Genomic DNA, 115,343 nt, shown 5'->3' with positions numbered 1-115,343 from the left:
GACCGGTGAGGCCAGCCACGACATCGTGGTGAAGGCCCTGACGGCCCTCCGCAACCTCGATCACCGCGGTGCCGCGGGTGCCGAGGCCAACTCCGGCGACGGCGCCGGGATCCTGATGCAGCTCCCGGACGCGTTCCTGCGCGACGCGGCCGCCGAGGCGGGGTTCACCCTGCCCGACGACTACGCCGTCGGCACCGCGTTCATCCCCGGGGACGAGGAGCAGGTCGCCAAGACCCGCGGCCGGATCGAGGAGATCGCCGCCGAGGAGGGCCTGACGGTCCTCGGCTGGCGCGAGGTGCCGGTCAACCCGTCGATCCTCGGCACCATGGCGCTCAGCGTCATGCCGGCGTTCGTGCAGCTGTTCGTGCAGGCGGCGGGCGGTCCGCACCCTGCTGGTCGTGTGGGAGGCATGGACCTGGAGCGCCTGGCCTTCTGCCTGCGCAAGCGCGCCGAGCGGGAGACCGACGTCTACTTCCCGTCGCTGTCGTCGCGCACCCTGGCCTACAAGGGCATGCTGACGACCGACCAGCTCGACAACTTCTTCCCCGACCTGGTCGACGAGCGGATGGCCTCGGCCCTCGCCGTCGTCCACTCACGGTTCTCGACCAACACCTTCCCGAGCTGGCCGCTGTCGCACCCGTTCCGGTTCATCGCCCACAACGGCGAGATCAACACCGTGATGGGCAACCGCAACTGGATGCGGGCCCGCGAGGCGCTGCTGTCCTCGGGCGACATCCCGGGCGACCTCGAGCGGCTGTTCCCCATCTGCACGCCGGGGGCGTCCGACTCGGCGTCCTTCGACGAGGTGCTCGAGCTCCTCCACATGGGCGGTCGCAGCCTGCCGCACGCGGTGCTGATGATGATCCCGGAGGCGTGGGAGAACCACACCGAGATGTCCGGGCTGCGCCGGGACTTCTACCGCTTCCACTCCGCGCTGATGGAGCCCTGGGACGGCCCGGCGTGCGTCGTGTTCACCGACGGCACCCAGATCGGCGCGGTGCTCGACCGCAACGGCCTGCGGCCCTCCCGCTTCTGGGTCACCGACGACGGCCTCGTCGTCCTCGCCTCCGAGGTCGGCGTGCTCGACCTCGACCCGGCCACCGTGGTCCGCAAGGGCCGCCTCCAGCCGGGCCGGATGTTCCTCGTCGACACCGCGGAGCACCGGATCATCGAGGACGAGGAGATCAAGGACCAGCTCGCCTCGGAGAAGCCGTACGGCGAGTGGCTGCACGGCGGCATCATCCACCTCGACGACATCCCCGAGCGCGAGCACATCGTGCACACCCACGCCTCGGTCACCCGGCGCCAGCAGATCTTCGGCTACACCGAGGAGGAGCTGCGGATCCTCCTCACGCCGATGGCCAACACGGCCGGCGAGCCGCTGGGGTCGATGGGCACCGACACGCCCATCGCCGCGCTGAGCGAGAAGCCGCGGCTGCTCTTCGACTACTTCAGCCAGCTGTTCGCGCAGGTCACGAACCCGCCGCTGGACGCCATCCGCGAGGAGCTCGTCACCTCGCTCAACGGCACGATCGGCCCCGAGGCCAACCTGCTCCAGCCCGGACCGGCGTCGTGCCGGCAGATCGTCGTACCGTTCCCGGTCATCTCCAACGACGACCTGGTCAAGATCCGCCACATCAACCGCGACGGCGACCACCCCGGGTTCCAGACCCACGTCGCCCGCGGCCTGTACGACGTCAACGGCGGCGGCGCCGCGATGGCGGCCAAGATCGACGAGATCTGCCAGGAGGTGTCCGCGGCGATCGCCGCGGGCGCCCGGATCATCGTGCTCTCGGACCGGCACTCGACGGCCGACCTCGCCCCGATCCCGTCGCTGCTGCTCACCGGTGCGGTCCACCACCACCTGGTCCGGGAGAAGACCCGGACCCAGGTCGGCCTCCTCGTCGAGGCCGGCGACGTCCGCGAGGTGCACCACGTGGCGCTCCTCGTCGGCTACGGCGCGGCGGCGGTCAACCCCTACCTCGCGATGGAGAGCGTCGAGGACCTCGCCCGCGAGGGCTACTACGTCAAGGCCGACCCCGAGCAGGCGGTCAGGAACCTGGTCAAGGCGCTCGGCAAGGGCGTCGTGAAGGTGATGTCCAAGATCGGCGTGAGCACCGTGGCGTCGTACACCGGTGCGCAGATCTTCGAGTGCGTCGGCCTCTCGCAGTCGGTCGTCGACAAGTACTTCACCGGCACCACCTCCAAGCTGGGCGGGATCGAGCTCGACGTCATCGCCCAGGAGGTCGCCGCCCGGCACGCCAAGGCGTACCCGCCGGCCGGCATCGCGCCCGCGCACCGCGAGCTCGAGATCGGCGGCGAGTACCAGTGGCGCCGCGAGGGCGAGCCGCACCTGTTCAACCCCGAGACGGTGTTCCGCCTGCAGCACTCCACGCGGACCGGTCGCTACGACATCTTCAAGCAGTACACGCAGGCCGTCGACGACCAGTCCGAGCGGCTGATGACGCTGCGCGGGCTGTTCCGGTTCAAGGACGCCGGCGCGTTCGGCCGCACCCCGATCCCCATCGACGAGGTGGAGCCGGTGGCGGAGATCGTCAAGCGGTTCTCGACCGGCGCCATGTCGTACGGCTCGATCTCGCGCGAGGCGCACGAGACCCTGGCCATCGCCATGAACCGGCTGGGCGCGAAGTCCAACACCGGCGAGGGCGGCGAGGACCCGGACCGGCTCTACGACCCGAGCGCCGCAGCTCGATCAAGCAGGTCGCGTCGGGCCGCTTCGGCGTCACGTCGGAGTACCTCACCAACGCCGACGACATCCAGATCAAGATGGCGCAGGGCGCGAAGCCCGGCGAGGGCGGCCAGCTGCCCGGCAACAAGGTCTACCCGTGGGTGGCCAAGACCCGGCACTCCACCCCGGGCGTCGGCCTGATCAGCCCGCCGCCGCACCACGACATCTACTCGATCGAGGACCTGGCGCAGCTGATCCACGACCTGAAGAACGCCAACCCGTCGGCCCGCGTCCACGTGAAGCTGGTCTCCGAGGTGGGCGTCGGCACGGTCGCCGCCGGTGTGTCGAAGGCCCACGCGGACGTCGTCCTCGTCTCCGGGCACGACGGCGGCACGGGCGCGTCCCCGCTGACCTCGCTCAAGCACGCCGGCGGTCCCTGGGAGCTCGGCCTCGCCGAGACCCAGCAGACCCTGCTGCTCAACGGCCTGCGCGACCGGATCGTCGTCCAGACCGACGGCCAGCTCAAGACCGGCCGCGACGTGGTCGTCGCCGCGCTGCTCGGCGCCGAGGAGTTCGGCTTCGCGACCGCCCCGCTGGTGGTCTCCGGCTGCATCCTGATGCGGGTCTGCCACCTCGACACCTGCCCGGTGGGCGTGGCGACGCAGAACCCGACGCTGCGCTCGCGGTTCAGCGGCAAGGCCGAGTACGTCGTCAACTTCTTCGAGTTCATCGCCGAGGAGGTCCGCGAGCTGCTCGCGCAGCTCGGGTTCCGCTCGATCGAGGAGGCCGTGGGCCAGGTCGAGGCGCTCGACACCGTCGACGCCGAGCGCTACTGGAAGGCGCAGGGCCTCGACCTCGCGCCGATCCTGCACAAGGTGGAGGTCGCCGACACGCACTTCCCCGACCAGGACGTGCGCAACACCGGCGGCCAGGAGCACGGTCTCGAGAGGTCCCTCGACGTCACCGAGATCGTGCCCCTCGCGGCCCCGGCCCTCGAGTCCGGCGAGCCGGTGCGGGCGCAGCTGGCCATCCGCAACGTCAACCGCACCGTCGGCACGATCCTGGGCCACGAGGTCACCAAGAGGTACGGCGGCGCGGGCCTGCCCGAGGGGACGATCGACCTGACCTTCCTCGGCTCGGCCGGGCAGTCCTTCGGCGCCTTCGTGCCGCGGGGCATCACGCTCCGGCTCGAGGGCGACGCCAACGACTACGTCGGCAAGGGCCTCTCGGGGGGCCGGATCGCGATCCGGCCCGACCGGAGCGCGTCGTTCCGCGCCGAGGAGCACATCATCGCCGGCAACACCATCGCCTACGGCGCGACCTCGGGTGAGATCTACATCCGCGGCGGCGTCGGCGAGCGGTGCTGCGTCCGCAACTCCGGCGCGACCGTCGTCACCGAGGGTGTCGGCGACCACGGCTGCGAGTACATGACCGGCGGCCGGGTGGCCGTGCTCGGCAAGACCGGCCGCAACTTCGCCGCCGGCATGTCGGGCGGCATCGCCTGGGTCCTGGACCTCAAGGAGTTCCGGGTCAACGCCGAGCTGGTGGACCTGCGCCCGGTGAGCGAGGAGTACGCCGCCGAGCTGGAGCAGATGGTGCGCGCGCACCTCGAGGAGACCGGCTCCGAGGTCGCCGAGGCGCTGCTGGCCGACTGGGAGGCCGCACTGCCGCGGTTCACCGAGGTCATGCCGCGCGACTATGCGAAGGTCCTGGCGGTCCAGGCCGAGGCGGAGGCCGAGGGCCTCGACGCCGACGCCGCCGCCAACAAGGTGATGGAGGTGCTCTATGGCTGACCCGAGGGGCTTTCTGAAGGCGACCCGGGAGGTCGCGGAGCGCCGCCCGGTCGAGGAGCGCGTCCACGACTGGAACGAGGTCTACCCGGGCGGGGCCGGCCGTGCGCTGCTGCCGATCATCAACACCCAGGCCAGCCGCTGCATGGACTGCGGCATCCCGTTCTGCCACCAGGGCTGCCCGCTGGGCAACATCATCCCGGAGTGGAACGACCTGGTCTGGCGCGACGACTGGGACGGCGCGATCGAGCGCCTGCACGCGACCAACAACTTCCCGGAGTTCACCGGTCGCCTCTGCCCGGCCCCGTGCGAGACGGCGTGCGTGCTCGGCATCAACCAGCCGGCGGTGACGATCAAGAACATCGAGGTCTCGATCATCGACCGGGCCTACGACTCGGGCTTCGTCCGGCCGCAGCCGCCCGAGTGGCTGACCGGCAAGACCGTCGCCGTCATCGGCTCCGGTCCCGCGGGTCTCGCCGCCGCCCAGCAGCTCACCCGGGCCGGCCACACCGTGGCGGTCTACGAGCGGGCCGACCAACCCGGCGGCCTGCTGCGCTACGGCATCCCCGAGTTCAAGATGGAGAAGAAGCACCTCGAGCGTCGGCTCGACCAGATGCGGCGCGAGGGCACGGTCTTCCGCTCCGGCGTCGAGGTCGGCGCGGGCAAGCTCACCGGCGAGGCGCTCACCGACCGGTTCGACGCCGTCGTGCTGGCCATCGGCTCCACCGTCCCGCGCGACCTGCCGGTCCCGGGCCGTGAGCTCAACGGCATCCACCAGGCGATGGAGTTCCTGCCGCAGGCCAACCGGGTCGCGCTGGGGGAGAGCGTCGAGGACCAGATCCGCGCCGACGGCAAGCACGTCGTCATCATCGGCGGCGGCGACACCGGGGCCGACTGCCTCGGCACCTCCATCCGCCAGGGTGCGGCCTCGATCACGCAGCTCGAGATCATGCCCCAGCCGACGGAGGACCGTCCGAGCGGGCAGCCGTGGCCGACGTACCCGATGATCTATCGGGTCTCCTCCGCGCACGAGGAGGGCGGCGAGCGGGTGTACGCCGTGTCCACGAAGGAGTTCGTCGGCGACGAGGACGGCAACGTCCGGGCGCTGCGCCTGGTCGAGGTGTCCTTCGAGGGCGGCAAGCTGGTCGAGCACGAGGGCACCGAGCGGGAGATCCCGGCCGACCTGGTGCTGTTCGCGATGGGCTTCCTCGGCCCCGAGCAGCCCGGCCTGGTCGAGCAGCTCGGCCTGGAGCTCGACGAGCGCGGCAACATCCGGCGCGACGACGACTACGCGACCAACGTCGAGGGCGTCTTCGTCGCGGGCGACGCCGGGCGGGGACAGTCGCTCATCGTGTGGGCGATCGCCGAGGGCCGGGCCGCGGCCGCCGGGGTGGACACCTATCTCACCGGCAGCACCCAGCTGCCGGCGCCGATTCCGCCGAGCGCTCGCCCCGTGGTGGTTTGATCGTTCCAAATAACCGATAGGGTGGGCCCGTGCGAAGAGCCAAGATCGTGTGCACCCTGGGTCCGGCCACCAGCTCCGAGCGGAGGATCCGCGAGCTGGTCTACGCCGGGATGGACGTCGCCCGGCTCAACATGAGCCACGGCAGCCACGAGCAGCACGCCGAGGCCTACCGCCTCGTGCGTGAGGCCTCGGACGCCTCCGGGCACGGCGTGGGCATCCTCGCCGACCTGCAGGGCCCCAAGATCCGGCTGGAGACCTTCCCCGACGGACCCGTCGGGCTCTCGCGCGGCCAGCGGTGGACGATCACCACGCGCGACGTCCCCGGCGATCACGAGATCTGCGGGACGACGTACAAGGGCCTGCCGGGGGACGTCGCCCCCGGCGACCCGATCCTCATCGACGACGGCAAGATCCGGCTGCGCGTCGTCGAGGTGACCGACACCGATGTCGTCACCGAGGTGCTCGTCGGCGGCAAGGTCAGCAACCACAAGGGCATCAACCTGCCCGGCGTGGCCGTGTCGGTTCCCGCACTGTCGGACAAGGACACCGAGGACCTGCGGTTCGCGCTGCGGCTCGGCGTCGACTTCATCGCGCTCAGCTTCGTGCGCAACGCCGCCGACGCCGAGGACGTGCGGGTGATCATGCGCGAGGAGGGGGTCATGGTCCCCGTCATCGCCAAGATCGAGAAGCCCCAGGCCATCGAGAACCTCGACGAGGTCATCGACGCCTTCGACGCCTTCATGGTCGCCCGCGGCGACCTCGGCGTGGAGTGCCCGCTGGAGGAGGTGCCCTTCCTGCAGAAGAAGGTCATCGTCTCCGCCCGCCGCAACGCCAAGCCGGTGATCGTCGCCACCCAGATGCTGGAGTCGATGGTCACCAACCCCGCGCCGACCCGGGCCGAGGCGAGCGACGTCGCCAACGCCGTCCTCGACGGGGCGGACGCGGTCATGCTCTCCGGCGAGACCAGCGTGGGGGAGCACCCCGTCCACACCGTCGAGACCATGGCGCGGATCATCGCCGCCACCGAGGAGCACGCCCTCGTCGACGAGAGCTTCAGCCGCTTCGGCCGCATCGAGTGGGACCCCCACACCACCTCCGGCGTCATCACCAAGGCCGCGGAGGAGGTCGCCCAGCGGGTCGGCGCGAAGTACGTCGTGGCCTTCACCCAGTCCGGCGACTCCGCCCGCCGACTGTCCCGCCTGCGCAGCCCGATCGCCGTCCTCGCCTTCACCCCCGAGGCCCGCTGCCGCTCCCAGCTCGCCGTGAGCTGGGGCGTCGAGGCCTTCAAGACCCTTCCCGTCGAGCACACCGACGAGATGGTCCGCCAGGTCGACGAGGAGCTGCTCCGCATCGGCCGGGTCAAGGAGGGCGACCGGGTCGTCATCGTCGCCGGCAGCCCTCCCGGCATCCCCGGCTCCACCAACGCGCTGCGGGTGCACCGGATGGGGGACGCGATCAACGAGGTGGCGCCGGCGTACCGGCGGCGCTGAGCGGCTGGTGTCCCTCCGGGCGGCCGTGGGGCGGGCTCGGGCGTGGTCGGTCGGTCGCTGTAACACGTGGTTCGCTTCCCTACCCGCCTCATGACTTCGCGCCAAGGCCCCTGTGCGCGGCTGCTACCACAGGCACGGGGCTGCCAGAGGGGCGAACAACGTGTTACAGCACGGGCGCCGACCGGCGCCCGACCGGCGCCCGAGCGGGCGTGCGCCGGCATGCCCCGGGTGCCGGGTGTGGGATTCGAACCCACACGCCCTTTCGGACAATGGTGTTTGAGACCATCGCGTCTGCCGTTCCGCCAACCCGGCCGGGTCGGCAGAAACGGTAGCCGAGACGCGCCCGACGTCCCACACCGCCCGGCCCGATAGCCTTGCCCGGTGACCGAGACCGACGCCGCCGAGCAGCCCGCCGCCCAGCAGCCCCGCACCGTGGTCATCGCGGAGGACGAGACCCTGATCCGGATGGACCTCGCCGAGATGCTCGCCGAGGAGGGGTACGACGTCGTCGGGCAGGCCGGCGACGGGCAGAAGGCGATCGAGCTCGCCGAGGAGCTGCGGCCGGACCTGGTGATCCTCGACGTCAAGATGCCGGTGCTCGACGGGATCGCGGCCGCGGAGGCGATCGCGGGGCAGCGGATCGCGCCGGTGGTGATGCTGACGGCGTTCTCGCAGCGCGAGCTGGTGGAGCGGGCGCGGGAGGCGGGGGCGATGTCGTACCTCGTCAAGCCGTTCTCGCAGTCGGACCTGGTGCCGGCGATCGAGATGGCGGTGAGCCGGTTCGCGGAGATCCGGCAGCTCGAGAGCGAGGTCTCCGACCTCACCGAGCGGCTCGAGACCCGCAAGGCGGTCGACCGGGCGAAGGGGATCCTCCAGGAGCAGCTGTCGCTGTCGGAGTCCGAGGCGTTCCGGTGGATCCAGAAGACGGCCATGGACCTGCGCATGTCGATGCGCGAGGTGGCCGACGGGGTGGTCGCGCACGGCGTCCCGGGCAGCCCTTCGGCGTAAATCGTCCGACGTCGGGGTCGTTCAGGTAACAGATTCGTCAGGATTTGTGATCCAGACCACCGAGTTGCTTCCGCGGACCCCGGTGCCGGTGTAGGTTCCCGCGGCAGGACAACTCGGTGGGGCGGCGACCGCTGCCTGCCGGAACGACAGAGGAAGCGGGAATTGTCTTGAGGCGTAACAAGGTATTCGCGGCCGGCGCTGCGGCGCTGGCGCTCGGTCTGAGCCTGACGGCATGCGGCACCACGGAGGACAAGAAGGGCAGTGGTGGCAGCGGCGGCGACGCGGCCTGCGACCTGAAGCTCGCGTTCTTCGGCCCCGAGACCGGTGACGCGGCGGGCCTCGGCAAGCCGATCATCCAGGGTGCCCAGCTGGCCATCGACCAGTACAACGAGGAGCACTCCGACTGCGAGGTCGAGTTCGTCAAGCGCGACTCGCAGGGCAGCCCGGACGCCGCTCCGGCGCTGGCGACCGATGTCGCCGGCGACGACTCCATCATCGGCGTCGTCGGCCCGGCGTTCTCCGGCGAGTCGGCCGCCGCCGGCCCGATCTTCGCCGAGGTCGGCGTGCCGACCGTCAGCCCGTCGGCGACCAACCCGGCGCTGTCCGAGAACGGGTGGGACACCTTCCACCGCGCGCTCGGCAACGACGCCACCCAGGGTCCCGCCGCCGCGCGCTACATCAAGGACACCCTGAAGGCGTCCACGGTGTACGTCATCGACGACGCGTCCGAGTACGGCGCCGGCCTGGCCGGCATCGTCGAGGAGGACCTCGGCGACGCGGTCGTCGGCACCGACACCATCCAGCAGAAGCAGACCGACTTCTCGGCCACCGTCACCAAGGTGACCGACGCCAAGCCGGACGCCGTCTTCTTCGGTGGCTACTACGCCGAGGCGACCATCCTCATCGGCCAGCTCCGCAACGGCGGCTGGGACGGCACCTTCGTCGTGGCCGACGGTGTGAAGGACCCGGCGTTCCTCGACGCCGGCAAGGCCGCCGAGGGCACGATCATCACCTGCCCGTGCATCCCGGACACCGACCCGGCGGTGGCTGAGTTCGCCAAGTCCTACGAGGCCGCCTTCGGTGAGGCCCCCGGCACCTACGCCGCCGAGGCGTACGACGCCGCGAGCATCTTCCTCGACGGCATCGGCGACGGCATCGACAACCGCGAGGACATGCTGAAGTTCGTCAACGACTACGACGAGAAGGGCATCACCAAGCAGCTCAAGTTCGACGACAAGGGCGAGCCGGCCGACGTCCACGTCTACGCCTACACCGTGAAGGACGGGGCGATCGTCCCCGAGGGCGAGATCAAGTGAGTCGTCGGTAGCTGACCAGATGACCATGGCGCGGCCGGGGACCACATCTCCCCGGCCGCGTCAGTGTCCGGACCTTGGGGCCAGGAGGCCTGGGTGAACCTGAACTTCGAATTCTTCTTCAACAACCTGCCCGAGCTCACCATCACCGGGCTCGCGTTCGGAGCCATCTACGCGCTGATCGCGCTCGGCTACACGATGGTCTACGGCGTTCTGCAGCTCATCAACTTCGCGCACTCCGAGGTGTTCATGTACGGCACCTTCGCCATGCTGTGGACGGTGATGGCGCTGGGCGGCCGCGATGCCGGCGGGATCCAGCTGATCGCGATCCTGATCGCGGCGCTGTTCGCGGCGATGGCGATGTCGGCGCTGATCGCGCTCGCCCTGGAGCGGATCGCGTACCGACCGCTCATCAAGCGGGACGCGCCGCGCCTGATCGCGCTGATCTCGGCGATCGGCTGCTCGTTCTTCCTCGCCGAGCTGATGGGCCTGCGCAACAAGATCGCCGGCTGGTTCGGCCTCGACGACAACCTGCGGGAGTACGTCGGCAAGGCCAAGATCAACAACTCGATGGCGGGCGTCGTGGAGGCACCGCGCTGGCATGTCGCCGGCGTCAACATCTCCTCCATCGACGTCATCGTGGTGGTCGCGGCCCTGGCGATGATGATCCTGCTCGACCAGTTCGTCCGCCGCTCGCGGCTCGGCAAGGGCATCCGGGCCACCGCCCAGGACTCCGAGACCGCCGCGCTGATGGGCGTGAACCCGACCCGCACCATCCAGATCACCTTCCTCATCGGCGGTCTGATGGCCGGCATCGCGGCCTTCCTCTACATGCTGAAGATCGAGACGACCAAGTTCGACGTCGGCTTCCTGCTCGGCGTCAAGGCGTTCACCGCCGCCGTCCTCGGCGGCATCGGCAACCTGCGCGGCGCCCTGCTCGGCGGCCTCGTGCTGGGCGTCGCGGAGAACTGGGGACAGGCGATCATCGGCAGCGAGTGGCGCGACGTCATCGCGTTCGTGCTGCTGGTCCTGATCCTGCTCTTCCGGCCGACCGGCCTGCTGGGTGAGTCTCTCGGAAAGGCACGGGCATGAAGAACAAGCTGAACGCCCTCCCCAAGCCGGTCAAGATCCTGCTCTGGGTCCTGGTCGCGCTCTTCGCCTACGCGCTGCCGCTCCTCGAGCTGCCGCTGCTCTCGACGCCCGACTCGGACTTCGCGAGCGTCCTGTTCACGGTCAGCATCTACTGCCTGGTGGCCCTCGGCCTCAATATCGTCGTCGGGTACGCCGGCCTGCTGGACCTCGGCTACGTCGGCTTCTACGCCGTCGGCGCCTACACGGTCGCGATCCTGACCTCGTTCCACGCCAGCTGGCCGCTGCTGCTGGCCATCCCGGTCGCGGTGGCCGCCTCGTTGGTCTCGGGCATCCTCCTGGGCACGCCGACCCTGCGCGTGCGCGGCGACTACCTCGCCATCGTCACGCTCGGCTTCGGCGAGATCATCCGGCTGGTCGCGCTCAACACCGACTGGCTGGGCGCCTCGAAGGGCATCAACAACATCGGCCGGCCGCCGAACATCGGCGACCCGAGCACCGGCCTGTTCGGCGTACCCCACCTGTTCTGGGGCGACGGCACGGTCCTGCTCGACACCTCGCGCCCGACGAAGTTCCTGATCTTCAGCTACGCCGACGCGGTGCCCTTCTACTGGGTGGGCCTGACGGCGGTGATCGTCGTGCTGTGCGCGGACGTGCTGATCAAGAGCAGCCGGGTCGGCCGCGCCTGGGAGGCCACCCGCGAGGACGAGGACGCCGCCGAGCTGATGGGCGTGCCGACGTTCCGGTTCAAGCTGCTCGCCTTCGCGACCGGCGCGTTCGTCGGCGGTCTCGCCGGCGCGCTGTTCGCCAGCAGGCAGAGCTTCATCAACCCGCAGTCGTTCCTGCTCCTCTACTCGATCCTCTTCCTCGCGGCGGTCGTCGTGGGCGGTCAGGGCAACCGCTGGGGCGTCCTGCTGGGCGCCTTCCTGGTGGCCTACCTGCCCGAGCGCTTCCGCCCCGTGGAGGACTTCCGGGTGCTGGTCTTCGGTCTCGCGCTCGTGCTGCTCGCGACCCTGCGCCCGCAGGGCCTGCTGCCACCGCGGCGTACGGTCCGGGCCAGAAAGCTGGAGCACGATCTCGAGGAGCTCGAGGAAGGTACCGGGGAAGAGGAGGAGACCGCCCATGCCTGAGGCGATTCTCGAGGTCCAGAACCTCACCTTGAGGTTCGGCGGACTCACCGCGCTGGACGACGTGTCGTTCCACATCGAGGAGGGCGAGATCCTCGGCCTGATCGGGCCCAACGGCGCCGGCAAGACGACCTGCTTCAACGCGGTCACCGGCGTCTACCGGCCCACCAGCGGAGGCATCGTCTTCCAGGGCCGCTCGATCGTCGGGCTGAAGAAGCACAAGATCACCCAGCAGGGGATCGCGCGCACCTTCCAGAACATCCGGCTGTTCCCGACCATGACGGCCCTGGAGAACGTGCTCGTCGGCACCGACGCCCAGCACAGCACCGGCATCCTCTCGGCCCTGTTCCGGCTGCCGAAGCACCGGCGCGAGGAGCACGAGGGCCACGACCGGGCGATGGACCTGCTCCGGTTCATGGGCATCCACCGCAAGGCCGACGAGCTGGCCGCCAATCTGTCGTACGGCGACCAGCGGCGCCTGGAGATCGCGCGGGCGATGGCCACCGGGCCGAAGCTCATCTGCCTCGACGAGCCCGCGGCCGGCTTCAACCCGGCCGAGAAGATCGAGCTGATGAACCTCATCCGCCGGGTCCGCGACCAGGGCTACACGGTGCTGCTCATCGAGCACGACATGAAGCTCGTCATGGGCGTGACCGACCGGATCGTCGTCCTGGAGTTCGGGCGCAAGATCGCCGAGGGCACCCCGGCCGACATCCGTGACAACCCGGCGGTGATCGCCGCCTACCTGGGAGTGGACGAAGAAGATGCTTCTTGAGGTCGAGGGCCTCTGTGTCAACTACGGGCACATCGAGGCGATCCGTGACATCAGCTTCAGCGTCCCCGAGGGGACCGTCACGACCCTGATCGGCGCCAACGGCGCCGGGAAGACGACGACGCTGAAGACCATCTCGGGGCTGCGGAAGGTGCGGGCCGGGACGGTCCGGTTCGACGGCAGGGACATCACGTCCGTGGAGCCGTACGACCGGGTCAAGCTGGGCATCGGGCAGTCCCCGGAGGGACGGCGCTGCTTCGTCGGCATGACCGTCCGGGAGAACCTGGAGATGGGCGCGTTCACCCGCAACGACCGCAAGTCCGCGGCGTACCGGGAGGACATGGAGCGGGTGCTCACGCTCTTCCCACGGCTGCAGGAGCGCATCGACCAGGTCGCGGGCACCATGTCCGGCGGCGAGCAGCAGATGCTGGCGATCGGCCGGGCGCTCATGTCCCGGCCGCGGCTGCTGCTGCTCGACGAGCCGTCGATGGGCCTGGCGCCGAAGCTGATCCAGCAGATCTTCTCGATCGTCACGGAGATCAACCAGCAGGGCACGACCGTCCTGCTGGTGGAGCAGAACGCCGCTCAGGCCCTCAAGAGGTCGCACGACGCCCACATCCTCGAGACCGGCGAGATCGTCCGGTCCGGCAAGGGTGCGGACCTCGCGGTCGACCCGGCGGTCAAGGCCGCCTATCTCGGCGGCGACGTCTGATCTGCGAGCGCAGGAATCACCGCTGAGGCGGTGATTCCTGGCTCTTCGCAGATGAGGGTGTAGGTCGGGTCGGCGCGTCGGTCCTGGGATAGGTGTCGAGGTCTCCCGAGGATGGAGGTTCCTACGCCGCCCATCCAGAAGACCTCGACATGCCTGACGCTACCCCGCCGGCCGGGTTCGGCCACCCCGATCTGACTACCTTCGCCCGGCTCGACGGCCTCGGCCTGGCTGTGATCGGGCAGCGGCTCGAACCTGATCGTGCTGTCCTCGCCTGCCGGGTCGTCGATGACGACCGGTGGTGCCGCGGTTGCGGTGGGGAGGGACTGGCACGCGACACCGTGGTCCGTCGACTCGCGCACGAGCCGCTCGGTTGGCGCCCGACCACCCTCGAAGTCGCGGTCCGTCGCTACCGGTGCCGCGAGTGCGGCCAGGTGTGGCGCCAGGACACCAGCTTGGCGGCCGAGCCGCGGGCGAAGCTGTCGCGTCGGGGGCTGCGGTGGGCGCTGGAAGGGATCGTGGTGCAGCACCTGACCGTCGCACGTGTCGCCGAGGGTCTCGGGGTCGCGTGGAACACCGCGAACGATGCGGTCCTGGCCGAAGGCAGACGGGTGCTGATCAACGACGAGCACCGCCTCGACGGCGTCCGTGTGCTCGGCATCGACGAGCACGTGTGGAGACACACCCGGCCAGGTGATCGCGGCGACAAGTACGTGACCGTGATCATCGATCTCACCCCGGTGCGCGACGGCACCGGCCCGGCACGGCTGTTGGACATGGTCGAGGGCCGCTCGAAGTCGGTGTTCAAGACCTGGCTCGCTGAGCAGACCGAGGCGTTCCGTGCCGGTGTCGAGGTGGTCGCGATGGACGGGTTCACCGGCTTCAAGACCGCCGCCGCGGAGGAGGTCCCTGCCGCGGTCGCGGTGATGGACCCGTTCCACGTGGTCCGTCTGGCCGGTGATGCTCTCGATGAGTGCCGGCGCCGGATCCAGCAAGCGATCCACGGTCACCGCGGTAGGAAGGGCGACCCGCTGTACGCTGCGCGACGGACCCTGTCCACCGGTGCCGACCTGCTCACCGACAAGCAGATCGCCAGGCTCAACGCGCTGTTCGCCGAGGATGCCCATGTCGAGGTCGAGGCGACGTGGGGGATCTACCAGCGGATGATCGCGGCCTACCGGCACGAGGACCCCCGCCGTGGCCGGGACCTGATGGTGAAGCTGATCGAGTCGGTCAGCACCGGTGTGCCGAAGACGCTGGTCGAGGTCACCAGGCTGGGGCGGACGTTGAAGAAGCGCGCCGCTGACGTGCTGGCCTACTTCGACCGGCCCGGCACGTCCAACGGGCCGACCGAGGCACTCAACGGCCGCCTCGAACACCTCCGCGGCTCAGCGCTCGGGTTCCGCAACCTGACCAACTACATCGCCCGATCCCTGCTAGAGACCGGCGGCTTCAGACCCCAACTACACCCTCGATTGCGATGAGCCTGATTCCTGCGCTTGTTGACCGTTGCAACGGTCAACAAGCGCAGGAGAAGGTCAACAACTCCGGCTCAGAGCACCTTCGAGAGGAACGACCGGGTCCGCTCGTGTCGAGGGTTCGAGAGGACCTCGACCGGTCGGCCCTCCTCGACGACGACGCCACCGTCCATGAAGACCAGCTTGTCGCCGACCTCGCGGGCGAAGCCCATCTCGTGGGTGACGACCATCATCGTCATGCCGTCGCCCGCGAGGTCCTTCATCACGGAGAGCACGTCACCCACCAACTCGGGGTCCAGGGCGCTGGTGGGCTCGTCGAACAGCATCATGTCGGGGTTCATCGAGAGCGCGCGGGCGATGGCCACGCGCTGCTGCTGGCCGCCGGAGAGGTGCGCGGGATAGGCCGACTCCTTCTCGGAGAGACCGACCTTCGCGAGGTTCTGGCGGGCGACCTCGACGGCCTCGTCCCTGCTCCGGCGCCGGACGTTGCGCTGGGCGAGGGTGAGGTTCTTCAGCACCGACAGGTGCGGGAACAGGTTGAACTGCTGGAAGACCATGCCGATCCGCGAGCGCACCTCGTCGAGGTCGACCCGGCGGTCGCAGATGTCGACGCCCTCGATCAGGATCTCGCCGGCGGAGGGCTCCTCGAGCCGGTTGACGCAGCGCAGCAGGGTCGACTTGCCGGACCCGGAGGGGCCGATCACGCAGACGACCTGGCCGGGGTCGACGTGGAAGTCGATGCCCTTGAGCACCTCGTGGCGGCCGTAGGTCTTGTGCAGGTCGCGCACCTCGATGGCGGGTACGCCGGGCCGCGGCTCGGTGGTCGGCTCGGCGGTGGGCTCGGCGGTCATCGGACCGACCTCCTCTGGCGACGCTCCAGCCACGAGACGAGCTGGGTCAGGGGCAGCGTGATGACGAGGTAGAGCAGGGCCGCCTGGATCAGGCTGGTCGCGGTGCCGGCCGACGGGCCGCTGGTGAGGAAGTCCCGGGCGACCGAGGTCAGCTCCCGCTCGCTCGCGGCGGCGCCGAGCAGGAACAGCAGCGCCGTGTCCTTGATCAGCAGCACGAACTCGTTGGTCAGCGGCGGGATCACGATCCGGAACGCCTGGGGGAGCACGACCTTCACCGTCGTGGCCCCCGGCCGCATCCCCAGCGACCGGGCGGCCTCGGTCTGCCCCTTCGGGACGGCCTGGATGCCCGCGCGCAGGGTCTCCGCCATGTACGCGCCGGCCACCATGATCAGGCCGATCAGGCCCGCGCCGACGGTGCCGCCCGGCGGCGTCCAGCCGAAGGCGATCGGCAGGCCGGTCGCCATGAAGATCATCACGACCAGCGCCGGGAGCCCGCGGAAGAACTCGATGTACGCCGTCGCCAGCCAGCGGTACGGCGCCACGGGCGACAGCCGCATCAGCGCGAGCACCAGGCCCAGCGCCAAGCCGCCCACGAACGCGATCGCGGTGTACTTGACCGTGTTGACGAGGCCGGTGGCGATCAGGTCGCCCCAGTTGCCGTCGGCCCAGCCGACGCCGTCGGGATTCCAGAAGTTCTCCCTGATCGTCGGCCAGTCCGCCACCAGCGCCAGCGCGACCACCGCCGCCACCAGGACGACGTACAGCACGACCTGGACCAGGAGCGCGCGCTCCCTCCGCGTCACCGGTCGGGGCCTCTCAGCCCTCGGTCGAGAAGTACTTGTTGTAGATCTCGTCGTACGTGCCGTCGCTGTGCATGTCCGCGAGTGCGCCGTTCACGTCCTCCACGAGCTGGCTGTTGCCCTTCTTGATGGCGAAGCCGTACTGCTCCTCGGTGTCGTAGGTCTCGACGACCTTGAACGCCCCGTCGGTGGTGTGGTCGAGGTTGACCGGCAGGTCCTGCAGCAGCGCCTTGACCTGGCCGGCCTTGATCGCCTGGAACATCTCGGCGTCGCTGGGGAAGGTCACGACCTCGGCGCCGGTGGCGTTCTCCTCGGTGTAGCTCTTGCCGGTGGTGCCCTGCTGGACGCCGACCTTCACGCCCTTGAGGTCCGCGATCGAGGCGATGTCGCTGTCCGCGGGGACCAGCAGGGACTGCTTGGAGTCGTAGTAGCCGTCGGTGAAGTCGAGGTTCTTCTTGCGGTCCTCGGTGATCGTCATCGCCGAGGCGGCCAGGTCGCACTGCTTGGCGTTGAGGGCCTGTCCGCTCTGCAGCGCGTCGAAGGAGGAGTCCTTGATCGCCAGGTCGAGGTCGAGCCGCTCGGCGACCTCGGAGACGATGTCGACGTCGAAGCCCTTGTAGCCGCTGTCGCTGGACTTGTCGAAGTCCTCGAACGGCGGGTACGGCACGTCGGAGCACACCGTGAGCGTGTCCGCCTTGACCAGGTCGGCGCCGGTCGCGGACGTCGCGCTGTCGTCGGAGCCGCACGCGCTGAGTGCGAACACGGCGATGCTGGTCAGGGCGAGGGCGGAGATACGCGACTTCTGCATGGCGGCACTGTAGGCCTGTTCGGGAGCCTTGACGAGGATCCCGCGAGGAGGGCGGCGGGTTGTTCCAGGATCGTGACCTCGGCGTCACAGCGCCGCGACCGCGGCGGTCAGCAGCGGTGCGACGGCGAGGGCGGGCAGCAGGTCCGCGACGGCGACCGGCTTGATGTCGAGCAGCCGGAGGGCCACGCCGACGAGCAGCAGCCCGCCGGTGGCGGTGAGGGCGGCCAGCTCTGCGGCCGGCAGCACGTCGCCGAGGGCGAGGCCGACGACGGTCAGGCCGCCCTGGATCACGACCAGGGTGAGCACGCTCGCGGCGACGCCCCAGCCGAACGCCGCGGCGAAGGCGATCGCGGCGAAGCCGTCGAGCGCGGACTTGAGGTAGAGCTCGTCGGCGCCCTTGCCGAGGCCGTCGTTGAGCGAGCCGAGGATGGTCAGCGGCCCGGTGCAGAAGATGAGCGAGGCGATGACGAAGCCCTCGACGAACCTGCGGCGCTCCTCGCTGCCGGTCTCGCCGGCCAGCCGGCGCTGGAGCCAGGCGCCGAGCGCCTCCACGCGCTGCTCGAGGCGCAGCAGGGACCCGGCGATGCCGCCGAGGAGGACCGCGCCGAGGACGATCAGCATCGGGGCGCTGTCGCCGACCGCGTCGGACAGCTCCGGGTCGAGGACCGCCATCGCCGACGTACCGGCGATGAGCAGGGTGACCAGGCCGAGGCCGTCGGTGACGAGCGCGCGGGTGCGCTCCGGCAGGCGGTCGCCGGCGAGGCGGCCGAGGGTGGCGCCGACGAGGACGGCGGCGGCGTTGACCGCGGTGCCGGTTCCGGGGATCACGGGGGACTCCTGGGCGGAGATCGGGGGAGGGCGGGGGTGAACTGCAGGATCCCCCTGTCGGGGGAGTGCGGGTGAGCGTAGTCTGTCCAACCGGACCGCCCGATGCCGTGCGGTCCCCGTCTTGGAACGAGGAAGGCAGGGACCGGATGAGTCGCTACTCGCTGACGACGCGGATCGCCACACGCGATGACGCGACCGCTCTCGCCGACCTGTGGAGCGACGCGGTGCGCCGCGCCGATCCGGCCGAGCAGGTCGCCGACATCGAGCTGATCGTCAAGGGCGCGGAGGCGTCGCCGGAGCAGCGGGTCGTCGTCGTCGAGTACGACGGCCAGGTGGCCGGCGCGGTCTACCTCCGGATCACCACGCTGTCCCCGCTCAACCTCGAGCCCTGCGTCCAGTCGATCCACCCGCGCGTCTTCGACCACTGCCGCCGCCACGGCGTCGGCCACGCGCTGATGGAGGCCGCGACGGCCTTCGCCGAGGAGAACGGCATCCTGCACGTCGTCACCGCGGTCCCGCACTCCTCGCGCGAGTCCAACCGGTTCATGGCCCGGCTCGGTCTGGCGCCGGTGGTGATGTACCGGGTCGCCCCGACCGCCCTGCTCCGCAGCCGGGTCTCGCCGCAGCGCCCGCAGCTGGGCGTCGACGGCAGCCGCAGCCGGGTGCTCGCGGCGCGGCGCTCGCTGCGGCGGGCGCGGGCCGAGCGGCTGTCGCTGCCCGAGCCCGAGCAGGCCTGACCGGCGCCTCCTGCCGGCCGCCTGCTTCCGGCCGCCTACTTCCGGCCCGGGTCGCGCTCCAGGATCGCGCAGGTGATCCGCGAGGTGCACACCCGGCGTCCCGCCTCGTCGCTGACGACGATCTCGAAGCTCGCCATGGTCCGGCCGCGGTGCAGGGGCGTGGCGACACCGGTGACGACGCCCGAGGTCGCGGAGCGGTGGTGGGTCGCGTTGATGTCGGTGCCGACGGCGAACCGGTCCGGGCCGGCGTGGATCGCGGCGGCGACCGAGCCGAGCGTCTCGGCGAGCACGACCGACGCTCCGCCGTGGAGCAGGCCGTAGGGCTGGGTGTTGCCCTCGACCGGCATGGTCGCGACGACCCGGTCGGCGGTGACCTCGACGAGCTCGATGCCCATCCGCTCGTTGAGCGCGCCCATGTGCGCGCGCATGATCTCGGCGATCTCGTCAGTGGTGGTCATGGGGCCCGACGATAGTCGGAGGGCATCGGTAGAGTCGCCGGGTGCCCGAGTCCTCACGTCCGCGTCTGCTGCTCCTCGACGGCCACTCGCTGGCCTACCGCGCCTTCTTCGCCCTCCCGGTCGAGAACTTCTCGACCGCGACCGGCCAGAACACCAATGCGGTCTACGGGTTCACCTCGATGCTGGTCAACGTGCTGCGCGACGAGCAGCCGACCCACGTCGCCGTCGCGTTCGACGTCTCGCGGCAGACGTTCCGCACCGAGGAGTACTCCGAGTACAAGGCCAAGCGCAACAAGACCCCGGGCGAGTTCAGCAGCCAGCTCCCGCTGATCGAGCGGATGCTCGACAGCTTCTCGATCAGGTACATCAAGCACGCCGGCTACGAGGCCGACGACATCATCGCCACTCTGGTCACCCAGGCGCTCGCCGACGAGACCAGCGGTCTGGAGGTGCTCATCCTCACCGGCGACCGCGACTCCATCCAGCTGGTCACCGACCGTTCGACGGTGCTCTACCCGATGCGCGGGGTCTCCGACCTGGCCCGGATGACCCCCGCCTACGTCGAGGACAAGTACGGCGTCCCGCCGCACCGCTACCCCGAGCTCGCCGCGATCGTCGGGGAGACCTCCGACAACCTGCCGGGCGTGCCCGGCGTCGGCGCGGGCTTCGCCGCGAAGTGGATCAACACCTACGACGGCCTCGACAACGTGATCGCCCAGGCCGACAAGATCACCGGCAAGAAGGGCGAGGCGCTCCGCGAGCACCTCGGCGACGTCATCCGCAACCGCCGGCTCAACGCGCTGGTCCGCGACCTCGACCTCGGCGTGGCGGTCGACGACCTGGTCCTGGGGGAGTGGGACCGTGCGTCGGCCCTCGAGCTCCTCGACGAGCTGGAGTTCCGCGGCGAGCTGCGCACCCGGATCCTCGACGTCGTCGCCCCGGGCGAGGACGTCCCGGTCGAGACCGGCGTCGAGCTCGACGGCACGACCCTCGCCCCCGACGCCGTCGGCGCCTGGCTCGACGAGATCGGCGACGCGACCGTCGGCCTGTCCGTCCGCGGCGCCTGGGGCAGCGGCACCGGCCGGGTGACCGGGCTCGCCTTCGCCCTCGCCGATGGCCGGGCGGCGTACGTCGACGTCGAGGCGATGAGCCCCGCCGACGACGCCGCGGTCGCCGCGTGGCTCGCCGACACCGCCCGCCCGAAGGTGCTCCACGACGCCAAGGGCCCGCTGCTGGCGCTCGCCGCGCAGGGCTGGACCCTCGCCGGCGTGGTCGAGGACACCGCCCTCGCGGCGTACCTCGTCGCCCCCGACCAGCGCTCCTACGACCTCGCCGACCTCACCCTGCGCTACCTCCACCGCGAGCTGGCCCCGGCCGGCGACGACGACCAGGGGATGCTCTTCGACGAGGGCGCCAACACCGCCAACAGCGCGATGGTCCAGGCCCGCGCCGCCCTCGACCTGTCCGCCGAGCTCGCCGACGAGGTGGAGAGGGCCGGCGGTCGCTCGCTGCTGACCGAGGTCGAGATGCCGCTCGTCGGCGTCCTCGCCGCGATGGAGCAGACCGGCATCGCCATCGACACCGACCATCTCGAGGGCCTGGAGGCGCACTTCGGCGAGGAGGTGCGCAAGGAGGCCGAGGAGGCGTACGCCGTCATCGGCAAGGAGATCAACCTCGGCTCGCCCAAGCAGCTGCAGGTCGTGCTCTTCGACGAGCTCGACATGCCGAAGACCAAGCGCACCAAGACCGGCTACACCACCGACGCCGACGCGCTGCAGGCGCTCTACGTCAAGACCGAGCACCCGTTCCTGCTCCACCTGCTGCGCCACCGCGAGGTGATCCGGCTGCGGCAGACCATCGAGGGCCTGCTCAAGACGGTCCAGCCCGACGGCCGGATCCACACCACCTTCCACCAGACCATCGCCGCCACCGGCCGGCTCTCCAGCACCGAGCCCAACCTGCAGAACATCCCGGTCCGCACCGAGGAGGGCCGCCGGATCCGGGAGAGCTTCGTCGTCGGCAGCGGGTACGCCGAGCTGATGACGGCCGACTACAGCCAGATCGAGATGCGGATCATGGCCCACCTCTCGGAGGACGCGCTGCTCATCGACGCGTTCCGCACCGGCCGCGACTTCCACGCCGAGACCGCCTCCCGGGTCTTCGACGTCGCGCCCGGCGAGGTCACCCCGGAGATGCGGGCCAAGATCAAGGCGATGAACTACGGCCTCGCCTACGGCCTGTCCGCCTTCGGCCTCTCCCAGCAGCTCGGCATCGAGCCGAAGGAGGCCAGCGGGCTGATGGAGGAGTACTTCGAGACCTTCGGCGGCATCCGCGACTACCTCACCGGCGTCGTCGACGAGGCCCGCCGCACCGGCTTCACCGAGACCATCATGGGCCGGCGCCGCTACCTGCCCGACCTCACCAGCGACAACCGGATGCGTCGCGAGGCCGCCGAGCGGATGGCGCTCAACGCCCCCATCCAGGGCTCGGCCGCCGACCTGATCAAGGTCGCCATGCTCCGCACCGACGCCGCCCTGCGCGACGCCGGGCTGCGCTCGCGGATGCTGCTGCAGGTCCACGACGAGCTCGTGTTCGAGGTCGCCGAGGGCGAGCGGGAGGCGCTCGAGACCCTGGTCCGTGAGCAGATGGCCGGCGCCGCCGACCTCACCGTCCCGCTCGACGTCTCCGTCGGCACCGGCCGGTCCTGGCATCAAGCGGCGCACTAGTGGTCAGCCTGACGTCAGGCGGCGGAGGCGTCCTCGTCGTCGCGGCGGTGCCGGGCGACCTGCAGCACGACCAGCACGACCAGCACCACCAGGTCGATGCAGGCGACCCGGGTGGCGAGCCCGGCGACCGAGGTGGCGGTGGAGCCGACGCCGACGAGGGTGAGCACGCCGATGCCGACGAGGTACTTCGTGGAGGCCCCGCGGCGAGCCAGGCCGGCGTACACGAGCAGCTGGAGCAGGGCGAGGAGCGCGCCGAGCACGGCGAACATCCACAGGCGGTCCTGCACGCCGGCGTAGTCCCTGCCGCCGATGAAGACGAGGGCGAGATCGGAGAGGAGGTAGGTCGCGCCGACGCAGACCGCGCCCAGGCTGCTCAGGAACGCCAGGCCCTTCGCGAGCGCGGCCCGGCTCCCGGTGCCCTCCGACATGGACGGGAACAGCACCACCACGGCGAACTGCGGCAGGAACAGGACGGCCTTGGTGACGATCAGACCGCCGGCGTACAGGCCGGCGTCGTGCTCGTCGAGGGTGACCCGGGCGACGACGACGTCGAGGTTCGCGATCGCGAAGAAGGCCAGCAGCGCGATCGAGCTGCCCAGGGTCTCGCGCAGCACGTCGTGACGGATCTCGGACTCCGTCACGCTCGTCGTACGGCGCGGGTGCCGGCCCAGCGCCCAGGAGCCCACGAAGACCGGCACCCACGACGCCACCAGCATGGCGAGCATCGCGCTCGTCTCCGAGCGCCAGGCGAGCAGGAAGGCGATCCCGAGCACCACCCGGGGGATGCCGACGGCGAGGTAGACCAGGCTGAGCGGGAGCCAGCGGCGCTCGCCCTGGAGGACGCCGGCCTGGGCGCCCATCACCGTCACCGGCACCACGCTCAGGCCCAGGAGCAGTGCGGGCAGCAGGCCGTCGAGGCGCAGCAGGCTGGTCACGAGCGGCGCCGCCAGGACCATGACCGCGCCGAGCACGAGGGCGGCGCGCCAGCCCGTGCGCAGGGCCGCGGCCTCGACGGCGGCGACGTGCTCCGGGTCGGCGGCGATCCGGCGGGCGGAGGTCGCCTGCAGGCCCAGCTGGAGGACGGAGAGGACCAGCAGCAGCGCCAGGACGCCGGCCAGCGCGCCGTACTGACCGGGGCCGAGCAGCCGGGCCGAGACGATCTGGAAGCCGTAGGTGCCGACGTTCATCACCCCCATCGCGATCGCGATGCCGGCGCTGCTGCGCAGCAGCCGGGCCAGGCGCGAGCCCGCGGAGTGGGTGGTCGTCGTCACCAGAGCAGGTTAGGGGGACGACCGGCCCGAACCGAAGCCGACCCGGTCGCGGCGCCCGCGCGTCTCCTACAGTGACGCCGGGCACTCGGTCGGGAGGGAGGTGCGATGAGGGAGACGTCCGCACCGCGGGGCACGGGCGTGGCGGTGACGCTGTACGCCGTCGTCGCGGTCCTCATGCTGCTGCAGCAGCCCGGCACGACGACGTACGACACCCGCGCCGAGCTGACCGAGCGTCCCGGGAGCTTCCTGGCGGGCGCGTTCTCGCTGTGGCACCCGGAGTCGAACTTCGGCGAGTTCCAGAACCAGGCCTACGGCTACCTCTTCCCGCAGGGCACCTGGTTCTGGCTCGCCGACCTGCTCGGCGTGCCGGACTGGGTCGGCCAGCGGCTCTGGTCCGCGCTCATCCTGATCGTGGCCTGCGAGGGCGCGCGCCGGGTGGCCCGCGCGGTCGGGCTCGCCGACCTGCCGGCGCTCCTCGCCGGGGCCTTCTTCGCCCTCTCGCCCCGGCTGCTCGGCACGGTGACCGTGCAGACCGCCGAGTCGCTGCCGGGTGCGGTGATGCCCTGGCTGGTGCTGCCGGTCGTGCTGCACCTGCGCGGCCGCCTGCCGGGACGGTCGGCGGCACTGCTCAGCGGCGCGGCGGTCGTGTGCATGGGTGGCGTCAACGCGGTCGAGACGGCCGCCTGCCTCCCGCTCGCCGCCCTGCTCGTGCTCTGGGGAGCCCGTGCCCGGCTGGCGTCGTGGCGCTGGGCGGCGGGCTGGGCGGCCGCGGTCGGCGCGGCCTGCCTGTGGTGGGCGCTGCCGCTGGCGGTGCTCGCGCGCTACGCCCCGCCGTTCTTCGAGTACGTCGAGAGCGCGCGCGACACCACCTCGCTCATCGGCTGGTCCGAGGCGGCGCGCGGCGACTCCTCCTGGCTCGGCTACCTGCTCTCCGGCGACCGTCCCTGGTGGCCGGCCGCCTTCGACCTGGCCACCGACCCGGTGCTGATCGTGGTCGCGGCCGTCCTCGCCGGCGTCGGGCTGGCCGGGCTGGTGCTCATGGACAGCCCGGTCCGCCGCCCGCTGCTGCTCGCCGCGCTGCTCGGCCTCGGCTGCCTGACCGTCGCCCACGGCGGCGTTGCGGGCGCCCCGGTCGCGGACGCCGTCCGCGGCCTGCTGGACGGGCCGCTGCAGATCTTCCGCAACGTCCACAAGATCGACCCGGTGGTGCGGCTCCCCCTCGCCCTCGGCTTCGGTACGGCGGTCGCCGCCGGCGTCGCGCGCCTGGTCGCCCTGCGGCCCCGGCTCGAGCCCGCCCGGGGCGCGCTGCTCCTGGTGCCGCTGCTGCTGGTCGCCCTGCTCGGGCAGCCGTTCCTGGGCGGCCAGACCCGGACGCCGGGGTGGACGGAGATCTCCGATCCCTGGCAGCAGGCCCGCGACTACCTGGCCGCCGAGCGGCGCGGCGAGGCGCCGCGGCAGGGCGACCGCACCCTCGTCGTACCCGGCTCGAGCTTCGCCCAGCAGGACTGGGGCTGGACCCTCGACGAGCCGCTCGCGATCCTCGGCGGCGTCGACCTGGTCAGCCGGACCCAGGTCCCGCTGGTGCCGGGGGAGTCGATCCGCTACCTCTCCGCGCTCGACCAGGCCATCGTCACCGGTCGGGTCACCCCGGCGCTCACGGACCAGCTGGCCCGCGCCGGGATCGGTCATGTGGTGCTGCGCCGCGACCTGCTCCGCGGGCTCACCCGCTCGCCGCATCCGGGCGGCGCGGCGGTCGCGCTCGCGAAGGCGGGCCTGCAGCGGGTGGCCGGCTTCGGGACCGGCGCCGACGGCGAGGCCGCGGTGGAGGTCTTCCGGGTCCCGCGCCGGCTGCCGCTGGTCCGGGCGAGCGCGGTCGACGACGTCGTGACCGTGCGCGGCGCGGCGGAGAGCGTCCTGCTGGCCCAGGCGTCCGGCCAGGTCCGGCCCGACCAGCCGACCGTCCTGGAGGGCGAGCCCGGCTGGGAGCGCCCCGCCGACCTGGTCACGGACGCCGACCAGCGCCGGGAGCGGGCATTCGGCAACAACGACGAGGGCGTCTCCGCCCTGATGACGGCCGACGAGCCGTGGCGGGTCGAGCGGGCCGCCCACGACTTCCCGGGCGGTCCCGGCGGCGACCAGGTGGTCGCCCGCTACGTGGGCCTGACGGGCCTCGCGGCCTCCTCGGCCCAGGGGTACGCCGACAACTTCGGCCCGGTCGTGACCGCCTCCGGCCCCTACGCCGCCGTCGACGGCGACCTCGACACCCGCTGGATCAGCTCCGCCGCCGGCGACCCCGAGCGGCAGTGGCTCCGGCTCGACCTCGACGGGCCGCGCGCGGTCCGGGAGGTCACGGTGACGCCGGTCGCCGACGACGCGCAGGTCGTCCCCGTCCGCACCATCGAGGTCGTCGCGGGGGAGCAGCGGGTCCGCGCCCGCGTCGGCGCCTCCGGGGCACCGGTGCGGGTGGCCCTCGACGGCAGCGAGGTCGAGCGGATCGAGGTCCGCGTGGTCGAGGCCGCCACGGCGTCCCGCTCCGCGCGGGTCGGGCTGCGGGAGGTGGCCGTCGACGGGCTCCGGCCCCGCCGTACCTTCGCGGTCCCCGGCGCCACCGGGCCGGACGGCGCCCTGGTGTTCGGCACGGTCCCGGGCCGCCGGGCCTGCCTGATCACGCTGACCGTGCCGGACTGCGACGTCACCCGGATCCGGCAACCGGAGGAGGGCGGCGGGCTCGACCGCTCCTTCGGGCTCTCGGCGGCCGGCTCCTACCGCGTCTCCGGGCACGTCGTCGTGCGCAACACCCCGGAGGCGGCGCGGCTGCTCGACCAGGTCGAGCGACGGCCCCCGGTCGAGGTGACCTCGTCCTACGGCGGCGACCCCAAGGTCGCCGGCCGGTTCGCGTACGACGGCCAGCCGACCACCGCATGGGTCTCCGACGACAGCGACCTGTACCCCACGCTGACCTTCGAGTGGCGCCGGACCCGCACGATCACCGCGCTCGCGGTCCGCTCCGGCGGTGTCGCGGGCGCGCCGGTCGCCGCCGTCGTCACCTCCGGCGACGACACGCAGCGGGTGGTGCTCGACACCGACGACCCGGTCGAGATCGAGCCGGTCCGGACCAACCGGCTCCAGGTGCGGTTCGAGAAGGCGCCGGACTCCCGTCACGTCGTGGTGCCCGAGATCGCCCTGTCCGGCGTCAACCTCACCCGCCCGCTCGTGGCCGGCGCCCCGACCGGTGCGGTGTGCGGCTTCGGCCCGGTGGTGGAGGTCGCCGGCCGCCGGGTCCCGACCCGGGTGACGGGCACCATGGCCGACCTGGTCAACGGGACGCCGCTGGCCTTCGAGGGCTGCGACCCCGAGGAGGACGACGCGGCCGGGACGGTCCGGCTGCCGGCGGGCGAGCACGACCTCGGCGTCCGGCCGACGCCCGAGTTCGACGTCGCGGATGTCGCGCTGGTGCCCGCCACGGACGCCGCCACGGACGCCGCCACGGCGCAGGTCCGCGATCGCGACGTCGCCGTCGAGCACTGGGACAGCGGCCGCCGGACCGTCCGGGTCGGCGGCGGCCCGGACGCCGTGCTCTGGCTCCCCGAGAACGCCAACGCCGGCTGGATCGCCGAGCTCGACGGGCGGCGGCTCGAGCCGATCCGGGTCGACGGCTGGCAGCAGGGCTGGCTGCTGCCCGCGGGCGACGCCGGGACGGTCCGTCTCCGCTACGCCCCCGAGCGGACGTACGGCGTCGTGCTGCCCCTCGGCCTCGCGGTGAGCGGCGGCGTCCTCCTGGCCGGCGCGGCCTGCCTGGTCCTGCTCCTCGTCCGGCGGCGCTCGCGCACGCCGTGGCGACCGTGGCCGGAGCCGCCGGGCGCCGGGCCGGCGCCCGGCTGGTGGGCGGCCGCCCTGGGGGTCGCCCTGGTCCTGCTCGGCCCGGTCGCCGCGGCCGGGCTGCTCGTCGGTGCGCTCCTGCCCCGCACGGACCGGCACCGGTGGTGGTCGGCGGGGCCGTGCTGGCGCTGGCGGCCGCCTCGGGTCTGCTCGACGCGCTCGGCGGGTCCCGGTTCGTCACCGGCAGCGCCGACGTCGCCGCCGCGCTCGCGGTGGGCCTGGTCGCCGGCCTCGTCCTCGGCCGGCCCCGACCCCGGCGCCGGGCGGAGGTGGCGCCATGAGCGCGTGGCGCGGACGCCAGGGAGCCGCGGCGATCGCCGTCCTGCTGACGATGGTGGTCGGCAGGGCCGTGCTGCTGGCGGGCTCCTGGTTCAACCAGGACGACTTCTACCTCTCGGGCCGGGCCGCGGCAGCCGACCTGACCCCGGAGTTCCTGGTCCGTGACACCGCGGGCCACGTGAACCCGCTGCAGCAGCTGGCGTACTGGCTGCTGGCCCACCTGGCGCCGTACAGCTGGGGCACGGTGGCGACCTTCGTCCTGCTCCTGCAGACCGCGGCGACCGTGGTGATGTGGCTGCTGCTGACCCGGCTGCTGGGGGAGCGGTGGAGCCGGGTGGTCCTCCTCGCGGTCTTCGCGTGGGCGCCGCTGACCCTCGCCACGACGCTGTGGTGGAGCGCGGCGATGGGCCTGTGGCCGCACGTGCTCTGCTCGCTGCTCGCGGTCTGGCTGCTGGTCCGCTGGCGGCAGGGCGATGCGCGCCCGCTCCTGGCGGTGCTCGCGATCGTCGCCACGACCGTGGTCGGCCTGCTCTGGCACGAGCGCGCGGTGCTCATCCCCCGGTCCTGTACGGCGTCGCGGTGGCCCTCGCCGACGAGGCGACCGGCTGGCGGCGGCTGTGGGCGGCGCTGACGCGGTTCCGCTGGCTGTGGGCCGCGCAGGTGCTGCTCCTGGCCGGGTTCCTCGGGGCGCACGGCCTGCTCACCGACGTCGAGGGCGGCGACAGCACCTGGCGGCAGCGGCTCGAGGTGAGCTGGTCGTTCCTCGGCCGCAATGTCGTGCCGGGGCTGCTCGGCGGGCCGTGGACGGGTGAGCTCGACGGCGGCGCGGTCCGGCCGGCGGTGTGGGTGGTCGTGCTGTCCCTGCTGCTGGCCCTCGCGGGCGCGGTGCTGCTCCTCCTGCGCGGCGGGCCGGCCCGCCGCTGGGGCCTGGCGCTCCTGGCCGGCTATGTCGCCGCCGACCTCGCGCTGCTGCTGTCCGGGCGCGCCGGCTTCGGCTCCATCATCGGCCTCGACCCGCGCTACTCCTCCGACACCGTGCACGCCGCCGTGCTGTGCGTCGCCCTCTGCCTGCGCGGCTCCGCGCCCTGGCTCGGCCTGCTGGCGTCGGCGTCCGCGCGCCTGCGCGGGACGGTCGTCGCCGGCGTCGTCGTCCTGTACGGCGCCGCGTCGGCCGCCGGCACCGCGCTGCTCGTGCCGCACTTCCAGAACACCGAGGACAGGGCGTTCGTGACCACGCTGCGGGCCGACTTCGCCGCGAACCCGACCGTCGTCCTCTTCGACCGGCTCGCGCCCAGCGACGTCGTGCTGCCGCTGGTCGGCGCCGACTCCCAGCTGTCGCGGATCCTCGCCCCCTTGCCCGAGCACCTGCGCTTCGACGAGCCGTCCGCCCGGCTGCGGCAGGTCGCGGACGACGGCAGCCTGCACCCGGTCGAGCTCGCGGGCGCCGTCCCCGCGGAGGAGGGGCCGGACGGGGAGTGCGGCTACGAGGTCGACAGCGCGTCGCAGACCGTGCCGTTCGTCGTACCCCTCGACGGGCGGTTGCTGGTCCGCGTCTCCTACTTCACGTCGCGGGAGTCCACCGTCACCGTCACGGCCGGCGGCTGGGACGCCGAGTTCCTCGCCACCCGCGGGCCGAACGAGATGTGGCTCGTGCTGCCCGATCTGCCGGGCCGGGTCGACGCGCTCGCCCTCCGGGGCGACGGCCGGGCGACGGTCTGCGTCACCGGCGTCGAGGCCGGTCTGCCGGAGCAGCCGTGATCCTGCGACGGACGGCCGGGCCGGACCTCGCCGTGACCGCGGCGGTCACGGTCGTGGTGCTGGGGCCGCTGCTGGCCGGCGGTGGGTACTGGCTGTTCGGCGACATGGTCTTCGTCCCGCGCCAGCCCTGGAAGAGCGCCTGGCTCGGGCTGGACGGCTCGCTGCCGCGCGCGGTCCCCATGGACGCGCTGGTCTCCCTGGCCACCCACGTGGTGCCCGGCGGCGTCGTGCAGCGGCTCCTGCTGGCGGGCGGCCTGCTCGCCGGCGGTCTCGGCGTGGCCCGGCTCGTGGCCGACCAGCGGTGGTACGCCCGCGCCGCCGCGATCACGCTCTTCTGCTGGAACCCCTGGGTCCACGAGCGGCTCCTGATCGGCCAGTGGGCGATCCTGCTCGGCTACCTGCTGCTGCCGTGGGTGGCCCGCGCCGCGCTCCGGCTGCGCGCCGACCCTCGCGACTGGGGACCGGCGGCGGTCGTGCTCGTGCTGTCGGCGGTGTGCAGCCCGTCGAGCGGCGTGATGGCGATCGGCGTGCTCGGCGTCCTCGCACTGGGCCGGAACCCCCGTACCTGGGCGCGATGCGCCGTCCTGGCCGTCGGCGCCAACCTCACCTGGGCGGCACCCGCCCTGACCGCGACCACCACGCGGGTGACGACCGACGGGGTCTTCGAGGGTTTCGCGGCCCGCGCCGAGTCCGCAGCCGGTACGGCGGCCAGCGTCCTCTCACTCGGCGGCATCTGGAAGACCTCGATCCTGCCCGAGGAGCGCACCAGCGCGGTGCTGGTCCTGCTCTCCTGCCTGCTGACCCTCGTGGCCCTCGCCGGGCTGGCCCGGAGCGGGCCGGACCGCCGCCGCTGGGCGGTCCTCGGTGCCGCCGCCCTCGTCCTGGCGCTCGCCCCGGCCGTGCCCGGCGGCAGCGACCTGCTGGAGCGCCTGGCCGACCCGGTCCCCGGGCTGGCCCTGCTCCGCGACTCCCACCGGTTCCTCGCCCCGTTCGGCCTCGTCCTGGCCGTCGGCGCCGCGCACGCCGTGACTGCCCTGCGCTCCCGGATCCGCCCCGGGACGCAGGCGCTGTGGAGCGCGATCGTGCTCGTCGTGGTGGCGCCGGTGCTGCTGCTGCCGAGCCTGGCCTGGGGCGCCCTGGGCGAGCTGCAGCGCTCGTCGTACCCGCAGGCGTGGGAGGACGTCGCCGACCTCGTCGGGTCCGGCGACACCACGGTCGTGCTGCCGTGGGAGGGCTCCTACCGCGGCTACCCGTGGAACCACCGCCGTGCCGTGCTCGACCCCGCGCCCCGGCTGCTGCCCGGCGAGGTGCTGGTGGACGACCGGGTGCTGCTGGGCGACCGCGTCGTGCCGCCCGAGGACCCGCGGGTGGTGGCGGCGACCCTCGCCCTGGCCGACCCGGATCCCGCCGGGGCGCTGCGCGCGAACGGCGTGCGCTGGGTGCTCGTCGAGCGCGGGATGGGGGAGCCCGACGTCCCCGTCGGCGCGGTCGTGTACGACGCCGGGGGCTGCTGCTCGTCGACCTCGCCGCCGGTGGCCCGGTCGCGTCCCGTGGGGCGTCGGCCGGCCTGGACCGGCAGATTCTCGTAACGATCGGGCATTCTTGCGCGATTCTCTTGCTCTTGCTGGGGGTTGCATGGATACTCGCCAGTAGGGAGTAACGGGCGTCACATTCATGAGGGTCATGGGGGAGTGCCGCCCGGGTGCCGGTCTTTGGGAGGGGACCGTCGCATGAACACGATCATCGCCACTGTCGTCGGGGCGCTCGCCTCGACCGTCGTCCTCGTCGCCGGCGTCAACGCCGCGCAGGGTGAGCACAAGCCCGTCAGCAACGAGAAGCTCTACAGCTACGCCGACCAGTAGGTCCCTCGCCGCAACCCCGCGCCCTCGCGGCCGGGAGCGCGGTTCGTCGTACGTCCCCTCGAGGGACGGGTTGAGCAGACGGCTTGGGAGGGTCCGATGCTGCAGATCGTCATACCGGCGTACAACGAGGAGCGCCGGCTGCCGCGCACGTTGCGCGAGCTGCGCCGCCACGTGACGGAGCACCGCGGGGTGCTCGGCCGGGTGGAGGTGCTCGTCGTCGACAACGCGAGCACCGACCGCACCGCCGAGGTCGCGCGGGCCGCCGACACGGCGGCACTGCCGGTGCGGGTCCTGCGCTGCGCACGCCGGGGCAAGGGCGCCGCCGTGCGTGCGGGGCTGCTGGCCACCGACGCCGACCTGGTGTGCTTCATGGACGCCGACGGCGCGACCGGCCTCGACGCGATCGAGGCGGCCTGGCGGCAGATGCTGCTCGGCGCCGACGTCGTGATCGGGTCCCGCGCGCTCGCTGCGAGCGAGACCGAGGCGCGGCACTGCCGCACCCGCTCGGTCGGCGCGGCGGCGTACCGGCGCCTCGCCGGGCGGCTGGTGCCCGGCATCGCCGACACCCAGTGCGGCTTCAAGGTCTTCCGGGGCAGCGTGGCCCGCCAGGTCGCGCGCCGCCTGCAGACGCCGGGGTTCTCCTTCGACGTCGAGCTGCTGGTCCGGCTGCGCGCCGCCGGCGCCCACGTCCAGGAGATCCCGGTGACCTGGACCGACGTGCCCGGATCGACCTTCGTGCCGTCCCGGCACGGCGCCGGGGCGTTCGCCGAGCTGGCCCGGATCGCCTGGCGCTGCCGTGCCCTGGACCGTCCGGCACCGGTCGCCGTCCCGGCCGCCGCGGCGATCGCGGGGGGCCACTGATGGCCCGGGTCGTCGTCGTCAACTGGCGTGACCTGGACCACTCGCTGGCCGGCGGCGCGGAGATCTACGCCTGGCAGTTCGCCCGTGCCCTGCACGAGGGCGGCATGCAGGTGACCTTCGTGACCGCCCGCGACGAGGGCCAGGCCGCGCGCGAGGTCCGCGACGGGATCGCCGTACGGCGGGGCGGGGGCGCGCTGACCTTCTACCTCTTCGCGCTGGCCTGGCTGCTGAGGCACCGCCGCCGGATCGACGCCGTGATCGACCCGGCCTGTGGGCTGCCGTCCTTCTCGCCGCTGGTGCTGCGCCGCGGGACGCCGGCCCTGCTGATCGTCCACCACGTCCACCAGGCCCAGTTCGCGGTGCACTTCCCGGCTCCGGTGGCCGCCTTCGGCCGCTGGATGGAGCGGGTCGCGATGCGCCGGGTCTACCGGCACCACGTCACCGCGGCGGTGTCCGCGTCGACGGTGGCCGAGATGCGCGACCAGCTCGGCTGGACCGGCGACATCCGGATCCTCGAGAACGGCGCCGACCTGCCACCGGCCGGCCTGCTCGACGCCGCCGCGAAGGACCCCGACCGGATCGTCGTCCTCGGCCGCCTGGTCACCCACAAGCGGGTCGACCTCGTCCTGGAGACGGTACGCCGCGTCCAGGCGCGCCCCGAGCTCGCCGGCCGCCGGCTGCGGGTCGACGTGATCGGACGCGGACCCGAGCACGACCGGCTGGTCGCGCTCGCCACCGAGCTCGGCCTCGCGGACCGGGTCGCCTTCCACGGCTTCCTGCCGGCGGCGCAGAAGGACGCCCTGCTCGCGCGGGCGGCGGTGCACGCGTGCGCCTCCGACGCCGAGGGCTGGGGCCAGGCCGTGATCGACGCGGCCGCCCACGGCGTCCCGACCGTGGCGCGCGACGTCCCGGGCCTGCGGGACTCCATCCGGCCCGGCGAGAGCGGCTGGCTGGTCCCCGACAGCGACGACCCCGCCGCCGTCGTCGACCGGCTCGCCGACGCGCTGACCGGTGCGCTGGCCGACGCCGCCGACCCCGGCGGCCGGGTGCTGCGCGCCGAGGCGTGCCTGGCCTGGTCCCACCGGTTCGACTGGTCACAGATGCGCGCCCAGGCGCGCGAGCTGACCGCCCAGCTCCTCGGGCACGTGTCCACGCTGCCCGACCGTCACCATCCACGCGACGCCCGCGTGGCCGTCTGAGAGGTCAAACGCCCATGCGCAGCAAGCTCGCCGCCGTAGCCGTCGGACTCGGCGTCTTCCTGATCGTCGCGGCCGCCCTGGTCCGCTTCTACGCCTACCCGGTGCTGGCCACCGTCCCACCCGACTACGAGGGCGTCACCAAGCTCTCGGCGGAGGACGCCGAGATCTTCAACTCCGACCCCGAGGTGCTGGCGCCGGAGACCACCGATCTCGACATCAGCTCCCGCACCATCGCCGACAGCGGCGCCAAGACGCCCGACGGCGTCGTGGTGTGGGTCAACTCGACCACGGTGAAGCGGGCCGACGGCACCGTCTTCCAGCAGTCCCGCGAGCGGGCGCCCTTCGACGGCACCAGCGGCGCGGCGGTCGACTGCGACGAGTGCGACTCCTGGACCGAGGTCGCCGCCGGCGAGCGCGAGCCGGCCGTCCGCAAGGGCCAGATCTACAAGTTCCCCTTCGACACGCAGAAGAAGGACTACCCGGTCTGGGACGACAACGTGGGCGAGGCGGTCGACGCCGAGTTCGAGGGCGAGGAGACCATCCAGGGCCTGACGGTCTACAAGTTCGTCCAGCACGTCGAGCCCAGCGTCATCGAGACCCGCGAGGTGCCCGGCTCGGTCTTCGGGGTCGACGAGCCGTCGGTCGACGCCGAGATGTGGTACGAGATGACCCGCACGTTCTACGTCGAGCCGAAGACCGGCTCGCCCGTCAACCGGGTCGAGGACCGCGTCCAGGAGCTGCGGTACGACGGCGTCACGGTCCCCGCGTTCGTGGGCACCGTCCACTACACCCAGGCGCAGGTCGACGACCTGGTCGGCGACGCCAAGAGCAACGCCACGCTGCTGGGCGGCATGAAGCTGCTCTTCCCGCTGGTCCTCGTCCTGCTCGGCGCCGCGCTGCTCGCGGCCGGGCTGCTCCTGGGCCGCAGCGCCCGGCACGATCGCGCCGCGCACCGGGACGAGAAGGCGCTCGTGGACGCCTGACCCTAGGACTCCTCTCTGAGGAGGGAGACGACGGCCTCGAGCAGCTGCTCGAGGCCGTTGTCGTTCCATTCCGCGGCGCGGGCCCGCAGCGTCAGCACCGTGCGGCCGCGGTGGCCGACGGCACCGAGCGAGATCCCGGTGCCGCCCGCGGTGACCGGGTGGAAGGCGAGCCGCTCCACCGCCGGCGCGTCGACCTCGCCGAGATGGGACACCAGCAGGGTGGAGCCGAGTCGCGGCGCCAGCACGCGCAGGCCGGTGGCGGTGGCCCGGCCGAGCAGCGGCGTCCAGGGCCGGTCGGCGCCGGGCGCCGGCGGTGTGACGACCGGGGCGCTGCCGAGCGCCTCGGCGACCCCGGCCAGGTCCAGCCGCTCGACGTCGCGCAGCCGCAGCAGCACGCTGTGGTCGCCGAGCCCGCGCGCGGCGCCCTGCGTGCGGACCGCGCCGACGGCGACCGCCACGTGCCGGGCCCGCCGTCCGCGCGTCGCCTGGTGGCGCCCCACGGCCTGCGCGGCCGCGTGGACCAGGGGAGCGACCCGGACGCTGCCCGCGAGCTCGGCGTCCACGAGCACGTCGCCGGGCTCCGGCACCGGCGCCGCGGGAGGAGTCACCCGGGCGGGTGGGCGGAGCGCCACCTCGCCCAGGCGGTGGGCCACGGTCGTGACGAGGCCGCCGGTCGTCGTACGGTCGCCGACGCCGCGGGCCGACGACGTCGCCGGGCCGAGGCCGAGGCGGTCGAGGACGGCGAGCAGGCTCAGCCCGTCGAGTGCGCCGTGGTGGGCCGACACGACGAGCTCGTGGTCGTGGACGCCGACGAGCAGCGGCTCGGGCGCCGCGGCGACGAGCCGGGCACGCAGGTGGGCGAGGCTCGGCGCGGCGAGCGGCGACCGGGAGGGCCAGCCCTGGTCGCGGGCGAGCGCGGCGAGCCGGTCGGCGAGCTCCGCCGGCGGCGGCTGGGGGAGGGTGGCGGTGAGCAGGATCCGCCAGCCGATCCGGGGATCGGCGACCCAGGGCCGCTGGCCGCTCACGGCCGGTGGGCCAGGACCACCAGGCTGACGCCCGGCAGCCGCCTGACCGGCAGCGCCCGCTCCACCGCGAGGGTCGCGCGCAGGCCGGCGTTGAGGACGGGGTGGACCTCCTCCATCTCGCTCTCGGCGGCGTGCTTGTTGCGGCGGCGCGCTCGCACCACCGGCCGGAGCAGGACGTTCCACGACCAGAGGTCGTCGATGACCAGGCCGGCGCCGGTGACGAGGTCGGCCAGCTGCTGCCGCTCGTAGCGGCGCACGTGCCCGAGCGCGACGTCGTGGCCGCTCCACAGGGCCATGCCGGCGGGCACGGCCACCAGGACGCGGCCCCCGGGGCGCAGCACCCGCGCCGTCTCTCGGGCCACCGCCGCGTCGTCGTCGATGTGCTCCCAGGCGTCGGTCGACATCACCAGGTCGACCGACCCGTCGGCGATCGGGAGGTGGCGGCCGTCGCCCCGGACCACCGGGATGCCGCGGCCGGCGGCGATGCCGGCGCCGGTGTCGGTGTACTCGACGCCCACGGCCTGCCAGCCGAGCGCGCGGAGCACCGCGGTGTTGCCGCCCATCCCGCAGCCCACGTCGATCGCGCGGCCGGCCGGCCAGTCGCGGACGGTGCGACAGACCAGCGCCCGGCGGGCGGCGTACCACCAGTGCCGGTGCTCGAGCGCGGCCGACTTGGCGATCTCCTCCGCATCCACGGGCCCACCCTAGTGACAGCGGTCCCGCGGGCAGGCGCCCACGGGACCGCTGTCGTCACGCCCGCCGATCAGCCGTGGCGGCTCGGGTCGTGCTTCTGCTTGATCTCCTTGCCGTCGCGGCCACCGCCCCAGTCGGTGTCGGCCTGCGTCGGGTCGGTCTTCCGGCTCTTGAACCGCTTGTTCTTCTTGCCGGTGACCTCCTGGTAGTCGGTCAGGCCGTCACCGTCGGTGTCCTTGCGGGTCGGGTCGGTCATCCGGACCTTGATCTTGTACTTCCCGCCGTTGGCCTTGGACCGGACGATCTTCTGGCCGATCTTGATGCCCGTGACCTCCTGGAAGTCCGTCAGCTTGTCGCCGTCGGTGTCCTTGTTGCACGGGTTGGTCCGCACCAGGCCGATCGTCTTCGCCTTCCGCGGCTTGCCGCGGTTGGTGTAGTAGACCTGCTGGACGTCGACGCCGTTGACCTCCTGGCCGTCGGTGAGCCCGTCGCCGTCGGTGTCGGGCTTCAGCGGGTCGGTGCTGCCGGCCACGCCGGCCGGGGTGATGCACGCGGTCGGCCCGAAGACCTCCTGGCCGTCCTTGAGCCCGTCGCCGTCGGTGTCCGGGTTCGTCGGGTCAGTCCCCGCCGACGTCTCGGCGCCGTCGTTCAGCCCGTCCCCGTCGGTGTCGGGGTTGTTCGGGTCGGTGCCGTTCTGCTGCTCCTCGTCGTCCGGCACCCCGTCGCCGTCGGTGTCCGTCGGCGCCGTCGGCACCTGGACGGTGAAGGTGACGGTGTCGTCCTCGCCGGTGCCGTTGGCGTCGCCGTCGACGGTGATCGTGTGCTCACCGTCGGTGAGGTCGGTGGTGGGGGTGTGGGTCCAGTTGCCGTCCTGGTCGACCTCGACCTCGACGGGCTCCTGGTCGTCGACGGTGAGGGTGACGGTGGAGCCGGGCTCGCCGGTGCCGGTGATGGTCGGGGTGGGATCGGTGACGGTGGCACCGTCGGTGGGTGCGGTGATCACCGTGTCGGCCGGGGTGACGACCGGCTGGTCGTCGGCCGGGTCGAGCGGGTCGGTGCCGTTCGCGACCTCGTCGCCGTCGTTGACGCCGCCGCCGTCGGTGTCGGCGTTGTTGGGGTCGGTCCCGTGGGTGTTCTCCTCGCCGTCCTCGAGGCCGTCGCCGTCGGTGTCGGCCTCGAGCGGGTCGGTCGGCCTGCCGTCGTACTCGTTGCCGGCGCCGGTCACCTCGTCACCGTCGTCTATCCCGTCGCCGTCGGTGTCGGGGTTGGTGGGGTCGGTGCCGTAGATGGCCTCCTCGTCGTCGGTGAGGCCGTCGCCGTCGGTGTCGACCGGCGGCGTCGTCGAGTCGATCGTGAAGGTGACGGTGTCGTCCACGCCGGCGCCGTCGGCGTCGCCGTCGGCGGTGACGGTGTGCTCGCCGTCGGCCAGCGCGGTCGCCGGGGTGTGGCGCCAGTTGCCGTCCTCGTCCACGACGACCTGGACCGGGTCCTGGTCGTCGATGGTGAGGGTGACGGTGGAGCCGGGCTCGCCGGTGCCGGTGATGGTCGGCGTGGCGTCACCGGTGGTCGAGCCGTCCGCGGGCGCGGTGATCACCGTGTCGGCCGGGGCGACGACGTCGCACTCGATGCCACCCTCCGGTGCGGTGGCCTCCACGTGGGCCGGGCCGACGGCCAGGTCCAGGTTCGCCAGCGTGTTCCCGAGCAGGGTGGCGTTGAGGTGGATCCGGAGCACGGCGTCGAGCGAGCCCTCGCCGGTGGCGCCGTCGGAGGCGTCGGCGAAGTTCGCGAGCCCGATCCGCAGGGTCACCGAGGCGACCCCGAGGTTGATCGGCACGTTCACCATGCCGGTGCCCGCGGGGACGGTCGCGATCGGCACGCCGGCGACCAGCACCTGCGCGGTGAGGTTGCTGTTGACCAGGCCGGCGGTGCCGGTGCTGCCGTCGGACGTCGCGCGGGTGACCACGGCGTCCGAGACACGGACGGTGATGCCGCCGGCGACATTGGCGAGGAGCCTGATGTCCCCGACCGTCGTGCTCGTCTCCGAGACGACGTCGGAGGCGCCGTCCCCGTCCGCGTCGACCAGCTTGGTCGTCGTGGTCGCCTGGACGGCACCGATGTTGGCGACGCCGTCGAGCAGGCCCAGCCCGGCCACCGAGGTGGTCGAGCGGCCCAGCAGCCGCTCGCCGCCGATCGCGGTCGGGCACTCGGTGGCGCTGACGTAGTCGGCCTCCACCTCACCGCTGATGACGCCCAGGCTCGCCAGGACCGGCAGGTCGAGCGGCAGCAGCGTGCCCGCGTCGGAGGCCGACGGCGGTGCGGTGACGCTGATGTCGTCGAGCGTGACCGGGATGCCGATCAGGTCGGCGTCGACGTTCGCGGCGGCGGCGGTGACATTGCCGGACGCCGCGGCGCTGTCGACGGCCGTGGCGGAGTGCCCGACGGGCACCCGTGCGGCCGCGGCGTCGAGCAGGTCGGCCGGCAGGTCGATCAGGTCGGCGTGCGCCGAGCCCGAGAACTCGGCGGGAAGCGGTGCTGCGTTCACGGAGGGCGACGGGAGGGCCACGGCGAAGGCCGCCGCGGTCGTCGCCGCTGTTCCGAGAAGGGCAGCCCGCACGAGGCGTCCACGACGGACGGTGGTGTGAGGCATGAGGTGCTCCTGTGGTCGGTGACATGCCGAAGGCAGCACCTGCCAAGCGCCCCGAGGCCCTCACCCGTGGCTGCTCCCTCCGTGCCGGGATCAACGACGGTTCGCCGATTTCGTCCCGTATCGGATCCGGGAACACCGACCTCTCACCCGGGATCTACCCCGACAGGTCCATCCCGAAGACCGCCGTGCCGGGGGTGAGCCGGCCGCGGGTGCCGGACCAGCCGCCCCACAGCCGCTCGTGGCCCTCCGGCCACTCCGGCTCCAGCAGCGTCGTCAGCCGGAAGCCCGCGTCCGCGAGGAGCGCGACCCAGTCGCCGAGGGTGCGGTGGTGCTCGACGTACGACGTCGCGCCGGTCTCGTCGTCGACCTCGACGTAGGGCGTGCGGTCCCAGTACGACTGGGTCGCGGTGAGCCCCTCCTCGCCGGGGTCGTCGGGGAACATCCACCGGGTCGGGTGCGTGATCGAGAACGCGAACCGCCCGCCCGGGCGCAGCACCCGCGCCGTCTCGGCGACCGCGACGTCGATGTCGGCCACGAACTGCAGCGCCCCGAAGGAGGAGAACACGACGTCGAAGCTGGCGTCGGCGAAGGGGAGCGCGGTGGCGGTGCCCAGGACGCTCGGCACGACGACGCCCGTGGCCTCGTCGATCCGCCGCGAGTGCTGCAGCTGGCGGTGGGACAGGTCCAGGCCGACCGCGCGGCCACCCCGGCTGCGCACCCAGCGCGAGCACTGGCCGGCGCCCGAGCCGACCTCGAGGACGTCGCGGTCCCGGACCTCGCCGAGGATCCCGGCCGCCGCCTCGGTGAGCCCCTCGGGACCCCACACGAAGCCGACGTCGCCGAGGAAGCCGCCGTGCGTGGCCTGGTACTCGTCGGCGTACCGGTCCCAGTCGGCGCCGTTCGCCCGGCGCGACTCGCGCTCGTCGGCCGGACGGCGGTGGGCGGTCACGGGGGGATGCGGCCATTCCTGCACGCTTGCCGAGGATAGTGGTCGCCGGTTGGACTCACGCGTGCGGCGGCGCGTACTCTAGAACGTCTGCGTTCACGCCTGCCCGTGTGCCGGCGCGGGCGCACACGTTCCATCCCGACGACATCTGCCCACCCCAAGGACTGACCGACTTCATGACGAGCACCCTCTCGACCCCGCTCCCGAGCAGCTACGACGACAACGCGCCCCAGGTCGCGGTCAACGACATCGGCTCGGAGGCGGACTTCCTGGCCGCCATCGACCAGACCATCAAGTACTTCAACGACGGCGACATCGTCGACGGCACCATCGTGAAGGTCGACCGGGACGAGGTCCTGCTCGACATCGGCTACAAGACCGAGGGCGTCATCCCCTCGCGCGAGCTGTCCATCAAGCACGACGTCGACCCGTCCGAGGTCGTCGAGGTCGGCGACAAGGTCGAGGCCCTGGTCCTCCAGAAGGAGGACAAGGAGGGTCGCCTGATCCTGTCCAAGAAGCGCGCCCAGTACGAGCGCGCCTGGGGCACGATCGAGGAGATCAAGGAGGCCGACGGCGTCGTCGAGGGCACCGTCATCGAGGTCGTCAAGGGCGGCCTGATCATCGACATCGGCCTCCGGGGCTTCCTCCCGGCGTCGCTGGTGGAGATGCGTCGCGTCCGCGACCTGCAGCCGTACGTCGGCCAGACCCTCGAGGCCAAGATCATCGAGCTCGACAAGAACCGCAACAACGTGGTCCTGTCGCGCCGCGCCTGGCTCGAGCAGACCCAGTCCGAGGTCCGCCACGGCTTCCTCACCCAGCTCCAGAAGGGCCAGATCCGCAAGGGCGTCGTGTCCTCGATCGTCAACTTCGGCGCGTTCGTGGACCTCGGCGGCGTCGACGGTCTCGTCCACGTCTCGGAGCTGTCCTGGAAGCACATCGACCACCCGTCCGAGGTCGTCACCGTGGGCGACGAGGTCACCGTCGAGGTCCTCGATGTCGACATGGACCGCGAGCGCGTCTCCCTGTCGCTGAAGGCGACCCAGGAGGACCCGTGGCAGCACTTCGCCCGGACCCACCAGATCGGCCAGATCGTGCCGGGCAAGGTCACCAAGCTGGTGCCCTTCGGCTCGTTCGTCCGGGTCGAGGAGGGCATCGAGGGCCTGGTCCACATCTCCGAGCTGGCCGAGCGCCACGTCGAGATCCCCGAGCAGGTCGTCCAGGTCAACGACGACGTCATGGTCAAGATCATCGACATCGACCTCGAGCGTCGCCGGATCTCGCTGTCGCTGAAGCAGGCCAACGAGACCGCCGCCGCCGCGGACGTCGAGGAGTTCGACCCGACGCTGTACGGCATGGAGGCCACGTACGACGACCAGGGCAACTACATCTACCCCGAGGGCTTCGACCCGGAGACGGGCGAGTGGCTCGAGGGCTTCGACGAGCAGCGCGCGAAGTGGGAGGAGCAGTACGCCAAGGCGCACGCTCGCTGGGAGGCCCACGTCAAGCAGCAGGCCGACGCCAAGCAGGCCGAGATCGAGGCCGGCGACGCCAGCTCCTACTCCTCGGCCCCGGCCGAGGACACCAGCGGCGGCTCGCTCGCCTCGGACGAGGCGCTGCAGGCGCTCCGCGAGAAGCTGACCGGCGGCAACTGAGTCACCGGCTCCGCAGCACGCACGAAGGCCCCGACCTGACGGTCGGGGCCTTCGGGCTTTTCGAAGGGGGATCGGGTCCGCGGAACGTGCGCCGATTGGGCAGAGACTGCATGTCCTGGGCCCGAATTGTTGCGGTTTGGGACCAAACCGCAACCTTTTTCGGACCGCTGGACGGACGCTTTGCCGGCGCGCTCAGTCGAACCAGGCCGGCTGCCGAGGCGTGGCCAGCCGGTCGTGGCGGGCCCAGGTGATCAGGGCGGAGAGGCCCGCGAGGAGCATGAGTGCCAGGAGGAGAAGGATCAGTGCGGTAGCCATGGCAGAAATCATGCTCTCAGCCATTTCCTGCCACCAGTGGCAGAAAAGCCGGTTTGCGTTGATTTCCTGCCAGCGGGCTGCGAGGGTGGTGCCGTGCTGACCAATGTGGCCGTGCTGACCTTCGACGGCGTCGCCCCCTTCGAGCTGGGGATCCTCTGCGAGGCCTTCGGGATCGACCGCACCGCCGACGGCGTGCCCGCGATCGACTTCGCCGTCTGCGCCGAGGACGACCGCCCGATGCGGACCTCGATGGGCTTCACCCTGCAGGCGGCCCACGGCCTCGACCGCGTCGCGCAGGCCGACCTGGTCGGCATCCCCGCCATCCCGCGCGGCGGCCTGCCCTCGGAGGAGGTGCTGCAGGCCATCCGCGACGCCTACGACCGCGGCGCCCGCCTGCTGTCGGTCTGCAGCGGCGCCTTCGCGCTGGGGGCGGCCGGGCTGCTCGACGGCCGCGAGTGCACGACGCACTGGATGTACACCGAGCAGCTGCAGCGTCAGTTCCCCGAGGCCGAGGTGATCCCCGAGGTGCTCTACGTCGACAGCGGCCAGGTCGTCACCGGCGCGGGCAGCGCGGCCGGCCTCGACGCAGCGCTGCACATCTGGCGCCAGGAGTACGGCGCCGCCGTGGCCAACGTGATCGCGCGCCGGGCGGTCGTGCCGCCGTACCGCGACGGCGGACAGGCGCAGTACATCGCCCGCGCCGTCCCCGACTGCGACGCCGACACGCTGCGCCCGCTGCTCACCTGGATCCTGGAGAACCTCGGCGAGGACCACTCCGTCGAGGCGCTCGCCAAGCGCGCGCTGATGTCACCGCGCACCTTCGCCCGCCGGTTCCGCGAGGAGACCGGTACGACGCCGCACCACTGGGTCACCCGCCAGCGGGTCGCCGCGGCGGAGGAGCTGCTGGAGCGCACCGAGCAGCCGGTGGAGTGGATCGCGGGCGAGGTCGGCTTCGGCAACGCCGCGACGCTGCGCCACCACTTCGTGCGGGTGCGCGGGGTGAGCCCGCAGAGCTACCGCCGCCAGTTCGCCTGCTGAGCTGGGGGAGACGTGCTGCTCCGCGAGCTGCTCGACGACGCCGCGCTGGCACTCGAGGTGCTGGCCCGCGGCGACCTCGACCGCGAGGTCCGCTGGGTGCACAGCATCGAGGTCGCCGACCCGGGGGAGTTCCTCCGCGGCGGCGAGGTGGTGCTGACGACCGGCGCCTGGCAGCAGCTGGGCCAGGCGCCCGCGGCCTGGGTCGCGGAGGTCGCCGCGGCCGGTGCGATCGCGATCGGCTTCGGTCGGCTGACCCCGGCCGACGAGCCGCCGGCCGACCTCGTCGAGGCCGCCGCGGCGCGGGGCCTCACCTGCTTCGTCGTCCCCGTCGCGGTGCCCTTCGTCCAGCTCGCCGAGGCGTTCGTCGCCGCCCGGCGGATCGAGTGGGAGGCCCCGCTGCGACGCCAGCTCGAGCACCACGGCGCCATGGTCGCCGCGCTGCGCGCCGAGCGCGGCGTCGACTCGGTGCTGCGCGTGCTGCGCCGCCGCCTCGGCATCGAGGTCGCCGTCGTCGCCGGTACGACGACCCACGGCCCGGTCCCCGACGGCGGCTGTCCCGTCACGCTGATCGGCGAGGGCCTCGCCGACGCCTCGCTGGTCCTGCCGCGCCCCCTCGCCGACCTCGACGTCGACGTGCAGGCCGCGGTCTCCAGCGCGATGCCCTTCCTCGCCCTCGAGCTCGAGCGGGAGCGCGCCGTGCGCGCCACCGAGCAGCGCTACGCCTGGGAGGTCGTCGAGTGGATCGCCACCGGCGTGTCCACGGCGGCCGTGACCGCGCGGCTGGAGCTGCTCGGCGTCCCGCTCGACCGCACGCTGCGCTGCCTGGTCGCCCGCGGGACGACCCCGGACGCGGCGGCCGCCCTGGCGCCGTACCTGCTGGTGGAGCGGTCCGACGACATCGTCTGCCTCGTCGACGCGGACGTGTCCCGCGCCGACCTCGGCGGGTACGTCGGCGTCGGGCAGGCCGCGACCGCGAGCGAGCTGCGGGTCAGCCTGCTCCAGGCGCGGCACGCCGCGGACGCGCTGGTGGCCCGCGGCGTCGAGGGCTGGCTGACCCACGAGGAGCTCGCCAGTCCGGCGGTGCTGCTCGCCGCCCAGGACCCGGCGGTGCTGCAGGCGCTGGCCCGGACCGTGCTCGGCGGCGTCCTCGACAGCGACCGCGACCGCGGCACCGAGCTCGTGGCCAGCCTGCGCGCGTTCCTGGACGGCGGCGGGCGGTGGCAGGAGACCGCCGACGCGCTGCACGTCCACATCAACACGCTGCGCCACCGGATGAAGCGGGTCGAGGAGCTCACCGGCCGCTCGCTCGCCTCGACCGCCGACCGGGTCGACCTCTTCCTCGCCCTGCGCGCGCTGCCCTGACCGGCCGAAGGGCGTTGGAGGATCGTCCAACGCCCTTCGGCGAGATTGGAGGATCACCCTCTGCCGCCCGGGCGGTGACCTGGCTCACCCTGAACGGGTACGCAGTCCTTCCACCGCGCGGAGTCGAGGAGCAGCCATGGGTGAGCCCACCAGCACCGGCATCGAGGTGCACGGCGTCGACACCATCCCGGAGTCCGAGCGCACCGCCGGCCCGCGGGACGTGGTCTCGATCCTCGTCGGCACCAACCTGTGCCTGGGCCTGGTCATCTTCGGCTGGCTGCCCGCCACCTTCGGCCTCTCCTTCTGGGCCTGCCTGACCGCGCAGGTCGCCGGCACCTTCCTGGCGATCGCGCTGGTCGCGCCGATGGCGCTGATCTCGATGCGCACCGGCACCAACCTCTCCACCAGCAGCGGCGCCAGCTTCGGCGTCCGCGGCCGCCTCGTCGGCTCGGTGATCGGGCTGCTGCTCTCGCTCGGGTACGCCTCGCTGACCATCTGGACCGGCGGCGCCGCCGTCGTCGAGCCGCTGGCCGAGCTGTTCGGGCTGCCGAACAGCAGCGTGTCGTACGTCCTGGTCTACGCGCTGCTGGCCGCGGGCGCCGTGTTCGTCGCCGTCTTCGGGTACCGCGTGCTGACCCGGCTCGGGAGCTGGCTCGCGGTCGCGATGTCGGTGCTCATGGTCGCCGGGATGCTCGCCCTGGCCGGGCGGTTCGACCCGACGCCGGTCGTCGACGGCGGCTACCTGCTCGGCGACTTCTGGACCACCTGGTTCCTCGCCTTCGTCGCCACCGGCATCTCCGGCCCGATCGCGTTCATCACCCTGCTCGGCGACTACACCCGCTACATCTCGCCGCTGCGGCACTCCTCGCGGGCGGTCCTCGCCGCCACCGCGGCCGGTCTCGCCCTCGGCCTGCTGCTGCCGCAGCTGTTCGGCATGTTCACCACCTTCGCGGCGCGTGCCGGCGACGACTACGTCGGCGCGCTCGTGGCCGCGACCCCGCTGTGGTTCCTGCCCCTGCTGCTGCTCAACGGCGTCTTCGGCACCGTCGGCAACGCCGGCGTGCTGCTCTACTCGATGGGCCTGGACCTCGACGCGATCGTGCCGCGGCTGAGCCGGGTCCGGGCGACCGTGCTGGTCTCGGTGCTGTCGATGGCGCTCGTCGTCACCGGCTACTTCGTGTGGGACGCCGCCGACGCCGTCACCGCCTTCCTGCTGCTGATGACCGCCGCCGGCACGCCGTGGGCCGTCATCACCGTGATCGGGTTCCTGCGCTGCCGCGGCCGGTACGACCCCGACGCGCTCCAGGTCTACAACCGCCGCTCGCGCGGCGGGATCTACTGGTACACCGGCGGCTGGTCGGTCACCGCGACCGTCGCCTGGGCGGTCGGCACCACGCTCGGCCTGCTCTCCGTCGACACGACCATCTGGCACGGGCCGATCCTGGAGCTGACCGGCGGGGTCGACGTGAGCCCGCTGCTCGCCGGCGCCGCGGCCGCCGTCACCTACCTGCTGCTGTCCCGGCTCTCCGAGCAGCCGATGCCCGAGACCTCCCCGTCACCGTCCCTCGTGAGGAGCACCTGATGAACCGACCGCACTACGACGTCATCGTGATCGGCGCCGGCTTCGCCGGCCTGACCGCGGCCCGTGAGCTGGGGGAGGCCGGCCGGAGCGTGCTCGTCCTCGAGGCGCGCGACCGCATCGGCGGCTCCACCTGGTACCGCACCGACCTGCTCGGCGGCGTCGGCCTGGAGATGGGCGGCACCTGGATCGTCCCGCAGCAGACCCACGTCTGGGGCGAGGTCGAGCGCTATGGCGTGCCCATCCAGGACTCGGTGCTCCCGGACCGGATGACCTGGTCCGCGGGCGGCAAGGTCCTCGACACGCTGCTGCCCTGCACCCCGGCGGAGTACGGCGACCTCGAGCACGCCGTGCGTCAGCTGCTCGCCGCCGGCGACCGCCTCGACCCCACGCGCCGGCTGTCCGAGCAGGAGCTCGCCGACCTCGACGTGCCGATCGAGGAGTGGGCCGACAGCGCCGGTCTGAAGGGCAACGCCCGCGAGCTGCTGATCTCGTGGTTCTGCGGCTGCGCCAACGCGCACGAGTCGGTCGGCTCGGCGCTCGACATCATCCGGTGGTGCGCCTCGATGGACAACTCGCTGTGGGGGATGGTCCAGGCGTCGGTCCTCGGCTACACCTTCACCGACGGCACGAAGTCGCTCGCCGACGCGATCCGCGCGGACCTGGCCGGGGAGCTCCGGCTGTCCTCGCCGGTCCGCTCCGTCGTGCAGGACGACGCCGGGGTGACGGTGACCTACGACGGCGGCGTCGCGGCCGCCGGGCGGGCACTGGTGACCGTGCCGATCGGCGTACTCAAGGACATCGCGTGGGAGCCGGCGCTGCCGGCCGACAAGCTCGCCGCCTCGCAGGAGAACCACGCCGGGCAGGGGCAGAAGGTCTGGGCGCTGGCGAGGAATGTGCCGGACGACATCAGCGGCTACGGCTGGGGCACGTCCTTCGACTACGTCGGCGCGATGCACGAGTCGCCCGAGGGCACCGTGTTGGTCTGCTTCGCCCCCGAGCACGACCGGGTGGACGCGAGCGACCTGTCCGACGTGCAGCGGGCGGTGCGGGAGTACTGCCCGGACGCCGTCGTCGTCGACGCGGCGTCGCACGACTGGGTGCACGACGAGTTCTCGTACGGCACCTGGGCCACCTTCCGGGCCGGGCAGTTCGCGAAGTACGAGCAGGCGCTGGCGCGTCCCGAGGGCCGGGTCCACTTCACCGGCTCGCACACCGCCACCCGCTGGCGGGCCTTCATCGACGGCGCGATCGAGTCCGGCAAGCGGGGCGCCGCCGAGATCCTCGAGGGAGGTGCGGCATGACCATCGGACCCGTCGACGCGACCCAGGTCCCGCGCTACGCCGGCGACACGACCTTCGCCCGGCTGCCGCGGCTGGCCGACGTCGCCGATGCCGACACCGTCGTGTGGGGCGTGCCCTTCGACGGCGGCGTCTCCTATCGGCCCGGCGCCCGGTTCGGCCCCAACCACATCCGCCAGTCCTCGCGGCTGCTGCGGCCCTACAACCCGGCGCAGGACAGCGAGCCCTTCGCCCGCGCGCAGGTCGCCGACGCCGGCGACCTCGGCGCCAACCCGTTCTCCCTCGACGAGGCGATCGCCGCGGTCGAGGACGGCGCCCGCGCGCTGTCCGGCACCTCCCGGACCCTGCTCACCATCGGCGGCGACCACACCATCGCCCTGCCGCTGCTCCGGGTCCAGCACGAGCGGCACGGGCCGATCGCTGTCCTCCACTTCGACGCGCACCTCGACACGTGGGACACCTACTTCGGTGCGCCGTACACGCACGGCACGCCCTTCCGGCGCGCGTCGGAGGAGGAGCTGATCGACTTCGACCACGCGATGCACGTCGGCATCCGGGGCCCGCTCTACAGCAGGCTCGACCTCGACGAGTCCGAGAAGCTCGGCTTCTCCGCGGTCCACGCCCGCGACTTCGTGCGCTCGCCGATCGACGACATCGTCAACCGGGTGCGCGAGCGCCTCGGCGACCGGCCCGTCTACGTCTCCCTCGACATCGACGTCCTCGACCCCGCCTTCGCACCCGGCACCGGCACCCCCGAGGCCGGCGGCCTGTCCAGCGCCCAGTTGCTCGAGGTGCTGCGCGGCCTGGAGGGCCTCAACGTCGTGGGCGCCGACATCGTCGAGGTGTCTCCTGCCTACGACCACGCCGAGATCACTGGCATCGCCGCCGCCCACGTCGCGTACGAGCTGCTGTCCGTGCTCCCCGGCAGGCCCGCCTGATGCGCACCGTCCCCAACGTCATCGACGGCCGGGTCGCGCCGGCGGTGTCGGGGGAGACCACCGAGCTGGTCGCCCCGGCGAGCGGGAAGGTGTTCGCCCTGGCCGCGCTGTGCGGGCCCGAGGACGTCGCGGCGGCCTGCGCGGCCGCCGCCCGGGCGTTCCCTTCCTGGCGGCGGTGTACGCCGCGGGAGCGGCAGCGCCTGCTCCTCGACCTCGCCGCCGCCCTCGAGGCCCGCACCGACGACCTGCTCGCCGCCGAGGTCGAGAACACCGGCAAGCCGGTCGGCGCCTGCCGCACCGAGGAGATCGAGACCGGGATCGACCACCTCCGCTACTTCGCCGGCCTGGCCCGCTCGCTCGAGGGCTCGGGCGCCGCCGAGTTCGCGGCCGGCCACACGTCGTACGTCCGTCGGGAGCCGGTGGGCGTCGTCGGCCAGGTCGCGCCCTGGAACTACCCGTTCCTGATGGCGATCTGGAAGATCGCGCCCGCCCTCGCCGCCGGCAACACCGTCGTCCTCAAGCCGTCGGACACCACCCCCGTCACCGCCTCGATGGTGGGCGAGATCGCCGCGTCGGTGTTGCCCGCCGGGGTGCTGAACGTCGTCTGCGGCGATCGCGCGACGGGCGCGTTGGTCGTGGACAGCCCGCTGGTCGACATGGTCTCCATCACCGGCTCGACCGGCGCCGGCAAGGCCGTCGCCGCCGCTGCCGCCGCGAGCGTGAAGCGGGTGCATCTCGAGCTGGGCGGCAAGGCACCCGCCGTCGTCCTCACGGACGCCGACCTGCACGCTGCCGTCGACGGCATCGTCGGCGGCGCGTTCTTCAACGCCGGGCAGGACTGCACCGCCGTCACCCGGGTGCTCGTCCACGACTCGGTCGCCGCGGAGCTGACCTCGCGCCTCGTCACCGCCGTCTCCGCCCTCCGCGTCGGCCCGCCCGCCGACGAGACCGCCGACCTCGGCCCCCTCAACAGCGCCGCCCAGCTCGAGCGGGTCTCGGCGATGGTCGCCGCCCTCCCCGCCCACGGCCGGATCCTGGCCGGCGGCCACCGGGTCGGCCAGGACGGCTTCTTCTACGCCCCGACCGTCGTCGCCGGCCTGCGCCAGGACGACGACCTCGTCCAGCAGGAGGTCTTCGGCCCGGTCCTCACCGTCCAGACGTTCGCCTCGGAGGCCGAGGCACTCGCGCTCGCCAATGGCGTCGACCTCGCTCTCGCCGCCAGCGTCTGGACCCGCGACCACGGCGCCGCCCTGCGGTTCACCGCCGAGCTCGACTTCGGCTGCGTGTGGGTCAACACCCACATGGTCCTCGTCGCGGAGATGCCGCACGGCGGGTTCAAGCAGAGCGGATACGGCAAGGACCTCTCGCACTACGGGCTCGAGGACTACACGCGGGTCAAGCATGTGATGCACGCGCACGCCTGAGGGTCGTGCGCCAGAACTCCCGGCGGCCCGCCGCCCGGGGTGACGAGACAGGCGCGGCCACCATAGATCTCGCCGACGGCGGCGCCGTCGGACGTCCTGATCAGCTCGACGGGGCGGGTCCCGGAGCCGGTGACCACGCGGGCGAGACCGTGGGGCGTCTCCCAGCGGTAGGCGCCGAGTCCCAGCTGCCGGACCCGGTAGCCGAGGTGGGTCTTGGCGCGATGCTCCCGCCGCGCGAGTGGGGCGTCGTTGTGGTCGCCGGTCTGGCCGGGCGGGCCGCCCGCGTCCGGTGGGACGTACGGCGTCGCGTGGTCGTGGTCGAGTCGATGGACGCCGAGGCGGCTGGAATGGGGGAAGACGTCGCGGCTCGTCCGCAGGAGGGTACGGAGCCGGCAGGCCACCGGGTGCTCGTACCCGTTGACCGCTGATCCGTGGTTGAGGTCGACGACCGGCAGCACCGTCACGTCGCGGCCACGGGCGAGCGCGGACACCTGCTCCATGAGGAGCGGCCCGATGCCGTCGACGCGAGCCACGCCGTCGCAGGCCCCGGCCAAGACGTCCTGGTGGAGGTGGACCACGATCGTGACGGCCTTGCGGCGAGGGCGCGCCGTCGCCACGTCGTCGGCCCTGTCGGGGCCGGCGAGGAGACGGGCTGCTGCGGCAGGATCGGCGAGCAGCTCGGCGGCTCGGGCTCGGAGCCGGTCCAGGGTCGAGTCGTCGCCGCCCGTCGGGGCGCGCTGGTCGGCCAGCAGCCCGGCGAGATGGTCGAGGGTCTCGTCGAGTGCTTCGGCGCCCGCTGTCGAGAGCCGCATCGTGACCGCCTGGACATCGGCCTCGGGAATCAGCGGGTCGACGCGGGCGCCGGTGCGCTTGCGTCGTACCCACACGCCCGTGCGGGCGACGTCGTCCTCGACGCGTCGCCGGTGAGCCTCGACGTCGGCCTCGATGACCTTCGCCTCGGCGATGGTGAGGATCCGCGAAGGGGACTCGTCGGCGGCCGCGGCGACGGCGATGTCGACGAGGGTCGCCTGAGCGCGCGTCAGACGCCGGGACATCGACGCGACCTTGCGAGCGACCCACAGGTCGAGCCGCAGCTGCCGGGTCGCGTCGTGGAGGCGGGGGAGTCGGTGGCGCAGGTCGAGCAGGTCGGCTGCCCGATTCGTGGTCGCGATGACACCCGCGTGGGCCGCGATCGCGAACTCCGCGAAGCACAGCTCGGCCACGTCCGGCGTACCCTCGCCCCCGACGGCGACGAGCCGATCCCCGCCGTGCTCGACGGGTGGCGTGCCGGGCTGGGACCGCGGATCCACCGAGTGGAGGTCGCACCAGGCCAGCAGGCGCTCGGCGGACTCGACCTCGGCCAGGCGCCGCTCGCGCACGCCGGCCTCTTCCGCAGCCAGCAGTGCCGCCGGCGAGAGCTCCGCGAGAGTGGTCATGGATCCATGACACCAAGGAGGTCCGACACAACCCCGCCTGTCGGCGCCGGTCAGTAGCCGACCAGTTTGGGTTGGGCCTCGATGGCGCGGAGGGGTTGAGTGGTGCCGTCGATGGTGACGGTGCCGGGGATGGTGTGCCAGGGGCCGTCGGCGATCTTGTAGCGGCCGGTGTAGGTGGTGGTGAGGCTGGGGAGGTAGTCGCCCTTGCGTTGGTAGTGGTGGGTGATGGTGAGGTCGGGGTACGGCGCGCCGGGCTTGCGGGTGCTGGTCGACTCGCCGTCGCCGAAGTACCAGTGGAACGTCGCTGGTGTTGCTTCCAGCGTGACCTCCTGCCCGAGCAGGGACACGGTGGTGCTGATCGTGCTGGTGCTGGTGGTGTAGAAGTTCGTGGCGAAGTTGACCAGCGTGAGGCCGTCGGGTGGTTGGATGACGAGGGTGCTGGCGGGGAGGGGGAGCTCGGCGAAGGCGCGTTGGATGTCGGCGACGGTGAGCACCTCGGGTTCGGTGGTGGGACCGGGACAATAGATGACGCCGGCAGCGTCCGCAGCCTGGTTGGGTTCACCGCAGGTAGCGTTGCCGAGTCGGATCTCCGGGGTGCCTCGTGTGGCTGATCCGGAACTCGCATTGGCACCGCTGCCACTGGGCGGTTTCTGTTGCTGAGCCGTTCCCCAGAAGCCGTTGCGCCCTGCCCCCGTGGTCACGTCTGGCTGGGGAGGACCGGGGTCCGCCACGACCTGCAGCGGCCAACACATGAGCACGATCATGCTGGCGAGCATCAGCGGGCACCGCATGCTACTTCAACTCCATCACATCAAGACGCCAACGACTCTCAACCCAAAGGACGTAGAGCAAGTAGCGACTGGTGTCCGCGGCGTAGGGAGTGGCAGTCCCGTCGCCGTTGACCGCACTGTGGGCTGCATTCCTGACGGTGACCTTTGCCTCGAACGCGTCGATGTCGTGTTCCTGCACCTGGAACGGTTTCAACGTTTGGATCTCAGGCTCGTACTGGCCATCCGTTATGTGACCGCCGCCCTTGTAGATCTCCCTGATTGCGTGGATGCCTGCCTTGCAGCCCTCGCAGTTCGGTCCCGATGCTGCCTTGAGCGCCTTCACGTCTCCGGTGACCTGGGCGTAGTTGATCAGGTCCCAGTAGTACGTGATGAACGCCCGGGCGCCGTCCTCGCTGGCCTGGGTGGCGGCGTCGGGCAACGCCGGCTCGGTGGGCGTTTGCCCCGCGTTGGATGACGGGGTCTCCATGGTGCCGGTGGGGCTCCAGGTCGACGACGGGTCACGGGGAGCGGAGTCGTCGGTGCAGGCGGCCAAAGCCAGTAGCACGGCCAGAGCCGCGGCCAGCGTGCGGAGCAGGCGCATGGGTCCTCCCGAGATGTGCTGCGCCCGGACCGGGGACGCGTGGGGGACGCTATCCCGATCCGGGCGGAGGACGCCACCGCCATCCGGCGGCCTGTGGACGACGCACAGGCCGCGCACGACTCACCAGGTCACCAGGTGCGCGCCCAGACGCAGTACTCCGCGGCGCGCAGCCGCTCGAGAGCCTCCGACGAGAGCGGCTCGGCCGCGTCGATCACGACGTACCCGAGGCCGTCCTTGGTCGACAGCAGCTGGTCGACGACGTTGTCGCCGGCCTCCGCGAAGGTCGCGTTGAGGTCCGCGAGGACGCCGGGGACGTTGTGGTGCAGCAGTCCGAGGCGGCGGCCGGCCGGGAGGTCGGGAGGCTGTACGGCGGGGAGGTTGACCGAGAGCGCCGTACTCCCCTCGAGGGCGAAGCGGGCCAGCTTCTCCGCCACGAACCAGCCGATCTCCTCCTGCGCCTCCTGCGTCGAGCCGCCGATGTGGGGCGTCAGGATGACGTTGTCGAGGCCGCGCAGCACGGAGTCGAACGGGTCGCCCTGGGCCTTCGGCTCGGCGGGGAAGACGTCGACGGCGGCGCCGGCGATGTGCCCGGACTCCAGGTGGTCGCGCAGCGCCTCGTAGTCGACGACCATGCCGCGCGAGGCGTTGATGAACAGCGCCCGCGGCTTCATCGCGGCGAACTCCGCAGCACCGAAGAAGCCCGCGTTCCCGGGGCGGCCGTCGACGTGCAGGCTGACGACGTCCGCCACCTCGAGCAGGTCCTTGAGCGAGCGGGCACGCCGCGCCGTACCGTGGGCCGGCCGGTCGGCCGTGTCGTAGAAGACGACGTTGAACCCGAGCGCCTCGGCCACCGTCGAGAGCTGGGTACCGATATTGCCGTACCCCACGATGCCCATCGTCCGCCCGCGCACCTCGTGGCTGCCCTTGGCCGACTTGTCCCACACGCCCTCGTGCATGCGCTGGGTCTTCTCCGGCAGCCGGCGCGCCAGCGCGATGATCTCCGCGATGACCAGCTCGACGACGCTGCGGGTGTTGGAGTACGGCGCGTTGAACACGCCGATGCCCTTCGCCGCCGCCGTCTTCAGGTCGACCTGGTTGGTGCCGATGCAGAAGCACCCGACCGCCACGAGGTCGCCGGCGCTGTCCAGCACCTTGCCGGTCACGTTCGTGTTGGAGCGTACGCCGAGCAGGTGGACGCCGGGCAGCGCGGCGATCAGCTCGTCCTCGGACAGGGAGCCCTGACGCAGCTCCACGTCGTAGCCCCGGGCCTCCAGGGTCTCGACGGCGGCGGAGTGGATGTTCTCGAGCAGCAGAGCCTTCACGGCAGAACCCTACGGGGGAGCGGCGGTTGCGACGAGTCGGGACCGGCGTTCGGGCCGTGCTCAGTCGCTCCAGATGCGGTGGAGCGCCCTGGGCAGCCCCCAGACCCCGCGTTCGGTGATCCGCAGATCGCCGTCGAGCACCCCGAGGTCCTGCCAGGCCGGCGTCAGATGGAGCAGCCCGAGCTCGAGTACGGCGAGGTGCCCCTCGGGGTCCTCGATGTCTCCCTCGACGTCCTCCAGCGATTCGATGTCGGCCTGCACGAGCTGCGGATCGATCGTGCTGCCCGCTCCACGCCTGGTCACGCCCAGCGCCAGTCCCAGCCAGTCGGCGTGCTGGAGCGCCATGACGGCAGACACCGCCTCGACGTCGTGCTCCTCGGGCTCGTCTGCTGGCGAGATGGTCTCGGCGAGGCTGTCCAGCCAGGACGACTCGTCGTCGTCCAGGTCGTCCTGAACGCCGGGAACGCGTTCGGCGAGGTACGCGGCCGCGGCTCGGTCGACCGCCTCCCACTCCTCAAGCCAGGAGTCGAGCTCGGCGTCGGATACGTCCCACTCGTCGTCCACGAGGTCAGCGTAGGTGGTGGCTGCCCCCGAGAGGACCTTGCGGGGTGGCCCCCAATGACACCGCCCCCGCCGAGTACGACGAGAGGCGGTGCGGGTGAGCTGGTCGCGTGACTGACTCAGCTCCAGTCGACGCTGTAGTACCGCGTCTCCTGGTACTCGCGGATGCCCTCGTGGGCACCCTCGCGGCCGATGCCGCTCTGCTTGACCCCGCCGAAGGGCGCGGAGGGGTCGGAGACGATGCCGCGGTTGATGCCGACCATGCCGGCGTCGATCCGCTCGCCGAGGCGGAGGGCGTCTTGGAGGCGCCCGGCGAAGACGTACGCCGCGAGGCCGAACTCGGTGTCGTTGACGGAGGCGAGCAGCTCGGTCTCGTCGGTCCAGGTGACGATCGGGGCGACGGGGCCGAAGATCTCCTCGGACAGGATCGCCGCGCCCATGGGTACGTCGACCAGCACCGTCGGCGGGAAGAACCACCCCGTCGCGGGGACGGCCCCCTGCACGAGCACCCGCGCGCCATCGGCCACCGCGGCGTCGACCAGCTTGGTGATGCCGGTGAGTGCCCTCTCGCTGATGACCGGACCGATCTGGTTCTCCGGGTCGGCGGACGGTCCCACGCGGAGGGCGGAGACGGCGGCCGAGAGCTTCGCCACGAACTCGGAGGCCACGTCGGCGTGGACGTAGAACCGGTTGGCGGCGGTGCAGGCCTGGCCGCCGCCGCGGAATTTCGCGATCATCGCGCCGGCGACCGCGGCGTCGACGTCGGCGTCGGCGGTGACGACGAAGGGGGCGTTGCCGCCGAGCTCCATGCTGGTGTTGAGGACCCGGTCGGCGGCCTGGCGCAGCAGGGTGCGGCCGACGCCGGTGGAGCCGGTGAAGCTGACCTTGCGGACCCGCGGGTCCTCCAGCCACGCCGTCACGACCCCGGCGGCGTCGGTGGTCGGTACGACGTTGACCACACCCTCGGGCACCCCCGCCTCCAGCAGCAGGCGGGCCACGGCCAGCGCGGTCAGCGGCGTCTCCGCCGCCGGCTTCAGTACGACGGTGCAGCCGGCGGCGAGCGCGGGCGCGATCTTGCGGGTGGCCATGGCGGCGGGGAAGTTCCATGGCGTGATGAGCGCGGCGACGCCGACGGGGGCGTGCGTCACCAGGCTCCGGGCGCCGCCGGCCGGCGCGTCGCCGTACGTCCCCTCGCCGCGCACCGCCTCCTCCGAGAACCAGCGGAAGAATTCGGCCGCGTAGGTGACCTCGGCACGCGCGTCGGCGACCGACTTGCCGTTCTCGGAGGCGATCAGGCCGGTGAGCTCGTCGGCGTCGCGGACCATCAGCTCGTAGCAGCGGCGCAGGATCTCGGCACGCACCCGGGTGGGGGTCGCGGCCCAGCCGGGGAAGGCCGCGGCGGCCGCGTCGACGGCGCGGGTCGCGTCCTCGACGGTGCCGTCGGCGACGGCGTCGATGACCGCGCCGGTGGCGGGGTCGAGGACCTCGAAGGTGTCACTCATGGTCGTCTCCTGATCGAGAGGGGTCACGGGTAGAGGCCGCGCTGCTGGTGGGCCTGCGCGACGCGCTCGACGGCGAGGCAGGTCGCCGCGGTGCGCAGGGGGACGTCGAGGCGGGTGGCGGCGGCGTTGACGGAGTCCCAGGCGTCGAGCATCCGCTCGGTGAGGCGGGCCTCGACCTCGCTCTCGCTCCACCAGTACGCCTGGTTGGCCTGCACCCACTCGAAGTAGGACACGATCACGCCGCCGGCGTTCGCCAGGATGTCCGGTACGACGAGCCGGCCGGCCTGCTGCAGGATCCGGTCCGCCTCGGGCGTGGTGGGGCCGTTCGCACCCTCGACGATCACCCGGGCCCGCACCCGGCCGGCGTTCTCGGCGTGCAGCACGCCCTCGACGGCGGCGGGAACGAGCAGGTCGACGTCGGCCTCCAGCACGGTCTCCGGTGGGACGACGTCGCCGCCTCCGAAGCCGACCACCGAGCCGGTCGCGTCCATATGAGCCTCCAGCGCGGGCACGTCCAGTCCGCCGGCGGAGTGCACCGCGCCGTACTGGTCCGACACGGCGACGACGCGGGTGCCGGCCTCGGCGAGGAAGCGCGCGGCGTACCGCCCGACCTTGCCGAAGCCCTGCACCGCCGCGGTGGCGCCCGACGGTGCGATGCCGCGCGAGCGCAACGCGGCCAGCGCCACGTGGACGACGCCGCGCGAGGTGGCGGTGGCGCGGCCGCGGGAGCCGCCGAGGCTGATCGGCTTGCCGGTGGTGACGCCGAGGACGGTGTGGCCGGTCTGGACGGAGTAGGTGTCCATCAGCCAGGCCATGGTCCGCTCGTCGGTGCCGATGTCGGGCGCGGGGATGTCGCGCTCCGGACCGATGAGCGGGCTGATCTCGCTGGTGTAGCGGCGGGTGACCCGCTCCAGCTCGGCCTGCGAGTAGCCGCGCGGGTCGATCCGGATGCCACCCTTGGCGCCGCCGTAGGGGACGTCGAGCAGCGCGCACTTCCAGGTCATCCACATCGCCAGGGCGCGGACCTCGTCGAGGTCGACGTCGGGGGAGTACCGCAGGCCGCCCTTGGCCGGGCCGCGGGAGAAGTTGTGCTGCACCCGGTGCCCGACGAACAGCTCGGTGGTGCCGTCGTCGCGGCGCAGCGGGATGCTGACGGTCACCTCGCGGCGCGGGGTGGCGAGCATCCGGTGCAGGCCCTCGTCGTACCCGAGCAGCGTGGTGGCCTCCCGCAGCTGCGTGCGGGCGTCGGCCAGCGGCCCGGTCGTCTCCAGCGTCGGATCAGCGGCGACGGGCTCGTGGAGCGTGGTCATCAGCTCTCCCGGAAGATCTCGGCGAGGAGGTCGAGTGCCTCGTCGAGGAGGTGGTCGGGCATCGCCAGGGAGGGGAGGAAGCGCAGCACGTTGCCGTAGGTGCCGCAGGTCAGCACGACCATCCCCTGGGCGTTCGCGGCGGCCGCGACCCTCTTGGTCAGGTCGGCGTCCGGCTCGGTGGTGCCCGGCCTCACCAGCTCGACGGCGATCATCGCGCCGCGGCCGCGGACCTCGCCGATGCGCGGGTCGGCCTCCTGCAGCGCCCGCAGCCGCTCGGTCATCGTCTTGCCGATGGTCCGGGCGCGGTCGACCAGGCCCTCGGCCTCGATCGTCTCGATGACGGCGAGCGCGGCGGCGCAGGCGAGCGGGTTGCCGCCGTACGTCCCGCCCAGGCCGCCGGGGTGCGCGGCGTCCATGATCTCGGCGCGGCCGGTGACGGCGGCCAGGGGAAGTCCGCCGGCGATGCCCTTGGCGGTCACGATCAGGTCCGGTACGACGCCCTCGTGGTCGCACGCGAACAGCTCGCCGGTGCGGGCGAATCCGGTCTGCACCTCGTCCGCGACGAACACCACCCCGTTGTCGCGGCACCACTGCGCCAGTGCCGGCAGGAAGCCCTCGGCTGGGACGATGAAGCCGCCCTCGCCCTGGATCGGCTCGATCACGACGGCGGCGAGGCTCTCCGCGCCGACCTGCTTCTCGATCACGTCGATCGCCCGGCGCGCCGCCTCGGCGCCGTCGAGCCCGCCGTCGCGGAACGGGTAGGACAGGGGAGCGCGGTAGACCTCGGAGGCGAACGGGCCGAAGCCCTTCTTGTACGGCATGCTCTTCGCCGTCATCGCCATCGTCAGGTTGGTGCGGCCGTGGTAGGCGTGGTCGAACACCACGACGCCCTGCCTGCCGGTCGCGGAGCGCGCGATCTTGACGGCGTTCTCGACCGCCTCGGCGCCGGCGTTGAAGAGCGCGGAGCGCTTCTCGTGGGTGCCGGGGGTGAGCTCGTTGAGCTTCTCCGCCACGGCGACATAGCCCTCGTAGGGGGTGACCATGAAGCAGGTGTGGGTGAACTCGGCGACCTGCCGGGTCACCGCCTCGACCACCCGCGGCGCGCTGTTGCCGACCGTGGTGACGGCGATGCCGGAGCCGAGGTCGATCAGCTGGTTGCCGTCGGCGTCCACGAGGATGCCGCCGCCGGCGGCGACGATCTGGACGGGCAGGCCGACCGCGACGCCGGAGGCGACGGCCCTGGCCTTGCGCTCGGCGAGCTCGAGCGAGCGCGGGCCGGGGATGGCGGTGACGAGGCGGCGCTCCTGGGTGATGCTGGGGCCGCCGGTGGTGTGCTCGGTCATGGCACGACGGTACGACGGTCAGCGCGGCCGCGGCCATGCTCGATCTGCACAATCTGTGGCGAACGATTGTGCAAGAATGGCGCGGTGGTATCGGTGGCGGACCTCCTGGCGGTGCCGGGCCTGGGCCTGCGCCCGGTCCACGTCGTCGACGGCCCGTCCCTGCGCTGGGTCGCGACCAGCGAGCTGCCCGACCCGACGCCCTTCCTCGAGGGCGGCGAGCTGCTCCTCACCACCGGTCTCGGCACCCGCGGATGGAGCGACCAGTGGCAGGCGTACGTCGGCCGGCTGGCCGCCGCGGGCGCCGCGGCGCTCGGCGTCGGCATCGGCCTGACCTACGACGGCCTGCCGGACACGCTCGTCGCCGCCTGCCGCGAGCACGGGTTGACCCTGCTGGAGGTGCCCCGCGAGACGGCCTTCGTCGCCGTCTCCCGGGCGGCCGCTGAGCTGCTGCAGGACCAGGAGGCCGCGTCCACCCGGCTCGCGCTCGACCTGCAGCGGCGGCTGACCCGCGCGGCCCTCGGACTCGACCTGCGCCCGCTGCTCGACCGGCTGGCCCAGCTCCTCGACGCCACGGTCGCGCTCGTGCACCGCGACGGCACGCCCGCCGAGGGACCGCTCGGCGCCCGGCCGGAGGACGGGCTCGACCTCGCCCTCGTCCGGGACGAGGTCGCGGGCATCAAGGGCCAGGGCCTCGGCGCGGTCTCGACCACCACCCGGGGCGCGAGCACCACCGTGGTCCGGCCGATCGGCCTGGCCGGTCGCCCCGAGCTCTACCTCGCGGTGAGCCTGCCCGGGACCCTCGACGACCCCCGGCGCTCGGCGGTGAGCACCGCCGCCGTCCTGCTCAGCCTGGCCGTCGAGCGCCGGGCCGAGCGCCGAGCGGCCGACCGCCGGCTCCGGGGCCGTGCCCTCGAGCTGCTCTGCGCCGGCGACCTCCGCTCGGCCGAGGTGCTCCTCGGCGCCGCCGAGGGGGACCGGGCGGTGCCCGACCGGCTCCGGGTGCTGCGGGTCGACGGGCCCGACGACGCGCTCGGCGACGCGCTCGAGCGGCTGGAGGACGCTGCCGACGGCGTGCTCGCCGGACTGGTCGAGGGCGAGCTGGTCGCGGTCGCCGCGCCCGTCCGGGTCGGCGCGGTGCTCGCTCTCCTCGGCGACACCGGCCCGGGCACCGGCCCGGGCACCGGCGGGGGCACCGGCCTGCGCACCGGTGTCGGCCGCGCCGTGGCCGCCGCCGAGGCCCGCCGCAGCGCCGAGTCCGCCGGCCACGCCCTCGACCGCACCACCGCGGCCAGCCCGGTCCGCCGGTGGGAGGACGTCGCCGACGCCGGCCCGCTGGCGCTGGTGCCCGAGGCCCTCGGCCGGGAGTACGCCGCCACTGTCCTGGCGCCGCTCGACGCCGAGCACCGCGCCACCCTGGCGGCGTTCCTGCGCCACCACGGCGCCCGCGGCGCGGTCGCCGACGACCTCGGCGTGCACCGCAACACGGTCCGCAACCGGCTCGCCGAGATCGAGCGGCTGACCGGGCTCGACCTCGACGACCCGGCCGCGCGGGTCGGTGCCTGGCTGGCCCTGGAGCTCGCGTCCGAAGGTCCCTGATCCCGGCGAAACGCCTGCGCCGAGCGGCGTCCGTGCCTACTCTCGGCGCAGGGAGGGAGCATGCGGCTGTGGGTGCGGGCGGCGCTGTGCGCTGCCCTGGTGGCGGCGGCGCTGGTGGCCGCGCCGCCGTCGGCGCCTGCCGTCGAGCCGCTGCGGATCCTGCTGGTCGGCGACTCGGTCACCCAGGGCTCGTCCGGCGACTGGACCTGGCGCTACCGGCTCTGGCAGCACTTCGCCGACGCCGGCGTCCCCGTCGACTTCGTCGGGCCGCGCGACGACCTGCAGCCGCTGCCGGGCGAGGGACCGGAAGCGCCGTACGCCGATCCCGCCTTCGACCGCGACCACGCCGCCCGGTGGGGCATGTGGGCGCTGTTCCCCGACGTCCCGCTCGACGAGCTCGTGGCCACCTACCGGCCCGACGTCGTCGTCGAGGCGCTCGGCGTCAACGACCTGCTGCAGGGCGTCGACCCGGCCGAGGTGTCGGCCGCGGTCGGCCGGACGGTGCTCGACGCCCGCACGCAACGGCCCGACGTCGCGTTCGTGCTGGCCGAGACGAGCCAGCACTGGTTCGCCGGCGTCCCCGAGCTGAACACCCGCCTGGCCGGTGTCGCCGACGAACTCACGACGCCGGGCTCCCCGGTGGTCGTCGCGCACCTCGCCGACGGGTACGACGCCGAGCGCGACACCTGGGACGGCTCCCATCCCAACGCCCGGGGCGAGGTCCGGATCGCCGCCGCCGTCGCCGACGCCCTGCACGCCCTCGGCGTCGGTCCCGCCGCGGCGCGGCCGCTCGCCCTGCCGCCCGTGGGTCCGCAGGTGCCGGCCACGGTCACCGCCCGCGCGGGCGACGGGCAGGTCGAGCTCACCTGGACCGGCGCGCCGGGTACGACGGGCCAGGTGCTGTGGGGACGCGACGTCACCCTCGACCAGGCCTGGACCGCGCTCCCGCAGCCGGTCGCGGCGAGCGGCAGCTGGACCGGTCACTGGCTCGTCAACGGGCACACCTACGCCTACCGGCTGCAGCCGATGAAGGGCGACGACCTGCCCGACGGCGAGGTCTACTCGTCCGTGGTGACCGCCGTCCCGACGGCACCGCCGCCCGACCCGCCCGACCCGCCCGGTCCCCCCGATCCCGTCGACCCGGCCACGCCACCCACGCCAGCCACGCCCGCCGCGCCAGCGGCGCCGGCATCCGTGCTCGACAGCCCGGCCCGGCTGCGCGCCGCCGGGGTCGGCAGTCGCTGCGTGCGGCTCCGCTGGCGGGCGGTGCCGGGCGCGACGTCGTACCTCGTCGAGGCACGCACCGCCAAGCGCTGGTCGCGGCCGGTCACGGCGACCGCGAGCCGGTGGCGCGCCACCCGCCTCCCGGCGCGCCGGACCTGGCGGTTCCGGGTCCGCGCGGTGAGCGACGGCGTCGCCGGACCGCCGGCGCGGCTCAGCGTGCGGCCAGCTCGGTCCGCCGGACCTTGCCGGTGAGCGTGCGGGGGAGCTCGTCGAGGAAGGCGTACTCCTTGGGCCGCTTCGGCGGGGCCAGCTGCTCGCGGGCGAAGGCCCGCAGCGCCTCCTCGGAGGGACCTCCGGGGGCGAGCACCACCGCGGCGCAGACCCGCTGACCCCACTGCGGGTCGTCGACGCCGTACACCGCGACGTCGGCGACGCCCGGGCAGCCGCCGAGGACCTGCTCCACCTCGGTGGGGTAGACGTTGACGCCGCCGGTGATGACCAGGTCCTCGCGGCGGCCGTCGAGGTAGAGGTAGCCGTCGTCGTCGAGCCGTCCCAGGTCGCCGACGGAGAACGCCGGCCCCGCCGGCGTCGCGCGCCAGGCGGCGGCGGTCTTCTCGGGCGCGTTGAGGTAGGTGAACCGGGCGAACGGCGGCACCGTGCACCAGATCGTGCCGTCCGGGTCGGTGCTCAGCGTCCGGCCCGGGCGTGCGCGGCCGACGGTGCCGGGCCGCGCCAGCCACTCCTCGCTGCGGCAGGCCGTGAACTGTCCCTCGGTCGAGCCGTAGAACTCCCACGTCGACCCGGGCGGGAACGCGGCGATCAGCCGGTGCTTGAGGTCGGTGGGGCAGGGGGCGCCGGCGTGCGCGACCAGCCGGAAGCAGGAGAGATCCGGCACGCCGTGCTCGTCCCAGTGCGCGAACAGCCGCTGCAGGTGCGTCGGCACGCAGAACATCGTGGTCGGTCGCTCCCGCTCGATCGCCGCGGTCGCCGCGGCCGGATCGAACGGCCCGGGGATCACGATCCGGCCGCCGGCGAGCAGCGTGCCCATCGCGAACCGCAGCGGCGCGGAGTGGTACAGCGGGCTGAGGACCAGGTTCACGTCGCCGGGGGAGAAGGCCCACAGGTCGCGCTCCTCCGCGAGCAGCGACGCGGCGTCCGCGGGGGAGAGCAGGCCCGAGAAGACGCCCTTCGGCACCCCGGTCGTGCCGCTCGTGCAGTGCACCGGCCGCCCCAGCGGCAGCCCGGCCTCCGGCAGCCCGGCCGCGACCTCGGCGAGCGCGGCCTCCGACCGTACGACGAGCGCCGGCTCGAGCCCCGCGAGGATCCGCTCCTGCTCGCCCGGCGTGAGCCGCGGGTCGAGGGGGATCGGGAACACCCCGGCGGTCAGCATCCGGAGCACCGCGTCGACGTACGCGTGGGAGCCGGGTACCAGCAGCGCGACCCGGTCTCCGGGGCGCAGGGTGGGCTCGTCCATCCGGCGCATCATCGCAGGTGCTCGCGGAGCCCGATCGGACGGTGCACCCGGGACCAAGGTCCCGACCCGGGGAGTTCGGCCACCGGGGAGCGGGCGGCCGGTCAGGCTGGGACGGTGGTGCGTGCTCTCCTGACCGGCGTCGTCGCCGTGCTGACCCTCCTGTCCGGGGCGGCCGCGGTGCCGCCGGCGTCCGCGGCCGCCGCCGGGCGCCCGGAGGTGACCGTCTCGTCGACGGCCCCCGCGGTCGGCGAGACGGTGCGGCTGCGCACCCGGCTGCCCGCCGGAGCCGGCCGCATCGCCCGTCCCGTCCGGCTGCAGCGGTCCGTCGCCGGCCGCTGGGTGAGCGTCGCGCGGACCCGGAGCAACCGCCGCGGCGTCGTCCGGATCGATCACGTCGCCACCGCCGAGCCGGCCCGGCTGCGGCTGCGCGCCCCGGCCCGCCGGGTCAAGGGCCGCCGGCTCCCCGCCGTGGTGTCGCGGGTCGTCACCGTCACCGGGACCGTGACGCCCGCCCCGGTCCCCGCGCCGCCGCCCGGCCCGCCGCAGGTCGCGGTGCGGGCCGACCTCGACGGCGACCGCCTCCGGCTGACCGCGACGACCTCCGGCCGGGTCGACCGGGTCCGCTTCCTCCTCGACGGGGTGCTGCTCGCCGAGGACACCGCCGCGCCGTGGCAGGCCGAGACCCTCGCCCGCGCCGGCACGCACGACGTCGTCGCCCGCGCGCTCGGACCGGGCGGGAGCACGCTCAGCGACGCGGTCCTCGTCGACGTACCGGCGGCGCCGGTGGGCGTGGACTCCGGCGTCGCCGAGGGCTTCGCGATCGAGACGGTGCAGGGCGGCCTGTCCCTGCCCACCAGCGCCGCGGTCCTGCCCGGCGGAGCCGTGCTCGTGACCGAGAAGGCCGGACGCGTGCAGGCCGTCGAGCCCTCCGCCGGCGGCGGTCACGCCCCGCCCCGCGAGGTCCTCGACCTGCGTGCCGAGGTGTACGACGAGGGCGACGCCGGCCTGACCGGGATCGCGGTCGACCCGGACTTCGCCGCCAACGGCTTCGTCTACCTCGCCCACGTGCTGGCGGACCCCGCCGACGGGACCGGGGACCGGCACAGCCAGCAGGTCGTCCGCTACACCTGGGACGGCCAGGTGCTGCTGCCGGCGTCGCGCACCGTCGTCCTCGGCGCCGTGACCGGGCCGGACTGCTGGGCCGAGGAGGGCATCCGCACCCCCGACTGCATCCCGCTCCGCGGCGACGCCCACACCATCGGCGAGCTCGCCTTCGACGACGCGGGCCGGCTGCTGGTGGGCATCGGCGACGGGTCGCTGTACCTCACCCCGACGGCCTCGCCGGCCGCCACGAGACCCTGCGCGCCCAGGACCCCGACGTGCTGGCCGGCACCGTGCTGCGCATCGACCCCGCCACGGGCAGGGGCGTGCCGGAGAACCCGCTGTACGCCGGCGACGGGTCCGGCAACGCCTCCCGGGTGCTCGCCCTCGGCCTGCGCAATCCGTTCCGGTTCGGTGTCCACGGCGACCTGCTCGTGATCGGCGACGTCGGCGAGGGCAGCGTCGAGGAGATCGACGTCCTGGACCTGTCTGCCCCCGCCGCGGCGCCCGCCAACTTCGGCTGGCCGTGCCGGGAGGGCGACGACGACACCGCGCTCGGCGACGTCACCGACCCGGCGAGCCCGTGGCACGCCTGCGCCGCCGTGCGCGTGGACGGGGGCGCACGGGCCCCGAGCCACGCCTACCCGCACGCCACGGGCGGCGGCTCGATCACCGCGGGCACCGTCCTCGCCGACGCGTCGTACCCGGACGGCTGGCGCGGCCGCTACGTGTTCGGCGACTACGCCCAGAACCGGATCTGGGCCGCGGACATCTCCGCGGAGGGCGAGCTGACGGCGGTCGAGGTCCTCGCCGACGCCACCGCGGCCGAGGGGCCGGTGAAGTTCCTGACCGGGCCGGACGGCCTGGTCTGGACCCTGTCGATCCACACCGGGAGCCTGCGCCGGATCCGCCACACGGGCGCCGTCGCCGCCGACCAGTGTCCGGTCGGCACCTTCCGCCGCACCTTCCACGACCTGGACGGGCCCGACTCGGTGTTCGACCGGGACCTGTCCGAGATCGACCCGTACTGGCGCTGGCTCTTCCCCTACACCGAGGCTCGGCTGCCGGCGGAGCCGATGGCGGCGGCGACCTGCGAGACGGCGATCGCGCTCGACACCGACGGCTCGCCGTGGGCGACGCCGGACGCCCCGGACGACCGGGCCCACCCCGGCGACCGGTTCGGCACGGCGTGGCGCGGTCGCCTCGACCTGGCCGCGGGCACCTACCGGTTCGCGGTGCGCAGCAGCGAGTGGGTGCGGCTGTGGGTGGACGACGAGGTCGTGCACGACTTCTACGCCAACGGCATCTTCGACTCGGTCCGCGACCACGACGTGGCGCTCGCCCCGGGGACGCACACGGTCCGCGCGGAGCTGGTCCACGGCGACCAGGACACCGCGACGGCCGAGATCACCTGGGCCCGTACCGGCGGCCCGCCGGAGGTCGCGCTGACCGCACCCGCCAACGGGTACGTCGCCGCGACCGGCGAGGTCCCCTTCGCGATCGCCGTCGGCGACCCCGACGGCGACGACGAGGCCACGCTCGCCGCGCACACCGAGCTGGCGGTCGACTTCCTCCACTACTCCGGCGGCACCTATCACGCCCATCCCGTCCAGCGGCTCAGCGGGAGCCTGGTGGGCGTCGTCCACGTCGACGACGTGCACGCACCCGGCGCCGGCGTCGTACGGCTCCGAGCGAGCGTCACCGACAGCAGCGGCGCCCGCACCACCAGCGCACCCGTCTACGTCTGCTTCCCGGGCGGAGCCGTCGGCCCCTGCGCGGGCCGGGCCGGATAGGGTCCGCGTGTGCGCGTCGGACTGACCGGGGGGATCGCCTCGGGGAAGAGCACCGTGTCGTCGATCCTGCGGGAGCTGGGGGCGGTCGTGATCGACGCCGACCTGATCGCCCGCGAGGTGGTCGCGAAGGGGACGCCCGGCCTCGCGGCCGTGGTCGAGGCATTCGGACCGGAGATGCTGACGCCCGAGGGCGAGTTGGACCGGCCGAAGATGGGCGCGCTGGTCTTCGAGGACGACGCCGCACGCCGCCGCCTCGAGGGCATCGTGCACCCACTCGTCTTCGAGCGGTACGCCGAGCTCGAGGCCGCCGCGCCCCCCGACGCGATCGTCGTCCACGACATCCCGCTGCTCGTCGAGTCCGGCCGCGCGGAGGAGTTCGACGCCGTGATCGTCGTCGACGCCCACGAGGACCACCAGCTGGAGCGGATGGTCCGCGACCGCGGCTGGACCGAGGAGCACGGCCGCTCCCGGATCGCCGCCCAGGCGACGCGGGAGGAGCGGCGCGCGGTGGCGACGTACCTCATCGAGAACACCGGGACGCGCGAAGACCTCCGCCGGAAGGTGACGGAGGTCTTCGCCGAGCTGGCTGCTGCTTAAGCGGCCATGTCCGGGTCGCCGAGGCGGCGCAGCTTCTGCAGCGCCTCCCGCTCGAGCTGGCGCACCCGCTCGGCGGAGATGCCGTGCTTGACGCCGATGTCGGCGAGCTTGTGCTGCCGGCCGTCGACCAGGCCGTAGCGGGCCCGGATGATGTCGGCGGCGCGGGCGTCGAGCTGGTCGACCAGGTTGTTGAGCCGGTCGCGCGCCTCGGTGTCGAGGAAGGTCAGGTCGGGACCGGGGGCGGTCTCCTGGGCCATCAGGTCGCCCAGCGAGGTGTCGCCGTCCTCGTCGACCGGGGTGTCGAGGCTGACGTGCTCGCGGCCCCAGGCCATCAGGTCGAGGACCCGCTCGACCTCCAGGCCGAGCTCGGCGGCGATCTCGGCCGGCTCCGGGTCGCGGCCCAGCTGGCGCTCGAGGGTACGGCGGGCGCCGCCGACCTGGTTGAGCTCCTCGACCACGTGGACGGGCAGCCGGACCACCCGGGCCTGCTGCGCGATGCCGCGGGTGATCGCCTGGCGGACCCACCAGGTGGCGTAGGTGGAGAACTTGTAGCCCTTGGCGTAGTCGAACTTCTCGACCGCGCGGATCAGGCCGGTGTTGCCCTCCTGGATCAGGTCGAGCATCGGCATCTGGGCGCGGCCGTACTTGCGGGCGATGGAGACCACGAGGCGCAGGTTGGCGTTGATGAACTCCGTGACGGCCTTGCGGCCCTCCTCGGCGATCCACTCCAGCTCGGCCTCGCTGGCCTGCTTGGGGGCGCCGCCCTTGCGGCGGCCGACCCGGCCCTGGGCGAGCAGGTGCTCGGCGTACAGGCCCGCCTCGATCGTCTTCGCGAGCTCGACCTCACGGGCGGCGTCGAGCAGCGGGGTGCGGGCGATCTCGTCGAGGTAGAGGCCGACGCTGTCGCGTCCCTCGATCTCGCGCCCGCCGCTGCTGCGTGATCCGCCTCGCTTCGTGCTCGCCGGCCTCGTCATCGTGCTCGTCGTGGCCATCGCGGTCCCTCCTTCGCCCGTGCGGTGGAAGCCATCCGCACCTGTGGTCCCAACACCTCGGGTGGGTCCGGGATTCCCCGGCTCCTGGTGTTGCTCTATCCGCTTTGACGTCCGGCATCCCCCGGAAGTTGCGGTTGAGGGCGAATCTCAGGGAGTTCTCAACTTGCGGGCACGGCGTCGGCGAGGCCGAGCCGGTCCAGGACCCAGGCGAGGGTGAACGCCCGGTCCTCCCAGGCGCGGTAGCGCCCCGACACGCCGCCGTGGCCGGCGGCCATCTCGGTGCGCAGCAGCACGTCGGCGCCGGGGGCGCGGTCGCGCAGCCGGGCCACCCACTTGGCGGGCTCGACGTAGAGCACCCGGGTGTCGTTGAGGGAGGTCTCGGCCAGGATCGGGGGATAGGGGCGCTCGGCGACGTTCTCGTACGGCGCGTACCCGGCGATCCGCGCGTAGGCGACCGGGTCGTCGGACGGGTTGCCCCACTCGTCGTACTCGGGGACGGTCAGGGGGAGCGTCGCGTCCAGCATGGTGGTGAGGGTGTCCACGAACGGGACGCCGGCCACGAACCCGCCGAACGCCTCGGGCGCCTGGTTGGCGACGGCGCCGATGAGCAGGCCGCCGGCGCTGGCGCCCTCCGCGACGATCCGGTCGGCGGTGGTCCAGCCGGCGGCGACGAGGTGGCGGGCGGCGGCGATGAAGTCGTCGAAGGTGTGCTGCTTGTGCTCGAGCTTGCCGTCGTCGTACCAGTGGCGGCCCATCTCGCCGCCGCCGCGGACGTGGGCGATCGCGAACGCGGCGCCGCGGTCGAGGACGGAGAGCCGGCTGACGGCGAAGTAGGGGTCGATCGAGGCCTCGTAGGCGCCGTACCCGTAGAGGTGGACGGGGACCCGGTCGGTGCCGTCCGGTCCGCGGACGCCCTTGCGGACCACCAGCGAGATCGGGACCTGCACGCCGTCGACGGAGGTGGCCCAGAGCCGGTGCTCCTCGTAGTCGTCGGGGTCGTAGCCGCCGAGCACCGGCGCCTGCTTGCGCAGCACCAGCTCGCCGGTGCGCAGGTCGTGGTCGTAGACGGCCGAGGGCCGGGCCAGGCTGGTCATGCCGACCCGGATGGTGGGCTGCTCGAAGGCCGGGTTGCTGCCGGCGCCGACCGTGGCCAGCTCGCCGGGGAACTCCACGAGCCGGTCGCCGGTGACCGGGCTCTCCGGGTCGTCGCCGAGGTCGAGGATCCGGACCTGGCTGCTGCCGCCGCTGCGCTGCTGGACCACGAGGTGGTCCGCGAACGCGTCGACGTCCTCGAGCCGGACCGCGAGGTCGTGGGGGAGCAGCGGCCGCCAGTGCGCCGGCGCGGTCGGCACGGCGGGGGCGTGGCCGAGCTCGAACTCCGGGCCGGTCGCGTTGTGCAGCACCAGGAACCGGTCCTGGCCGCCGACCACGGCGTGCTCGAGGGAGTACTCCACGCCGTCGGTGCGGGTGGCGAAGCAGACCGGCTCGGCCTGCGGGTCGCTCGCGTCGAGGACGTGGAACTCCGAGGTGGTCTTCGAGCTGGCGGCGATCATCACGTAGCGGCGGCTGCGGGTGCGGCCGACGCCGACGAAGTAGCGGCCGTCGGGCTCGTGGAACACCAGCTCGTCGTCGGCCTGGGCGGTGCCGAGGCGGTGCCGCCAGACCTTGTCCGGGCGCCAGGCGTCGTCGACGGTCGTGTAGTAGAAGTGGTCCGCCGAGCCGCCCCACGTCACACCCCCGAGGACGTCGGTGAGGACGTCGTCGTGCAGCTCGCGGGTCGCCAGGTCCAGGACGCGGACGGTGTAGCGCTCGTCGCCGACCGTGTCGACGGCGTAGGCCAGCAGCCGGTCGTCGGGGCTCACCGAGGAGCCGCCGAGGGAGAAGAACTCGTGGCCCTCCGCCAGCGCGTCGAGGTCGAGCAGCACCTCCTCGCCGGGCAGCGCGGGCTGGTCCGGGCTGGCGTCCGCAGCGGGCTGCGGGGGAGTCCAGTCGGCTGCGCCCGATCCTGTGTCGGTGACGGGGACCCGGCAGCTGGCGCCGTACTGGCGGCCCTCGAAGGAGCGCCCGTAGTACCAGAACCCGCGCACCCGGGTCGGCACCGACAGGTCGGTCTCCAGGGTGCGGGCCTTGATCTCGTCGTAGATCCGGCCGCGCAGGTCGGCGAGACGGGCGGTGCGGTCCTGGGTCCAGGCGTTCTCCGCCTCGAGGTACGCCAGGACCGCGGGGTCCTCCTTGGCGCGCAGCCACTCGTACTCGTCGGTGCGGGTGTGGCCGTGGTTCGTCGTGGTGACCGGGTGCTGGGCGGCGCGGGGAGGGACCGGCTGATCGGCGGGCATGCCCGGAACGCTACTGCTCGGCCGGTTGCTCTTCGGAGGGCGGTCGCCAGCGCTCGAGGCCGGGATCGTCGGCGCGGAAGGTGCGCACCGGGCCCGGTGGGGTCTCGGCGGTCTCGAAGCGCACCGTCACCACTCCCTTGCCCGAGCCCCAGACCCAGCCGCGGCCGTGCTCGGCGTGCACGACGTCCATGCCGGGCGCCCAGGTCGCGTTGCGCCAGCGGGCCCCGGCCTGCTCGGGCTCCTCGGGGGCGGGCTCGTCGGCCGTCGTACCGGTGTCGGGGGTGTCGTCCTCCCCGGTCGCCGCGAACAGGTCCTCCTGGATCCAGTCGGCCAGGCCGGAGACGCCGACGCCGAGCAGCCGTACGCCGCCGGAGGTGTCGAGGTCCTCCAGCAGGGCGCGGGCGAGCCGGGCGATCGTCGCGGGGTCGTCGGTGGGCGCGGGCAGGGTCGAGGAGCGGTTGAGGGTGGTGAAGTCGTAGAGGCGGACCTTGATCGTGACGGTGCGGCCCGACAGCCCGCTGGAGCGCAGCCGCTTGGCGACCTCGCCGGCCTGGCGGGTGACGATCGCGCTCATCTGCAGGCGGTCGGTGAGGTCGTGCTCGTAGGTGCCCTCGACGCTCACCGACTTGGTCTCCCGGTCGGCGACCACCGGCCGGTCGTCCTCGGCCCGGGCCAGCTGGAACAGGCCCTGCCCCTGCGCCTTGCCGACCAGGCGGACGAGCTCGTCCTGGCTCACCCGCTCCAGCTCCTCCACGGTGTGGACGCCGGCCCGGCGCAGCCGCTCGACGGTCGCGGGGCCGACGCCGGGGATCACCGAGACGTGCAGCGGGCGGAGCAGGGCGAGCTCGGTGCCGGGCTCGATGACCACGAGGCCGTCGGGCTTGCGCAGATCGCTGGCGATCTTGGCGAGGAACTTCGACGACGCGATCCCCACCGAGGCGGTCAGCCCGCCGGTGGCCTCGCGGACCCGGGCCCGGATCTCCTCGGCGAGCGCGGTCACCGTGGCGACCTCCAGGTCGGGCAGGCCGGCCTGGGCCAGGTCGACGAAGGCCTCGTCGAGGGAGAGCGGCTCGACCAGCGGCGAGCAGTCGCGCAGCACCGCCATCACCTTCGCGCTGGTGGACCGGTAGGCCTCGAACCGGCCGGAGAGGTAGGCCGCGTGCGGGCACCGGGCGCGCGCCTCCCGGGTCGACATGGCCGAGCGGACGCCGTACACCCGGGCCTCGTACGACGCCGTCGACACCACGCCGCGCCCGCCGACGCCGCCGACGACCACCGGCTTCCCCCGCAGGGAGGGCTTGTCGCGCTGCTCCACGGCCGCGAAGAACGCGTCGAGGTCCAGGTGGAGGACCGAGGCGTGGGCGCGCATGCGACGTCACGTTAGTCGTCAGCAGTGACAGCAGGATCCCTCGTGTCTCCACAGGGCCTCCCCGCGCCGCCGTCCTCCACAGGCCCCTCCCGCCCCTCCCGCCGGTGTCGACCCTCCCGGCGAACGTCCTCGTCATGACCATCACATCCCGGACGCCCGGATCCCGCCGTCCCGCCGCCCTGACCGTTCGCGACCCCGAGGACCTGCTGGCCGCCGCGCCGGTCCTGCTCGGGTTCTGGCCCGAGGAGTCCGTCGTCCTGATGACCTTCGGCGCCCACCATCCGTTTCCACGCCCGCACCGACCTCCCGCCGGCGGCGGCGCAGGACGCCGACGTCCGCCGCGGGCTCACCGAGATCCTGCTGGAGCCGGCGCGACGGCACGGCGCCACGCACGTCGTGCTGCTCTACTACGCCGCCGACCCGGCGGCGGTGCGCTCCGTGCACCGCGCGCTGCGCCGGGAGTGTCGGCGCTCGGGGCTCGTCGTGGTCACGGCGCTGCTCGCCGACGGCACGCACTACCGCGACCTCGAGCACCCCGAGCCGGCCGCCCGGCGCCAGCGACATCGCTACGACGTGTCCGCGCATCCCTTCGTGGTGGACGCGCTGGTCTCCGGGCGGCTGGCGCACCGCTCCCGCGCCGACCTGGTCGCCTCGCTCGACCAGGACCCGCGCGCGGCGTCGGCCGTGAGCGACGCGCTGGTCGCGGGTCGGTTCGCCGACGCCGGCATCCCCACCGGCGGACGGGAGATCCGGAGCGCCGGGGAGTGGGTGCTCCACACCCTCCGTGACCTCGCGGCCGACGAGGCCGAGCCCGGCGACGCCGACCTGGCCCGGCTGCTGTGGGTGATGCAGACGCCCCGGGTCCGCGACGCGGCCTGGTCCGGCATCGAGCGCGGGACCGCCCCCGCGCACGTCCGGATCTGGGCGGACGCCGTACGCCGCGCTCCCGAGGCCCTGGCCGCCGCCCCGGCCGCCCTGCTCGGCTGGGCCGCCTGGCAGGCCGGCGACGGCGCGCTGGCCTGGGTGGCCGTCGACCGGTGCCTGCGCGCGAGCCCGGGCTACCGGCTGGCCGACTACCTCGCCGCCATCCTGCAGGGCGCCGTGCCGCCCGAGATGTGGGAGGGAGGGTTCGACTGGTCGGCGGGGCTGTGATCGTTCTCGGCGGAGGTCTGCCCGGCCGCGCCGTCGTGCCTCTAAGGTCTGTGCATGGGAGACGACGTCGCGGCCCAGGAGTTCACGCCCGCCGACCGGACCCGCTACCGGGAGAAGGTCCGCCGCTGCCTCGATGTGTTCGAGCGGATGCTGCGCGAGTCCGCCTTCGACACCGACGATCCGTGGACCGGCGTCGAGGTGGAGCTCAACCTGGTCGACGCCGCGGGGACCCGGCCCTGCGCAACGCCGAGGTGCTGGAGGCGATCGAGGACCCCGACTTCCAGACCGAGCTGGGGCAGTTCAACATCGAGCTCAACCTGCCGCCGGGGCCGCTGGCGGACGGCGGCCTGGCGGGCTACGAGACCCACCTGCGGGCCAGCCTCAACAACGCCGAGCAGCGGGCGGCCGCGGTCGGGGCCTACCTGGTGATGATCGGGATCCTGCCGACGCTCGCGCCCGAGCACCTGCGGGCCGAGGTGATCAGCGCCAACCCGCGCTACCGGCTGCTCAGCGAGCAGATCCTGCGGGCCCGGGGCGAGGACATCCTCATCGACATCCGCGGCGTCGAGCGGCTGAACGCGACGGTCGACACGATCATGCCGGAGGCGGCCTGCACCAGCACCCAGTTCCACGTGCAGGTGAGCCCCGACCAGTTCGCGTCGTACTGGAACGCGTCGCAGGCGATCGCCGGCATCCAGCTCGCGGTGGCCGCCAACTCGCCGTACCTGCTCGGCAAGCAGCTGTGGTCGGAGACCCGGATCCCGCTGTTCGAGCAGGCGACCGACACCCGGGGCGAGGAGCTCAAGGCGCAGGGCGTGCGGCCGCGGGTGTGGTTCGGCGAGCGCTGGATCACCTCGGTGTTCGACCTGTTCGAGGAGAACGTCCGCTACTTCCCGCCGCTGCTGCCGGTGATCGACGAGGAGGACCCGCTCACCGTCCTGGAGGCCGGCGGGACGCCGAACCTGGCCGAGCTGCGGCTGCACAACGGGACGATCTACCGCTGGAACCGGCCGGTCTACGACATCACCGGCGGCCTGCCCCACCTGCGCGTCGAGAACCGGATCCTCGCCGCCGGGCCGACGGTCGTCGACACGATCGCCAACGCGGCGTTCTACTTCGGCCTGGTCCGGGCGCTCGCGGACAACGAGCGGCCGCTGTGGTCGCAGATGTCGTTCAGCGCCGCCGAGGAGAACTTCCACAGCGCGGCGCGCCACGGCATCGACGCGGAGGTCTACTGGCCCGGCCTCGGCCGGGTGCGGGCCACCGAGCTCGTGGTGCGCCGGCTGCTGCCCCTGGCCCACGAGGGCCTGGCCGCCTGGGGCGTCGAGCCGGAGGAGGCGCACCGCTTCCTCGACGTCATCGAGCAGCGCTGCCTGACCGGCACCAACGCCGCGGACTGGTTCGCCCGCCAGGTGCAGCGGCGCGCCGACGCCGACCGGTACGACGCCCTGCGGGCCGTGCTGGCCGAGTACCGGACGCGGATGCACGACAACCAGCCGGTGCACACCTGGGCCTGAGGCGGCTCGTCAGCGTTGTACGACGTTGTACATCAACGTACGATTGGAGCATGTCCGTGATCAGTGCGAGTGAGGCGCGTCAGACGCTGCCGGCTCAGCTCGACCGCGTCGAGGCGGGCGAGGAGGTCTCCATCACCCGGCACGGTCGGGTCGTTGCAGTGCTCGTCAGCCCCGATGCCCTCAGGTCTCGGCGCGCCTCGAAGCTCTGGGACGAGGCCGACCGGATCGCCGACCTGTTGGAGCGTTCGCGCCACGAGCCGCTGAAGCGGGCGCCGATGGAGCCTGGACGTGTCGAGGAGCTGGTCGCCGACATCAGAGCCGGCCGGGACGCGCGGTAGCGGTGTGCTGACCGCCTTCGACGCCGACGTGCTCATCTACGCCGGTCGTGAGGGCCACGCTCTGGGCGATCGGGTAGTGGCGCTGCTGGACGATGGTCAGACGACTGCTGTCGGCTCGATCCTTCTGCTCACTGAGGTCTTGGCGAAGCCGATGCGCGAGGATCCGGTATCCGCCGAGACGACAAGCCTGATCAGTCTGCTCGGCCGGATCGACCTGCGACCTCTGGACGACACCACCGGTCGGCTTGCCCTCCAACTGGCGATCAGGCACAGGCTGCGAGTCGCGGACGCCTCTCATCTCGCCACCGCCATCGCCGCAGGCGCCGACCGGTTCCTCACCAACAACCGCAAGGACTTCCCGCAGACGATCACCGAGATCGACGTCGTCTACCCGGAGGACCTGCCGGCGGCCTGATCCGCCTGATCCGTCGGGCGCCGCAGCCGGGTCCAGCGCCGGCCCACGCCCGAGCGCGGGTCGCGCCAGGAGCGACGGGTGACGACGACCAGGTCGAGCCGGACGCCCAGCTCGGGGCCGGCGCAGCCGACGGCGGCCGCCCAGGCGAGGTCCTCGAGGTCGTGGCCCTCGGGAGTCCGGGTCAGCCAGACGAGGGGCACGGCGTCGCGCGCGAGGTGGTCGCGGCACATCGCCTCCAGCACCTCCGTGCGCAGGGCGAGGTCGAGCGACTCCTCGGGGTGGATCTCGAAGGAGCGGATCTCGCCGCCGGGGATGCCGACGTGCAGGCGCGGCGGCAGCTGGCCGCGCCCCTCGGCGGCCGCGTGCTCGCGCACGGCGCGCAGGAGCACGCGCTCGAGCAGCGCGGACACCGGCTCCTGGATCATGGACGCGAGCCTGCCCGATCCGACGCCGCCGTGGATCCGTCCTCCACAGGACCCGCCGTCGCGCCTCCTAGGCTGCTGCCATGAGGTCCGGGCTGATCAGCGTCGCCGAGCTCCGCGCCACCCGCGAGGAGGCGACGGTCCTCGACGTCCGGTACCGGATGGGTGGCCCGCCGGGGGCGGGGGAGTACGCCGCGGGGCACCTCCCCAGGGCGTCGTACGTCGACCTGGACCGCGACCTCGCGGCACCGGCCGGCGCGCGGGGCCGGCACCCGCTGCCGGACGTCGCGGTGTTCGAGGCGGCGATGCGACGGGCCGGCGTGCGCGGGGACCGGCCGGTGGTGGTGTACGACGACTGGGCGGGGCACGCGGCGGCGCGGTGCTGGTGGCTGCTGCGGTACCACGGGCACGCCGACGTCCGGGTGCTCGACGGCGGCTGGTCCGCCTGGCGGGACGCCGGGGGCGAGGTCGAGACCGGCACGGCGCCCGACCCGACCCCGGGCGACTTCACCGCCGCGCCCGGGGCGCTTCCCACGGTCGACGCCACGACGGTCCGACGGGCCGCGGTGCTGGTCGACGCGCGGGCCGCGGAGCGGTACCGCGGCGAGGTGGAGCCGGTCGACCCGGTGGCCGGGCACATCCCGGGCGCGGTCAACGTGCCGACCGGCCGCAACCTCGACGACGACGGGCGGTTCCGCGACCCGGCGGCCCTCGCGGCGACGTACGCCGAGGTCGGCGTCGTGCCCGGCGCGGACGTCGTCGTCTACTGCGGGTCGGGGGTGACCGCCGCCCACGACGTGCTCGCGCTCGAGCTGGCCGGTGTCACGGCCGCGCTCTATCCGGGCAGCTGGAGCGAGTGGGTGGCCGACCCGAGCCGGCCGGTGGCCACCGGCTGACCGCTACCAGTGCACGCCCCGGAACAGCTGGGCCAGCAGCATCTGCTCGGTCTCGCGGTGGTTCGAGGCGGGCGCCTCCTCGGCCGCGGCGGCGGCCGACGAGGCCGGCTTCCGCCCCTTGGCGGCCGCCGAGTCGGGGAACACCTGGTAGGCCAGGTTGAGCACCCGGAAGGCGGTCCGCGGTGCGATCGTGTGGGCCAGCTCGCCGGCGGTGCCGAGGGCGGTGTTGATCTCGTGCGGCTTGTCGACCATCGCCCGGATCACCACGTCCGCGGCCTGGGCGGGGGAGATGGTGGGGAACTTGTCGTAGATCTTGGTCGGCGCGATCATCGGCGTCCGCACCAGCGGCATGTGCACATTGGTGAAGGTGATGCCGTGGCCGACGACCTCCGACGACACCACATTGCTCCACGCGTCGAGGGCGGCCTTCGAGGCGACGTACGCCGAGAACCGCGGCGGGTTGGTCTGCACGCCGATCGAGGAGATGTTGACGATGTGGCCCGAGCGCTGGCTGTGCAGCTGCGGCATCAGTCCCATGACGAGCCGGATCGCGCCGAAGTAGTTGAGCTGCATGGTGCGCTCGAAGTCGTGGAACCGGTCCTGCGACAGCTTCAGTGAGCGGCGGATCGAGCGGCCGGCGTTGTTGACGACGTAGTCGACGCTCGGCAGCTCGGCGACCAGCTGCTCGCAGAGCCGGTCGATCGCCTCGAGGTCGGACAGGTCGCAGGGGAACACCTCGGCCCGGCCGCCGCGCAGCTCGATGATCGCCTTCGTGGCCTCGAGCTTCTCCTTGCCCCGGGCGACGAGGACGGGGACGCCGCCGGCCTGGGCGACCTTGAGCGCCACGACCTGGCCGATGCCGGAGGAGGCGCCGGTGATCACGACGTACCTGTCCTTCAGCGCGGCCACCGCCTTCGGGTCGCGCCCGGTGGTGTCGTCGAGGTTCTCCTCCCAGTAGCCCCACAGCGCCCGGACATAGGTCTCCAGCGGCGGGACGCTGATGCCGGAGCCGGTCAGCGCCCGCTCGGTGGCCCGGGAGTCGAAGACCGACGGGAACGACGTGTGCGCCAGCACCTCGGCGGGAATGCCGAGCCGGCCGACGGTCTGGTCGAGGACCAGCTGGGCCGGGGCGGAGCGGACCACGGCGTTCATCAGGTTGATCGGTCGCAGCGCGCGGGGGATCAGCGCGAGCGGCCCGGCGGTGGTGACGGAGCGGTCGACCGGGGTGGCGACCCGCGGCGCGCCGGCGGCCGAGCAGAAGGCGTTGATCATCTCGATCACCGGCTGCGGCTCCGGGTTGACCAGGTGGAACGCCTCGCCGTCGTGGTCGGGGAGGTGGGCCAGGTGGTCCATCGCCTTGGCGACGTAGTCGACGGGCACCAGGTTGGTGTCGCCGAGGTCGACCCCGACGAGCGGCAGCCACGCGGGCAGCGCGTCGCGCAGCCGCTTGATCAGCGGGAAGAAGTAGTAGGGACCGTCGATCTTGTCCATCGCGCCGGTCTCGGAGTGGCCCACCACGATCGCCGGCCGGTAGACGCGCCACGGGATGCGGGCCTCGTCGCGGACGATCTTCTCCGACTCGTACTTCGTGCGGTGGTACGGCGAGGGCAGCGGCTGGCCCTCCTCGAACATGGTCTCGTCGAACCGGCCGTGGTAGTCGCCGGCCGCGGCGACCGAGGACACCTGGTGGAAGCAGCCGGCCTCCAGCGCCTCGGCCAGGACGAGGGCGTTGCGGGTGCCGTCGATGTTCATCGCGTCGTTGGTCGCGTCGTCGGCGGTGATGTCGTAGATCGCGGCGAGGTGGAGGAAGTGGTCGATCTGCCCGGTGTGCTCGGCCACCCAGTCCGGGTCGACGCCCAGGCCGGGTGCGGTGAGGTCGCCGACCACGGGCTGCACCCGGTCGGACCCCCACTGCCGGATCAGCGCCTCCATGCGGGGGAGCGACGACTGCCGCACCAGCACGAAGACCGGGCCCTCCCGGTGGTCGACGAGCTCGGCGATGAGGTGGCGTCCGATGAACCCTGTGGCGCCGGTCACGAAGTAGGCCATGCGCGCACGCTACGCGCTTTTGCCGCCGGCTGGGGCGGCGGCGGGCCACTGTCGGCAGCGCGGCGGGAGGCGACCTCCGGGAACTTGCTTTGCTTTCGCGTCGCCGGAGACGCGCTCGACCAGATCTACTGGTCGCCGCCGCCGAACATGATCTCGTCCCAGCTGGGAACCGAGGCGCGACCGCGCTTCTTCTGCACCGGCCGGCGGTGCCGGGCGCGCTCCGCCTCGGCGTCGGGGCGCGACTCCTCGACCGGCTCGGGGGCCGGCTGCTCGGCGGTGGCCCGGATCGGCTCGTCGGCCGGGACGAGGGGCTCGGCCGCCTCGCCGGCGACGAGGTCGAGCGCCTGGTCGACGGAGTCGCCGAGCGGGAGGGTGTCGCCGAGCGGCAGCTCCTCGGGTACGGCGGCCAGTCGGCGCTCGCGGGCCTGCTGGAGGTCGTCGCGGGCCGGCTCGGCGGCGGGCAGCGCCTCGCCGATCAGCCAGCGGGCGTCGTCGTTGTCGGAGAGGACGTAGTTGCCGGGGGCGTCGTAGGTGAACCGGGCGACGCCGCCGCGCTCGGCGGTCTCGAAGGTCCCGGTCAGCACCCAGCGGCCGGTGTCGCGCCGGTAGGCGTCCCACGCGACGGCCTCCGGGTCGCCGCCGCGGCCGCGCAGGTGGGCGGCGACGGCGTCGCCGAGCACCCGGGACTGGGCCGGGCCGGACTGACCCTCGCCGGGGGTGCGGCGCACCGAGGCCCGCTGGGCCCGCCCGGCGACGTGCTCACGCTCGGCGAGCACGGGCGCGACGTACGGCATGATCGCCTCCACGGACGTGCCGGCCGCCTCGGCCACCGCCTCGGCGGACTCGCCGGACCGGATCCGGGTCTGGATCTCGCGGGGCCGGATGCTGGTGCTCATCGAGGTCTCCAATCGACGCGGTGTGTCGCCGCGCACCGCCGCGCGCAGGTCGGGCGTGATGTCGAGGGTGAACCCACCGCCCTGGTCGTCCACGAGCAGCAGGCGTCGCCGGTCCGAGCCGGCGGAGTCGAGGGTCAGGCGCGCGGGGCGGCCCGTGCCGCCCTGGTCCGCCGTGTCGGTCATGCTGCCCTCGGGTCGTGTGCCTGCTGCTGATCTGTTCGCACGAGCCTACGCCCTCCACCGAGCCCGGCCGCGGACGTAGAGCCAGGTGTCGCCCTGCCGTCGGAACCGGCTGATCTCGTGCAGGGACCCGGGTCGGCCGTCGCGGGTGTGGCGGGCGAGGAACTCCACCATGCCGCGCCGGTCCGCGGGGCCGCCGTCCTGCGTCGCGAGCACCTCCAGGCCGACCCACCGGACCCGGTCGTCGAGCTGGAGCGAGGGCGGGCGGGTGGCGGGGTGCCAGGTGTGCAGCAGGTACGACGCCAGGCCCTTGACGAACGCGGAGTACCGCGAGCGCATCAGCGCCTCCGCGGTCGGCGCCGAGCCGGGGTCGCGGTGGTAGGGGCGGCAGCAGTCGTCGTACGTCCGCCCGGAGTCGCAGGGGCAGGCGGGCCGCGGCTCAGCCACCGAGCACCCGCTCGAGGTAGGGATTGGCGAACACCCGGTCCGGGTCGAGGCGCTCGCGCAGGGCGAGGAAGTCGCCGAGCCGCGGGTAGAGCGCCGCGACGTCCGCGGCCTCCAGGGTGTGCAGCTTCCCCCAGTGCGGCCGGCCCTCGTGGGCCCGCAGGATCGGCTCCATCAGCGCGAAGTAGGCGGTGTGGTCGGCCCGCCGGTGGGTGTGGAAGGCCAGGTAGAAGGAGTCCCGGTCGTAGGACGTCGAGAGCGGGACGTCGTCGGGCGGCGCCACCCGGATCTCGACCGGGAAGGACACGGTCAGGCCCGAGCGCTCGAACGCGGTGCGGCACGCGCGCAGCACGTCGAGGCCGGCCGCGCGCGGCACGGCGTACTCCATCTCGCGGAACACCACGCGCCGCTCGGTCGTGAGGACCCGGTGCGCGAGGTCGGTGTAGCTGCGCGGTCCGAGCAGCCGGGAGGCGAGCCGATTGGCGGCCGGGATGGCGCGCGGGGCCAGGTTGAGGGCGGCGGTCTGGGCGCCGAAGACGGAGTTGGAGAGCAGGTCGTCGTCGAGCCAGGCCCGCCAGCGCGGCAGCGGCTCGGCCGCCGCGAGATCGGTGCCGACCCGGGTGTTGCGCTTGGTCAGCATCCGGTCGGAGTGGGGGAACCAGTACATGTCGACGTGGTCGTGCGCCGCCGTCAGGTCGTCGAAGGCCGCGAGCGCGTCGGTCCACGACATCGGCCGCTCCTCGGCCCGGAGCAGGAACAGCGGCTCGACGGCGAAGGTGACGGTGACGAGGACGCCGAGCGCGCCCAGCCCGACCCGTGCCAGGTCGAGCACCTCGGGACTCTCGGCGGCCGACGCCCGCAGCACCTCGCCGGTGCCGGTCACCAGCTCCACGCCGACGACCTGGGCGGCGAGCCCCGCCGCGCGGCCGCCCGTGCCGTGGGTGCCGGTGGAGATGGCGCCGGCGAGGGTCTGCTCGGCGATGTCGCCCATGTTGTGCAGGCTCAGGCCGAGCCGCGCGAGCTCGGCGTTGAACACCTTCAGCTGGGTCCCGGCCAGCGCCGTGACGGTCATCGCCTCCCGGTCGACCGCGACGATCCCGCGCATCCGCTCCGGGAGCAGGTGGACGTCGCGCGGGGTGGCGATGCCCGTGAAGCTGTGGCCGGTGCCGGCGCTCTTGACCGTCCGGCCGGCGGCGCGCGCCCGTCGTACGACGTCGGCGACCTCGGCCGCGTCGCCCGGCCGGACCGCCTCCAGGCCGGCAGCCGACTCGAGGCCGGACCAGCTACGCCAGGTGCTCATGGGAGGGCACGCTAGCGGTCTGCCGCAGGGGTCGCGTCAGCAGCGCGCCGACGAGGACCAGGACGCCGCCGACGACGCAGACGAGGTACGCCGGCGAGGCGCCCCGCTCGTCGATGATCACCCCCGCGAGGGCGGCGCCCGGCGCCAGCCCGGCCGCGAGACCGGTCTGGACGAACGCCAGGCCCTCGGTGAGCCGGGCGGCCGGCAGCTGCTGCTCGGCCAGCGACATGGTGGCGATCAGCGTGGGGGAGATCGCGAGCCCGCCCACCAGCAGCACCGCCGCCATCACGGGCAGCGACGGGACGAACGGCAGTGGGATCATCGCCAGCAGCATCCCCGCCCCGCCGACCCGCATCCGGAAGAGCGGTCCCCGGCGCCAGGACACGGCGCCCGAGGCCAGGCCGGCGAGCAGGCTGCCCAGCGCCCAGGTCGCGAGCAGGAAGCCGGCGGCGGACTTGCGGCCCTGCTCGTCGGCGAAGGCGACAGTGACGACCTCGGCGGCCCCGAAGAGCACCCCCAGCGCGGCGCCGACGACCGTGAGCGGGGCGATCACCGGCCACGGCATCGGCGGCCGGGCGCCGTCCGAGCCGGTCCGCGCGTGCGCCGGCGGCTCGGTGCCCCGCTGCGCGGCGAACCCGAAGGTGCCCAGCAGCCCGGCCAGCAGCGCGGAGACCAGCCCGGCCGCCGGGTGCACCCCGGTCGACAGCAGCGTCACCGCGATCGGCCCGACGAGGAAGACCGCCTCGTCGGCGACCGCCTCGAACGAGAACGCGGTGTGCAGCCGGTCGGGCCGCTCGGCCAGCGTGTGGGACCAGCGGGCCCGCACGCAGGTGCCGACCGACGGCAGCGCCGCCCCGGTCACGGCCGCGAGCGCGTACGTCGACCACGTGGGCCAGTCCCACGACAGCGAGCCCATGGTCAGCGCGAGACCGATGCCCCAGACCGTGATCACGACCGGCAGCACGCGCCCCTGCCCGAGCCGGTCCAGGAGCCGTCCCTGCGGGATGGCGAACACCGCATTGGCGATGAGGGCGACCGCGGACACCGAGCCCGCGAAGCCGTAGGAGCCGGACTCGTGCTCGGCCAGCAGCACGATGCCGAGGCCCACCATGGAGATGGGCAGCCGGGCCACCAGCCCGGTCAGGCTGAACAGTGCCGTGGCCGGCGTGAAGATCTGGCGATAGGTCTGCAGCATTGCGCCGTCATCGTCCTCCCTACGATGGACGGGTGCCCAATCCCCAGCAGGCCAGGCCGGACCTCGTCCCGTCCCCGACCGACCCGTACGACGCCCTGCTGCTGGTGTCCTTCGGCGGACCCGAGCAGCCCGAGGACGTCGTCCCGTTCCTGGAGAACGTCACCCGGGGCCGGGGCATCCCGCGCGAGCGGCTCGAGGTGGTGGGGGAGCACTACTTCCTCTTCGGCGGCCGCTCGCCGATCAACGACCAGAACCGGGTGCTCATCGCGGCGGTCGAGAAGGAGCTCGCCGACCACGGCCTCGACGTGCCAGTCTACTGGGGCAACCGCAACTGGGCGCCCTATCTCGCCGACACGGTCGCGCAGATGGCCGCCGACGGCGTACGCCGCGCGCTCTGCCTGGTCACCTCGGCGTATTCCTCGTGGTCCAGCTGCCGCCAGTACCTCGACAACCTGGCGGCCGCCACCGCGGCCGTGCCCGACGGGCTCGCGGCGCCGCGGCTCGACAAGATCCGCGCGTACTACAACCACCCCGGCTTCGTCGCCGCCAATGTCGACGGCGTGCTGGCGGCGCTCGCCGACCTGCCCGACGACGTCCGCGACGAGGCCCGGCTGGTCTTCGTCACCCACTCGATCCCGATCTCGATGAGCGACGACAGCGGACCCGAGGGCGGCGCGTACGTCGCCCAGCACCTCGACGTCGCGGCCGTCGTGGCCGCCCGGGTCGCGGCCGCGACCGGCGTCGAGCGTCCCCACGAGCTCGTCTACTGCTCCCGCTCCGGAGCCCCGCACGTGCCATGGCTGGAGCCGGACGTCAACGACCGGCTCGAGGAGCTCGCCGCGGAGGGGACGGCCGCGGTCGTCCTCATCCCGGTCGGCTTCGTCTCCGACCACATGGAGGTCGTCTACGACCTCGACACCGAGGCCCTCGCCACCGCCGAGCGGCTGGGGCTCCCCGCCCGGCGCGCGGCCTCGGCGGGCACCCACCCGGCGTTCGTCACCGCCGTCCGCGAGCTCGTCCTCGAGCGCGCCGCCGCCGAGCGGGGCGAGGCCGTCGCCCGGCCGGCGCTGGGCGTCCGCGGGCCCTCGCACGACTGCTGCCCGCTCGGCTGCTGCGTGGGCAGCGACGCATGAGCGGCTCCACCGACCCCGCGGCGCTGCGGGCACTGGCAGAGGGCGTCGCCCGCCGGGCCGCCGGCCTGGTCCGCGAGCACGCCGCCCGCGGCGTCTCCGTCGCCGCCACCAAGTCCAGCGACATCGACGTCGTCACCGCGGCCGACCGGGCCAGCGAGGAGCTGGTCCGGCGGCTGGTCCTCGAGGCCCGCCCCGACGACGCCTTCCTCGGCGAGGAGGGCGACGACATCGCCGGCACGTCCGGCGTGCGCTGGGTCGTCGACCCGATCGACGGCACCGTGAACTTCCTCTACGGCATCCCGGAGTACGCCGTCTCGATCGCCGCCGAGGTCGGCGGCGAGGTCGTCGCCGGCGTCGTGATGGACGTCGCCAAGGACGTGCTCTACGCCGGCCACGCCGGCGGCCTCCCGACCCGGGACGGCATCCCGCTCGCCGTACGCCCTCCGGCGCCGCTGGCGCACCGCCTGGTCGCCACCGGCTTCAACTACACCCGGCCGGTGCGCGAGGTGCAGGCCGCCGCCGCGGCCCGGCTGCTGCCGCACATCCGCGACATCCGGCGCACCGGCTCCTGCGCGCTCGACCTGTGCCGGGTGGCCGAGGGAGCGCTCGACGGGTACGTCGAGGAGGGCGTCCACCTGTGGGACCACGCCGCCGGCGGGCTGATCGCCCGGCTCGCCGGCGCCCGGCTGCTCGTCACCGTCGGCGCCGCCGGCGAGGAGGCCGTCGTGTGTGCTCCGGAGCACGGTTTCGACGAGCTCCTGGCCGCCGTCCGGACCGCCGGTTTTCTGGGGGTCTGAACCCGGGAATAGGCGGGCACTGGTGACTGTTCTGGCGACTCGCATCGACCCGGGTGTCGCGAACCGGCCCCGATGGTGCACAATCTGCCGCGCCCGCCCGCACAACCAGTGCGGCGGGCGGCCAGCTGAGGGGAGAGAGCACACACGTCATGGCGACTGACTACGACGCACCACGCAAGAACGAGGACGAGCAGTCCGAGGAGAGCATCGAAGAGCTCAAGGCGCGCCGCCACGACAAGAACTCCGGCAAGGTCGACGAGGACGAGGCGGAGGCCGCTGAGTCCTTCGAGCTGCCCGGCGCGGACCTTTCCCACGAGGAGCTCGCCGTCGAGGTGAAGCCCAAGCAGGACGACGAGTTCACCTGCATGAGCTGCTTCCTGGTCCACCACCGCAGCCAGCTGGCTGACGAGAAGAAGATGATCTGCAAGGACTGCGCGTAGCGCTCAGCGTCGCCCAGCACGCACGCTGGCGGCGTTGGCGCCGCTCAACGACCCGCTCCGCTCGAAGGTCGCCTTCGCGGCGCCGCCTTGCCATCGCACGCGCTGGACAACGCTGAGCGCCACGCGACCCGACGCCGTCAGGCGTCGCCCTGGCGCAGGCCCGGCGGCAGGTGGCCGGTCGACTTCAGGTAGTACGTCGCGGCCCGGCGCTGCGCCAGCATCTTGGCGAGCGCCACGAAGGTGCCGCTGACCGCGGCCCAGGCCACCGCCTCCCAGACGTCGACGTCGGGATCGGCCGGGTTGGCCGGCGGCTGCTTGCCGGTGGCCGCCCTCCAGCTGGTGTCCAGCCCCTTCTTGGCGACCGCCGCGGCGCCGAGCGCCGCGACGAGGGAGAACACCGACCAGACCTTCGAGCTGTCCTGTGCCATGGCCCGAGCCTACTGGTCGGCCTACTGGTCGGCCGTGCCGCCGGTGCGCACGGCGTTGAGGGCGCCGGCCAGCGCGCGGGGGTGGCGGGAGCTGACCAGCCAGTACGGCACCGGGTCGGCCGGGTCGGTGATCTCCACCTTGACCGACTGGCGCAGGTAGGGGCGCAGCAGGAGATAGGCCCGCGCGTCGGCCTCCGGCCCCGACACCCGGCGGGTGGTGTCGGCGTCGAGCGCCTCGGCCGCGCCGACGTACGTCATCTCGATCCGGGCCCGGCCCGCGCGGAACCAGCCGTCGGACACGACCACCCGCGCGCCGCCGTAGGCCCGCAGGCCGGCGGCCATGCCGACCATCGCCAGGCCGGTCACGACCCAGGCGAGCCACGCGGCGTGGCCGATGAGGGCGACGATCAGGGTGAGCCAGAGGGTCGCGACGAGCATCGTGCCCTGGGCCCACCAGCGCAGCGGCACCCGCAGCCGCTCCTGGTACGCCGCGCTCTCGCTCACGGGGAGGATGATCCCATCCGCCCGGTCGAGCCCGGTCGCTAGGGTGTCTCCCCGTGCCCGAGGATCTCGTGATCGCCGTCCAGCAGCTCGACCCCGACCTGCCGCTGCCCGCCTACGCCCATCCCGGCGACGCGGGCGCCGACCTGGTCGCCGGCGTCGACGTCGCCCTCGCGCCGGGGGAGCGCGCGCTGATCCCGACCGGGATCGCGATCGCGCTGCCCGAGGGGTACGTCGCGCTGGTCCATCCGCGCTCCGGCCTGGCCGCCCGGCACGGTCTCTCCATCGTCAACACCCCGGGAACCGTGGACGCGGGCTACCGTGGGGAGATCAAGGTGCTGCTGATCAACCACGACCCGGTGGAGGCGATCACGCTGCGCCGGGGAGACCGCATCGCCCAGCTGGTCGTCCAGCGGGTGGAGCGGGCCCGGTTCGAGCCGGTGACCGCCCTTCCCGAGAGCGTGCGTGGCAGCGGCGGCTACGGTTCAACCGGAGGTTTCCAGTCGTGATGGGCGCGAGGGGCGCAACGAGGAGGACACAGTGAGGCTGCGGCGCAAGACTGCCGACCCGGCGGTCGAGGACGCGGTGGACGAGACCACCGAGGCCACCGATCCCGCTGATCCCGCCGGGACCGCCGATGCGCCGACGTCCGACGACCCGGTCGCGGGACCGTTCGACGTCGACGAGCTCCCCGACGACGGCGTGACCCGGCTCGACCTGGGCTCGATCCTCGTCGCGCCGACCGCCGACCGTGAGCTGCGGGTGCAGGTCGACGAGAAGTCCGGCGCGGTCCGTGCCGTGCTGCTCGCCTCCGAGGCCGGTGCGCTCGAGCTCCGGGCCTTCGCCGCGCCCCGCAACGGCGACCTGTGGAGCGAGATCCGGCCGCAGATCGCCGCCGACGCCGCCCGTCGCGGCGGCACCGCCACCGAGCGTGAGGGCCGCTTCGGCACCGAGCTGGTCTGCGAGGTCCGGATGACCCGCGCCGACGGCGCCACCGGCACCCAGACCTCCCGGGTGATCGGCATCAACGGCCCCCGCTGGCTGCTGCGCGCCACCCTGCTGGGCGATCCCGCCCGCGAGCCCGAGGCCGCGGAGGCGTGGGAGGCCGCGATCGCGCAGGTCGCCGTACGCCGCGGCGCCCATGCGATGCCCGTCGGCGAGCAGCTCCCGCTCTCACTGCCCGAGGGGGCCACCCCCCGCGCCGTCCCGGCCACCTGACGAACGAGGCCTGCTCATGCGCACCAAGAGCCGCCTGCGGCGCACCATCAGCAAGTGGGCGAACGCCGACGAGGCGGAGGCCCGCGACCTGCGCAAGACCTTCAGCGGCGACGGTGTGGTGTCCATCGGCGACGCGGCGGACCGTGAGCCGGTCCGGCTCAGAGGCACCCTGCGCACCGTGACCCTGCGCCCGCGCGGCGGCGTACCCGCTCTCGAGGCCGAGCTGTACGACGGCACCGGCACGGTCACCGTGATCTGGCTCGGCCGCCGCCGGATCGCCGGCATCGACCCCGGCCGCGCCCTCGAGGTCCGCGGCCGGGTCGGCACCCAGGACGGCCACCGCATGCTCTACAACCCCCGATACGAGCTCCTGTGAGCGCCGCGATCGGGGTCGACACCGTCGAGGCGCTGGTCCGCCGGCAGCTCGCGACCGCCCTCGGCGGCCGGCGCGGCATGGCCGAGGCCGCGATCCCCGGCGTCGTGTTCACCGTCGTGTGGCTGACGACCAAGGAGCTCCAGTGGGCGCTGGTCGGCAGCCTCGTGGTGGCCGGCCTGGCCCTGCTGGCGCGGGTCGTGCAGCGCTCCAGCACGCAGTACGTCCTCAACGCCGTCTTCGGCATCGGCATCGGCTGGGTGTTCGTCCGCTGGGCGCAGAGCTCCGGCGGCTCGGAGGCCGACCAGGCGCTCGCGTTCTTCCTGCCCGGGATCCTGATCAGCCTCGGCTACACCGTCGTGCTCGGCTTCACCTGCCTGATCGGCTGGCCGATGCTCGGCTTCATGCTCGGCAGCGTCACCGGCGACCCGACCGCCTGGCACGACGACCCGCAGATCGTGCGGCTGTGCAGCCGGCTGACCTGGGTGATGCTCCTGCCCGGCGCCATCGGGGTGCTGCTGCAGGGCCCCGTCTGGCTGCTCGGGCACAGCGGCCGCCTCGACCCGGACCAGGCGGTCGTGCTGATCCTGGTGCTGCGCACCGGCCTCGGCTGGGCGCTGCGGATCGGGTCGTGGTCGGTGATGGTGTGGCTGCTCGCCCGCAACGCGACGCCGCTGGAGGCGTCCGCGACCGACGACGCCGAGCCGGCGGAGCCGGCCGAGGCCGACTGAGCCGCTACTTGCCGGTCTGCTTCCCCGGCTGCTTCTCCGGGTGCGCGCCCGGCGCGAGCAGGCACTCCAGCTCGTCCTCGGCCTCGGCGGGCACCACGAACAGCAGCTCGTCGCCCGACTCCACCGGCTGCTCCGGGGTCGGGACGTAGACCTGGCCGTCGCGCAGGATCGAGACCAGCGCGCAGTTCTCCGGCAGCGGGATCAGGCCGGACTCCTTGCCGACGTACGGCGAGTCCGCCGGCAGCGTCATCTCCACCAGGTTGGCGTTGCCCTGGCGGAAGGTGAACAGCCGGACGAGGTCGCCGACGGTGACCGCCTCCTCGACCAGCGCCGACATGATCCGCGGGGTCGAGACGTTGACGTCGACGCCCCAGGCCTCGGTGAACAGCCACTCGTTGTTGGGGTGGTTGACCCGGCCCACCGTGCGGGGGACGCCGAACTCGGTCTTGGCGAGCAGCGCGGTGACCAGGTTGGCCTTGTCGTCGCCGGTCGCGGCGATCACCACGTCACAGCGATCCAGCCGGGCCTCCTCCAGCGAGGACAGCTCGCAGGAGTCGGCGAGCAGCCACTCCGCGTCGGGCACCCGCTCGGGACGGATCGAGGCGGGGGACTTGTCGATGAGCAGCACCTCGTGGCCGTTCTCGATCAGCTCGCGGGCGATCGAGCGGCCGACGGCACCTGCTCCGGCGATGGCGACTCTCATGTCTCGTGGCTCTCCCTCGGTCTGCTCAATCGCCGTGCTCGGGCCCGCGGCCGAGCACCTCGTAGGCCTGGTCCGCGGTCTCCTCGCGGGTGATCAGGTGGAGCATGTCGCCCTCCTGGATCACGCTGTCGCGGTCGGGCAGCATGCCCTCGCCCAGCCGGTCGATCCAGGCCACCCGGCAGCGGCCCTGCTCCTGGAGCTGGCCCACGCGGGCGCCGACCCACACCTCGGGTGCCGGGATGTGGTCGACCCGGATCGTGCCCGACGGGTCGCGGAAGTCCGGCTCGGCGCCGGCGGGCAGGATCCGGCGCAGCACCTGGTCGGCGGTCCACTTCACCGTCGCGACGGTGGTGATGCCGAGCCGCTGGTAGACCTCGGCCCGGCCGGGGTCGTAGATCCGGGCCACGACCTGCTGGATCCCGAACGTCTCCCGGGCGACCCGCGCCGCGATGATGTTGGAGTTGTCGCCGCTGGAGACCGCCGCGAAGGCGTCCGCGCGGCGGATGCCGGCCTTCTCCAGGACCTCCTGGTCGAAGCCGATCCCGGGGATCTTGTCCCCGTTGAACCCCGGGCCCAGGCGCCGGAACGCGTCGGGCTCGCTGTCGATGATCGACACGGTGTGGTTGCGGTCCTCGAGGCTGCGCGCCAGGGTCGAGCCGACCCGGCCGCATCCCATGATCACGACGTGCACGGTGAGAACGCTATCCCACGCGCCATGCCACCGGGCATCGCTGCCGACCATGGCCTACCGTTGTCGCTCGTGGGTGTCGGAGACGTCTCGAAGCGGATCCTCCTCGGACGCAAGCTTCGCAGCGCCCAGCTGGGGGAGACACTGCTGCCGAAGCGGATCGCGCTTCCGGTGTTCGCCAGCGATGCGTTGTCGTCGGTCGCCTACGCGCCCGACGAGGTCTTCATCATGCTGGCCATCGGTGGCGTCAGCCAGTACGTCTGGTCCTGGAAGGTCGGCATCGCCGTCGTCCTGGTGATGGCGGCGGTCATCGCGTCGTACCGGCAGACCGTGCACGCCTATCCCTCCGGCGGCGGCGACTACGAGGTGGCCAAGGTCAACCTCGGGCGTACGGCGGGGATGACGGTCGCGAGCGCGCTGCTGGTCGACTACGTCCTCACCGTCGCGGTGTCGATCTCCTCCGGCGCCAACTACGCCGCCTCCGCGCTGCCCGCGCTCCAGCACCACGAGGCGACGGTGGCGACGGTCATGGTGCTGCTGCTGATGGCGCTGAACCTGCGCGGCATCCGGGAGTCGGGCCGGCTGTTCGCGGTCCCCACCTACCTGTTCATGGTCGCGATCCTCGGCATGTGCGCGTTCGGGTTCGTCGACCTCGCCGCCGGGTCGCTGCCGATGGCGGAGAGCGCCGACCTCGAGATCACGCCGAAGGAGGGATGGGACGAGCCGCTGACGACGTTCGGACTGGTCATCCTGCTGGCGCGCGCCTTCTCGTCCGGGTGCGCGGCGCTGACCGGCGTGGAGGCGATCTCCAACGGCGTCCCGGCGTTCCAGCGGCCCAAGAGCCGGAACGCCGCGACCACGCTGCTGCTGCTCGGCCTGATCGCCGCCACGATGATGATCAGCGTCATCGTGCTCGCCAAGCAGATGGGGGTCCGGTTCGTCGACCCGCACGAGTTCGAGCGGCTCACCCGCGACGGCGTCCCGGTCCCCGACGGCCACCATCAGCACGCCGTGATCGCGCAGATCGCCCATGCGGTGTTCCACGACTTCAGTCCCGGCTTCTACTTCGTGGTGACCGTCACCGGCGTGATCCTGGTGCTCGCGGCCAACACCGCCTTCAACGGCTTCCCGGTGCTCGGGTCGATCCTCGCCAAGGACGGCCTCGCGCCGCGGGCGCTGGGCGCGCGCGGCGACCGGCTGGCCTACAGCAACGGCATCGTCTTCCTCGCCGCCATGGCGATCGTGCTCATCGTGGTCTTCGACGCCGAGACCACCAAGCTGATCCAGCTCTACATCGTGGGCGTCTTCGTCTCCTTCAACCTCAGCCAGCTCGGCATGATCCGGCACTGGACGCGCGCGCTGACGACCGAGCGCGACGCCGCCGTGCGCCGGCGGATCTACCGCTCCCGCGCGATCAACGCGGTCGGCCTCTCCTTCACCGCGGTGGTCCTGGTGGTCGTCGTGCTGACCAAGTTCCTCGCCGGCGCCTGGATCACGATCGTGGCGATGGCCTTCTTCTTCGCCGTGATGAAGGGGATCAAGGGCCACTACGAGAACGTCGAGCGCGAGCTCGCCGCCGACGAGACCGACAAGACCCTGCCGACACGGGTGCACGCGATCGTGCTCGTCTCCAAGCTGCACAAGCCGACCCTCCGGGCCCTGGCGTTCGCGAAGGCGACCCGGCCCAACGCCCTCGAGGGTGTCTACGTGTCGGTCGACCAGAAGGACACCGCGCGGCTGCTGGAGGAGTGGGACGAGCGCAACACCGGCGTCCCGCTCAAGGTGCTGCACTCGCCGTACCGCGAGGTCGTCAAGCCGATCGTGGAGTACGCCTCGGCGATCCGCCGCGCCAACCCGCGCGGCGTCGTGGCGGTCTACATCCCCGAGTACGTCGTGGGCCGCTGGTGGGAGCAGCTCCTGCACAACCAGACCGCGCTGCGGCTCAAGGGGCGGCTGCTGTTCAGCCCCGGCGTGATGGTCACCTCCGTGCCCTACCAGCTGCGGTCCTCCGAGATCGCGCTGGAGCGCGAGGAGCGCGAGGAGCACCGCGTGCGGCCGGGCGACCTGCGTCGCGGCCGGGTCGGCTCCGGCGACGACCGGCAGCTTCCCCGGTGAGCCGGCCTCCCGCACGCCGGCCGCGGGCTCGGGCCGCCCGCGGCGTCTCGATGGCGGGGCGCCGGTTCGAGGCCGAGGTCGGCCCGGTCGCGCACGGCGGCCACTGCGTCGCCCGGGTCCAGGACCGGGTCGTCTTCGTCCGCCACGCGCTGCCCGGCGAGCGCGTGGTCCTGGAGATCACCGAGGGCACCGAGGGTGACCGCTTCTGGCGCGGCGACGCGGTGGAGGTGCTCGTCTCGTCGCCGGAGCGGGTGGCCGCGCCCTGCCCGTACGCCGGCCCCGGCCGCTGCGGCGGCTGCGACTTCCAGCACGTGGCGCTGCCCGCCCAGCGCGACCTGAAGGCGGCGGTGGTGCGCGAGCAGCTGCGCCGGGTCGCGCGGCTCGACGTCGAGGTGAGCGTCGAGGCGGTGCCCGGCGACGAGGACGGGCTGCGCTGGCGGACCCGGCAGCGCTACGTCGATCTCCCCGGCGGCGGGCGCGGGATGCGCCAGCACCGCTCCCACGACGTCGTCGCCGTCGACCAGTGCCTGCTCGAGGCGCCGGCCGGGCCGTCGTACGAGGTCCGGGGGAGGGTCTTCGAGGTCCCCGACGGCGGCTTCTGGCAGGTGCACCCCGGTGCACCGGAGGCGCTCGTGGGCGCGGTGCTCGAGGCGCTCGACCCGCGGCCGGGGGAGGCCGCGCTGGACCTGTACGCCGGCGTGGGGCTGTTCAGCCGGTTCCTCGCCGAGGCGGTCGGCCCCAGCGGACGGGTCGCCGCCGTCGAGGGCGACCGGGCCGCCTCGGCGCTGTCGGAGCGCAACTGCCCCGGCGTCCTGGTCCGCGCGGGCGACGTCGGCGGCGTGCTGGCCGGCGGGCTGCCGCCGGAGTGGGACCGGGCCGACCTGGTCGTGCTGGACCCGCCGCGCGCCGGCGCGAAGCGCGCCGTCGTCGAGCAGGTCGTGCGCCGCGGCCCCCGGGCCGTCGCGTACGTCGCCTGCGATCCCGCCGCGCTCGCGCGCGACGTCGCGATCTTCGCCGAGCACGGGCACCGGCTCGCGTCGCTGCGGGCCTTCGACCTCTTTCCGATGACCCACCACGTGGAGTGTGTCGCACTGCTCGTTACCGACGGGTAGGAGTCGCCGCCGCGAAGCAGGCAGACTGCCGTCCATGACGACTGCGCAGGAAGTCACGGTCCCCGAGGCGCCCCGGCTGGTGATGACGGACGGGGCGGTCGACGGGCTCCTGGAGCCCACCTCGGTCGAGCTGGTCGCCGGTGAGGTGACCATCGCCGTCGGGCGGCCCGGGCACGGCAATGTGGCGCTCGCGCTGGCCCTGGCCGGCCGCCTCCGCCTCACCGGCGGCGCCGTCGCCCTCGCCGGCGACACCGCGCCCGGGCCGCGTCAGCAGGCGGTGGTCCTGGTCGACGTACCGGGGGTCACGGAGCCGGACGACAGCGTGCCGTTCCGGGTGATCGTGGCCGAGGAGCTGGCGCTGGCCGGCCGTCCCGCGGGCCCGCGCGCGGCGTCGGCGTGGCTGCGCGAGCACCGGCTCGGCACCAGTCCGCGGCTGCGGACCGAGGACGTGACGCCGCTGGACCGGGTCCGGTCGCTGACCGAGCTCGGCGCGTCCCGCCCCGATGCGCGGTTCCTGGTGCTGCTCTCGCCCGACCGGCACGGCCTCCACCGGCGCGACTGGTGGCCGGTCGCCCGGGCGGCCGCCGACCGGGGCCTGGGCGTCCTGGTGACCGTCAGCGAGGCGGTCGACCTCGCCGGGCACGCCGCCCGGGTGACCGCGATCGGAGGTGCCGCGTGAACGCCCTGCGCATCGCCTGGAGCGAGCTCTCCCGGCTGCTCAGCATCCGGATGGGCCGGATCACCGTCCTCGCGCTGGTGACCGTGCCGACGATCTACGCCGGCCTCTACCTGTACGCCAACCACGACCCGTACTCCGCGCTGAACCGGGTGCCGACCGCGCTGGTGGTCGAGGACGCCGGAGCCGACGGGCTCGACGGCTCCCGGATGGACGCCGGCCGCGAGGTCGCCGACCAGCTGCTCGACTCCGGGGACTTCGGCTGGCACGAGGTCGACCGTGCCAGCGCCCGGGCCGGCGTCGACGACGGCACCTACGACTTCGCGCTCATCATCCCGCGCGACTTCTCCGCGGCGCTGACCAGCAGCGCGGGCACCGAGCCGGAGCAGGCGCGGATCACGATGCTGACCAACGACGCGAACTCCTACCTGTCCACCACCATCGCCAACACCGTGGCCACCAAGGTGCGTGACGCGATCGCCGAGCGGGTGTCGAAGGAGGCCGTCGGCACGTTCCTGGTCGGCATCGCCGACGTACGCGACGGGCTGGAGCAGGGCGCCGCCGGCGCGCAGCAGCTCCAGGACGGGCTGCGCGAGGCGAAGCGCGGGTCGCGCAAGCTCGTCGCCGGCAGCGGCCGGCTCGCCGACGGCGCGGGCGACCTCCACGACGGCGCCACCCAGCTCCGCGACGGCCTCCGGACGCTGGCCAGCCGGACCGCGCCGCTGCCCCAGCAGGCGCGCAAGCTGGCCGACGGCGCCCGCCAGGTCGCCGACGGGGACCGGAAGGTCGCGAACGCCGGCACCCGGGTGGCGGGTGCCGTCCACGACGCCAGGGTCGCGTACGACGGCGGGCGTGCCGACCTCGTCGCCGAGATGGGCCGGCTCGGGATCGACCCGGCCGCCCAGCAGCGGCTGCTGGCCGTCTACGACCGGGTCGGCAAGCGCGTGCACGACGTCGACGCGAAGGCCGGCGCGGTCCGCAAGCAGCTCGACCAGCTGGCCGCGGGCGCCGGCCAGGTCGCCGACGGCGCCGACCAGCTGGCCCGCTCCGCCCCGACCCTGCTCGACGGCATCCGGCAGGCCCGCGACGGCGCCGGCGAGCTCACCACCGGCGCCGCGCAGCTCGATCGCGGCGCCGGCACCCTGCACGACGGCACCGTCGACCTGCGCACGGGCCTGCGCCGGCTCACCTCCGGTGCCGGCGACCTGCACGACGGCCTGGCCGCCGGCGTGGCGAAGGTCCCCGACACCACCGAGCAGACCCGGCAGCGGATCGCCGAGACGGTCGCCGACCCGATCGACGTCCGCTCCCACAGCGACGCCGCGGCCCGCAACTACGGCGCCGGCCTGGCGCCGTTCTTCCTCGCCCTGGCCGCGTGGATCGGCGGGTACGTCCTCTTCCTGCTCGTCCGCCCGCTCTCCTCCCGCGCCCTCGCGGCCAACCAGAACCCGCTGCGGATCGCCCTCGGCGGCTGGCTGCCCCCGGCCCTGATCGGCGCGGCGCAGATGACGCTGGCGTTCGCGGTCGTCGCGGCCGCGCTCGACGTCGGCATCGTCGAGAGTCTGCGGACCTGGCTGTTCATGATCCTGATCTCGGCCACCTTCGTCGCCGTCGTCCACCTCATGAACGCCCTGCTCGGCACCCCCGGCCAGTTCCTCGCCCTGGTCCTGATGGTGATCCAGCTCGTCACCGCCGGCGGCACCTTCCCCTGGCAGACCATCCCCGAGCCACTCCACTGGCTGCACCACGCGCTGCCGATGAGCTACGCCGTCGACGGGCTGCGGCAGCTGATGTACGGCGGCGACCCGGCCCGGGCCACGACGGCCGTCCTGGTGCTCGCGGCGTACCTCGTCGGCGCGCTCGTGCTCACCTCGCTCGTCGCGCGCCGGCAGCGGGTGTGGACGCCGAGCCGGGTGAAGCCGACGGTGGTGCTGTAGCCGCTGGGCTTGTCCTCATGTCGGCTTGAGGTTCTAGCGTCACCGGCATGAGCATGGAGTCGATCGCCTGGAACCAGGTCTACCGGGGCATGAACGACCCGCAGGAGGAGCGGGCGTTCAGCGCCGAGACGGCGCGGCGGATCCTGCGCTTCGCCCGGCCGCACCGCCGCAAGCTGGTCGGCTTCGTCGCGCTGAGCGTGGTGACGGCCGGGCTCGCGGTGGCGACGCCGGTGCTGGCCGGCCGCGTGGTCAACGCCATCGTGGCGGGCGACAGCCGCGGCGTCGTCGTGCGGCTGGCGTTGGCGATCGCGGTCCTCGCGATGCTCGACGCGGTGCTCGGGCTGCTCGCGCGATGGCTGTCGTCGAGCATCGGGGAGGGCCTGATCCTCGACCTGCGCACGGCCGTGTTCGACCACGTCCAGCGGATGCCGGTGGCGTTCTTCAGCCGGACCCGGACCGGCGCGCTCGTCAGCCGGCTCAACAACGACGTGATCGGGGCGCAGCGCGCCTTCAGCCAGACGCTGTCCGGCGTCGTCGGCAACCTCGTGACGCTGGCGCTCACCCTGGTCGTGATGCTCGGCATCTCCTGGCAGGTGACCCTGCTCGCGCTGGTGCTGCTGCCGGTCTTCGTGGTGCCGGCGCGCCGGATGGGGCGCCGGCTCGCCGGCATCCAGCGGGAGGCGGCCGACCACAACGCGGCGATGGGCAACCAGATGACCGAGCGGTTCTCGGCGCCGGGCGCCACCCTGGTCAAGCTGTTCGGCCGCCCGGAGCAGGAGTCGGCCGAGTTCTCCGCGCGGGCGGAGCGGGTCGCCGAGATCGGGGTCCGTACGGCGATGGTGCAGACGACCTTCGTGACGGCGCTGACGCTCGTCTCCGCCCTGGCCGTCGCGGTCGTCTACGGACTCGGCGGCGTCCTCGCCCTGCAGGGGACCCTCGACGCCGGCGATGTCGTCGCGCTCTCCCTGCTGCTGACCCGGCTGTACGCGCCGCTGACCGCGCTGGCCAGCGCCCGGGTCGAGGTGATGAGCGCGCTGGTGAGCTTCGAGAGGGTCTTCGAGGTGCTCGACCTGGAGCCGCTGATCCGGGACCGCCCCGGCGCCGGCACCGTGCCCGACGGCCCGGTCTCCGTGGAGATCGACGACGTCCGGTTCGCCTACCCGGCCGCCGACAAGGTCTCGCTGGCCTCGCTCGAGGCGGTGGCCACGCTCGACACCCGCGGCGGCGAGGAGGTGCTCCACGGCGTCTCCCTGCACGCCGAGCCGGGCCAGGTCGTGGCGCTGGTGGGCTCCTCGGGCGCGGGGAAGTCCACCATCGCGCAGCTCGTCTCCCGTCTGTACGACGTCGACGCGGGCGCCGTACGCCTGGCCGGTGCCGACGTGCGGGACCTGACCGCGGCCTCGATCCGCGCCGCCGTCGGGATGGTCACCCAGGACGGCCACCTGTTCCACGACACGATCCGCGGCAACCTGCTGCTGGCGCGGCCCGAGGCGAGCGAGCAGGACCTGTGGGACGCGCTCGCGCGGGCCCGGCTGGCCGACCTCGTGCGCGCGCTGCCCGACCGCCTCGACACGGTGGTGGGGGAGCGCGGGTACCGGCTCTCCGGCGGCGAGCGGCAGCGGCTAACCATCGCCCGGCTGCTGCTCAAGCAGCCGCGGGTGGTGATCCTCGACGAGGCGACGGCGTCGCTGGACTCGACCTCGGAGGCCGCGGTGCAGGCCGCGCTGGCCGAGGCGCTCGCCGGCCGCACCGCGCTGGTCATCGCGCACCGGCTCTCCACGATCCGCGCGGCCGACCTGATCGCGGTGGTCGAGGGCGGCCGGATCGTGGAGCGGGGCACGCACGCGGCACTGCTCGCGGCGGGCGGGCGCTACGAGGAGCTCTACCGCACGCAGTTCGCCGAGGAAGATGGAAATCTGCCTCGATCCCGTGTATCTTGACATCAAGAGATATCGGGACTCCCGACCTCTGCAGAACTTAGGCCAACCTCACTATCCGCGCCCCACTCGGCGGCGGCAGGATGACGGATGGACCTACCGACAACGACGAAGTCGACGAGGACGGAGACGGCGATGGCCAGCAAGAACAGCTTCGGAGCCAAGAGCACCCTGGACGTGGACGGGAAGTCCTACGAGATCTTCCGCCTCGACGCGGTCAAGGGCGAGGGCCTGGACGTCGAGAGCCTCCCGTTCTCGCTGAAGGTGCTCCTCGAGAACCTGCTGCGCACCGAGGACGGCGCGGACATCACCGCCGAGGACATCAAGGCCCTCGCCGGCTGGGACCAGGACGCCCAGCCCGACAAGGAGATCCAGTTCACGCCGGCGCGCGTGATCATGCAGGACTTCACCGGCGTCCCCTGCGTCGTCGACCTCGCCACCATGCGCGAGGCGATGGCCGACCTCGGCGGCGACGCCACGAAGATCAACCCGCTCGCCCCGGCCGAGATGGTCATCGACCACTCCGTCATCGCCGACGTCTTCGGCTCGCCCGAGGCCTTCCAGCGCAACGTGGAGATCGAGTACGAGCGCAACCGCGAGCGCTACCAGTTCCTGCGCTGGGGCCAGACCGCGTTCTCCGACTTCAAGGTCGTGCCGCCGGGCACCGGCATCGTCCACCAGGTCAACATCGAGCACCTCGCGCGCACCGTCTTCACCCGCGAGGTCGACGGCGAGCTGCTGGCCTACCCCGACACCTGCGTCGGCACCGACTCCCACACCACCATGGTCAACGGCATCGGCGTCGTCGGCTGGGGCGTCGGCGGCATCGAGGCCGAGGCCGCGATGCTCGGCCAGCCGGTCTCGATGCTCATCCCGCGCGTCGTCGGCTTCAAGCTGACCGGCTCGCTGCCGGAGGGCTCGACCGCCACCGACCTGGTGCTCACCATCACCGAGATGCTGCGCAAGCACGGCGTGGTCGGCAAGTTCGTCGAGTTCTACGGCGAGGGCGTCGCCGCGCTGCCGCTGGCCAACCGCGCCACCATCGGCAACATGTCGCCGGAGTTCGGCTCCACGATCGCGGTGTTCCCGATCGACGAGGAGACCGTCAGCTACCTGCGCCTCACCGGCCGCTCCGAGGAGCAGATCGCGCTGGTGGAGGCCTACGCCAAGGAGCAGGGCCTCTGGCTCGACCCCGCCGCCGAGCCGCGCTACTCCGAGAGGCTGGAGCTGGACCTCGCGACCGTCGTCCCCTCGATCGCGGGCCCGAAGCGCCCACAGGACCGCGTGCTCGTCGCCGACGCCAAGGAGTCCTTCCGGGGCGCGCTGACCGACTACGTCAGCAACGGCCACGACGCGGAGGGCGCCTACGACGAGGCCCTCGAGGAGAGCTTCCCCGCCTCCGACCCGCCGGCCAGCGACGCCCACGGCCAGACCCCGGCGGTCGACTACCTCAGCTGCGCGCCCGCCGACGGCGGCCGCCCGAGCAGCCCCGTCGAGGTCACCCTCGCCGACGGCGCGACGTTCACGCTCGACCACGGCGCGGTGACGATCGCCTCGATCACCTCGTGCACCAACACCTCCAACCCGTCGGTCATGATCGGCGCCGCGCTGCTGGCGAAGAAGGCCGTCGAGAAGGGCCTGCAGCGCAAGCCCTGGGTGAAGTCGACGCTCGCACCCGGCTCCAAGGTCGTGTCCGACTACTACGACAAGGCCGGCCTGACGCCGTACCTCGACAAGCTGGGCTTCAACCTCGTCGGCTACGGCTGCGTCACCTGCATCGGCAACTCCGGTCCGCTCATCCCCGAGGTCTCGGCCGCGGTCCAGGAGAACGACCTCGCCGTGGTCTCCGTCCTCTCCGGCAACCGGAACTTCGAGGGCCGGATCAACCCCGACATCAAGATGAACTACCTGGCCTCCCCGCCGCTGGTCGTCGCGTACGCGCTCGCCGGCTCGATGGACGTCGACCTGTTCAACGACCCGCTGGGCAAGGACACCGACGGCAACGACGTCTTCCTCAAGGACATCTGGCCCAGCCCCGCCGAGGTCGAGCAGACCATCCGCGAGGCGATCAGCTCCGACATGTTCACCGAGTCGTACGCCGACGTGTTCGCCGGCGACGAGCGCTGGAAGTCGCTGCCGACCCCCGAGGGCAACACCTTCGAGTGGGACCCGGCGTCGACGTACGTCCGCAAGGCGCCGTACTTCGACGGCATGCCCGACGAGCCGGCCCCCGTCACCGACATCTCCGGCGCCCGGGTCCTGCTCAAGCTCGGCGACTCGGTCACCACCGACCACATCTCGCCGGCCGGCTCGATCAAGGCCGACTCGCCCGCGGGCACGTACCTCACCGAGAACGGCGTGGCCCCGCGCGACTTCAACTCCTACGGCTCGCGCCGCGGCAACCACGAGGTCATGATCCGCGGCACCTTCGCCAACATCCGCCTGCGCAACCAGATCGCGCCCGGCACCGAGGGCGGCTTCACCCGCGACTTCACGCAGGACGACGCCCCGGTGACCTTCGTCTACGACGCCTCGGTCAACTACCAGGAGGCCGGTGTCCCGCTCGTGGTCCTGGCCGGCAAGGAGTACGGCTCCGGCTCGTCGCGCGACTGGGCGGCCAAGGGCACCTCGCTGCTGGGCGTCAAGGCCGTCATCGCCGAGAGCTACGAGCGCATCCACCGCTCCAACCTCATCGGCATGGGCGTCATCCCGCTGCAGTTCCCCGCCGGAGAGAACGCCGACTCCCTCGGCCTGACCGGCGAGGAGACCTTCGCCATCACCGGGATCACCGGCCTCAACGACGGCACCACCCCCCGGACGGTCAAGGTCACGACCGACACCGGCGTGGAGTTCGACGCGATCGTCCGCATCGACACCCCCGGCGAGGCGAACTACTACCGCAACGGCGGCATCATGCAGTACGTCCTGCGCAACCTGCTCCGCGCCTGACACCGCCGCTCGACCCGACGGCCCGCTCCTCCGCGTGAGGGCGGGCCGTCGGCGCTACGGTACGGCGCATGCGTGCCGTTCCCGACGACTTCGACCCGAGCGTGGTCGCGGCCATCGACGCGCGTCTGGCCGACGTCGCGGCGTCGCACGGCGTCCGGATCCCGTGGGCGATCGAGAGCGGCAGCCGGGCGTGGGGCTTCGCCTCGCCGGACAGCGACTACGACTGCCGGTTCCTCTTCGTCCGCCCGCGCGACGCCTATCTCGCGCTGTGGCCCGCCCGCGACGTGATCGAGACGCCGCTGGACGACCTGCTCGACGTCAACGGCTGGGACCTTGCCAAGGCTGTCCGGCTGGCGACCGCCGGCAACGCGACGGTCGGGGAGTGGCTGCGCTCGCCCCACGTGTACGGCGGCGAGCCGGGCTTCCGCGACGACCTGCTGCGCCTGGTGGCGGAGGTCGCCGACACCGCGCGGGTGTGGCGGCACTACCTGCATGTCGGGCGTGGGCAGTGGGCGCACGCCCGGGAGGGTCCCGGCGAGGTCCGGCTCAAGCGCGTCTTCTACGCGATCCGGCCCGCGGTCACACTGCGCTGGCTCGACGAGCACGAAGGCGTGCCGCCGATGAGTCTCGACGAGCTGCTCGACCAGGTCGAGGTTCCTGACGACGTCCGCGGCGAGGTGGCCGAGCTGCGGGTGCTCAAGGCCCGGACCCGCGAGCTCGGCCGGGCGCCGGTGCCCCCGGCGATCGCGGCGTGGGTGGAGGGTGTCCTCGCCGCCGAGCCGGAGCGGCCCGCGCCGCCCTCGGCCGCGCTGCGCGCCCGTGCCGAGGCCGGGTTCCTCGACCTGCTCGGCCGCTGGGCGCCCGCGGGCGGCTGAGGCCGGCCTGGCTACCGTGGGCCCATGCTCGTCGCGTTCAGCATCAGTCCCTCCGCCGCCGACGACACCGGTGGCGTGTCCGAGGCGGTGGCCGCCGCGGTGCGGGTGGTCCGGGAGTCCGGGCTGCCCAACGAGACGAACGCGATGTTCACCAACATCGAGGGGGAGTGGGACGAGGTGATGGCGGTCGTGAAGCGGGCCGTCGACGCGGTGGCCGCGGTCTCGCCGCGGGTCGGGCTGGTGCTCAAGGCAGACATCCGGCCGGGGTTCACCGGCGAGCTCGCGGCCAAGGTACGGCGGGTCGAGGAGGCCCTCGAGCAGTGAGCCAGCCGCCGTTCCCACCTCCGCCGTCCCCGCCGCCCCCACCACCTCCGCCGACGCCGCCGCCTCCCTTCCTACCGCCGGCGTTCCCGCCTCCCCGCCGGCGCTCGGCGCTGCCGATCGTGCTGGCCGTGCTCGCCGCGATCGCGGTGATCGGCGCGGCCGTCCTGGTGCCGGTGCTGCTGGCGCGGGACGACGACGCCGGGGACGGCCCCCGCCGGGCGGAGGAGAGGGTCGACACCGGCAACCTCGACGCCGTCGAGGAGCACGCCGGCCTGACCAACCAGCACCTGGCGCCGGGGGAGGACCACGACTACCCGCAGTCGCCCCCGGTCGGCGGCGACCACGCGTCGTACTGGCTCGAGTGCGGGGTGTACGACGAGCCGGTGCCCGAGGTCAACGTCGTCCACGACCTCGAGCACGGCACGGTGTGGCTGACCTACCGCGCCGACGAGGTCGACGCCGGCGGCGTGCGGCGGCTCGCGGAGCAGCTGCCGGACAACGGCATCCTGTCGCCGTACCCGGACCAGGAGGCGCCGGTCGTCATCACGGTCTGGGGTCGCCAGCTCGCGCTGACCGGTCCCGACGACCCGCGGATCGCCCTCTTCGTCGCGGAGTACGGCGCCGGCGACACCGCGCCCGAGCCGTTCGCCTCGTGCCACGGCGGCGTGGCGCCGGCGGACCTGCCGCCGACCGGGGATCCGGTCGTCTGACCCCGCGCCTCCCGCCGTCCCTCTGATAGGCAGAGCCGATCAGCCATCCCGGATCTCGGGATGGCTGATCGCATTTCGGGCGATTTGGTCCGGAGCACCCCTCTCGATCCCATAGTGTTTAACTCGATCGAAATAGTTTACTAACGGCGAACGGGTGCGCCGTCCCTGGAGGGAGCAATTCATGGGCGGGTACGCCGTCGCCGCGCTGCTGGTGACGCTGGGGCTGTTCGCCGGCATCTACGTGCTGACCCGGCTGCGCCTCAACTTCAGCGCGCTGGTGCTGGGTGCGCTGGCGCTCGGGGTCGGGGTCGGGGTGGTCTTCGAGGGACACCTGGACTACGTCGAGCCGGTCGGCAAGATCTATCTCAACCTGCTGCTCGCGATCGTGGCGCCGCTGATCATCGTCTCGATCCTGTCGAGCATCACCTCGCTCGGCACCACCGCGCAGCTGCGCACGATCGGCGCCCGCTCGGTGGGCTGGCTCCTCACCCTGAACGCGCTCGCCGTGCTCCTGACCCTCGGCCTGGCGCTCGAGCTCGGCATCGGCAAGGGCGCGGGGATCACCGTCGGCGACCGGGACATCTCGGCCCTGGAGAACATCAAGAAGCCGTTCACCGAGGTGGTCATCGACTTCTTCCCGACCAATATCGTCAGCGACATCGCGGAGACGAACGTCATCCCGATCATCCTGTTCAGCGTCCTGATCGCGGTGTCCTACTCCCTGATCGCCGACCGCGCACCCGCGAGCGTGGCGCCGTTCAAGGGCGTCGTCGACGCCACCCGGGAGATCGTCTACAAGGCCGTCGGCTTCGTCATCGCGCTCACGCCCTACGCCGTCCTGTCGCTGACCGCGGTGGCCGTGGGGCGCGCGGCCGGGCAGTGGTCGCAGATGGTGTCGCTGCTCGGCGTGCTCGGCCTCGCGTGGCTGGCCTGCTTCGTGCACGCCTTCGTGATCAACGGCGTGCTCCTGCGCGTGTACGCCGACGTGAGCCCGGTCCGCTTCTTCCGCAAGCTCGTGCCGGCCCAGGTGACCGCCTTCACGACGCAGAGCAGCGCCGGCACCCTTCCGGTCACCACCCGGCTGCTGCGCGAGCGGGTGGGCGTGCCCGCGGACATCGCCGGCTTCACGGCTCCTCTCGGCACGACCATCGGGATGCCCGGCTGCGCCGGCGTGTGGCCGGTGCTCATCGCGGTGTTCGGCGTCAACGCGCTCGGGCTCGGCTGGGGGATCCAGGACTACGTCGTCCTGGTCGTGCTGGGCGTGCTGGTCTCGGTCGGCACCGCGGGCGTCCCCGGCACCGCGACCATCACCGCGACCACGGTGCTCACCGCCGCGGGCCTGCCGCTGGAGCTGGTCGCGATCACGCTGCCGGTGAGCATGGTCGCCGACATGGCCCGCACGCTGGACAACGTCACATCGGCGGCCGTCGCCGCGACCATCGTCGCCCGCCAGGAGGGCCGCCTGGACGACGCGATCTTCGACTCCGACGAGGACGTCGTGACCGAGGTCCTCCCGGCGACGGCCGAGGCCTCGGATCCGGCCGACCCCTTCGAGGACCTCCGGCTGGACGACCCGTACGGCGGCGTCCCCGTCGGCGCCTGCGCGCTGCCCACGCCCGCCCCTCGTCCCACCGAGACCATCCCCGCCGATCACCGAGGAGTGAACGCATGACCGACCGCCGCATCCGCCGGTTGCTGACCCTGATCCCGACGGCGCTGATCGCCGCGCTGCTCGTCGCGTCCTACGGACCGGCGCCCGCGGCCCACGCCGACGGCTGGGTCGACGGAGGGGACGAGTTCCCCTGCCTCGACGACGTGACCTGCCTGTGGATCGAGGACTGCGAGATCGACCCGGACGGCCACCCCGTCTACCCGAACCGGAACGGCACGACGTCGTACCCGCCCGGGACCTACAGCTACAAGGGCGACAAGCCCACGCCGACCCCCACCCCGACCCCCACCCCGACGCCGACCCCGACGCCCGGCGCGTCGGGCGGGAAGAACAACGGCGGCGGCTCCGGGTCCACCGGGTCCACCGGGAAGACCGGCGGCGCCGCGACCACCGGCACCGGTCAGGTGACCCCGTCGACCGACGCGCCCGAGCAGGTCGCGCCCGGCGCGCCGAGCGCGCTGGCCGCGCCGACGCTGGCGGTCGACGGCGACACCGTCACCGTGTCGTGGGCGGCCTCCCCGAACGCCGAGATCGAGCAGGTCACCGGCTACCTCCTCCGGTTCACCGGCGAGGCGGCGATCGAGGTCGACGCCACCACCTTCGAGTACGTCTTCGAGAAGCTCGAGCCGGGCAGCTACCGCGCCGCCGTGTGGGCGAAGAACGCCGCGGGCGAGTCGCCCGGCTCGCCGCCCTCCGACCCGGTGGTGGTCGGTGTCGACCCGACGACGGTGCAGGGCACCGTCACCGTCACCGGCGACCTCGCCCCCGGCGCGACCGTCACGGTGACCGGGACCGGCTTCGCGCCCCGCATCGAGGGCTACGCCCTGGAGCTGCACTCCGACCCGGTTCCGCTGGGCTCGGTCGACACCGACGACGACGGCGGCTTCAGCGCCGACGTCGTGGTGCCGGCCGGCGTCCCGGCCGGGGAGCACCAGGTCGTGGTGCTCTTCGAGGGGACCGAGGTCTCCAGCAGCCCGGTGACCGTCGGCGCCGGCGCTGCCGAGACCGAGGCCGAGCCCGTCGCGGCGGCCGACATCGCCCGCACCGGCGAGGGCTCCACGCCCGTTCCCGACCACGCCGGCCTGGCGATCCTCGGCGCCCTCGCCGCCGGGGGCGCGCTGTCCCTCGTATGGCACGTGCTCCGCGGACGCCGACCGCGCCGTGCGCCGCTGACCTCCCACCGGGTCGCTCCGCATGCGTCCTGACCCGCGGCCGCTCGGGGCCGCCCGCCGTCCGGAGAGGCGGTGATCGGGCGCACCCGAGAGGCGAGACGTCGAGAAGAAGCGCCGGGCTGCCGCCCCGCTCTGGCAAGTGATGCGGCAGCCCAGCAACCGGACGTGACGGATGTCGACACATCAGGCCTGCCCATGGTGGCAGCGGAAAGTGAACCCAACAACATGAACCACCGCACCTTCCCGTGGCGCGCCGCGGCGGCCGGCACGGCCCTCGCGCTGGCGGCGTCACCCCTGCTGGGGATCTCGTCCCCGGCCCACGCCGAGGACCCGGCCCCCACCGACTACCCGGAGCCGACCCACGGCGCCACCATCGACTGGTTCAGCGCCGCGTTCGACGACGTCGGACCGGACAGCGTCTTCGAGTCGGCCACCCTCGAGCGGTTCGAGTACCTGCTGCGGAAGCCCGCCGGCAAGTACGCCTTCCTGATCGGCGGCGCCGAGGACGACTACCTCCAGCAGACGATCGGCCTCATCGACGACGCGGCCAGGGCCGCCGGCATCGACCAGGTGCTCGTCTTCGATCCCGCGCTCGACGGCGACACCCTGAACATCTTCGACACCAGCGGCCTCCCGCTGGACCAGGCCGGCAAGGACTTCGTCAACCAGTACGGCACGAGACTGGTCCAGAACTACCTCGGCAAGGACGCCGAGACGCCGTTCGAGCTGACGGCCCCGGGCGACCCGGACTTCGCCGACAAGAAGGTCGAGGACGGCTACCCCTATCTCTTCGTGTACGACGCCGCGGGCGGCGACACCAACCGCATCGTCGCGGGGCTCTCCGAGCGCAAGACCGCCGCCGACCTCGACACCCCGGCCGAGGTCGACGCGTTCAAGGCGGAGGTCACCGGCGTGCTCACCGCGACCGCGCTCACCGACGACACCCAGTGGGACTTCCTCGCCGGCGAGCACAACCGCCGCCACGCGGCCCGCTACCCCAACCAGCTGACCCACGGTGGCCCGGTCTTCAGCGAGGAGGAGGACCTCCCCAACGTCGGCACCGCCGGGGAGCCGGTCTACGACAAGTCCGACTTCCGGCTGCAGAGCATCACCTACCCCGAGCTGCAGTACCTGCTCGACCAGCCCGGCGACTTCGCGATCCTGTTCGGGGGCACCTGGTGCCACAACACGGCGGCGATCGTGGAGCAGACGGAGAAGTACGCGCGCCAGTACGGCATCAAGAAGGTCTACGCCTTCGACTTCGTGCTGAACACCAACGACCAGACGCAGAGCAACGGCAGCGGCAACTACCTCCACATCCGCGACAACGCGCTCGTCAGCGGCCAGCCGCGGCGCGCGTCGTACCTCTACGGCAGCATCCTGGAGAAGCTCTCCAACGCCACGACGCAGTACAAGGTCACCGCCGGCGAGCCCGGCACGCAGTCGGTCAACCCGGTCCGCTACTACACCGGCGGCGACACCGGCGGCACCGAGAGGCTCGCCCGCAAGATCCAGGTCGGGCACCTGCTGTCCTACAACAAGGACCACGAGGCCGGCGGCGAGAGCGCGCCGGTGACCGACCAGGCGATCCGCGACAGCCGGATCGCCAACCCCGAGACCGGTGCGGAGACCGGCAACCTCGAGTACATGACCGAGGTCTGGTGGACCCAGGGCGCCGAGCTGCCGTTCGACCCGGCCGACCCGGACCGGCTCCGCGGCGGCCAGGCCGTCGGCAACCCGCCGACGCAGAACGGCATCAACCAGGTGCTCAACCAGCGTGCCTTCGCGCGTGAGGGCCTGCTGGAGGTCCGGGACGTGATCGCGGGCGTGGCCGGCGGCTACGACAGCGAGGTGTCCGCCACCGGCGCCCCGGAGTCGGTCCCGGCCAGCGACCCGGGCGCGATCGAGGTGACCGCCGGCGTCGAGTCGGACTTCGACGGCTGGTACTCCCTGAACGGGATCGGCGGCACCGCCACCCCGGCGTCCGACGAGGTGCCGTTGGACGGCACGGTCGAGCTGTACGTCGACGACACGCTGATCGACGAGGCGGAGGTCGGCGCGGACCGGACGGCCACCCTGTCGGGCGAGCTCCCGGAGCTCACCCAGGGCACGCACGAGCTGCGCTACGTCTACTCCGGCGGCAACGGCGGCCTGGTCAAGGGCGCCGAGCACACCGCGTCCCTCCACGTGGTGGCCGAGTCCTCCACGACCACCCTCGAGGCGCCCACCACCCTGGGCTTCGGACAGGGCGGCGCGGCGACGGCCACGGTCACCGAGGGCGCCTCGGGCGACGTCACGCTCAACGGCCTCCCGGGCGGTCCGCTCACGGTGACCCTCGCGTCCGGCGAGGCGACCTTCGAGATCCCGGCGAGCCTGCCCGCGGGCGGCTACGAGCTGACGGCGTCGTACGCCGGCGACGACACCTACGCCAGCTCTGTCTCGGCTCCCGTGGAGCTGACGGTGGGGAAGGCGCTGACCATCGCGCAGGCGGCTCCGGTGACCACCACCTACGGCCAGGGCGGGGCGCTGAGCGTCACGCTCAGCAGCCCGTCGGGAACGGTCACCGGCGACGTCACGCTGACCGGTGTCGGTGCGGCCCAGACCAGGCCGCTGGCGGGCGGTACCGCGACGTTCACGGTGCCGAAGGACCTCGCGGTCGGGCAGTACTCGGCCAAGCTGGCCTTCGCGGGGGACGCCAACCTGAACGGCTCCCAGACCCAGGTCGCCTACACCGTGAACCCGGCCGCGCCGAGCGCCGTCGCCGGCAAGGTGAAGAAGGCCCCGACCTCGAAGAAGGCCGGGAAGGTCAAGGTCACCGTGGCCGCCCCGGCCGGCGCGGCGCCCGCGTCGGGCAAGGTCAAGCTGGTCCTGAAGAAGGGATCGGTCAAGAACAAGGTCACCGCGACCCTGAGCAACGGCGCGATCAAGGTGTCCGTGCCCAAGCTGGCGAAGGGCACCTGGCAGCTGACGGTCAAGTACGTCGGTGACTCCAACTACACCGCGGCCGACTCGGCCACGGTGAAGGTCAAGGTCAAGCGCTAGCCGCGCGATCGTCGTCAGAGGGCTCGGGTCCAGCGCTCCGCGGAGCGCTGGACCCGGGCCCGTCACCCCCAGCCCGCCGTTCGGAGACCACCGTGACCACCCCCTCCCGCGCCACCACGCCACCGGCCGTCGTACCGGCCCTGCTGCCGACCGTCGGCGGCGACCTCCAGGTGCCCCTCGTCACCGGCGGCACGGTCCGCTACGCCAACCTCGACATCGCCGCCAGCGCGCCGGCGCTGCACAGCGTCGCCGAGCGCGTGGCCGCCTTCCTCCCGTACTACTCCAGCGTGCACCGCGGCGCCGGCCACGGCTCGGCCGTCAGCACCGCGGCGTACGAGACCGCCCGGCAGACCGTGGCGGGCTTCGTCGGCGCCCGGCCCGACGACGTCGTGCAGTTCGCCCGGCACACCACCGACGCCTTCAACCTGCTCGCGAGCGCGGTGCCCGGCGAGGTCGTCACCCTCGACGTCGAGCACCACGCGAACCTGCTCCCGTGGCGCCGCGGCGCCACCCGCACCGTGATCGCCGCCGCCTCGGTCGCCGCGACCCTGGAGGCGGTGGCCGCCGAGCTGGCCCGCACCCCGGCCGCCCTGCTGGCGGTCACCGGCGCCTCCAATGTCACCGGCGAGATCCTTCCGCTGGCCGACCTCGTCGCGATCGCGCACCGCCACGGCGCGCGGATCGCCGTCGACGGCGCCCAGCTGGTGCCCCACCACCGGGTCCACCTGGCCGCGCTCGACATCGACTACCTCGCGTTCTCCGGCCACAAGCTCTACGCGCCCTACGGCACCGGGGTCCTCGTCGGTCGGCGGGACTGGCTCGAGGCCGCGCCGCCGTACCTCGCCGGCGGCGGCGCCGTGCGCGCCGTCTCCCTCGACGACGTGACCTGGGCGGGCGCGCCCACCCGGCACGAGGCCGGCACGCCCAATGTCGTCGGCGCGGTCGCGCTCGCCGCGGCGTGCGAGGCGCTGGCGGCCCTCCCGGACGCCGCGCAGTTCCGGCACGAGACCGACCTGCGCGACCGCCTCCACGAGGGCCTGACCGCCCTGCCCGGCGTCCGGATCCTGCGGCTGTGGGGCCGCGGCGAGGCGGAGCTCCTGGGCCTGGCCACCTTCACCGTCGACGGGATCCCCGCCGGGCTGGTCTCCCAGTACCTCTCGGCCGAGCACGGCATCGGCGTGCGCGACGGGCGGTTCTGCGCCCACCCGCTGCTGGCGCGCCTCAACGGCGGCGCGACGGCGGTGCGCGCGAGCATCGGCGTCGGCACGACCAGCGACGACGTCGACCGGCTGCTGCGGGCGCTCGCGGAGCTGCTCCGCAACGGACCGTCCTGGAGCTACGGCGCGGACAGCCGGCCGCACCCGGACCCGCGCCCGCTGCCGCACTGGGTGGGCGCCCCGGACCGGGTCTCGTAGGGCCCACGCGCGCAGGCCGATCCCGAGCCACATCAGGGCGATGCCGGCGCCGAGCAGGACCGGGCCGCCGGAGCGCACGGCGCCCGCCGACTCGGTTCAGGTCCGTGACGGCCTGGTGCAGTGCAGCCTCAACCGGGGTGACCATGGACCGACTCGCTGGTCCTGAGCCGGACTCGGCCGGGCAGGGGAGGGGCGGCCAGCCACGCGCGGACGATCCCGTCGATCTCGACCTCGCTGGCATGCGGGTGCTCGCGCTGCATGCGCTGGCGGTAGAGCTTGACGCCGAGGTCATGCAGGTCGAGCGCGGTCCGCATGCGCTCTGCCTCCACATTCGCTGGGGTCATGTACCGATCGTACGGCGCCGGCCAGTCGATCGTGTGCCGGACATGGTTGGGCCGGTGGGACCGCGGCCGGCGTGGGTAGGGTGGTCGCTCATGACCTTCACGGTGATCCCCGTCCCCGGCCACGGCGCGGAGGACGTCGTCGTGGCGACGTCCGGTCCCGACGCCGGCTCCGTCTTCACCGGCACCGACGACGGCGCGATCTTCCGGGTCGCTCCCGACGGCGAGCGGATCGACCGGGTGGCCCACACCGGCGGCCGGCCGCTCGGCCTGGAGTGGGCGCCGGACGGGCGGCTGCTGGTGTGCGACGCCCGGCGCGGCCTGCTCTGGGTGGACCCGGCGAGCGGTGCGGTCGAGTCGATCACGGCCGAGGTCGACGGGCGGCGGATGGTGTTCTGCAACAACGCCGCGCTCGCCGAGGACGGCACGATCTGGTGGTCGGACTCCTCGACGCAGTTCGGGATCGAGCGCTGGAAGGACGACTTCGTCCGCAACACCCGCACCGGCCGGCTGCTGCGCCGCGACCCCGACGGCACCGTCGCCGTGGTGCTCGACGGCCTGGCCTTCGCCAACGGCGTCGCGCTGTCGGCCGCCGGCGACTTCGTGGCGGTCGCGGAGACGGGTGCGCGGACCGTCGTGCGCCACTGGATCAGCGGGCCGAGCAAGGGCATGCGCGACCGGCTCTGCAGCGACCTGCCGGGCTACCCCGACAACATCGCCCGCGGCTCGGACGGGCTGATCTGGATCACGATCGCCAGCCCGACCGACCCGCTGGTCGAGCGCCTGCAGCGCGGGCCGATGGCGCTGCGCAAGCTGGCCACCCGGCTGCCGGACGCGCTCCAGCCGCAGCCGAAGCAGACCGTCCGCGTGGTCGCGTACGACGACCGCGGCAAGCTGGTCCACGACCTCGACATCAGCCCGGCCGGACACGGCGCGTCGTACCACATGGTGACCGGTGTACGGGAGCACGACGGCCGGGTCTGGCTGGGCAGCCTGCACGAGCCCGCGATCGCGTTCACCGACCTGTGAGCACGTAGACTCGCCCCCATGCCTGTCCTCGACCAGATCACCGCACCGCGCGACCTGCGGGCCCTGTCCGAGGAGGAGCTGACCCAGCTGGCGGCCGAGATCCGCGACCTGCTGATCCGCACCGTCGCGACCAACTCCGGCCACCTGGGGCCCAACCTCGGCGTCGTCGAGCTCACCCTCGCGATCCACCGGGTGTTCGACTCGCCGCGCGACAAGATCGTCTTCGACACCGGCCACCAGTCCTATGTCCACAAGCTCGTCACCGGCCGTGCCGCCGACTTCGCCACGCTGCGGCGCGAGGGCGGGCTCAGCGGCTACCCGAGCCAGGCCGAGTCCGAGCACGACCTGGTCGAGAACTCCCACGCGTCCACCGCGCTGAGCTACGCCGACGGCCTGGCCAAGGCGTTCCGGATCCGCGGCGAGGACCGCCACACCGTGGCCGTGATCGGCGACGGCGCGCTCACCGGCGGGATGGCCTGGGAGGCGCTCAACAACATCGCCATCCAGCACGACTCCCGGCTCGTGATCGTGGTCAACGACAACGGCCGCTCCTACACCCCGACCATCGGCGGCCTCGCGACCGCGCTGACCAGCCTGCGCACCAACCCGCGCTACGAGCACGTCCTCGACGTCGTCAAGCGCCGCCTCACCGCGGTGCCGGGCGTCGGCCCGGCGGCGTACGACGCCCTGCACGCCATGAAGAAGGGCCTCAAGGACGCGCTCGCCCCGCAGGGCCTGTTCGAGGACCTCGGCCTCAAGTACGTCGGCCCGGTCGACGGCCACGACCGCGCCGCCATGGAGCAGGCGCTCGCGCAGGCCAAGCGGTTCGGCGGGCCGGTCATCGTGCACGCGATCACCCGCAAGGGCTTCGGCTACGACCCCGCCGAGCGGCACGAGGCCGACCAGTTCCACGCGCCCGGGCCGTTCGACGTCCAGACCGGCGCGGAGAAGCCCAAGGGCCCGATCTGGACCGACCACTTCGCCGAGCACGTCGTGCGGATCGGCGAGCGCCGTCCCGACGTCGTCGCGATCACCGCCGCGATGATGCACCCGGTCGGCCTCGACGCGTTCCAGGCCCGGTTCCCCGAGCGCACCTTCGACGTCGGCATCGCCGAGCAGCACGCCGCGACCTCCGCCGCGGGCCTCGCGATGGGCGGGCTGCACCCGGTCTTCGCGGTCTACGCCACCTTCCTCAACCGCGCCTTCGACCAGGTCCTGATGGACGTCGCGCTGCACCGCTGCGGCGTCACCTTCGTCCTCGACCGCTCCGGCGTCACCGGCGACGACGGCGCCAGCCACAACGGCATGTGGGACATGTCGCTGCTCCAGGTCGTGCCCGGCCTGCGGCTGGCCGCGCCGCGCGACGTGACCCGGATGCGCGAGCTCCTCGACGAGGCGGTCGAGGTCGCCGACGCGCCCACCGTCGTCCGCTTCCCGAAGGGCCCGCCGCCCGAGGACATCCCGGCGATCGGCCGGGCCGGCGGCTGCGACGTGCTGGTCCGCGACGGCGCCCGCGACGTCCTGGTCGTCGCCGTCGGCTCGATGGCGACGGTCGCCGTCGACGTCGCCCAGCGCCTGGTCGCCCAGGGCGTCGGCGTCACCGTCGTCGACCCGCGCTGGGTCAAGCCGGTCGACCCCGCGCTCGTCGAGCTCGCCCGCACCCACCGCCGCGTCGTCTCCATCGAGGACAACGGCGTCGTCGGCGGCGTCGGAGCGGTGCTGCTCCAGACCCTGGCCGCGGAGGGCGTCCGCACGCCCGTGCGGCTCCACGGCATCCCGCAGGAGTTCCTCGACCACGCCAAGCGGCCCGCGATCCTCGAGCGGATCGGCCTGACGCCGTCCGCGATCGCCCTCGACGTGCTGCACGACATCACCGCGGAGCCCGTCCCGGAAGGACGGGCGCTGCTCGATGTGGACGCCTCGCCCTAGGGGTTGGCTCCCGGCGCTGGTCCTGCTCCTCCCTCTCCTGCTGCCGCTGACCGCCTGCTCGGACGACCGGCCGCCGCCGACCTCCTCCGGCACCGGGTACGCCGACGTCGCCGCCCTCATGCAGAAGACGCTCGACCGCCGGGCCAAGGGCCTGCGCACCCACGACGTCCGCCGGTTCCGGCGCAGCCTGGACCGCTCCGACGCGGGCCTGGTCGCCGAGCAGCTGGCCTACTTCGACAATGTCACCCAGCTGCCGCTCGGCGAGCTGCGCTACGAGGTCGCCGCCGACACGATCACCCCGGTCGAGGGCAGTGAGGACTACTGGGTCGAGGTGGTGCTCGTCCTCGCCCTCGACGGGTACGACGCCGTGGCCGCCCGTACCCGCGACCGGTTCCTGTTCACGCCCTCGCCCGACGGGCAGCGGCTGGTGGTCACCTCGACGACCGACTACTCCTGGGAGAAGGACCACCCCGGCAACGTCCAGCCCTGGGACCTCGGGCCGGTCCGGGTCGAGCAGGCCGCCGGCGTCCTCGGCATCTTCGACGACACCACCGTCCGGCACGCCGCCGCGGTCCTCGACGCCGCCGGCACCGGCCGCTCCGACGTGCGCAGCGTGCTCGGCGCCGGGGACGACGCGGGCGTGAGCGGGGTGGTGGTCTACTCCCTGCGCGACCCGGCGTTCCTGCGCGGGCTCGCCGGCCGGACCGTGGGCGACCCCGACCGGGCCGACGGGCTGACCATCGCCGTGCCCGCCGACGCCACCGACGCGAGCCGGGGCGTCGCGTCGTACCGGATCTTCCTGAACCCGCGGGTGCTCGACCAGCAGGCGGGCGTGCTGGGACGGCTGGTGCGCCACGAGCTCACCCACGCGACCCTCGGCCCGCGCGGACGCGGCGCGCCGCTGTGGCTGAACGAGGGGCTCGCCGAGTACGTCTCGGTCCAGTCGATGGCCCCGGCCCGGCGCCGGCTCCCGGCCCGGGCGCTGCAGGTCGGGGCGTCGGCGACCGACCTCCCGGGGGAGGCGCAGTTCGCCGGAGCCGACGCCGAGGCCTGGTACGCCGTGTCGTGGTGGGTGTGCGAGTACGTCGCCGGCGTCTACGGCACACCGATGCTCCTCGTCCTGCTCGACCGGCTCGCCGACGGCGCGGACCAGGAGCGGGTCCTCCCGGACGTCCTCGGTGTCACTCCCGCACAGCTGGCCCAGAGAGGTGTAGGACTGATGCAGCGCACCTACTCGGGTCAGGAGGGTTCATGAGTCTCTTCCGCACCAAGTCCGTCGAGCAGTCGATCGCCGACACCGACGAGCCCGATCATCGCCTCCGCAAGGAGCTCTCCGCCCTGGACCTGACGGTCTTCGGGGTCGGCGTGATCATCGGCGCCGGCATCTTCGTCCTCACCGGGACGGTCGCCGCCAGCAACGCCGGGCCCGCGCTCGCGGTGAGCTTCGTGATCGCCGCGGTCGCCTGCGGGCTGGCCGCCCTCTGCTACGCAGAGCTCGCCTCGACCGTGCCGGTCGCGGGCAGTGCCTACACGTTCAGCTTCGCCACCCTGGGGGAGCTGATCGCCTGGATCATCGGCTGGGACCTCGTGCTCGAGTTCACCGTCGGCTCCGCCGCCCTCTCCACCGGGTTCTCCGCCTACCTGCAGGAGGTCCTCGAGCTCGTCGACATCACGCTGCCCGAGCAGATCAGCTCGGCGGCGACCGGCGTCGTCGACCTGCCCGCGATGCTGGTCGCGCTCCTCGTGACCTGGCTGCTGACCCGCGGCACCAAGTTCTCCAGCCGCTTCAACCAGGTCGTCGTGGCGATCAAGCTCGTCGTGGTCGTCGCCGTGATCGTGGTCGGCATCGCCCACATCGACCCGAGCAACTGGAAGCCCTTCATCCCCGACGCGCAGCCGGCGCCGGAGTCGGGCGGCGGCTTCGCCGACGTCCCGCTGATCACCAGCCTGCTCGGCCTCGAGCCCGCGGTCTTCGGCGTCGCCGGGGTGATCTCGGGCGCGGCGATCGTGTTCTTCGCCTTCATCGGCTTCGACATCGTCGCCACCACCGCCGAGGAGGCGAGGAACCCGCAGAAGGACGTCCCGATCGGCATCCTCGGCTCGCTGGCGATCGTGACCGTGCTCTACGCCGCGGTGAGCCTGGTCGTCACCGGGCTGCAGAGCTACCGCGACATCGACCCGGACAGTGCGGCCCCGCTCGCCGACGCCTTCGACGCCGCCGGGGTCGGCTGGATGCCGGAGCTGATCTCCGTGGGCGCCTGCATCGGCCTGGTCGTGGTGGCGATGATCCTGATGCTCGGGCAGTCGCGGGTCGGCTTCGCGATGGCCCGCGACGGCCTGCTGCCCCGCTCCCTCGCCAAGGTGCACCCGACCTACGGGACGCCGTACCGGATCACCATCGTCACCGGCGTCGCGGTCGCCGCGCTCGCCGGCTTCGTCGACCTCGGCACCCTGGCCCACCTCGTCAACATCGGCACCCTGTTCGCGTTCCTGCTGGTCAGCATCGGCGTGGTCGTGCTGCGGCGCACCCGGCCCGACCTGCCGCGCGGCTTCCGTACGCCCGTCGCCCCGCTCGTCGCCGCCGTGTCGACGGTGATGTGCCTGTACCTGATGCTCAACCTCACCGGCGACACCTGGATCCGGTTCCTGGCCTGGATGGCGATCGGGTTCGTCGTCTACTTCGCCTACGGCCGGCGGCACAGCCGGCTCCACCAGGCCGACCGCGCCGCCGCCTCAGCGCCGCCGCCGAGGACCGAATAGGCTCTCCGCGTGACCTCATCGTCCCGGCTCGTCCACATCGTCGACGAGGTGCCCGAGCTCGAGGGCGTGGCGGACCTCGCCCTCGTGGTCGCTCTCGAGGGCTTCCTCGACGCCGGCAACGCCGGTGCGCTCGCGTGCCGTCATCTCGCCCGCGCCGGTGCCTTCTCGCCCGAGGGCGGGGGAGTCGTGGTCGCGACCTTCGACGTCGACCAGCTCCACGACTACCGCGCCCGCCGGCCGCCGCTGACCTTCGCCCGCGACCACTACGAGGGGTACGAGGCCCCGCGGCTGGTGGTCCGGATGCTGCGCGACGCCGGCGGGACGCCGTACCTCCTGCTGCACGGCCCGGAGCCCGACATCCGCTGGGAGGCGTTCTGCCGCGGCGTGCGCGAGGTCGTCGAGCGCTTCGACGTCGCGCTGGTCGTGTCGATGGGATCGGTGCCGATGGCGGTCCCGCACACGCGGCCGATCGCGATCACCCACCACGCCAACAGCCCCGAGCTGCTCACCGGCACCAGCCCCTGGCGCGGCGAGCTGCGAGTGCCGAGCAGCGCGCAGGCGCTGCTGGAGGTGCGGCTCGGCGACTGGGGGCACGGCGCGCAGGGCTTCGTGGCCCACGTGCCCCACTATCTCGCCCAGCTCGACTACCCGCGCGCCTCGGTGTCGCTGCTCGAGCAGGTCGAGCTGGCCGCGCGGCTCACCATCGACCTCGACGACCTGCGCACCGCGGCCGACGAGCGCGAGGAGGAGATCGGCCGCTATCTCGCCGCCAACGACGAGGTGCAGGACGTCGTGACCGCGCTGGAGCAGCAGTACGACACCTTCGCGCGGGCCGAGGAGGAGGGCAGCAGCCTGCTCGCCGAGGACGAGCCGCTGCCGACCGGCGAGGAGATCGGCCGGCAGTTCGAGCAGTTCCTGGCCGGCCTCGAGGGGCCCGACGAGACCGGGGGCGCCCCGTGACCGAGCGGGCGATGGGGGAGGCGACCCAGAAGCTGATCTCGCTGCTCGACCTCGAGCAGCTCGACACCGACCTGTTCCGCGGCCAGCAGCCGGAG

95 protein-coding genes, 1 tRNA gene and 2 pseudogenes (2 of these 98 only partly in view) are annotated in these 115,343 nt (G+C 73.1%); 63 read left to right on the top strand and 35 right to left on the bottom strand.

The window, feature by feature from the left end; genetic code table 11:
- The 3 genes and pseudogenes from gltB to pyk all read left to right on the top strand — a co-directional run.
- Positions 1-4,482 (top strand): annotated as a pseudogene (gene gltB, locus FIV44_RS01040) (glutamate synthase large subunit) (it extends 125 nt beyond the left edge of the window).
- On the top strand, positions 4,475-5,944 hold the full coding sequence (locus FIV44_RS01035; RefSeq protein ID WP_141002882.1) for a glutamate synthase subunit beta: 1,470 nt from the start codon (positions 4,475-4,477) through the stop codon (positions 5,942-5,944). The pseudogene gltB and the gene FIV44_RS01035 overlap by 8 nt, the downstream one beginning before the upstream one ends.
- Positions 5,945-5,973: 29 nt before the next feature.
- Entirely contained in the window at positions 5,974-7,434 is a 1,461-nt protein-coding gene (gene pyk / locus FIV44_RS01030; RefSeq protein WP_141002881.1) for a pyruvate kinase, read from the top strand.
- Between the two features lie 229 nt (positions 7,435-7,663).
- Here pyk and FIV44_RS01025 read toward each other — a convergent pair.
- Positions 7,664-7,746: transfer RNA gene (locus FIV44_RS01025), tRNA-Leu, on the bottom strand.
- Positions 7,747-7,815: 69 nt separating this feature from the next.
- On the opposite strand from FIV44_RS01025, the gene FIV44_RS01020 reads away from it, so the two are divergent.
- From FIV44_RS01020 to FIV44_RS00990, 7 genes are all read left to right on the top strand, one after another.
- Complete coding sequence (locus FIV44_RS01020; RefSeq protein ID WP_141002880.1) at positions 7,816-8,442, top strand: ANTAR domain-containing response regulator; 627 nt, start codon at positions 7,816-7,818, stop codon at positions 8,440-8,442.
- A 167-nt stretch (positions 8,443-8,609) separates the two neighbouring features.
- A complete protein-coding gene (locus FIV44_RS01015) occupies positions 8,610-9,758 on the top strand; it encodes a branched-chain amino acid ABC transporter substrate-binding protein (protein ID WP_141002879.1) in 1,149 nt (382 codons plus the stop codon).
- A 93-nt stretch (positions 9,759-9,851) separates the two neighbouring features.
- Entirely contained in the window at positions 9,852-10,847 is a 996-nt protein-coding gene (locus FIV44_RS01010; RefSeq protein ID WP_246086746.1) for a branched-chain amino acid ABC transporter permease, read from the top strand.
- Positions 10,844-11,974: a branched-chain amino acid ABC transporter permease gene (locus FIV44_RS01005; protein ID WP_141002878.1), complete on the top strand. Its 1,131-nt coding sequence runs from the start codon at positions 10,844-10,846 to the stop codon at positions 11,972-11,974. Before FIV44_RS01010 ends, FIV44_RS01005 begins: the two co-directional genes overlap by 4 nt.
- A complete protein-coding gene (locus FIV44_RS01000) occupies positions 11,967-12,746 on the top strand; it encodes an ABC transporter ATP-binding protein (RefSeq protein WP_141002877.1) in 780 nt (259 codons plus the stop codon). Before FIV44_RS01005 ends, FIV44_RS01000 begins: the two co-directional genes overlap by 8 nt.
- The gene (locus FIV44_RS00995) at positions 12,736-13,455 is read left to right on the top strand and encodes an ABC transporter ATP-binding protein (RefSeq protein ID WP_141002876.1); all 720 of its coding nucleotides are present in this window, start codon (positions 12,736-12,738) and stop codon (positions 13,453-13,455) included. The genes FIV44_RS01000 and FIV44_RS00995 overlap by 11 nt, the downstream gene beginning before the upstream one ends.
- Positions 13,456-13,604: 149 nt before the next feature.
- Positions 13,605-14,936, top strand: coding sequence for an ISL3 family transposase (locus tag FIV44_RS00990; protein ID WP_141002875.1), 1,332 nt, complete (start codon positions 13,605-13,607; stop codon positions 14,934-14,936).
- Positions 14,937-15,004: 68 nt separating this feature from the next.
- Here FIV44_RS00990 and FIV44_RS00985 read toward each other — a convergent pair whose 3' ends face one another.
- From FIV44_RS00985 to FIV44_RS00970, 4 genes are all read right to left on the bottom strand, one after another.
- The gene (locus tag FIV44_RS00985; RefSeq protein WP_141002874.1) at positions 15,005-15,781 is read right to left on the bottom strand and encodes an amino acid ABC transporter ATP-binding protein; all 777 of its coding nucleotides are present in this window, start codon (positions 15,779-15,781) and stop codon (positions 15,005-15,007) included.
- A complete protein-coding gene (locus FIV44_RS00980; protein WP_181410910.1) occupies positions 15,778-16,584 on the bottom strand; it encodes an amino acid ABC transporter permease in 807 nt (268 codons plus the stop codon). The genes FIV44_RS00985 and FIV44_RS00980 overlap by 4 nt, the downstream gene beginning before the upstream one ends.
- Before the next feature lie 13 nt (positions 16,585-16,597).
- On the bottom strand, positions 16,598-17,389 hold the full coding sequence (locus FIV44_RS00975) for an ABC transporter substrate-binding protein (RefSeq protein ID WP_141002873.1): 792 nt from the start codon (positions 17,387-17,389) through the stop codon (positions 16,598-16,600).
- A gap of 84 nt (positions 17,390-17,473) precedes the next feature.
- The gene (locus FIV44_RS00970) at positions 17,474-18,217 is read right to left on the bottom strand and encodes a DUF554 domain-containing protein (protein ID WP_181410909.1); all 744 of its coding nucleotides are present in this window, start codon (positions 18,215-18,217) and stop codon (positions 17,474-17,476) included.
- Positions 18,218-18,363: 146 nt separating this feature from the next.
- Between FIV44_RS00970 and FIV44_RS00965 the strand changes: the two genes are divergently transcribed.
- Positions 18,364-18,954 (top strand): GNAT family N-acetyltransferase, encoded by a 591-nt coding sequence (locus FIV44_RS00965; RefSeq protein WP_141002872.1) that lies wholly within the window; start codon positions 18,364-18,366, stop codon positions 18,952-18,954.
- A 35-nt stretch (positions 18,955-18,989) separates the two neighbouring features.
- Here FIV44_RS00965 and FIV44_RS00960 read toward each other — a convergent pair whose 3' ends face one another.
- Positions 18,990-19,412 (bottom strand): hotdog fold thioesterase, encoded by a 423-nt coding sequence (locus FIV44_RS00960; protein ID WP_141002871.1) that lies wholly within the window; start codon positions 19,410-19,412, stop codon positions 18,990-18,992.
- 41 nt (positions 19,413-19,453) lie between these two features.
- Between FIV44_RS00960 and polA the strand changes: the two genes are divergently transcribed.
- Complete coding sequence (gene polA, locus FIV44_RS00955) at positions 19,454-22,138, top strand: DNA polymerase I (protein ID WP_141002870.1); 2,685 nt, start codon at positions 19,454-19,456, stop codon at positions 22,136-22,138.
- A 14-nt stretch (positions 22,139-22,152) separates the two neighbouring features.
- Here polA and FIV44_RS00950 read toward each other — a convergent pair whose 3' ends face one another.
- The gene (locus FIV44_RS00950; RefSeq protein WP_246086745.1) at positions 22,153-23,409 is read right to left on the bottom strand and encodes an oligosaccharide flippase family protein; all 1,257 of its coding nucleotides are present in this window, start codon (positions 23,407-23,409) and stop codon (positions 22,153-22,155) included.
- Positions 23,410-23,514: 105 nt separating this feature from the next.
- On the opposite strand from FIV44_RS00950, the gene FIV44_RS00945 reads away from it, so the two are divergent.
- From FIV44_RS00945 to pgfA, 8 genes are all read left to right on the top strand, one after another.
- The gene (locus tag FIV44_RS00945; protein ID WP_141002868.1) at positions 23,515-27,732 is read left to right on the top strand and encodes an alpha-(1->3)-arabinofuranosyltransferase domain-containing protein; all 4,218 of its coding nucleotides are present in this window, start codon (positions 23,515-23,517) and stop codon (positions 27,730-27,732) included.
- On the top strand, positions 27,620-28,198 hold the full coding sequence (locus tag FIV44_RS30100; RefSeq protein WP_181410908.1) for a hypothetical protein: 579 nt from the start codon (positions 27,620-27,622) through the stop codon (positions 28,196-28,198). The genes FIV44_RS00945 and FIV44_RS30100 overlap by 113 nt, the downstream gene beginning before the upstream one ends.
- Positions 28,147-29,325 (top strand): hypothetical protein, encoded by a 1,179-nt coding sequence (locus FIV44_RS00940; RefSeq protein ID WP_141002867.1) that lies wholly within the window; start codon positions 28,147-28,149, stop codon positions 29,323-29,325. Before FIV44_RS30100 ends, FIV44_RS00940 begins: the two co-directional genes overlap by 52 nt.
- Positions 29,322-30,914 (top strand): MmpA family trehalose lipid delivery protein, encoded by a 1,593-nt coding sequence (locus tag FIV44_RS00935; protein ID WP_141002866.1) that lies wholly within the window; start codon positions 29,322-29,324, stop codon positions 30,912-30,914. The genes FIV44_RS00940 and FIV44_RS00935 overlap by 4 nt, the downstream gene beginning before the upstream one ends.
- Positions 30,915-31,055: 141 nt before the next feature.
- Positions 31,056-31,187, top strand: a complete 132-nt coding sequence (locus tag FIV44_RS32995) for a hypothetical protein (protein WP_281285791.1) — start codon at positions 31,056-31,058, stop codon at positions 31,185-31,187.
- Between the two features lie 96 nt (positions 31,188-31,283).
- Complete coding sequence (locus tag FIV44_RS00930) at positions 31,284-32,048, top strand: dolichyl-phosphate beta-glucosyltransferase (protein WP_141002865.1); 765 nt, start codon at positions 31,284-31,286, stop codon at positions 32,046-32,048.
- A complete protein-coding gene (locus FIV44_RS00925) occupies positions 32,048-33,247 on the top strand; it encodes a glycosyltransferase family 4 protein (protein ID WP_141002864.1) in 1,200 nt (399 codons plus the stop codon). The genes FIV44_RS00930 and FIV44_RS00925 overlap by 1 nt, the downstream gene beginning before the upstream one ends.
- Positions 33,248-33,261: 14 nt before the next feature.
- Positions 33,262-34,230 (top strand): cell envelope lipid trafficking protein PgfA, encoded by a 969-nt coding sequence (gene pgfA / locus FIV44_RS00920; RefSeq protein WP_141002863.1) that lies wholly within the window; start codon positions 33,262-33,264, stop codon positions 34,228-34,230.
- Between the two features lie 2 nt (positions 34,231-34,232).
- Here the strand turns inward: pgfA and FIV44_RS00915 are convergent, their stop codons facing one another.
- The 4 genes from FIV44_RS00915 to FIV44_RS00900 all read right to left on the bottom strand — a co-directional run bounded on the left by FIV44_RS00915 (position 34,233) and on the right by FIV44_RS00900 (position 39,544).
- On the bottom strand, positions 34,233-35,255 hold the full coding sequence (locus FIV44_RS00915; RefSeq protein WP_141002862.1) for a hypothetical protein: 1,023 nt from the start codon (positions 35,253-35,255) through the stop codon (positions 34,233-34,235).
- The gene (locus FIV44_RS00910; protein ID WP_141002861.1) at positions 35,252-35,950 is read right to left on the bottom strand and encodes a class I SAM-dependent methyltransferase; all 699 of its coding nucleotides are present in this window, start codon (positions 35,948-35,950) and stop codon (positions 35,252-35,254) included. Before FIV44_RS00910 ends, FIV44_RS00915 begins: the two co-directional genes overlap by 4 nt.
- A 68-nt stretch (positions 35,951-36,018) precedes the next feature.
- Positions 36,019-38,490: an Ig-like domain-containing protein gene (locus FIV44_RS00905; protein ID WP_141002860.1), complete on the bottom strand. Its 2,472-nt coding sequence runs from the start codon at positions 38,488-38,490 to the stop codon at positions 36,019-36,021.
- 259 nt (positions 38,491-38,749) lie between these two features.
- A complete protein-coding gene (locus tag FIV44_RS00900) occupies positions 38,750-39,544 on the bottom strand; it encodes a class I SAM-dependent methyltransferase (RefSeq protein WP_141002859.1) in 795 nt (264 codons plus the stop codon).
- A 173-nt stretch (positions 39,545-39,717) separates the two neighbouring features.
- On the opposite strand from FIV44_RS00900, the gene rpsA reads away from it, so the two are divergent.
- Entirely contained in the window at positions 39,718-41,193 is a 1,476-nt protein-coding gene (rpsA, locus tag FIV44_RS00895) for a 30S ribosomal protein S1 (RefSeq protein WP_141002858.1), read from the top strand.
- Positions 41,194-41,385: 192 nt separating this feature from the next.
- Here rpsA and FIV44_RS32990 read toward each other — a convergent pair whose 3' ends face one another.
- Positions 41,386-41,508, bottom strand: a complete 123-nt coding sequence (locus FIV44_RS32990) for a hypothetical protein (RefSeq protein ID WP_281285790.1) — start codon at positions 41,506-41,508, stop codon at positions 41,386-41,388.
- A gap of 93 nt (positions 41,509-41,601) precedes the next feature.
- On the opposite strand from FIV44_RS32990, the gene FIV44_RS00890 reads away from it, so the two are divergent.
- The 6 genes from FIV44_RS00890 to FIV44_RS00865 all read left to right on the top strand — a co-directional run bounded on the left by FIV44_RS00890 (position 41,602) and on the right by FIV44_RS00865 (position 49,150).
- Positions 41,602-42,546, top strand: coding sequence for a GlxA family transcriptional regulator (locus tag FIV44_RS00890; protein ID WP_141002857.1), 945 nt, complete (start codon positions 41,602-41,604; stop codon positions 42,544-42,546).
- A gap of 12 nt (positions 42,547-42,558) precedes the next feature.
- On the top strand, positions 42,559-43,908 hold the full coding sequence (locus tag FIV44_RS00885; RefSeq protein WP_141002856.1) for a helix-turn-helix domain-containing protein: 1,350 nt from the start codon (positions 42,559-42,561) through the stop codon (positions 43,906-43,908).
- A 136-nt stretch (positions 43,909-44,044) separates the two neighbouring features.
- Positions 44,045-45,490 carry a purine-cytosine permease family protein gene (locus tag FIV44_RS00880; protein ID WP_141002855.1) on the top strand — a complete coding sequence of 482 codons (1,446 nt, stop codon included), beginning with the start codon at positions 44,045-44,047 and terminating at the stop codon, positions 45,488-45,490.
- Entirely contained in the window at positions 45,490-46,791 is a 1,302-nt protein-coding gene (locus tag FIV44_RS00875; protein WP_141002854.1) for a flavin monoamine oxidase family protein, read from the top strand. Before FIV44_RS00880 ends, FIV44_RS00875 begins: the two co-directional genes overlap by 1 nt.
- On the top strand, positions 46,788-47,726 hold the full coding sequence (speB, locus tag FIV44_RS00870) for an agmatinase (protein WP_141002853.1): 939 nt from the start codon (positions 46,788-46,790) through the stop codon (positions 47,724-47,726). Before FIV44_RS00875 ends, speB begins: the two co-directional genes overlap by 4 nt.
- Entirely contained in the window at positions 47,726-49,150 is a 1,425-nt protein-coding gene (locus FIV44_RS00865) for an aminobutyraldehyde dehydrogenase (protein WP_141002852.1), read from the top strand. Before speB ends, FIV44_RS00865 begins: the two co-directional genes overlap by 1 nt.
- Here FIV44_RS00865 and FIV44_RS00860 read toward each other — a convergent pair.
- The 8 genes from FIV44_RS00860 to gabT form a co-directional block, all read right to left on the bottom strand.
- On the bottom strand, positions 49,111-50,586 hold the full coding sequence (locus FIV44_RS00860) for a hypothetical protein (protein ID WP_141002851.1): 1,476 nt from the start codon (positions 50,584-50,586) through the stop codon (positions 49,111-49,113). The genes FIV44_RS00865 and FIV44_RS00860 overlap by 40 nt on opposite strands.
- 50 nt (positions 50,587-50,636) lie before the next feature.
- A complete protein-coding gene (locus FIV44_RS30095; RefSeq protein ID WP_181410907.1) occupies positions 50,637-51,080 on the bottom strand; it encodes a PKD domain-containing protein in 444 nt (147 codons plus the stop codon).
- Between the two features lie 298 nt (positions 51,081-51,378).
- Complete coding sequence (locus FIV44_RS00850; RefSeq protein ID WP_141002849.1) at positions 51,379-51,957, bottom strand: DUF6318 family protein; 579 nt, start codon at positions 51,955-51,957, stop codon at positions 51,379-51,381.
- A gap of 128 nt (positions 51,958-52,085) precedes the next feature.
- Positions 52,086-53,279, bottom strand: coding sequence for a phosphoglycerate dehydrogenase (gene serA, locus FIV44_RS00845; RefSeq protein WP_141002848.1), 1,194 nt, complete (start codon positions 53,277-53,279; stop codon positions 52,086-52,088).
- Between the two features lie 60 nt (positions 53,280-53,339).
- On the bottom strand, positions 53,340-53,843 hold the full coding sequence (locus FIV44_RS00840; protein WP_141002847.1) for a hypothetical protein: 504 nt from the start codon (positions 53,841-53,843) through the stop codon (positions 53,340-53,342).
- A gap of 116 nt (positions 53,844-53,959) precedes the next feature.
- Positions 53,960-55,342, bottom strand: coding sequence for an NAD-dependent succinate-semialdehyde dehydrogenase (locus FIV44_RS00835; protein WP_141002846.1), 1,383 nt, complete (start codon positions 55,340-55,342; stop codon positions 53,960-53,962).
- Positions 55,343-55,365: 23 nt separating this feature from the next.
- Entirely contained in the window at positions 55,366-56,652 is a 1,287-nt protein-coding gene (locus FIV44_RS00830; protein WP_141002845.1) for a Glu/Leu/Phe/Val family dehydrogenase, read from the bottom strand.
- Positions 56,652-57,995, bottom strand: coding sequence for a 4-aminobutyrate--2-oxoglutarate transaminase (gene gabT / locus FIV44_RS00825; RefSeq protein WP_141002844.1), 1,344 nt, complete (start codon positions 57,993-57,995; stop codon positions 56,652-56,654). The genes FIV44_RS00830 and gabT overlap by 1 nt, the downstream gene beginning before the upstream one ends.
- A 93-nt stretch (positions 57,996-58,088) precedes the next feature.
- Between gabT and FIV44_RS00820 the strand changes: the two genes are divergently transcribed.
- Both FIV44_RS00820 and FIV44_RS00815 read left to right on the top strand, forming a co-directional pair.
- Positions 58,089-59,591, top strand: a complete 1,503-nt coding sequence (locus FIV44_RS00820; RefSeq protein ID WP_181410906.1) for a PucR family transcriptional regulator — start codon at positions 58,089-58,091, stop codon at positions 59,589-59,591.
- Between the two features lie 60 nt (positions 59,592-59,651).
- Entirely contained in the window at positions 59,652-61,067 is a 1,416-nt protein-coding gene (locus tag FIV44_RS00815; protein WP_141002842.1) for a GDSL-type esterase/lipase family protein, read from the top strand.
- Here the strand turns inward: FIV44_RS00815 and FIV44_RS00810 are convergent.
- Positions 61,027-62,289 carry a class I adenylate-forming enzyme family protein gene (locus FIV44_RS00810; RefSeq protein ID WP_246086744.1) on the bottom strand — a complete coding sequence of 421 codons (1,263 nt, stop codon included), beginning with the start codon at positions 62,287-62,289 and terminating at the stop codon, positions 61,027-61,029. The genes FIV44_RS00815 and FIV44_RS00810 overlap by 41 nt on opposite strands.
- Between FIV44_RS00810 and FIV44_RS33470 the strand changes: the two are divergent.
- The 3 genes and pseudogenes from FIV44_RS33470 to coaE form a co-directional block, all read left to right on the top strand.
- Positions 62,230-63,591, top strand: a pseudogene (locus FIV44_RS33470) (PQQ-dependent sugar dehydrogenase); the annotation flags it as partial. The gene FIV44_RS00810 and the pseudogene FIV44_RS33470 sit on opposite strands and share 60 nt — an antisense overlap.
- Before the next feature lie 77 nt (positions 63,592-63,668).
- Positions 63,669-65,183 carry a PA14 domain-containing protein gene (locus FIV44_RS30090; RefSeq protein WP_181410905.1) on the top strand — a complete coding sequence of 505 codons (1,515 nt, stop codon included), beginning with the start codon at positions 63,669-63,671 and terminating at the stop codon, positions 65,181-65,183.
- Positions 65,184-65,192: 9 nt separating this feature from the next.
- Positions 65,193-65,780, top strand: a complete 588-nt coding sequence (gene coaE, locus FIV44_RS00790; protein WP_141002840.1) for a dephospho-CoA kinase — start codon at positions 65,193-65,195, stop codon at positions 65,778-65,780.
- On the opposite strand, the gene FIV44_RS00785 is transcribed toward coaE, so the two are convergent.
- The 3 genes from FIV44_RS00785 to FIV44_RS00775 all read right to left on the bottom strand — a co-directional run bounded on the left by FIV44_RS00785 (position 65,777) and on the right by FIV44_RS00775 (position 70,477).
- Positions 65,777-66,754, bottom strand: coding sequence for a sigma-70 family RNA polymerase sigma factor (locus FIV44_RS00785; protein ID WP_246086975.1), 978 nt, complete (start codon positions 66,752-66,754; stop codon positions 65,777-65,779). The two genes, coaE and FIV44_RS00785, sit on opposite strands and share 4 nt — an antisense overlap.
- A 176-nt stretch (positions 66,755-66,930) precedes the next feature.
- The gene (locus FIV44_RS00780) at positions 66,931-69,108 is read right to left on the bottom strand and encodes a S9 family peptidase (RefSeq protein WP_141002838.1); all 2,178 of its coding nucleotides are present in this window, start codon (positions 69,106-69,108) and stop codon (positions 66,931-66,933) included.
- A 10-nt stretch (positions 69,109-69,118) separates the two neighbouring features.
- Complete coding sequence (locus tag FIV44_RS00775) at positions 69,119-70,477, bottom strand: DNA polymerase IV (RefSeq protein ID WP_141002837.1); 1,359 nt, start codon at positions 70,475-70,477, stop codon at positions 69,119-69,121.
- 279 nt (positions 70,478-70,756) lie between these two features.
- Between FIV44_RS00775 and FIV44_RS00770 the strand changes: the two genes are divergently transcribed.
- The 4 genes from FIV44_RS00770 (at position 70,757) to FIV44_RS00755 (ending at position 73,899) form a co-directional block, all read left to right on the top strand.
- The gene (locus FIV44_RS00770) at positions 70,757-71,629 is read left to right on the top strand and encodes a DUF4192 domain-containing protein (protein ID WP_141002836.1); all 873 of its coding nucleotides are present in this window, start codon (positions 70,757-70,759) and stop codon (positions 71,627-71,629) included.
- Positions 71,630-71,811: 182 nt separating this feature from the next.
- On the top strand, positions 71,812-73,146 hold the full coding sequence (locus FIV44_RS00765; protein ID WP_246086743.1) for a glutamate-cysteine ligase family protein: 1,335 nt from the start codon (positions 71,812-71,814) through the stop codon (positions 73,144-73,146).
- Between the two features lie 50 nt (positions 73,147-73,196).
- Positions 73,197-73,484, top strand: coding sequence for a type II toxin-antitoxin system Phd/YefM family antitoxin (locus FIV44_RS00760; protein ID WP_141002835.1), 288 nt, complete (start codon positions 73,197-73,199; stop codon positions 73,482-73,484).
- Positions 73,485-73,488: 4 nt separating this feature from the next.
- Positions 73,489-73,899 (top strand): type II toxin-antitoxin system VapC family toxin, encoded by a 411-nt coding sequence (locus tag FIV44_RS00755; protein ID WP_181410904.1) that lies wholly within the window; start codon positions 73,489-73,491, stop codon positions 73,897-73,899.
- On the opposite strand, the gene FIV44_RS00750 is transcribed toward FIV44_RS00755, so the two are convergent.
- The gene (locus FIV44_RS00750) at positions 73,872-74,324 is read right to left on the bottom strand and encodes a hypothetical protein (RefSeq protein ID WP_141002833.1); all 453 of its coding nucleotides are present in this window, start codon (positions 74,322-74,324) and stop codon (positions 73,872-73,874) included. The two genes, FIV44_RS00755 and FIV44_RS00750, sit on opposite strands and share 28 nt — an antisense overlap.
- An 80-nt stretch (positions 74,325-74,404) precedes the next feature.
- On the opposite strand from FIV44_RS00750, the gene FIV44_RS00745 reads away from it, so the two are divergent.
- A complete protein-coding gene (locus tag FIV44_RS00745) occupies positions 74,405-75,217 on the top strand; it encodes a sulfurtransferase (protein ID WP_141002832.1) in 813 nt (270 codons plus the stop codon).
- A 3-nt stretch (positions 75,218-75,220) separates the two neighbouring features.
- Here FIV44_RS00745 and FIV44_RS00740 read toward each other — a convergent pair whose 3' ends face one another.
- From FIV44_RS00740 to FIV44_RS00720, 5 genes are all read right to left on the bottom strand, one after another.
- Entirely contained in the window at positions 75,221-77,266 is a 2,046-nt protein-coding gene (locus tag FIV44_RS00740) for an SDR family oxidoreductase (RefSeq protein WP_141002831.1), read from the bottom strand.
- A 125-nt stretch (positions 77,267-77,391) separates the two neighbouring features.
- On the bottom strand, positions 77,392-78,345 hold the full coding sequence (gene sepH, locus FIV44_RS00735) for a septation protein SepH (RefSeq protein WP_141002830.1): 954 nt from the start codon (positions 78,343-78,345) through the stop codon (positions 77,392-77,394).
- A 45-nt stretch (positions 78,346-78,390) separates the two neighbouring features.
- On the bottom strand, positions 78,391-78,789 hold the full coding sequence (locus tag FIV44_RS00730) for a YchJ family protein (protein ID WP_246086742.1): 399 nt from the start codon (positions 78,787-78,789) through the stop codon (positions 78,391-78,393).
- On the bottom strand, positions 78,782-80,086 hold the full coding sequence (locus FIV44_RS00725; protein ID WP_141002828.1) for a D-arabinono-1,4-lactone oxidase: 1,305 nt from the start codon (positions 80,084-80,086) through the stop codon (positions 78,782-78,784). Before FIV44_RS00725 ends, FIV44_RS00730 begins: the two co-directional genes overlap by 8 nt.
- Positions 80,070-81,281: an MFS transporter gene (locus FIV44_RS00720; protein ID WP_141002827.1), complete on the bottom strand. Its 1,212-nt coding sequence runs from the start codon at positions 81,279-81,281 to the stop codon at positions 80,070-80,072. Before FIV44_RS00720 ends, FIV44_RS00725 begins: the two co-directional genes overlap by 17 nt.
- A 32-nt stretch (positions 81,282-81,313) precedes the next feature.
- On the opposite strand from FIV44_RS00720, the gene FIV44_RS00715 reads away from it, so the two are divergent.
- The 3 genes from FIV44_RS00715 (at position 81,314) to FIV44_RS00705 (ending at position 83,651) form a co-directional block, all read left to right on the top strand.
- Positions 81,314-82,414 (top strand): ferrochelatase, encoded by a 1,101-nt coding sequence (locus tag FIV44_RS00715; protein WP_141002826.1) that lies wholly within the window; start codon positions 81,314-81,316, stop codon positions 82,412-82,414.
- A complete protein-coding gene (locus tag FIV44_RS00710; RefSeq protein ID WP_141002825.1) occupies positions 82,411-83,211 on the top strand; it encodes an inositol monophosphatase family protein in 801 nt (266 codons plus the stop codon). Before FIV44_RS00715 ends, FIV44_RS00710 begins: the two co-directional genes overlap by 4 nt.
- A 149-nt stretch (positions 83,212-83,360) precedes the next feature.
- Positions 83,361-83,651, top strand: coding sequence for a DUF4193 domain-containing protein (locus FIV44_RS00705; protein ID WP_141002824.1), 291 nt, complete (start codon positions 83,361-83,363; stop codon positions 83,649-83,651).
- Positions 83,652-83,788: 137 nt separating this feature from the next.
- Here FIV44_RS00705 and FIV44_RS00700 read toward each other — a convergent pair whose 3' ends face one another.
- A complete protein-coding gene (locus FIV44_RS00700) occupies positions 83,789-84,079 on the bottom strand; it encodes a DUF4235 domain-containing protein (RefSeq protein WP_141002823.1) in 291 nt (96 codons plus the stop codon).
- Positions 84,080-84,100: 21 nt separating this feature from the next.
- Entirely contained in the window at positions 84,101-84,583 is a 483-nt protein-coding gene (locus FIV44_RS00695) for a DUF3093 domain-containing protein (protein WP_141002822.1), read from the bottom strand.
- A gap of 53 nt (positions 84,584-84,636) precedes the next feature.
- On the opposite strand from FIV44_RS00695, the gene dut reads away from it, so the two are divergent.
- Genes dut through FIV44_RS00675 form a run of 4 tightly spaced genes read left to right on the top strand, consistent with a single transcriptional unit; the run spans position 84,637 to position 86,902 of the window.
- Positions 84,637-85,089: a dUTP diphosphatase gene (gene dut / locus FIV44_RS00690; protein ID WP_141002821.1), complete on the top strand. Its 453-nt coding sequence runs from the start codon at positions 84,637-84,639 to the stop codon at positions 85,087-85,089.
- Between the two features lie 31 nt (positions 85,090-85,120).
- Entirely contained in the window at positions 85,121-85,798 is a 678-nt protein-coding gene (locus tag FIV44_RS00685) for a DUF3710 domain-containing protein (RefSeq protein WP_246086741.1), read from the top strand.
- 16 nt (positions 85,799-85,814) lie between these two features.
- Positions 85,815-86,174: an OB-fold nucleic acid binding domain-containing protein gene (locus FIV44_RS00680; protein ID WP_141002820.1), complete on the top strand. Its 360-nt coding sequence runs from the start codon at positions 85,815-85,817 to the stop codon at positions 86,172-86,174.
- Entirely contained in the window at positions 86,171-86,902 is a 732-nt protein-coding gene (locus tag FIV44_RS00675) for a DUF3159 domain-containing protein (RefSeq protein WP_246086740.1), read from the top strand. The genes FIV44_RS00680 and FIV44_RS00675 overlap by 4 nt, the downstream gene beginning before the upstream one ends.
- Positions 86,903-86,906: 4 nt before the next feature.
- On the opposite strand, the gene FIV44_RS00670 is transcribed toward FIV44_RS00675, so the two are convergent.
- Both FIV44_RS00670 and FIV44_RS00665 read right to left on the bottom strand, forming a co-directional pair.
- Positions 86,907-87,605, bottom strand: coding sequence for a potassium channel family protein (locus FIV44_RS00670; protein ID WP_141002819.1), 699 nt, complete (start codon positions 87,603-87,605; stop codon positions 86,907-86,909).
- A gap of 25 nt (positions 87,606-87,630) precedes the next feature.
- Positions 87,631-88,296, bottom strand: a complete 666-nt coding sequence (locus FIV44_RS00665; RefSeq protein WP_141002818.1) for a potassium channel family protein — start codon at positions 88,294-88,296, stop codon at positions 87,631-87,633.
- A 69-nt stretch (positions 88,297-88,365) separates the two neighbouring features.
- On the opposite strand from FIV44_RS00665, the gene FIV44_RS00660 reads away from it, so the two are divergent.
- The 13 genes from FIV44_RS00660 to FIV44_RS00600 all read left to right on the top strand — a co-directional run bounded on the left by FIV44_RS00660 (position 88,366) and on the right by FIV44_RS00600 (position 108,229).
- The gene (locus FIV44_RS00660; protein ID WP_425465147.1) at positions 88,366-90,408 is read left to right on the top strand and encodes an APC family permease; all 2,043 of its coding nucleotides are present in this window, start codon (positions 88,366-88,368) and stop codon (positions 90,406-90,408) included.
- Positions 90,405-91,520, top strand: a complete 1,116-nt coding sequence (locus tag FIV44_RS00655) for a class I SAM-dependent RNA methyltransferase (RefSeq protein WP_425465146.1) — start codon at positions 90,405-90,407, stop codon at positions 91,518-91,520. The genes FIV44_RS00660 and FIV44_RS00655 overlap by 4 nt, the downstream gene beginning before the upstream one ends.
- A gap of 34 nt (positions 91,521-91,554) precedes the next feature.
- A complete protein-coding gene (locus tag FIV44_RS00650) occupies positions 91,555-92,199 on the top strand; it encodes a hypothetical protein (RefSeq protein ID WP_141002816.1) in 645 nt (214 codons plus the stop codon).
- The gene (locus tag FIV44_RS00645; RefSeq protein ID WP_141002815.1) at positions 92,196-94,133 is read left to right on the top strand and encodes a YhgE/Pip domain-containing protein; all 1,938 of its coding nucleotides are present in this window, start codon (positions 92,196-92,198) and stop codon (positions 94,131-94,133) included. Before FIV44_RS00650 ends, FIV44_RS00645 begins: the two co-directional genes overlap by 4 nt.
- Before the next feature lie 47 nt (positions 94,134-94,180).
- Positions 94,181-96,073: an ABC transporter ATP-binding protein gene (locus FIV44_RS00640; protein ID WP_141002814.1), complete on the top strand. Its 1,893-nt coding sequence runs from the start codon at positions 94,181-94,183 to the stop codon at positions 96,071-96,073.
- Positions 96,074-96,205: 132 nt separating this feature from the next.
- Positions 96,206-99,019: an aconitate hydratase gene (locus FIV44_RS00635; protein ID WP_141007658.1), complete on the top strand. Its 2,814-nt coding sequence runs from the start codon at positions 96,206-96,208 to the stop codon at positions 99,017-99,019.
- A 68-nt stretch (positions 99,020-99,087) separates the two neighbouring features.
- Positions 99,088-99,894, top strand: a complete 807-nt coding sequence (locus FIV44_RS00630) for a nucleotidyltransferase domain-containing protein (RefSeq protein ID WP_141002813.1) — start codon at positions 99,088-99,090, stop codon at positions 99,892-99,894.
- A 24-nt stretch (positions 99,895-99,918) separates the two neighbouring features.
- A complete protein-coding gene (locus tag FIV44_RS00625; RefSeq protein ID WP_141002812.1) occupies positions 99,919-100,218 on the top strand; it encodes a thiamine-binding protein in 300 nt (99 codons plus the stop codon).
- Positions 100,215-100,928, top strand: coding sequence for a thioredoxin-like domain-containing protein (locus FIV44_RS00620; protein ID WP_141002811.1), 714 nt, complete (start codon positions 100,215-100,217; stop codon positions 100,926-100,928). Before FIV44_RS00625 ends, FIV44_RS00620 begins: the two co-directional genes overlap by 4 nt.
- Before the next feature lie 181 nt (positions 100,929-101,109).
- Positions 101,110-102,600 carry a dicarboxylate/amino acid:cation symporter gene (locus FIV44_RS00615; RefSeq protein ID WP_141002810.1) on the top strand — a complete coding sequence of 497 codons (1,491 nt, stop codon included), beginning with the start codon at positions 101,110-101,112 and terminating at the stop codon, positions 102,598-102,600.
- Entirely contained in the window at positions 102,597-103,805 is a 1,209-nt protein-coding gene (locus tag FIV44_RS00610) for a fibronectin type III domain-containing protein (protein ID WP_141002809.1), read from the top strand. The genes FIV44_RS00615 and FIV44_RS00610 overlap by 4 nt, the downstream gene beginning before the upstream one ends.
- 192 nt (positions 103,806-103,997) lie before the next feature.
- Positions 103,998-106,814: an Ig-like domain-containing protein gene (locus tag FIV44_RS00605; RefSeq protein ID WP_181410903.1), complete on the top strand. Its 2,817-nt coding sequence runs from the start codon at positions 103,998-104,000 to the stop codon at positions 106,812-106,814.
- A gap of 92 nt (positions 106,815-106,906) precedes the next feature.
- Positions 106,907-108,229 (top strand): aminotransferase class V-fold PLP-dependent enzyme, encoded by a 1,323-nt coding sequence (locus FIV44_RS00600; RefSeq protein WP_141002807.1) that lies wholly within the window; start codon positions 106,907-106,909, stop codon positions 108,227-108,229.
- Positions 108,230-108,357: 128 nt separating this feature from the next.
- Here FIV44_RS00600 and FIV44_RS00595 read toward each other — a convergent pair whose 3' ends face one another.
- Entirely contained in the window at positions 108,358-108,573 is a 216-nt protein-coding gene (locus tag FIV44_RS00595; protein WP_141002806.1) for a hypothetical protein, read from the bottom strand.
- Positions 108,574-108,663: 90 nt separating this feature from the next.
- On the opposite strand from FIV44_RS00595, the gene FIV44_RS00590 reads away from it, so the two are divergent.
- The 6 genes in view from FIV44_RS00590 to FIV44_RS00565 are tightly spaced (at most 18 nt apart) and all read left to right on the top strand, a layout consistent with a single transcriptional unit that may run on beyond the window.
- Positions 108,664-109,599: an SMP-30/gluconolactonase/LRE family protein gene (locus tag FIV44_RS00590; RefSeq protein ID WP_141002805.1), complete on the top strand. Its 936-nt coding sequence runs from the start codon at positions 108,664-108,666 to the stop codon at positions 109,597-109,599.
- Positions 109,600-109,617: 18 nt separating this feature from the next.
- Positions 109,618-111,528, top strand: a complete 1,911-nt coding sequence (gene dxs / locus FIV44_RS00585; protein ID WP_141002804.1) for a 1-deoxy-D-xylulose-5-phosphate synthase — start codon at positions 109,618-109,620, stop codon at positions 111,526-111,528.
- Complete coding sequence (locus FIV44_RS00580; protein ID WP_141002803.1) at positions 111,509-112,783, top strand: gluzincin family metallopeptidase; 1,275 nt, start codon at positions 111,509-111,511, stop codon at positions 112,781-112,783. Before dxs ends, FIV44_RS00580 begins: the two co-directional genes overlap by 20 nt.
- Positions 112,780-114,288, top strand: a complete 1,509-nt coding sequence (locus FIV44_RS00575) for an amino acid permease (protein WP_141002802.1) — start codon at positions 112,780-112,782, stop codon at positions 114,286-114,288. The genes FIV44_RS00580 and FIV44_RS00575 overlap by 4 nt, the downstream gene beginning before the upstream one ends.
- A gap of 9 nt (positions 114,289-114,297) precedes the next feature.
- Complete coding sequence (locus FIV44_RS00570; protein ID WP_141002801.1) at positions 114,298-115,248, top strand: proteasome assembly chaperone family protein; 951 nt, start codon at positions 114,298-114,300, stop codon at positions 115,246-115,248.
- Positions 115,245-115,343 carry the 5' end (the start) of an acyl-CoA thioesterase gene (locus FIV44_RS00565; protein WP_342778870.1) on the top strand. 765 nt of this gene lie beyond the right edge of the window, so 99 of the gene's 864 nt are visible here — the first part of the coding sequence; the start codon lies at positions 115,245-115,247; its stop codon lies off the right edge, out of view. The genes FIV44_RS00570 and FIV44_RS00565 overlap by 4 nt, the downstream gene beginning before the upstream one ends.

It is taken from the genome of Nocardioides humi (assembly GCF_006494775.1).
Lineage (GTDB): Bacteria > Actinomycetota > Actinomycetes > Propionibacteriales > Nocardioidaceae > Nocardioides > Nocardioides humi.
This window is presented reverse-complemented; position numbering and strand designations above follow the sequence as displayed.

What these genes read in the sequence shown, in the direction of transcription:
- FIV44_RS01035 (WP_141002882.1), top strand. Translation starts at nt 4,475, where the DNA reads ATGGCTGACCCGAGGGGCTTTCTGAAGGCGACCCGGGAGGTCGCGGAG.
- FIV44_RS01005 (WP_141002878.1), top strand. Translation starts at nt 10,844, where the DNA reads ATGAAGAACAAGCTGAACGCCCTCCCCAAGCCGGTCAAGATCCTGCTC.
- FIV44_RS01000 (WP_141002877.1), top strand. Translation starts at nt 11,967, where the DNA reads ATGCCTGAGGCGATTCTCGAGGTCCAGAACCTCACCTTGAGGTTCGGC.
- FIV44_RS00995 (WP_141002876.1), top strand. Translation starts at nt 12,736, where the DNA reads ATGCTTCTTGAGGTCGAGGGCCTCTGTGTCAACTACGGGCACATCGAG.
- FIV44_RS00990 (WP_141002875.1), top strand. Translation starts at nt 13,605, where the DNA reads ATGCCTGACGCTACCCCGCCGGCCGGGTTCGGCCACCCCGATCTGACT.
- FIV44_RS00985 (WP_141002874.1), bottom strand. Translation starts at nt 15,781, where the DNA reads ATGACCGCCGAGCCCACCGCCGAGCCGACCACCGAGCCGCGGCCCGGC.
- FIV44_RS00975 (WP_141002873.1), bottom strand. Translation starts at nt 17,389, where the DNA reads ATGCAGAAGTCGCGTATCTCCGCCCTCGCCCTGACCAGCATCGCCGTG.
- FIV44_RS00965 (WP_141002872.1), top strand. Translation starts at nt 18,364, where the DNA reads ATGAGTCGCTACTCGCTGACGACGCGGATCGCCACACGCGATGACGCG.
- FIV44_RS00960 (WP_141002871.1), bottom strand. Translation starts at nt 19,412, where the DNA reads ATGACCACCACTGACGAGATCGCCGAGATCATGCGCGCGCACATGGGC.
- FIV44_RS00945 (WP_141002868.1), top strand. Translation starts at nt 23,515, where the DNA reads ATGAGGGAGACGTCCGCACCGCGGGGCACGGGCGTGGCGGTGACGCTG.
- FIV44_RS30100 (WP_181410908.1), top strand. Translation starts at nt 27,620, where the DNA reads ATGGTGGTCGGCAGGGCCGTGCTGCTGGCGGGCTCCTGGTTCAACCAG.
- FIV44_RS32995 (WP_281285791.1), top strand. Translation starts at nt 31,056, where the DNA reads ATGAACACGATCATCGCCACTGTCGTCGGGGCGCTCGCCTCGACCGTC.
- FIV44_RS00930 (WP_141002865.1), top strand. Translation starts at nt 31,284, where the DNA reads ATGCTGCAGATCGTCATACCGGCGTACAACGAGGAGCGCCGGCTGCCG.
- FIV44_RS00925 (WP_141002864.1), top strand. Translation starts at nt 32,048, where the DNA reads ATGGCCCGGGTCGTCGTCGTCAACTGGCGTGACCTGGACCACTCGCTG.
- pgfA (WP_141002863.1), top strand. Translation starts at nt 33,262, where the DNA reads ATGCGCAGCAAGCTCGCCGCCGTAGCCGTCGGACTCGGCGTCTTCCTG.
- rpsA (WP_141002858.1), top strand. Translation starts at nt 39,718, where the DNA reads ATGACGAGCACCCTCTCGACCCCGCTCCCGAGCAGCTACGACGACAAC.
- FIV44_RS32990 (WP_281285790.1), bottom strand. Translation starts at nt 41,508, where the DNA reads ATGGCTACCGCACTGATCCTTCTCCTCCTGGCACTCATGCTCCTCGCG.
- FIV44_RS00880 (WP_141002855.1), top strand. Translation starts at nt 44,045, where the DNA reads ATGGGTGAGCCCACCAGCACCGGCATCGAGGTGCACGGCGTCGACACC.
- FIV44_RS00875 (WP_141002854.1), top strand. Translation starts at nt 45,490, where the DNA reads ATGAACCGACCGCACTACGACGTCATCGTGATCGGCGCCGGCTTCGCC.
- speB (WP_141002853.1), top strand. Translation starts at nt 46,788, where the DNA reads ATGACCATCGGACCCGTCGACGCGACCCAGGTCCCGCGCTACGCCGGC.
- FIV44_RS00865 (WP_141002852.1), top strand. Translation starts at nt 47,726, where the DNA reads ATGCGCACCGTCCCCAACGTCATCGACGGCCGGGTCGCGCCGGCGGTG.
- FIV44_RS00860 (WP_141002851.1), bottom strand. Translation starts at nt 50,586, where the DNA reads ATGACCACTCTCGCGGAGCTCTCGCCGGCGGCACTGCTGGCTGCGGAA.
- FIV44_RS00850 (WP_141002849.1), bottom strand. Translation starts at nt 51,957, where the DNA reads ATGCGCCTGCTCCGCACGCTGGCCGCGGCTCTGGCCGTGCTACTGGCT.
- FIV44_RS00835 (WP_141002846.1), bottom strand. Translation starts at nt 55,342, where the DNA reads ATGAGTGACACCTTCGAGGTCCTCGACCCCGCCACCGGCGCGGTCATC.
- FIV44_RS00830 (WP_141002845.1), bottom strand. Translation starts at nt 56,652, where the DNA reads ATGACCACGCTCCACGAGCCCGTCGCCGCTGATCCGACGCTGGAGACG.
- gabT (WP_141002844.1), bottom strand. Translation starts at nt 57,995, where the DNA reads ATGACCGAGCACACCACCGGCGGCCCCAGCATCACCCAGGAGCGCCGC.
- FIV44_RS00815 (WP_141002842.1), top strand. Translation starts at nt 59,652, where the DNA reads ATGCGGCTGTGGGTGCGGGCGGCGCTGTGCGCTGCCCTGGTGGCGGCG.
- FIV44_RS00810 (WP_246086744.1), bottom strand. Translation starts at nt 62,289, where the DNA reads ATGGACGAGCCCACCCTGCGCCCCGGAGACCGGGTCGCGCTGCTGGTA.
- FIV44_RS00785 (WP_246086975.1), bottom strand. Translation starts at nt 66,754, where the DNA reads ATGACGAGGCCGGCGAGCACGAAGCGAGGCGGATCACGCAGCAGCGGC.
- FIV44_RS00780 (WP_141002838.1), bottom strand. Translation starts at nt 69,108, where the DNA reads ATGCCCGCCGATCAGCCGGTCCCTCCCCGCGCCGCCCAGCACCCGGTC.
- FIV44_RS00775 (WP_141002837.1), bottom strand. Translation starts at nt 70,477, where the DNA reads ATGCGCGCCCACGCCTCGGTCCTCCACCTGGACCTCGACGCGTTCTTC.
- FIV44_RS00760 (WP_141002835.1), top strand. Translation starts at nt 73,197, where the DNA reads ATGTCCGTGATCAGTGCGAGTGAGGCGCGTCAGACGCTGCCGGCTCAG.
- FIV44_RS00750 (WP_141002833.1), bottom strand. Translation starts at nt 74,324, where the DNA reads ATGATCCAGGAGCCGGTGTCCGCGCTGCTCGAGCGCGTGCTCCTGCGC.
- FIV44_RS00745 (WP_141002832.1), top strand. Translation starts at nt 74,405, where the DNA reads ATGAGGTCCGGGCTGATCAGCGTCGCCGAGCTCCGCGCCACCCGCGAG.
- FIV44_RS00740 (WP_141002831.1), bottom strand. Translation starts at nt 77,266, where the DNA reads ATGGCCTACTTCGTGACCGGCGCCACAGGGTTCATCGGACGCCACCTC.
- sepH (WP_141002830.1), bottom strand. Translation starts at nt 78,345, where the DNA reads ATGACCGACACGGCGGACCAGGGCGGCACGGGCCGCCCCGCGCGCCTG.
- FIV44_RS00725 (WP_141002828.1), bottom strand. Translation starts at nt 80,086, where the DNA reads ATGAGCACCTGGCGTAGCTGGTCCGGCCTCGAGTCGGCTGCCGGCCTG.
- FIV44_RS00720 (WP_141002827.1), bottom strand. Translation starts at nt 81,281, where the DNA reads ATGCTGCAGACCTATCGCCAGATCTTCACGCCGGCCACGGCACTGTTC.
- FIV44_RS00710 (WP_141002825.1), top strand. Translation starts at nt 82,411, where the DNA reads ATGAGCGGCTCCACCGACCCCGCGGCGCTGCGGGCACTGGCAGAGGGC.
- FIV44_RS00705 (WP_141002824.1), top strand. Translation starts at nt 83,361, where the DNA reads ATGGCGACTGACTACGACGCACCACGCAAGAACGAGGACGAGCAGTCC.
- FIV44_RS00700 (WP_141002823.1), bottom strand. Translation starts at nt 84,079, where the DNA reads ATGGCACAGGACAGCTCGAAGGTCTGGTCGGTGTTCTCCCTCGTCGCG.
- FIV44_RS00680 (WP_141002820.1), top strand. Translation starts at nt 85,815, where the DNA reads ATGCGCACCAAGAGCCGCCTGCGGCGCACCATCAGCAAGTGGGCGAAC.
- FIV44_RS00670 (WP_141002819.1), bottom strand. Translation starts at nt 87,605, where the DNA reads ATGAGAGTCGCCATCGCCGGAGCAGGTGCCGTCGGCCGCTCGATCGCC.
- FIV44_RS00650 (WP_141002816.1), top strand. Translation starts at nt 91,555, where the DNA reads ATGACGACTGCGCAGGAAGTCACGGTCCCCGAGGCGCCCCGGCTGGTG.
- FIV44_RS00640 (WP_141002814.1), top strand. Translation starts at nt 94,181, where the DNA reads ATGAGCATGGAGTCGATCGCCTGGAACCAGGTCTACCGGGGCATGAAC.
- FIV44_RS00635 (WP_141007658.1), top strand. Translation starts at nt 96,206, where the DNA reads ATGGCCAGCAAGAACAGCTTCGGAGCCAAGAGCACCCTGGACGTGGAC.
- FIV44_RS00630 (WP_141002813.1), top strand. Translation starts at nt 99,088, where the DNA reads ATGCGTGCCGTTCCCGACGACTTCGACCCGAGCGTGGTCGCGGCCATC.
- FIV44_RS00625 (WP_141002812.1), top strand. Translation starts at nt 99,919, where the DNA reads ATGCTCGTCGCGTTCAGCATCAGTCCCTCCGCCGCCGACGACACCGGT.
- FIV44_RS00615 (WP_141002810.1), top strand. Translation starts at nt 101,110, where the DNA reads ATGGGCGGGTACGCCGTCGCCGCGCTGCTGGTGACGCTGGGGCTGTTC.
- FIV44_RS00610 (WP_141002809.1), top strand. Translation starts at nt 102,597, where the DNA reads ATGACCGACCGCCGCATCCGCCGGTTGCTGACCCTGATCCCGACGGCG.
- FIV44_RS00605 (WP_181410903.1), top strand. Translation starts at nt 103,998, where the DNA reads ATGAACCACCGCACCTTCCCGTGGCGCGCCGCGGCGGCCGGCACGGCC.
- FIV44_RS00595 (WP_141002806.1), bottom strand. Translation starts at nt 108,573, where the DNA reads ATGACCCCAGCGAATGTGGAGGCAGAGCGCATGCGGACCGCGCTCGAC.
- FIV44_RS00590 (WP_141002805.1), top strand. Translation starts at nt 108,664, where the DNA reads ATGACCTTCACGGTGATCCCCGTCCCCGGCCACGGCGCGGAGGACGTC.
- dxs (WP_141002804.1), top strand. Translation starts at nt 109,618, where the DNA reads ATGCCTGTCCTCGACCAGATCACCGCACCGCGCGACCTGCGGGCCCTG.
- FIV44_RS00580 (WP_141002803.1), top strand. Translation starts at nt 111,509, where the DNA reads ATGTGGACGCCTCGCCCTAGGGGTTGGCTCCCGGCGCTGGTCCTGCTC.
- FIV44_RS00575 (WP_141002802.1), top strand. Translation starts at nt 112,780, where the DNA reads ATGAGTCTCTTCCGCACCAAGTCCGTCGAGCAGTCGATCGCCGACACC.